96 protein-coding genes and 3 tRNA genes (2 of these 99 cut by a window edge) are annotated in these 115343 nt (G+C 65.4%); 62 read left to right on the top strand and 37 right to left on the bottom strand.

Annotated elements, in window-relative coordinates; translation table 11 throughout:
• Positions 1-359, top strand: partial view of a hypothetical protein gene (locus AB8808_RS15820; protein WP_369930578.1) — the 3' portion only. It extends 52 nt beyond the left edge of the window; only the last 359 of its 411 coding nucleotides appear in the window; its start codon lies beyond the left edge, outside the window; its stop codon occupies positions 357-359.
• 110 nt (positions 360-469) lie between these two features.
• Positions 470-2140, top strand: a complete 1671-nt coding sequence (hutU, locus tag AB8808_RS15815) for a urocanate hydratase (protein ID WP_369930577.1) — start codon at positions 470-472, stop codon at positions 2138-2140.
• Here hutU and msrA read toward each other — a convergent pair whose 3' ends face one another.
• Positions 2141-2815: a peptide-methionine (S)-S-oxide reductase MsrA gene (gene msrA / locus AB8808_RS15810; protein ID WP_369930576.1), complete on the bottom strand. Its 675-nt coding sequence runs from the start codon at positions 2813-2815 to the stop codon at positions 2141-2143. It abuts the gene before it with no gap.
• Between the two features lie 225 nt (positions 2816-3040).
• Here msrA and AB8808_RS15805 point away from each other — a divergent pair, with 225 nt between their 5' ends.
• On the top strand, positions 3041-4288 hold the full coding sequence (locus AB8808_RS15805; protein ID WP_036140370.1) for an HD-GYP domain-containing protein: 1248 nt from the start codon (positions 3041-3043) through the stop codon (positions 4286-4288).
• Entirely contained in the window at positions 4285-5535 is a 1251-nt protein-coding gene (locus AB8808_RS15800) for a putative bifunctional diguanylate cyclase/phosphodiesterase (RefSeq protein WP_369930575.1), read from the top strand. The genes AB8808_RS15805 and AB8808_RS15800 overlap by 4 nt, the downstream gene beginning before the upstream one ends.
• Before the next feature lie 54 nt (positions 5536-5589).
• Here AB8808_RS15800 and coaE read toward each other — a convergent pair whose 3' ends face one another.
• The 4 genes from coaE to pilB form a co-directional block, all read right to left on the bottom strand.
• Entirely contained in the window at positions 5590-6222 is a 633-nt protein-coding gene (coaE, locus tag AB8808_RS15795; protein ID WP_369930574.1) for a dephospho-CoA kinase, read from the bottom strand.
• Positions 6219-7088: a prepilin peptidase gene (locus AB8808_RS15790; RefSeq protein ID WP_369930573.1), complete on the bottom strand. Its 870-nt coding sequence runs from the start codon at positions 7086-7088 to the stop codon at positions 6219-6221. The genes coaE and AB8808_RS15790 overlap by 4 nt, the downstream gene beginning before the upstream one ends.
• An 80-nt stretch (positions 7089-7168) precedes the next feature.
• Positions 7169-8434 (bottom strand): type II secretion system F family protein, encoded by a 1266-nt coding sequence (locus AB8808_RS15785; protein ID WP_369930572.1) that lies wholly within the window; start codon positions 8432-8434, stop codon positions 7169-7171.
• A gap of 144 nt (positions 8435-8578) precedes the next feature.
• Positions 8579-10306: a type IV-A pilus assembly ATPase PilB gene (gene pilB, locus AB8808_RS15780; protein WP_369930571.1), complete on the bottom strand. Its 1728-nt coding sequence runs from the start codon at positions 10304-10306 to the stop codon at positions 8579-8581.
• A 170-nt stretch (positions 10307-10476) separates the two neighbouring features.
• On the opposite strand from pilB, the gene AB8808_RS15775 reads away from it, so the two are divergent.
• The 6 genes from AB8808_RS15775 to AB8808_RS15750 are packed head-to-tail and all read left to right on the top strand — an operon-like array spanning position 10477 to position 16128.
• Positions 10477-11343, top strand: a complete 867-nt coding sequence (locus AB8808_RS15775) for a glycosyltransferase family 2 protein (protein ID WP_369930570.1) — start codon at positions 10477-10479, stop codon at positions 11341-11343.
• On the top strand, positions 11340-12071 hold the full coding sequence (locus AB8808_RS15770) for a class I SAM-dependent methyltransferase (RefSeq protein ID WP_369930569.1): 732 nt from the start codon (positions 11340-11342) through the stop codon (positions 12069-12071). The genes AB8808_RS15775 and AB8808_RS15770 overlap by 4 nt, the downstream gene beginning before the upstream one ends.
• Before the next feature lie 6 nt (positions 12072-12077).
• Positions 12078-13223, top strand: coding sequence for a glycosyltransferase family 4 protein (locus AB8808_RS15765; protein WP_369930568.1), 1146 nt, complete (start codon positions 12078-12080; stop codon positions 13221-13223).
• Complete coding sequence (locus tag AB8808_RS15760; protein ID WP_369930566.1) at positions 13195-14148, top strand: rhamnosyltransferase; 954 nt, start codon at positions 13195-13197, stop codon at positions 14146-14148. Before AB8808_RS15765 ends, AB8808_RS15760 begins: the two co-directional genes overlap by 29 nt.
• A gap of 2 nt (positions 14149-14150) precedes the next feature.
• Positions 14151-15251, top strand: coding sequence for a class I SAM-dependent methyltransferase (locus AB8808_RS15755; RefSeq protein WP_369930565.1), 1101 nt, complete (start codon positions 14151-14153; stop codon positions 15249-15251).
• Positions 15252-15255: 4 nt separating this feature from the next.
• Entirely contained in the window at positions 15256-16128 is an 873-nt protein-coding gene (locus AB8808_RS15750) for a glycosyltransferase family protein (protein ID WP_369930564.1), read from the top strand.
• 5 nt (positions 16129-16133) lie between these two features.
• Here the strand turns inward: AB8808_RS15750 and AB8808_RS15745 are convergent, their stop codons facing one another.
• The 5 genes from AB8808_RS15745 to AB8808_RS15725 form a co-directional block, all read right to left on the bottom strand.
• Positions 16134-17363, bottom strand: a complete 1230-nt coding sequence (locus tag AB8808_RS15745; RefSeq protein ID WP_369930563.1) for a lipopolysaccharide biosynthesis protein — start codon at positions 17361-17363, stop codon at positions 16134-16136.
• On the bottom strand, positions 17360-19339 hold the full coding sequence (locus AB8808_RS15740; protein WP_369930562.1) for a tetratricopeptide repeat protein: 1980 nt from the start codon (positions 19337-19339) through the stop codon (positions 17360-17362). The genes AB8808_RS15745 and AB8808_RS15740 overlap by 4 nt, the downstream gene beginning before the upstream one ends.
• Positions 19340-19391: 52 nt before the next feature.
• Positions 19392-21410 carry a tetratricopeptide repeat protein gene (locus AB8808_RS15735; protein WP_369930561.1) on the bottom strand — a complete coding sequence of 673 codons (2019 nt, stop codon included), beginning with the start codon at positions 21408-21410 and terminating at the stop codon, positions 19392-19394.
• 79 nt (positions 21411-21489) lie between these two features.
• Complete coding sequence (locus tag AB8808_RS15730; RefSeq protein WP_369930559.1) at positions 21490-21936, bottom strand: pilin; 447 nt, start codon at positions 21934-21936, stop codon at positions 21490-21492.
• A 303-nt stretch (positions 21937-22239) separates the two neighbouring features.
• A complete protein-coding gene (locus AB8808_RS15725) occupies positions 22240-22674 on the bottom strand; it encodes a pilin (protein WP_369930558.1) in 435 nt (144 codons plus the stop codon).
• A 412-nt stretch (positions 22675-23086) separates the two neighbouring features.
• Here AB8808_RS15725 and AB8808_RS15720 point away from each other — a divergent pair, with 412 nt between their 5' ends.
• Positions 23087-25168 (top strand): prolyl oligopeptidase family serine peptidase, encoded by a 2082-nt coding sequence (locus AB8808_RS15720; RefSeq protein WP_369930557.1) that lies wholly within the window; start codon positions 23087-23089, stop codon positions 25166-25168.
• Positions 25169-25215: 47 nt separating this feature from the next.
• Here AB8808_RS15720 and AB8808_RS15715 read toward each other — a convergent pair whose 3' ends face one another.
• The 10 genes from AB8808_RS15715 to miaB all read right to left on the bottom strand — a co-directional run bounded on the left by AB8808_RS15715 (position 25216) and on the right by miaB (position 37448).
• A complete protein-coding gene (locus AB8808_RS15715; protein WP_369930556.1) occupies positions 25216-27108 on the bottom strand; it encodes an acyltransferase family protein in 1893 nt (630 codons plus the stop codon).
• 103 nt (positions 27109-27211) lie between these two features.
• A complete protein-coding gene (locus AB8808_RS15710) occupies positions 27212-28909 on the bottom strand; it encodes a dihydroxyacetone kinase family protein (RefSeq protein WP_369930555.1) in 1698 nt (565 codons plus the stop codon).
• A 94-nt stretch (positions 28910-29003) separates the two neighbouring features.
• On the bottom strand, positions 29004-30128 hold the full coding sequence (locus AB8808_RS15705; RefSeq protein WP_369930554.1) for a hypothetical protein: 1125 nt from the start codon (positions 30126-30128) through the stop codon (positions 29004-29006).
• A gap of 60 nt (positions 30129-30188) precedes the next feature.
• Positions 30189-31010 carry a hypothetical protein gene (locus AB8808_RS15700; RefSeq protein WP_369930553.1) on the bottom strand — a complete coding sequence of 274 codons (822 nt, stop codon included), beginning with the start codon at positions 31008-31010 and terminating at the stop codon, positions 30189-30191.
• A gap of 131 nt (positions 31011-31141) precedes the next feature.
• Positions 31142-32167, bottom strand: a complete 1026-nt coding sequence (locus AB8808_RS15695; RefSeq protein WP_051939065.1) for a magnesium and cobalt transport protein CorA — start codon at positions 32165-32167, stop codon at positions 31142-31144.
• A gap of 79 nt (positions 32168-32246) precedes the next feature.
• A complete protein-coding gene (locus AB8808_RS15690; RefSeq protein WP_369930552.1) occupies positions 32247-33455 on the bottom strand; it encodes a lipoprotein N-acyltransferase Lnb domain-containing protein in 1209 nt (402 codons plus the stop codon).
• Positions 33456-33527: 72 nt separating this feature from the next.
• Complete coding sequence (locus AB8808_RS15685) at positions 33528-34379, bottom strand: CorC family transporter (protein ID WP_369930551.1); 852 nt, start codon at positions 34377-34379, stop codon at positions 33528-33530.
• 236 nt (positions 34380-34615) lie between these two features.
• The gene (gene ybeY / locus AB8808_RS15680) at positions 34616-35083 is read right to left on the bottom strand and encodes an rRNA maturation RNase YbeY (protein WP_369931274.1); all 468 of its coding nucleotides are present in this window, start codon (positions 35081-35083) and stop codon (positions 34616-34618) included.
• Positions 35083-36066, bottom strand: coding sequence for a PhoH family protein (locus AB8808_RS15675; protein ID WP_036140417.1), 984 nt, complete (start codon positions 36064-36066; stop codon positions 35083-35085). Before AB8808_RS15675 ends, ybeY begins: the two co-directional genes overlap by 1 nt.
• 32 nt (positions 36067-36098) lie before the next feature.
• Positions 36099-37448: a tRNA (N6-isopentenyl adenosine(37)-C2)-methylthiotransferase MiaB gene (miaB, locus tag AB8808_RS15670; RefSeq protein WP_369930550.1), complete on the bottom strand. Its 1350-nt coding sequence runs from the start codon at positions 37446-37448 to the stop codon at positions 36099-36101.
• Positions 37449-37545: 97 nt separating this feature from the next.
• Here miaB and AB8808_RS15665 point away from each other — a divergent pair, with 97 nt between their 5' ends.
• Positions 37546-38820 carry a lytic transglycosylase domain-containing protein gene (locus AB8808_RS15665; protein WP_369930549.1) on the top strand — a complete coding sequence of 425 codons (1275 nt, stop codon included), beginning with the start codon at positions 37546-37548 and terminating at the stop codon, positions 38818-38820.
• Between the two features lie 62 nt (positions 38821-38882).
• Here AB8808_RS15665 and AB8808_RS15660 read toward each other — a convergent pair whose 3' ends face one another.
• Positions 38883-40067 carry a S1C family serine protease gene (locus tag AB8808_RS15660; protein WP_369930548.1) on the bottom strand — a complete coding sequence of 395 codons (1185 nt, stop codon included), beginning with the start codon at positions 40065-40067 and terminating at the stop codon, positions 38883-38885.
• Between the two features lie 251 nt (positions 40068-40318).
• Between AB8808_RS15660 and petA the strand changes: the two genes are divergently transcribed.
• From petA to AB8808_RS15630, 6 genes are all read left to right on the top strand, one after another.
• Positions 40319-40918 (top strand): ubiquinol-cytochrome c reductase iron-sulfur subunit, encoded by a 600-nt coding sequence (gene petA / locus AB8808_RS15655; protein WP_369930547.1) that lies wholly within the window; start codon positions 40319-40321, stop codon positions 40916-40918.
• Positions 40918-42207 carry a cytochrome b gene (locus AB8808_RS15650; RefSeq protein WP_369930546.1) on the top strand — a complete coding sequence of 430 codons (1290 nt, stop codon included), beginning with the start codon at positions 40918-40920 and terminating at the stop codon, positions 42205-42207. The genes petA and AB8808_RS15650 overlap by 1 nt, the downstream gene beginning before the upstream one ends.
• Complete coding sequence (locus tag AB8808_RS15645; protein WP_369930545.1) at positions 42200-42964, top strand: cytochrome c1; 765 nt, start codon at positions 42200-42202, stop codon at positions 42962-42964. The genes AB8808_RS15650 and AB8808_RS15645 overlap by 8 nt, the downstream gene beginning before the upstream one ends.
• Before the next feature lie 92 nt (positions 42965-43056).
• Positions 43057-43701 carry a glutathione S-transferase N-terminal domain-containing protein gene (locus tag AB8808_RS15640; RefSeq protein ID WP_369930544.1) on the top strand — a complete coding sequence of 215 codons (645 nt, stop codon included), beginning with the start codon at positions 43057-43059 and terminating at the stop codon, positions 43699-43701.
• A gap of 99 nt (positions 43702-43800) precedes the next feature.
• Positions 43801-44268 (top strand): ClpXP protease specificity-enhancing factor, encoded by a 468-nt coding sequence (locus tag AB8808_RS15635; protein WP_369930543.1) that lies wholly within the window; start codon positions 43801-43803, stop codon positions 44266-44268.
• Positions 44269-44326: 58 nt separating this feature from the next.
• Positions 44327-44722 (top strand): DUF3301 domain-containing protein, encoded by a 396-nt coding sequence (locus AB8808_RS15630; protein ID WP_369930542.1) that lies wholly within the window; start codon positions 44327-44329, stop codon positions 44720-44722.
• On the opposite strand, the gene nadC is transcribed toward AB8808_RS15630, so the two are convergent.
• The 3 genes from nadC to AB8808_RS15615 all read right to left on the bottom strand — a co-directional run bounded on the left by nadC (position 44688) and on the right by AB8808_RS15615 (position 48283).
• Positions 44688-45599 (bottom strand): carboxylating nicotinate-nucleotide diphosphorylase, encoded by a 912-nt coding sequence (gene nadC, locus AB8808_RS15625; protein ID WP_369930541.1) that lies wholly within the window; start codon positions 45597-45599, stop codon positions 44688-44690. The two genes, AB8808_RS15630 and nadC, sit on opposite strands and share 35 nt — an antisense overlap.
• A gap of 43 nt (positions 45600-45642) precedes the next feature.
• Positions 45643-47916: a DUF1631 domain-containing protein gene (locus AB8808_RS15620; protein ID WP_369930540.1), complete on the bottom strand. Its 2274-nt coding sequence runs from the start codon at positions 47914-47916 to the stop codon at positions 45643-45645.
• Between the two features lie 76 nt (positions 47917-47992).
• On the bottom strand, positions 47993-48283 hold the full coding sequence (locus tag AB8808_RS15615) for a Trm112 family protein (protein ID WP_369930539.1): 291 nt from the start codon (positions 48281-48283) through the stop codon (positions 47993-47995).
• Between the two features lie 72 nt (positions 48284-48355).
• On the opposite strand from AB8808_RS15615, the gene purE reads away from it, so the two are divergent.
• Together purE and AB8808_RS15605 are read left to right on the top strand one after the other, a co-directional pair.
• Positions 48356-48871, top strand: coding sequence for a 5-(carboxyamino)imidazole ribonucleotide mutase (purE, locus tag AB8808_RS15610; RefSeq protein ID WP_369930538.1), 516 nt, complete (start codon positions 48356-48358; stop codon positions 48869-48871).
• 50 nt (positions 48872-48921) lie between these two features.
• Positions 48922-50022, top strand: coding sequence for a 5-(carboxyamino)imidazole ribonucleotide synthase (locus tag AB8808_RS15605; protein WP_506193275.1), 1101 nt, complete (start codon positions 48922-48924; stop codon positions 50020-50022).
• 310 nt (positions 50023-50332) lie between these two features.
• On the opposite strand, the gene AB8808_RS15600 is transcribed toward AB8808_RS15605, so the two are convergent.
• A complete protein-coding gene (locus AB8808_RS15600; protein ID WP_036140438.1) occupies positions 50333-50911 on the bottom strand; it encodes a superoxide dismutase in 579 nt (192 codons plus the stop codon).
• 108 nt (positions 50912-51019) lie between these two features.
• Here AB8808_RS15600 and grxD point away from each other — a divergent pair, with 108 nt between their 5' ends.
• From grxD to AB8808_RS15540, 12 genes are all read left to right on the top strand, one after another.
• A complete protein-coding gene (gene grxD, locus AB8808_RS15595; protein ID WP_354515139.1) occupies positions 51020-51343 on the top strand; it encodes a Grx4 family monothiol glutaredoxin in 324 nt (107 codons plus the stop codon).
• Positions 51340-52113, top strand: coding sequence for an SDR family NAD(P)-dependent oxidoreductase (locus tag AB8808_RS15590; protein WP_369930536.1), 774 nt, complete (start codon positions 51340-51342; stop codon positions 52111-52113). Before grxD ends, AB8808_RS15590 begins: the two co-directional genes overlap by 4 nt.
• Before the next feature lie 32 nt (positions 52114-52145).
• Positions 52146-52742, top strand: a complete 597-nt coding sequence (locus AB8808_RS15585) for a YhgN family NAAT transporter (RefSeq protein WP_369931273.1) — start codon at positions 52146-52148, stop codon at positions 52740-52742.
• 217 nt (positions 52743-52959) lie between these two features.
• Complete coding sequence (gene olsF, locus AB8808_RS15580) at positions 52960-54666, top strand: bifunctional ornithine lipid synthase OlsF (RefSeq protein WP_369930535.1); 1707 nt, start codon at positions 52960-52962, stop codon at positions 54664-54666.
• A 417-nt stretch (positions 54667-55083) separates the two neighbouring features.
• Positions 55084-57546 carry a TonB-dependent receptor gene (locus AB8808_RS15575; protein WP_369930534.1) on the top strand — a complete coding sequence of 821 codons (2463 nt, stop codon included), beginning with the start codon at positions 55084-55086 and terminating at the stop codon, positions 57544-57546.
• 495 nt (positions 57547-58041) lie between these two features.
• On the top strand, positions 58042-61407 hold the full coding sequence (locus tag AB8808_RS15570) for a TonB-dependent receptor (protein ID WP_369930533.1): 3366 nt from the start codon (positions 58042-58044) through the stop codon (positions 61405-61407).
• A gap of 177 nt (positions 61408-61584) precedes the next feature.
• Positions 61585-62982: a nucleotide 5'-monophosphate nucleosidase PpnN gene (gene ppnN / locus AB8808_RS15565; protein ID WP_369930532.1), complete on the top strand. Its 1398-nt coding sequence runs from the start codon at positions 61585-61587 to the stop codon at positions 62980-62982.
• A gap of 152 nt (positions 62983-63134) precedes the next feature.
• On the top strand, positions 63135-63290 hold the full coding sequence (locus AB8808_RS15560) for a DUF3309 family protein (protein WP_081916427.1): 156 nt from the start codon (positions 63135-63137) through the stop codon (positions 63288-63290).
• 52 nt (positions 63291-63342) lie between these two features.
• Positions 63343-63477, top strand: a complete 135-nt coding sequence (locus AB8808_RS15555; protein WP_369930531.1) for a hypothetical protein — start codon at positions 63343-63345, stop codon at positions 63475-63477.
• Between the two features lies 1 nt (position 63478).
• The gene (locus tag AB8808_RS15550; RefSeq protein WP_369930530.1) at positions 63479-64078 is read left to right on the top strand and encodes a DNA-3-methyladenine glycosylase; all 600 of its coding nucleotides are present in this window, start codon (positions 63479-63481) and stop codon (positions 64076-64078) included.
• An 86-nt stretch (positions 64079-64164) separates the two neighbouring features.
• A complete protein-coding gene (locus tag AB8808_RS15545; protein ID WP_369930529.1) occupies positions 64165-64437 on the top strand; it encodes a DUF2845 domain-containing protein in 273 nt (90 codons plus the stop codon).
• A 170-nt stretch (positions 64438-64607) separates the two neighbouring features.
• Entirely contained in the window at positions 64608-66092 is a 1485-nt protein-coding gene (locus AB8808_RS15540; protein WP_369930528.1) for a SulP family inorganic anion transporter, read from the top strand.
• Positions 66093-66159: 67 nt separating this feature from the next.
• Here AB8808_RS15540 and AB8808_RS15535 read toward each other — a convergent pair.
• Together AB8808_RS15535 and AB8808_RS15530 are read right to left on the bottom strand one after the other, a co-directional pair.
• A tRNA-Asn gene (locus tag AB8808_RS15535) sits at positions 66160-66236 on the bottom strand.
• A gap of 47 nt (positions 66237-66283) precedes the next feature.
• Positions 66284-66823, bottom strand: coding sequence for a GspH/FimT family pseudopilin (locus AB8808_RS15530; protein WP_369930527.1), 540 nt, complete (start codon positions 66821-66823; stop codon positions 66284-66286).
• Positions 66824-66957: 134 nt separating this feature from the next.
• On the opposite strand from AB8808_RS15530, the gene uvrB reads away from it, so the two are divergent.
• The 7 genes from uvrB (at position 66958) to recD (ending at position 79482) form a co-directional block, all read left to right on the top strand.
• Complete coding sequence (gene uvrB / locus AB8808_RS15525; RefSeq protein WP_369930526.1) at positions 66958-68982, top strand: excinuclease ABC subunit UvrB; 2025 nt, start codon at positions 66958-66960, stop codon at positions 68980-68982.
• A 77-nt stretch (positions 68983-69059) separates the two neighbouring features.
• Positions 69060-69134, top strand: a tRNA-Val gene (locus AB8808_RS15520).
• 246 nt (positions 69135-69380) lie between these two features.
• Positions 69381-69935, top strand: coding sequence for a hypothetical protein (locus AB8808_RS15515; protein ID WP_369930525.1), 555 nt, complete (start codon positions 69381-69383; stop codon positions 69933-69935).
• Between the two features lie 140 nt (positions 69936-70075).
• Positions 70076-70444 carry a CopD family protein gene (locus tag AB8808_RS15510; protein ID WP_506193274.1) on the top strand — a complete coding sequence of 123 codons (369 nt, stop codon included), beginning with the start codon at positions 70076-70078 and terminating at the stop codon, positions 70442-70444.
• A gap of 70 nt (positions 70445-70514) precedes the next feature.
• Complete coding sequence (gene recC / locus AB8808_RS15505) at positions 70515-73937, top strand: exodeoxyribonuclease V subunit gamma (protein ID WP_369930523.1); 3423 nt, start codon at positions 70515-70517, stop codon at positions 73935-73937.
• Entirely contained in the window at positions 73934-77587 is a 3654-nt protein-coding gene (gene recB, locus AB8808_RS15500) for an exodeoxyribonuclease V subunit beta (RefSeq protein ID WP_369930522.1), read from the top strand. Before recC ends, recB begins: the two co-directional genes overlap by 4 nt.
• Complete coding sequence (gene recD, locus AB8808_RS15495) at positions 77584-79482, top strand: exodeoxyribonuclease V subunit alpha (protein WP_369930521.1); 1899 nt, start codon at positions 77584-77586, stop codon at positions 79480-79482. Before recB ends, recD begins: the two co-directional genes overlap by 4 nt.
• Before the next feature lie 35 nt (positions 79483-79517).
• Here the strand turns inward: recD and AB8808_RS15490 are convergent, their stop codons facing one another.
• Positions 79518-80528 carry an NAD-dependent epimerase gene (locus tag AB8808_RS15490; protein WP_369930520.1) on the bottom strand — a complete coding sequence of 337 codons (1011 nt, stop codon included), beginning with the start codon at positions 80526-80528 and terminating at the stop codon, positions 79518-79520.
• Positions 80529-80760: 232 nt separating this feature from the next.
• On the opposite strand from AB8808_RS15490, the gene thrS reads away from it, so the two are divergent.
• From thrS to AB8808_RS15440, 10 genes are all read left to right on the top strand, one after another.
• Positions 80761-82662 (top strand): threonine--tRNA ligase, encoded by a 1902-nt coding sequence (gene thrS / locus AB8808_RS15485; RefSeq protein WP_369930519.1) that lies wholly within the window; start codon positions 80761-80763, stop codon positions 82660-82662.
• A 45-nt stretch (positions 82663-82707) separates the two neighbouring features.
• Positions 82708-83235: a translation initiation factor IF-3 gene (infC, locus tag AB8808_RS15480; RefSeq protein ID WP_369931272.1), complete on the top strand. Its 528-nt coding sequence runs from the start codon at positions 82708-82710 to the stop codon at positions 83233-83235.
• Positions 83236-83505: 270 nt separating this feature from the next.
• Positions 83506-83703 (top strand): 50S ribosomal protein L35, encoded by a 198-nt coding sequence (rpmI, locus tag AB8808_RS15475; protein ID WP_036114929.1) that lies wholly within the window; start codon positions 83506-83508, stop codon positions 83701-83703.
• Between the two features lie 14 nt (positions 83704-83717).
• Entirely contained in the window at positions 83718-84077 is a 360-nt protein-coding gene (gene rplT, locus AB8808_RS15470) for a 50S ribosomal protein L20 (protein WP_285404571.1), read from the top strand.
• 100 nt (positions 84078-84177) lie between these two features.
• Positions 84178-85170, top strand: a complete 993-nt coding sequence (gene pheS, locus AB8808_RS15465) for a phenylalanine--tRNA ligase subunit alpha (RefSeq protein ID WP_036140469.1) — start codon at positions 84178-84180, stop codon at positions 85168-85170.
• A 27-nt stretch (positions 85171-85197) separates the two neighbouring features.
• Positions 85198-87579 carry a phenylalanine--tRNA ligase subunit beta gene (gene pheT / locus AB8808_RS15460; RefSeq protein ID WP_369930518.1) on the top strand — a complete coding sequence of 794 codons (2382 nt, stop codon included), beginning with the start codon at positions 85198-85200 and terminating at the stop codon, positions 87577-87579.
• 1 nt (position 87580) lies between these two features.
• Positions 87581-87880: an integration host factor subunit alpha gene (gene ihfA / locus AB8808_RS15455; RefSeq protein ID WP_036140472.1), complete on the top strand. Its 300-nt coding sequence runs from the start codon at positions 87581-87583 to the stop codon at positions 87878-87880.
• On the top strand, positions 87861-88217 hold the full coding sequence (locus AB8808_RS15450; RefSeq protein WP_036114913.1) for a MerR family transcriptional regulator: 357 nt from the start codon (positions 87861-87863) through the stop codon (positions 88215-88217). Before ihfA ends, AB8808_RS15450 begins: the two co-directional genes overlap by 20 nt.
• Positions 88218-88263: 46 nt before the next feature.
• Positions 88264-88340: transfer RNA gene (locus AB8808_RS15445), tRNA-Pro, on the top strand.
• A 68-nt stretch (positions 88341-88408) separates the two neighbouring features.
• Positions 88409-89368 carry a LysR substrate-binding domain-containing protein gene (locus AB8808_RS15440; RefSeq protein WP_369930517.1) on the top strand — a complete coding sequence of 320 codons (960 nt, stop codon included), beginning with the start codon at positions 88409-88411 and terminating at the stop codon, positions 89366-89368.
• 11 nt (positions 89369-89379) lie between these two features.
• Here AB8808_RS15440 and AB8808_RS15435 read toward each other — a convergent pair whose 3' ends face one another.
• Together AB8808_RS15435 and serA are read right to left on the bottom strand one after the other, a co-directional pair.
• The gene (locus AB8808_RS15435) at positions 89380-90570 is read right to left on the bottom strand and encodes an alpha-hydroxy acid oxidase (protein ID WP_369930516.1); all 1191 of its coding nucleotides are present in this window, start codon (positions 90568-90570) and stop codon (positions 89380-89382) included.
• 97 nt (positions 90571-90667) lie between these two features.
• The gene (gene serA / locus AB8808_RS15430; protein ID WP_369930515.1) at positions 90668-91903 is read right to left on the bottom strand and encodes a phosphoglycerate dehydrogenase; all 1236 of its coding nucleotides are present in this window, start codon (positions 91901-91903) and stop codon (positions 90668-90670) included.
• Between the two features lie 112 nt (positions 91904-92015).
• Here serA and AB8808_RS15425 point away from each other — a divergent pair, with 112 nt between their 5' ends.
• Together AB8808_RS15425 and pip are read left to right on the top strand one after the other, a co-directional pair.
• Positions 92016-93401 (top strand): D-2-hydroxyglutarate dehydrogenase, encoded by a 1386-nt coding sequence (locus AB8808_RS15425; protein ID WP_369930514.1) that lies wholly within the window; start codon positions 92016-92018, stop codon positions 93399-93401.
• 139 nt (positions 93402-93540) lie between these two features.
• The gene (pip, locus tag AB8808_RS15420; RefSeq protein WP_369930513.1) at positions 93541-94497 is read left to right on the top strand and encodes a prolyl aminopeptidase; all 957 of its coding nucleotides are present in this window, start codon (positions 93541-93543) and stop codon (positions 94495-94497) included.
• Between the two features lie 71 nt (positions 94498-94568).
• On the opposite strand, the gene AB8808_RS15415 is transcribed toward pip, so the two are convergent.
• The gene (locus tag AB8808_RS15415; protein ID WP_369930512.1) at positions 94569-97304 is read right to left on the bottom strand and encodes a lamin tail domain-containing protein; all 2736 of its coding nucleotides are present in this window, start codon (positions 97302-97304) and stop codon (positions 94569-94571) included.
• Positions 97305-97476: 172 nt separating this feature from the next.
• The gene (gene upp, locus AB8808_RS15410) at positions 97477-98112 is read right to left on the bottom strand and encodes a uracil phosphoribosyltransferase (protein WP_285404585.1); all 636 of its coding nucleotides are present in this window, start codon (positions 98110-98112) and stop codon (positions 97477-97479) included.
• Positions 98113-98519: 407 nt separating this feature from the next.
• Between upp and AB8808_RS15405 the strand changes: the two genes are divergently transcribed.
• The gene (locus AB8808_RS15405; RefSeq protein WP_369930511.1) at positions 98520-98951 is read left to right on the top strand and encodes a hypothetical protein; all 432 of its coding nucleotides are present in this window, start codon (positions 98520-98522) and stop codon (positions 98949-98951) included.
• A 183-nt stretch (positions 98952-99134) separates the two neighbouring features.
• On the opposite strand, the gene AB8808_RS15400 is transcribed toward AB8808_RS15405, so the two are convergent.
• The gene (locus tag AB8808_RS15400) at positions 99135-100640 is read right to left on the bottom strand and encodes an aminotransferase class III-fold pyridoxal phosphate-dependent enzyme (protein WP_369930510.1); all 1506 of its coding nucleotides are present in this window, start codon (positions 100638-100640) and stop codon (positions 99135-99137) included.
• A gap of 202 nt (positions 100641-100842) precedes the next feature.
• Here AB8808_RS15400 and AB8808_RS15395 point away from each other — a divergent pair, with 202 nt between their 5' ends.
• The 8 genes from AB8808_RS15395 (at position 100843) to queA (ending at position 110268) form a co-directional block, all read left to right on the top strand.
• On the top strand, positions 100843-101763 hold the full coding sequence (locus tag AB8808_RS15395; protein ID WP_369930509.1) for an ABC transporter ATP-binding protein: 921 nt from the start codon (positions 100843-100845) through the stop codon (positions 101761-101763).
• Positions 101760-102539 (top strand): ABC transporter permease, encoded by a 780-nt coding sequence (locus AB8808_RS15390; protein ID WP_369930508.1) that lies wholly within the window; start codon positions 101760-101762, stop codon positions 102537-102539. The genes AB8808_RS15395 and AB8808_RS15390 overlap by 4 nt, the downstream gene beginning before the upstream one ends.
• A gap of 6 nt (positions 102540-102545) precedes the next feature.
• A complete protein-coding gene (locus tag AB8808_RS15385) occupies positions 102546-103757 on the top strand; it encodes a sensor histidine kinase (RefSeq protein WP_369930507.1) in 1212 nt (403 codons plus the stop codon).
• Between the two features lie 5 nt (positions 103758-103762).
• Positions 103763-104890: a sensor histidine kinase gene (locus tag AB8808_RS15380; protein WP_369931271.1), complete on the top strand. Its 1128-nt coding sequence runs from the start codon at positions 103763-103765 to the stop codon at positions 104888-104890.
• On the top strand, positions 104887-105489 hold the full coding sequence (locus tag AB8808_RS15375) for a response regulator transcription factor (protein WP_369930506.1): 603 nt from the start codon (positions 104887-104889) through the stop codon (positions 105487-105489). The genes AB8808_RS15380 and AB8808_RS15375 overlap by 4 nt, the downstream gene beginning before the upstream one ends.
• Before the next feature lie 113 nt (positions 105490-105602).
• Positions 105603-106808, top strand: a complete 1206-nt coding sequence (locus AB8808_RS15370) for a DUF3142 domain-containing protein (RefSeq protein WP_369930505.1) — start codon at positions 105603-105605, stop codon at positions 106806-106808.
• Complete coding sequence (locus AB8808_RS15365) at positions 106805-109177, top strand: hypothetical protein (protein ID WP_369930504.1); 2373 nt, start codon at positions 106805-106807, stop codon at positions 109175-109177. The genes AB8808_RS15370 and AB8808_RS15365 overlap by 4 nt, the downstream gene beginning before the upstream one ends.
• A gap of 56 nt (positions 109178-109233) precedes the next feature.
• On the top strand, positions 109234-110268 hold the full coding sequence (gene queA / locus AB8808_RS15360) for a tRNA preQ1(34) S-adenosylmethionine ribosyltransferase-isomerase QueA (protein ID WP_369930503.1): 1035 nt from the start codon (positions 109234-109236) through the stop codon (positions 110266-110268).
• Here the strand turns inward: queA and AB8808_RS15355 are convergent.
• Positions 110265-111038: an IclR family transcriptional regulator gene (locus tag AB8808_RS15355; protein WP_369930502.1), complete on the bottom strand. Its 774-nt coding sequence runs from the start codon at positions 111036-111038 to the stop codon at positions 110265-110267. The genes queA and AB8808_RS15355 overlap by 4 nt on opposite strands.
• Before the next feature lie 176 nt (positions 111039-111214).
• Between AB8808_RS15355 and fucP the strand changes: the two genes are divergently transcribed.
• Complete coding sequence (fucP, locus tag AB8808_RS15350; protein ID WP_369930501.1) at positions 111215-112516, top strand: L-fucose:H+ symporter permease; 1302 nt, start codon at positions 111215-111217, stop codon at positions 112514-112516.
• Positions 112513-112866 carry an L-rhamnose mutarotase gene (locus AB8808_RS15345; protein WP_369930500.1) on the top strand — a complete coding sequence of 118 codons (354 nt, stop codon included), beginning with the start codon at positions 112513-112515 and terminating at the stop codon, positions 112864-112866. Before fucP ends, AB8808_RS15345 begins: the two co-directional genes overlap by 4 nt.
• Before the next feature lie 74 nt (positions 112867-112940).
• On the opposite strand, the gene AB8808_RS15340 is transcribed toward AB8808_RS15345, so the two are convergent.
• The 3 genes in view from AB8808_RS15340 to AB8808_RS15330 are tightly spaced (at most 10 nt apart) and all read right to left on the bottom strand, a layout consistent with a single transcriptional unit that may run on beyond the window.
• Positions 112941-114260, bottom strand: a complete 1320-nt coding sequence (locus AB8808_RS15340) for an enolase C-terminal domain-like protein (RefSeq protein ID WP_369930499.1) — start codon at positions 114258-114260, stop codon at positions 112941-112943.
• A complete protein-coding gene (locus AB8808_RS15335) occupies positions 114254-115117 on the bottom strand; it encodes a fumarylacetoacetate hydrolase family protein (protein WP_369930498.1) in 864 nt (287 codons plus the stop codon). The genes AB8808_RS15340 and AB8808_RS15335 overlap by 7 nt, the downstream gene beginning before the upstream one ends.
• 10 nt (positions 115118-115127) lie before the next feature.
• Positions 115128-115343: the 3' portion of an SDR family oxidoreductase gene (locus AB8808_RS15330; RefSeq protein ID WP_369930497.1), read on the bottom strand. Its footprint extends 582 nt past the window's final position; only the last 216 of its 798 coding nucleotides appear in the window; its start codon lies beyond the right edge, outside the window; it ends in the stop codon at positions 115128-115130.

The raw sequence follows: 115343 nt of genomic DNA, 5'->3' as shown, positions 1-115343 counted from the left end.
CGGTCGCGGCACTCGCCCAGACCCAGCCGGTGAAGCCCGCCGCTGCACCGCCGCCGCGCCCGCAGGCGGTGATCACCACGCCCTCGCACACGGAGCAGTGGCAGCGCCAGGTGGATCGCCAGCAGTTGCAGAACACGCAGAACCAGAACGCCGTGCGCCAGCAACTGCAGCAGAACAACAGCACCATCCAGCGCAACAACACCACCGATCCGGCCATGCGCAACCAGATCGACAATGCGCAGCGCAGCCAGGACCAGCTCAATCGCGCTCGCCAGGACGCGGCGGACCGCCAGTACCAGAACGACTCGCTCAATCGCGGCAGTACGGCGCCGGCACGTACGGGTTCCGCCGGCCGCTGATCCGCTGCAAGCGGCGCCGACCCGACGGGCCTGCGATTGCTGCGTCGCCGCTGGCGGGCAATGGCGTGGCACGCCCATAATCGGGATTCCCCGCATTCCGGAGTTTCCCGATGACGGCTGCCACGCGCATCGACACCACCCGCACCGTGCGCGCCCCGCGCGGCACCGACCTGACCTGCCGCAGCTGGCTCACCGAAGCCGCGTACCGCATGCTGCAGAACAATCTCGATCCCGAGGTGGCGGAAAACCCCGCCGAGCTGGTGGTCTACGGCGGTATCGGCCGCGCGGCGCGTAACTGGGAATGCTTCGACGCCATCCTGCGCAGCCTGCGCGAACTGGGCGACGATGAAACGCTGCTGGTGCAGTCGGGCAAGCCGGTCGGCGTGTTTCCTTCCCACGCGGACGCGCCGCGCGTGCTCATCGCCAATTCCAATCTCGTGCCGGCGTGGGCGAACTGGGAGCACTTCAACGAGCTGGATCGCAAGGGCCTGATGATGTACGGCCAGATGACAGCCGGCTCGTGGATCTACATCGGCTCGCAGGGCATCGTGCAGGGCACCTACGAGACCTTCGTGGAAATGGGCCGCCAGCACTACGGCGGCTCACTGACAGGTCGCTGGATACTCACCGCCGGCCTGGGCGGCATGGGCGGCGCGCAGCCACTGGCCGCGTCCCTGGCCGGTGCGTCCTCACTCTCCATCGAATGCCAGCAGAGCCGTATCGATTTCCGCCTGAAGACACGCTACGTCGACGAACAGGCCATCGACCTGGACGATGCGCTGGCGCGGCTGGATCGCTACGCGAAGGAAGGACGCGCCGTGTCGGTGGCCCTGCTGGGCAATGCCGCCGACGTGCTGCCCGAGATGGTTCGACGAGGCGTCCGCCCGGATGCCGTGACCGACCAGACCAGCGCGCACGATCCGGTCAACGGCTACCTGCCGTCCGGCTGGACGGTGGAGCAATGGCTCGAGCGTCGACGCACGGATCCGGCCGGTACCGCCGCGGCCGCCAAGGCTTCCATGCGCGTGCACGTGGAGGCCATGCTCGCCTTCCACCGGCAGGGCATCCCGACCTTCGACTACGGCAACAACATCCGCCAGATGGCCAAGGACGAAGGGCTCGCCGACGCGTTCGCGTTCCCCGGCTTCGTGCCGGCGTTCGTGCGTCCGCTGTTCTGTCGTGGCATCGGCCCGTTCCGCTGGGTGGCCCTCTCCGGCGATCCGGAAGACATCTACAAGACCGATGCCAAGGTCAAGGAGCTGATCCCCGACGATCCGCACCTGCATCGCTGGCTGGACATGGCGCGCGAGCGGATCAGCTTCCAGGGGCTGCCGGCCCGCATTTGCTGGGTCGGCCTGGGCCAGCGGCATCGTCTGGCGCTGGCCTTCAACGAGATGGTCCGCAACGGCGAGCTGAAAGCGCCCGTGGTCATCGGACGCGATCATCTGGACTCCGGCTCGGTCGCCAGCCCCAACCGCGAGACCGAGGCGATGCGCGATGGCAGCGATGCGGTCAGCGACTGGCCGCTGCTCAACGCCATGCTCAACGTGGCCGGCGGCGCCACGTGGGTCAGCCTGCACCACGGCGGTGGCGTCGGCATGGGTTACAGCCAGCACAGCGGCGTGGTGATCGTGGCCGACGGCAGTGAAGCTGCCGACCGTCGGCTGGGCCGCGTGCTCTGGAACGACCCCGGCACCGGCGTGATGCGTCACGCGGACGCGGGCTACGCCGATGCCATCGACTGTGCCCGGGAGCAGGGTCTCAACCTGCCGATGCTCTAATCAGCGCCCATTGGCCCACGAGGTCACGTACCGCTCCGGGTAGATCCGCTGCAGGGCCAGCACCTTGGGGCGGTCGTTGATCGCGATGTACATGGCATCCGGGTTCAGGCGCATGTAGTCCTGGTGCTCGGCCTCGGCCAGGTAGAAGCCCTTCAGCGGGGTGACTTCCGTGACGATGCGGCTGGGGAACGCCTTGGCTGCGGTGAGCTGGGCGATGTAGGCATCGGCCAGCTTCTTCTGTTCCGGCGAGTTATAGAAAATGGCCGAGCGGTACTGCGTGCCGCTGTCGGGGCCCTGCCGGTTCAGCAGGGTCGGGTCCTGCGCCACCGAGAAGAACACCTGCAGCAGCTGGCCGTAGGTGACCTGGGTGGGGTCGTAGACCACCTTCACCGACTCGGCGTGGCCGGTATCGCCCTCGCTCACGTCGTCGTAATTGGCGTGCTGCGCGTCGCCACCGGCATAGCCCGTGCGGACGCTCTTCACGCCGCGCACGTGCTGGAACACACCCTCCACGCCCCAGAAACAGCCGCCGGCGAAGACGGCGGTGGCATCGCCCGAGGCCGCTGTGGCGTCCACGGCAGGCGCAGGCAGGCGTACGCCTTCATCACGCGCGGACGCGGCCGAGCAGGCGGTAAGGGCGACGAGCAGGGCGGGCAGCAGGGAACGACGAAACATGGCTTTTCTCCCGGTCGGCATGACCTGATACACCAGACCGGTGTACCCGCGAAAACCTGACAGGATGTGAAGCACTTCTTCACGTTCATGTACCTACAGAATCGGCCAGACGCGCCGTTAAGCACCCGATGCGCGTGACACGGTAGAGTCCGCCGCTCATTTGGCGACGCACCCGGCAGGGATCTCACGCGCGTCGAGAATACCGCTTGAGAGAGGAGGGATAACGTGGCGTATGACCTGGTAGAACGACGTGTCTTCGTGACCGATCTGGAGATCGGCATGTACGTCAGTCGCCTGGACTGCGACTGGTCGGACACCCCCTTCCCGTTGCAGGGCCTGCCCATCACGTCCCGCGAGGACATCGAATCGCTCAGCCGGTTCTGTAAATACGTGTTCGTGGATACGCAGCGCCAGGTCACGCCCGATCGTTCGCTGCGGCCGCCCAGCGTGGTGGTCAAGCGTCCCGCCGTGATCCATCGGCCAGCGGCGGTCAGCCTGCGTCTGGTCAGTCGCCACGCCTATGCCGACACCGCGTCGTTCGACGACGAGATGCCGCGCGCCAAGGCGGCGTTCGATACCGTGGCCGATTTCGCGGTGCAGATGGTGGACGACCTGCGCCAGGGGCGAGTCGTGGAGCCGCAGGCCGTCGAGGACGCCGTGCGGCCCATGGTGGAAAGCGTGCTGCGTAGCGGCGATGCTTTCTTCTGGATCGAGAGCCTGCGCCGCCGCGACGGCTATACCTACCAGCACGCGATCGGTTGCAGCACGCTGGCCGCCGCCTTCGGCCGGCACATGGGCTTCGAAGGCGACGCCATCGTCAGCCTGGCCGCGGGCGGCCTGCTGATGGACGTGGGCAAGTCGCAGCTGCCCGAGGAACTGCTGAGCCGTGACGGCCCCTTGAACGACGACGAGTGGGACATCGCCCGGCAGCATGTCGGCGAGGGTGTCGCCATCCTGGATCACTCGGGCGTGGTCGATAACGAGGTGCGCGACATGGTGGCGACGCATCACGAGCGCTTCGACGGCACCGGCTATCCCGCGGGCCTGGCCGGCACCGAGATCCCGCTGGCCGGGCGCATGGCGGCGATCATCGACACCTACCACGCGATGTCCACGCCGCGGCCCTACCGGGCGGCGGTGTCGCAGCACGTCGCGCTGCGCGAACTGTATGCCGGCCGCGACCGCGAGTTCCAGGGCGAGCTGGTGGAGCAGTTCCAGGCCTGCCTGGGCGTGTATCCGACGGGCACCCTGGTGGAGCTCAACACCGGCGAGGTGGCGATCGTGATGGTGCAGAACCAGTCGCGACGGCTGCAGCCGCGGGTGGCCATCCTGACGCGGCCGGACAAGACCCACCTCGACGATTTCCTGATCGTGGACCTCATGCGCCAGGTGGAGATAGTCCGCCGGGAAATCATGCGCACCCTGCCGCCCCATTCCCACGGCATCGACCCGCGGGAATATTTCACCGCATGAGTGAACGGGCACACATCCTGCCGGCGGTGCAGGCCATCCTCGACCGGGTGTCGGTGGATTCAGGCCCTTGCGCGGTGCTGATCGTGCGCCTGCAGGGCATGCGCGAGGCGCAGCTGCGCTTCGGCTACGACTTCGGCAGCGAGGTCATGCTGGCGTCCCGCGAGCGCATCGTGGACGCGGTGCGCCATGTGGATACCGTGTTCGTCGCCGGCGACGACACCTTCGTGGTGGTGCTGCCGATGGTGCGCAACCGCACGCATGCGTTGCTGGCCGCCACGCGTATCGTGGCCGCGTTCGAGAAGGCGTTGCTGCGCGGCGAGCGTCCCTGGCACGGGCGCGCGGTGGTCGGCGTGGCCATCCATCCGGATCATGGCGTCACCGCCGAGTGGCTGTACCGCCGCGCCGAGCTGGCCCACGACGAAGCCTTGCGTGTCGGCGAAGCCTTCGCCATCTACAAACCGGACGTTACCCCCGTCGAGATCCTGTACGGCGAGCTGCGCGAGGATATCGAGGCCAACCGTTTGCAGGTTGCCTTCCAGCCGCTGCACGACCTGCGCACGGGCGAGATAAACCGTGTGGAATCGCTGGCGCGCTGGACCACCGCCGCCCAGGTGGTGGTGGGGCCGAACGATTTCATTCCGTTCGCCGAACGCAGCGACCTCATCGTGCCGCTGACCCGATGGAGCCTCAACGCATCGCTGCGCCATGCGGCGGCGCTGCACCGTGGCGGCTGCCCGATGGACGTGGCGATCAACCTGTCGCCGCGCGTCTTCGTCGAACAGGGCTTCGCCGAACAGGTGCTGGGCGCCATCGAGATCTGGGGCGTGCCGCCGCAGTCGGTGATCGTGGAAATCACCGAGACGGCCCTGCTCACCGACATGGACATGAGCGTGCGCGTGCTGCGCCGCCTGCGCGACTGCGGCCTGCGCGTGGCCATCGACGACTTCGGCACCGGCTATGCGTCGTTCGCCTACCTGCGCCATTTCCCCGCGACCGAGCTTAAGATCGACCGCAGCTTCGTCGACGCCATGCGCGGCGACGGCCGCACCGAACTGCTGGTGCAGGCCATGATCGACGTGGCGCACCGCCTCGGCCTGGAAGCCATCGCCGAAGGCGTGGAAGACGAACTCACGCTGCGCCGCCTGGTCGAAATGGACTGCGACCTCGTGCAGGGCTATCACATCGGCCGCCCCATGCCCGCCGAAGCCTTCGTCCAGGAACGCCTCGCCGCCGCCGCGATGGTCTGACGCCCTCGCGACGGCCTACCGTGCCGCCGCCCGCCACGCGGCCATCGCGACCGCCTACCGCGCCGTTGTAGGAGCCCGCCCTGCAGGCGACCCCAACGCGCGATATCGCCTATCCAGCGCCTCGACCTCCGCGTCCAGCGCCTCCTCGTCCCCCTCATTGACCACCACATCGTCGGCGATCGCCAGGCGATCCTCCCGCCGCGCCTGCGCCGCAACCATCTTCCGCGCCAGCGCCTCATCGATGCCGTCACGCCGGACCAGCCGCGCGATGCGTGTCGCTTCCGACGCATCCACCACCAGCACACGATTCACCCATGCGTAGTGCGCCCGGTTCTCCACCAGCAACGGAATGGACAGGATGCAGTACGGCCCGGTGTCGGCCGCCGCTGCCGCACGCAGCCAGGCACGGATGCGCGGGTGCAGGATGCCTTCCAGGCTCGTCCGGGCCGACGGGTCGTCGAACACCCGCTGGCGCATTGCCGCACGATCCAGCCGGCCGTCCCGATCGAGCGCGCCGGCACCGAAGACGCGAGCCACCTCCGCCAGCGCGGGCGAGCCTGGCTCCACCACGGCGCGTGCCGCCACGTCGGCGTCGTAGGCGTGAATCCCGCGTGTCGCGAAGCGGCGCTCGATGGCGCTCTTGCCGGAGGCGATGCCGCCGGTGAGTGCGACCACGAAGCCGCTCATCGCAGGCCCGTGGCGCTCAGGTAGGCTCCGAGCAAGCGGTCGCCCAGCAGCAACCAGACCCAGCCGGCCGCCGCGATGTAGGGGCCGAAGGGGATCGGCACCTCTCGCCCATGTCGCCGCAGCAGGATCAGCGCACCGCCCACCAGGGCACCGATGAGGGACGACAGCATGACGATGGGCAGGAGGGACAACGGACCCATCCACGCGCCCAGCGCAGCCAGCAACTTGAAGTCGCCATGGCCCATGCCTTCCTTGCCGGTCAGCAGCTTGAACAGCCAGTAGACGCTCCACAGGCTGAGGTAGCCGAGCAGGGCGGCGAGGATGGCTGAGGTGGGTGCGACGGGCAGCGGCTGCCAGCCCGGCACCAGGCACAGGGCCAGGCCGATCCACAGCAGCGGGTAATTCAGCTCATCGGGCAGCAGCTGGGTGCGTGCGTCGATGCCGGACAAGGCGATGAGGAAGTAGGTCAGTACCAGGCCGGCTGCCGCGCCGGGCGTGGGCCCGAACCGCCAGACCACCGCGGCGCTGGCCAGTCCGGCCAGCAGTTCGACCAGGGGATACTGGATGGAGATCGGCTCGCGGCAGTATCGGCAGCGCCCGCGCAGCAGCAGCCAGCCCAGCAGCGGGATGTTGTCGCGCGCGGCCAGCGGATGCTTGCAGCGCGGGCAGTGCGACGACTCCACCACCACGCCGGGCGGCAGCGGCTCGTCCACCGTATCCAGTTCCAGCACCTCGCGCGCCTGCCGGCGCCACTCGGCCTGCATGCGCGCGGGCACGCGCAGGATCACCACATTGAGGAAACTGCCGACCAGCAGGCCGAAGACGCCGGCAAGGCCGATCCAGAGAGCGAGGGGCATGTCGGGCATGGAAGATCCGTGGTCAAGAAAAAACCCTCCGCCCGCGAGGGCGAAGGGTTCCTATTGTGCATGGCGCGGCGGGTGCGCGGTCAGACCGTGCCGGCCAGCTTGAAGATGGGCAGGTACAGGGAAATGACCATGCCACCGACGAGGACGCCGAGGATCACCATTATCATCGGCTCGAGCAGGGTCGCGAGATTATCTACAGCGTTCCCGACCTCTTCTTCGTAAAATTCTGCGACTTTGAACAACATCGCATCCAATGAGCCAGACTCCTCACCGATGGCAGTCATCTGAACCACCATATTCGGAAACAGCCCGGTTTGGCGCATCGAAAGCTGTAATTGATGGCCGACCGCGATGTCGTCGCGCATCTGCATCACTGCTTCACCGTAGATTATGCTACCTGTGGCGCCCGCAACGGCCTCTAAAGCCTCCACTAGGGGCACGCCTGCATGAAAGGTCACGCCAAGCGTGCGTGCGAAACGAGCGATAGCTGACTGGTGCATGATGTTGCCCATGACCGGTAATCGCAGCATGATGCGCTCCAGAAAGTGGGCGAACCTAGGCGATCGTTTCTTGAAGTAGATCAATGCGGCTACGCCGCCAACGATCCCGCCAATCACCATCCACCAGTATGACTGCATGAATTCCGATGCACTCACCACGAACTGGGTGGGTGCTGGCAAGTCTGCTCCGGCATCTTTAAATGTCTGCTGGAACACGGGTACCACGAAGAGCAAGAGAATCATGGACACCAGGAGGGCCACGACCAGAACCATGATCGGATAAAACAGCGCCTTCTTGATCTTCTTTTTAATGCTCTCCATCCGCTCTTTATAGGTCGCCACGGTGTCGAGCACGGTGTCGAGTACACCGGCCGATTCACCAGCATGGACCAGATTGCGGTAGAGCTCGTCGAACTGTACTGGGTGTAGCGCCATGGCCTCGTGCAGTGACGAGCCGCCTTCGATCGACGTCTTGATGTCGAGGAGTATGGTTTTGAATCGGGGATTCTTCTGTCCGCCGGTGATGATTTCGAGGGCCTGAACCATAGGCACGCCGGACGACATCATCGTGGCAATTTGACGGCTGAAGATCGCCACGTCGCGTGCCGTAACCTTTTTGCCCGACGATCCAAAAAGTGGTTTGGTCCGTTCTTTCACCTGTTGGGGATTCATCCCCTGGCGGCGCAACTCCGCCTTGACGAGTGAGGCGTTCTTCGCCTGCATCTCGCCTTTCATGCGCTTGCCGCGCTTGTCCAGCGCGGTCCAGTCGTACGTGACCAGTGCGCTTACAGTGGCTCGCGCGGCGCCCATGGCGCGCGCATTCTTGCTGGCGGTGGCGATAGCCATGACGCGGTGTTCCCCCGGGTGGATGCTTCAGGTGGCCGCCGCCGTGCGGTCGGCCCCTGCTCTTATTCTAGTTTGAACGGAGCGCCGGGTGGGTTTCTGCCATCTGGCGCACATCTTTACCGGTCTCGTCGGCTGACGAGACCGTCAGTCCTTGGTGACACGGTTGATCTCGGCCAGGCTGGTGACGCCGTTGCGGACCTTGAGCAGCGCGGAGGCGCGCAGATCGTTGATGCCCGCCTTCTTCGCCACCGCGGCGATCTGCATGGCGTTGCCGCCCTCCAGGATGATCTGCTGGATATCCTCGACCAGCGGCATGACCTGGTAGATGCCTACGCGGCCCTTGTAGCCCTCGTTGCAGCTGTCGCAGCCGACGGCCTCGTAGATGGTGATCCCGGCGTCGATTTCGGCCTGGGTGAAGCCTTCGGCCAGCAGGGCCGCCGGGGGCAGCTGGATCGGTCGCTTGCAGTCGTGCAGCCGGCGGGCCAGGCGCTGGGCGATGATCAGGGTGACCGACGAGATGATGTTGTAAGGCGCGATGCCCATGTTCATCAGGCGCGCGATGGTCTGTGGCGCATCGTTGGTGTGCAGGGTGGACAGCACCATATGGCCGGTCTGCGCGGCCTTGACCGCGATCTCCGCGGTTTCCAGGTCGCGGATCTCGCCGACCATGATGACGTCCGGATCCTGGCGCAGGAAGGAGCGCAGGGCGGCCGCGAAGGTCATGCCGCGCTTGACGTTCTGCTGGACCTGGTTGATGCCCTCGACGCGGATTTCGACCGGGTCTTCCACCGTGGAGATGTTGCGGCCCTCGGTGTTGAGGATGTTCAGTGCGGTGTACAGCGAGACCGTCTTGCCGGAGCCGGTGGGGCCGGTGACCAGCACCATGCCGTAGGGTTTCTCGATGGCGTTCAGGTAGAGGTTTTTCTGGACCTCCTCGTAACCCAGCTTGTCGATGCCCAGCTTGGCCGATGAGCCATCCAGGATACGCAGCACGATCTTCTCGCCGAACAGCGTGGGCAGCGTGCTGACGCGGAAGTCGATGGCGCGGGTCTTGGTCAGGTTGAGCTTGATGCGACCGTCCTGCGGCACGCGGCGCTCGGCGATGTCCAGGCCGCTCATGACCTTCAGGCGCGAGGCGATGCGGTTGCCCAGCTTGTTGGGTGCCGTGGCGACGATGCGCAGGATGCCGTCCATGCGCAGACGCACGCGGTAGATGGCTTCGAAGGGCTCGAAGTGGATGTCCGAGGCGCCGCGCTTGATCGCGTCGACCAGCACCTTGTTGACGAACTTGACGATGGGCGCGTCGTCGTTGGCGTTGGCGTCGATGCCGGTGGTGACGTCGCCTTCCTCGTCGCTGCCTTCCAGGGCCAGCTCGTCCAGGCCGCCATCCTCGAAGGCCGGCACCGAGTTGTTCATGGCCGCCAGCGCGGTGTCGATCACCCGGCGCAGCTGGCCGCGCTCGACCAGCACGGGCTCGACCATGTGGTTGGAGTGGAACTTGATCTCGTCCAGTGCGTGGGACTGCATCGGGTCGGCGATGCCTACGAACAGGCGCTTGCCGCGCTTGAACAGCGGCAGCGCCTGGTGCTTGGTGATCAGCGCCTCGGTGACCAGGTCCAGGGGCATGTTGGCCGTGGCCATGGCGCCGATGTCCATGAGGGGCATGCCGAACTCGGCGGACGCGACCTGGGAGAGCTTGGCGCTCTCGACCAGGTGGTGATCGACCAGCCAGGCGGACAGCGACGATCGCTTCTCGGCGGCATCCTGTACCGCCTTGCGGACGTCGGCCTCGGCCATGACACCCTCGTTGACTAGGCGCCGGGCCATGCCGGTCAGTCCCGCCAGCATGGGGGAATGCATTTGTGAAGCCATGTAGGGTCCCGTCTCCCCGAGATATGCGCCTGAATCTACTCTAGATTGTGGGTTTGGTCACCTCTGCGGATGTGAAATCGCGTGACCTCCGGCAAGCGCACGACCGGCGTCGGGCCCTCGTTTCGATGCAGGGATATCCCTTATGATTCAACGACCAAAGGGGAGTTATCTTGAGCCGTATAAGTATCATCCTGCCCGCCAAGAACGAGGCGGCTGCACTGAAAGACCTGTTGCCGCGCCTGACGGCTGCCCAGCCGGGGGCGGAGATCATCGTGGTGGACGACGGGTCGACGGATGAGACACGTGCGGTGTGTGCGGCGGCGGGGGTTGTGTGTCTGTCGTCGCCGTATTCGATGGGGAATGGGGCGGCGATCAAGCGGGGGGCGAGGGCGGCGTCCGGTGAGATACTTGTCTTCATGGATGGCGACGGGCAGCACGACCCAGCCGACATTGCGCGCCTGCTGGCGCGGCTGGAGCAGGGCTATGACATGGTGGTCGGCGCGCGCGACTGGGAGAGCCAGGCCGGCGTTGGTCGTGGCGTGGCCAATACGGTCTATAACTGGCTTGCCAGCAAGATGACCGGTCAGACGGTGGCCGACTTGACGTCGGGATTCCGGGTGGCTCGCGCCGGTCGCTTCCGCGAGTTCATTCACCTGCTGCCGAACGGGTTCTCTTACCCGACGACGAGCACGATGGCGTTTTTTCGCAGCGCGTATGGCGTGGCCTATGAGCCGATCAAGGCGGCCCAGCGAGTGGGCAAGAGCCACATCAAGCCGCTGAAGGACGGTGTGCGCTTTCTGCTGATCATTTTCAAGATTGCAACGCTTTATTCACCGTTGAAGTTGTTCTTTCCGGCGAGTGCAGCATTCTTTCTGCTTGGCGTTGCCAATTATGCGTGGACCTTCATTCACGAGGGGCGCTTGACCAATGGCAGCACGCTGATGTGGAGTGCATCCGTGATCGTTTTCCTTATAGGTTTGGTTTCGGAGCAGATCACCTCGCTGACGTATCGACCCAGTGAGAGGCGTTCATCATGACGACGCCGCTAGGTATGGACGAACGTCGGCAACTCGAACACATTCGCGAGTTCTATGATGCCGAATACTACGGTGCGACTCCGGGCCAGCACCCACTGCCTTGGCATTGCCGCCTCGCAGCGCGCGAAATGACCCGGGTGGCTGGCGGCGATGTTCTGGATGTAGCTTGCGGGACTGGCGTATGGCTTGGACACTTCGCGAAAATGGGTGCGCGTAGCGTAAGCGGAGTCGATCTATCCGGGCGAGCAATCGAGGCCTGCCGCGCCACGTTTCCACAAGGCTTTTTCCATACGAGTCCTGCCGAAACACTGCCTTTTGCTGACAACAGTTTCGATGTCGTCACTTGCATGGGTTCGCTTGAGCATTTCATCGATAAGCCGGAGGCACTGCGGGAGATGGTTCGCGTTTCCCGGCCGGGCGCCCAGTTCCTCCTGCTTGTGCCCAATGCGGGGTTTCTCAGTCGGCGAGTCGGCCTCTACGGCGGAACCCATCAGGTGAAGGTAAAGGAAGACGTGATAGCGCTCGACGCATGGGCCGAGCTATTCGAAGCGGCGGGTCTGTCGGTACATCGTCGCCGCCGCGACCTGCATCCCCCTAGCTGGCGCTGGATTACGCATGGCAAGTGGTGGACGTGGCCTGTAAGGGCATTGCAGCCCATGTCACTGGCCGCATGGCCGATGGCGTGGCAGTACCAGGTGTACCACTACTGCGGGCGGACAGGGGAGTAAGCCCACGTGCCTCGTCTGTTATTGGTAACCCGTAATTTGCCACCGCTTCGCGGTGGGATGGAAAGACTCAATCTGCATCTGATCGCTGAGCTTGCGCGCAGTTCGCCTATTGACGTCGTTGGGCCGCGGGGATGTGATGCCATGCTCGGTGAGGCGTCGCGTGTGGTCACGTGCGCGCTCAAACCGCTGTGGCGATTTCTGGTCGAAGCATTTGTGCAGACCGCTAGGCTCGCCAAGTCATCGCGTCCCTCGCACGTAATTGCGGGGAGCGGATTGTGTGCTCCTATCGCTTGGTTCGCTTCGCGCATGGTCGGCGCACGCGCCGCCGTTTACATCCATGGTCTTGACATCGTGACGGACAACGCCGTTTACCGCCGCTTGTGGATGCCGTTCGTGCGCCGCTGCGATGTGTGCATCGCGAACAGCGCCAACACGGCACAGCTTGCAAGAGAAGCCGGTGTTCCGCCCGAGCGGATATACGTTGTCCATCCCGGCGCCACCATTCCGGTCGTCGCTCCAGATGCAGACTCTGTCACCGCATTTCGTAGCATGCGAGGCTGGGAAGGGCGCCGGGTGCTCTTGTCCGTGGGACGACTCACAGAGCGCAAGGGCGTGCTGGACTTCGTTCGAGACGTGTTGCCTGCGCTGGTGAAGGACGAGCCGACCCTTCTTTTTGCCGTAGTGGGTAACGATGCGCCGAATGCGTTAAGGCAGCGGCGTTCGGATATTCGCGCCTCCATTATGGAAGCTGCCGCTGCCGCCGGGTTACTTGAGCATGTGGCCCTTTATGGAGAGCTGCCGGATGCGGATCTCGATTGCGCCTATGCGGCGTCGGATGTTTCTATATTTCCGGTCAAGACCATTCCTGGCGATGTGGAGGGGTTCGGGATGGTCGCCATTGAAGCGGCCGCACACGGCTTACCTACGGTTGCCTACGCCGTAGGCGGTGTACCTGATGCAATTTCAGATGGCGTTTCGGGCCGCCTTGTAGCGGCGGGTGACTCTGAGGCGTTTGCCCAGGCCGTAAAGGATGTCTTGAAATGCGGCCGTGCCCATTTCGCGGAAGGCTCCAGACAATTCGCGCAGCGATTTGCCTGGACGCATTTTGGCGACGGCGTCCGTCGTGCGATGGATCTTCCAGATGTTGGCTGACCCGCGCCCTGCGAGGGTCGACGAGCTGGCATCGATCACTGTTACGTTCAACCCCGATCTGTCCATCCTTAAGCGGCAACTGAGTGCGTTGCAGGAGGTTGGAAGAATCATCCTCGTCGACAATGCATCGGAGCCCGCGATTCTGCGAGATGTACGCGATCTGGTAAGCAAGTTCACCGGTGTCGAATTGATTGAAAACTCTTCGAATGAGGGATTGGCCGCCGCCCTTAATTCGGGGGTTGCGCGCGCGAGCTCGTTCCAAGGGCGATATCGAGCGGTGTTACTCTTGGATCAAGATTCCGTATTTACAGCTGATGTGCCGGGCAGGCTGCTTTCTGCGCTAAATCAGGTTCAAGCCGAGACCGGCACATTATGCTGTGTGGGGCCAGTCCTAGTAGATCCGGACACGAAGCTGGCACACGGCTTTCACTACATCGAAAACGGTTGGCTATGGTCGCGCGCCTACCCGGCTGCCGATGCTCCTCCGTTCGAACTCGCAAATCTCAACGGAAGTGGCACGACAATGTCACTTGAGATGGTCGAGCGCATCGGTGAGTTTGACGCTGCGATGTTCATCGATCATGTCGATACAGAGTGGTCCTTCCGGGTTGCCTCACGAAAATTCGGCCTTTTCGGCATTCCGTGGATATCGTTCTATCACCGGATGGGGGAAAGTGGCCGCCGGATTTGGCTTTTCGGCTGGAGGGTCTGGCCCGAGCGCAGTCCGTTACGACACTTCTACCTGTATCGAAATACGATTTGGTTGCTTCGCCGCGGATACGTTCCTGCCATTTGGAAAGCCTGGGCAGTAGTCAAGATGGTGCTGACACTATTCATAGTGACCATAAGCGACCGACGGCGCAGCAAGCAACTCGGCATGATCTGGAAAGGCGTTATGGACGGAGTACGGAAGGTGAGCAAGTGAGCATGACGCCGATCCAATGTGGGCATTGCGCCGAAGGAGTGGGTGATCGTTGGTCCAGCGGTCGTACTGATCGCCAGCCAGATTGTCCTGCGTGTCTGAGCGATAACCGCAGAAAGTTTGCAGAGAGCGTGTTCGATCACTTGCACCCGAACGGGCCCGATCGTTGGACAGTGTGGCGATGCGAACGCTGCGCGAGCCTGTTCCTCGATCCACGGCCATCTAGCGACTCGCTTTGGGCAGCTTACTCGTCATATTACACACACGTTAACGAGGACGCTGGCGCCCGTCGCTCTACTGCGTATCGTTTGGTCTGGAGTATGGTGAACGGCTATATGAATCGCCGCTTCGGCGCTCGGTTCTCGCCGGCGTCGATACTGGGATACTGGCTGGCTTTCATTCTTGAACCAATTCGCCTAAAGCTCGATTATCACGGTCGCCACCTGTTCCTTGCGGCGCATCGCGAAGGTGTTCGGCGTGTACTGGATGTCGGCTGCGGCAATGGCGAGTTCCTTCGCCGTGCAATAACGATGGGCTGGGAAAGTACGGGTATTGATCCAGATCCTGCCGCGGTCGATGCGTGCCGACAACAGGGGATCGATGCTTTCGTTGGGTTCATCGAAGACGAAATGCACGGTATGCCTGTAGACTTCGATGCAATTACCTTACGTCACAGCATTGAGCATGTGCCCGATCCCCCTGCACATTTGGCCCGATGCCTTGAGTTGCTTCGACCGGGTGGCATGCTTTGGATGGCATGGCCCAACCCTTCCGGGCCGGGCTCCAGGGTATTTCGCGCGAGCTGGCGTGGCCTTGAGGTTCCGCGGCATCTCTGTGTCCCATCGGCTCGTTCCATGAGGGCTTTACTTCGCCGGCAGGGTTATTCCAATGTGCGGCTACTGAGGCGTGGGCACCATGCCAAGGGTATTGTGCGCGAGAGCACCCAGATCGCTTCACTGCGTCCCGGCTGGGTGAATAAGATCCGGCAACATCTAGGGCCACTCGTGGCTCTCTGGGCTAACGTCGCGGCTACTTTCAGTTCTCAGGGGGGCGACGAGCTCGTCATCGTTGCATTTGCCCCTGTGCGCAGCAATGCCCGTGCATAAGTGCGTGGCCCTTGTTCTGCATTTTCGCTCGGCGGAAATGACAATGCAGTGCCTTGTATCGCTCTCTAGGCAAGGATTGACTGATGTCGTTCTTGTGGACAACTCGGAAGACGGTAGAGCTTCTCTCAATGAATTGGAGCGAAAGCTCCTAGCTGTAAGGATGAGTGTCGTTTCAGTTGAACCTGGCAGAAATCTCGGGTTCGCGGCAGGCATTAATCTTGGCATGGCCATCGTTGAACGGGATTTCGCTGGCAGTGATGTGCTTCTTATCAACAACGACGCCACGCTTTCGGAGGGTACCGTCGATCGCTTACGACAAGCCGTAAGCGGGGACCGGCCTACAATCGCGGCTCCATCGATCGATGGCCCCACAGGCATTGTCGCTGCGCGCACGTATTACCGACATTTCAGCGGAACGATCAATCCTCGCGGACCAGGGCTTCGTGGGCATGCTTTGCTCGGAGGAGCTTGTCTCCTCCTTCATCGCGAACTCGCGCGGTGTCCTATTTTCGATGACTCATTCTTCTTCTATGGTGACGACATCGAGCTTGGCTTTCGCATGAGTCGAAAGGGCGTTCAATTAATTGATGTGCCCGAGGGGCTAGTTATCCACCAAGGCTCGGGTAGTAGCGGTAATGGCTCTCTTTTCTACGAGTACCACATCGCCCGCGCGCATCTTCTTCTCGTCGGAAAGTTGGGGTACGGCCCCGTAGGACGTGCAATGCTCTTTGCGGGACGGGGGCTGTTCCTTTCAATACGCGCGTTGATTCGCAGCCTGCGCTCCGCCTCGTTGCGGCCCTGGAAAGGCTTGATAATGGCGGTATCGGACGTAGCGCGTGGACGCTTGAGATCGCTTACACCCTCCGTTGGAGGTTGACAAGGTCACATGAGCTTTTCTGCGCGGCGAACCAATATCCAGCCATATACTGCCATTGCACACTCGGCAGTGGAAAGCGAGACGGCCATGCCGCGCGGTCCCGCGAGCCGAGAGCCAATGATCAGCAGGCCGCTAAGCGCGATGATGCCAGCCAGTTCGAAACGTAGCCGCTGCAACGGATGTCCCAGGGCGACTAGGATCGTGCCAGCCGCGAGCCGCAACGAAACGAAGGGTGCGGCTAGGGCAACGAATGGCATGAGCTGCGCAGCGTCTGCGTAGCTGTTCCCAAAAAGGAGCGGAAGCATTGGTGCCGCGTTGAACATGATGATGCCACCGATTAGTCCCCAGGCACATGAAAGGATAGCAACCGTCCCGATCAATTTTTGGCCGCTCTCCGTGGGTTCGGCAGCGTGGCGGAAGAGTCTCGGTTGCGCAGCGAGCAACATCCCTACAACCGGCATAACGATCGCATTCATGACGCGGGAAGTAGCACTGTACACGCCTGCTGAATGTTCGCCCAGGAGTAGGGGTGAGGCGATTTTGTCGAACTCGGTGGGATTGGCCGCGACGATATGCATGGCGGCATAACTCGATCCACTACGTATTTCACTGCGAAGTGGTCGCCGGACCCGCCAGCCCAACTTCACGAAACGAGTTGTAACCCAAAAAGCCGCGAGAAGACCAATAAAAGATCCTGCTGCTTGAAGAAGCACGAACTGAATCAAGGAGGCGTGGGTGAAAATTAGGCAGGCGCCTGCGGACAGCATTCGAAGCAATAAAGGGAGTGTTAGTACTGCTTGTCCTGTGGGCACCCGGCCAATCGATTGGAGCACAAAGCAAAGCATGAGTGTCAGCGGGGAAAACAGCAGTTCGACTCCTCCAACAACTGCTAGCGCCGGGAGCGACATCGCGTCGCCGGCAAGGGGATGTGCGGCGAAAGGAAACACGACAGTAAGCGCGACTCCAAGCCCGACGGTCAGCGGCCATGCGTAGCTCCACACGTCAGCGGCCGCTCCTGGGTCGCGGGACGAGCGCTTCATGAGCACGTATCCCGAGCCTAGGTTTGGAAGAAGTCCGAGAACTACGGCAAGTGAAGCAGCAGAAATATAGCCGCCGTACACTTCCGGCCCCAAAAAGTGGGTAACAAGGATCAATGTTGCTCCCTGGATAACGATCCGCACGGCCATCATTAAAATGGTCCGTATGCTGCTCAACGCAAGGGGGCGTGCGCTCACCTGCAACCCTCTGGACGCTCGCAGCGGGTTCGCTTAGCGTCACTAATCAATTTCTCCAAGGAGTCGATGTCGTGTGTGAGTCGTCCGCCGACGTTCGCTCCAGTAAGTGCTTTGACCTGAGCATCAGCCGTCGCAAAGTCGCCACGCTGTACCGCAATACGCCCCAAGGACACCCTGTAAGCTGGCTCATTCGGCGCTTTTTCCACCACCTCCGACTGCACTCGATACGCGAGGTCACTGTCGTGGATCACCGCGTAAGCAAAGTTGGCGTAAATTGCCAGAAGCCTCGGACTTCGGTGATCGTGCGAAAGAGCAGCGGCGAAGGCATTTAGTAGGTGCTGAGCTTGAAAGTGGCAGGCTTCGGTCTTGAGGCACTGCGAAAGCGAATCCAGGGAGCTCTCGTCCTGGATGGTCGCATCGCGTGTTCTAAGCTTGGCCTCTATACTTGTCCACCAGGCCTCCTTCACTGGCAGGCGCATTTTAGAGGTCATAAATATCAGTGCTTGTTCTGGAAGTATTGACGAGCCTCGCAACTGAGAAGCGCGCTCCAGTGGCTCGTAAACCAAAGGTACGAAGGGAGATGAAGGATCATAGTTTGAGTAGATAATGTAAGTTCGTCCCAACTCGTACTGCGCTCGCGGTGAAGAAGGAGCCCTCAGCGCAAGCTCGCGTGCTAGTGAAAGCGGATCGCCCCAAGCTATAGCCGTCCATCCGGTTATGGCGATCCACGATAAGGCGAGCAGGCTGAGAGTGGCAGTAGCGACGCGCCTTCCGAAAATGTTGTCCCGCGGAATAGCCGCCGCTAACGAAGCCAGGGCAAGCATCAGGGCGAGGCTCGAAAAATAATTACGATGCTCGTACACCAACTCTAAGGGCAGAACAGTACCAGTAAGTACGTGGCAGCCAAAGAAAAGCGCAATGCCCAGTCCGGCTAGTGCGGCGCGATTTCGCAGCCACCAGCAGAATGCAAGAAGCGCGACAATGCCAGCCAAGCATGCGGCAGTCGAAGGTGGTGAAAATATTCCCTGCGATATAACGAAATCATCGTGGTAGAACGAGAGCGCGTTGGGCCGCGGCACAATCGTCCACGAGATGTAATCCACGATGATGCGCGCTTCGCTAAGCAGTCGCGTGGATAGTGTGAAGTCGCGCGTGGTCCACGTCGACGGGGTCAAAAGTCCCGGCGCGAGCCAGGCAATGCCTGCAAACATCGGCAAGATGAGGAAGAACGTGAAAAAGTAAATAACACGTTTGTCAGTCCTGCTCTCGTCCCCGTCACCGCAAACACGCCTCCCCCGGAAAATGAAGATTTCGATCAGGGCAGCGTAGAGCGGTAACATAATGGCGGTTTCCTTTGCCAAGATGCCAATGGCGGTTCCCACGAGAATGCTCGCGGTCGCATGCACGAATCCAAGTCGCATGCCGGCGAGCATTCGCTGACGACCTGCGACGTAACCCCAAAGCCCCAGAAGTACGGCGAGATTCGCCATGCTTTCCATGCGTTGCACAACATAAAGGACAGACGTTAAGTTGATTGGAAGGACTAGCCATGCGGTTGCCACCAGCGCAGCCTGGCGATCACCGGCCGCTACGCGAGGGCCTTGACCATGTGAGGCTCGAATCAGTGCTCTGAGGAAAAGGAATGCGGCAAGGCCGTTAAATAGGTGTATGCATAGATTCGTCAACTTCATTGCGGGTGCATTGGCGCCCGTGACGAGGTAGTTTATTGCAAAGCTTAGTGAGGCCAGAGGTCTTTTGAAATCGCTGGCGGGCGACGACAGCGCCGCGTTCAGAAGATCCGAAACGCTCGTGCTCGTCACATGGATGCCATCGTTGTCGACGATGTTTGGGTAGTCGTCGAACAACCATGTGCCGGAAAGTCCGGGCCAGTACAGAATAGCCGTAATGATCATCCCGGTCGCGAGTATCAACCAAGGGCATGGAGCGCGGCTGGTCAGCTTTGTTTTCCAGTTCACGAACTAACTCCGAGATGCTCTTCGACGACTGAAAATAAAAGAGTCGTTTTGTTCATGGATGACTCTTGATGTCGGCGCGAAGACTTTCTTCCAATCGTTCTCGTTCTACGCTCCAATAACGCTGGCGCTTCAATACCCAGGCGTGAAGCGAGGTCATATCGATGGCAGGAGGCGTGCTTGCAGGAGTTAGAGCATCGTAGGTCGTGAGATGCTGCATGCCGAGAGTCGAAAAGCCGGCTGACCCCAGTTCGGCTGCTTGTCGAAGTGCGATACTTTCGCGCGGTTCGTAAGCTAGGGCAAGATTATAATGAGTTAGTGCCTCTTCTCCCCGGCCTTGCGCAAGGCGCACGGCCCCGATTACATGTTCGAGGTCTTGACGCCTGCCGGCAGCGAGTCGCGGATTCGTTAGACCGGAAGATGCGATCTTCACTAAAGCCTCTGCATCGAGTCCGGGGCATGCCCCGGACTCGACTACGGGAAGAATACGGTCATACCAGCTCACAATCAGTGTTCCAGGGTCCGGTGCCGTGCCTAGCGAATTCGCTGCTGCGGCTATGTCGGTGGGACGCACGCCGCCGACAGCACAACGAGCAGCGATGAGGTTTATGGCCAGTTGCACCTCTTCTGGGTGGCGCGCGAGCATGGGTTCTAGTCGTGACAACGCAGCCGCTGGGTCGCCGCGGCCCACTTCTTCCTGCGCAGCTAATACCTGCGCACGCGGGGAAGCTGGGTTGAGTGCAGCCCATAACGTCGCCTGCTGGCTGGTATCTCCCCATACAATCGCGTTCGATCTTGTCATCACGAAGAGCGTAGAAAGAATAACCGTGGCGAGTGCTATGCGCACAGCGAGGCTTGGAAAGGATCGCGGATTGTCATCAATGCGCGGTCTCAATCGCAAGGTCGCTCCGCTTAACCAGAGTCCGAGAGGCCAGAACATAAAGGCCGCTGGTAGATAGTTGCGATGCTCGAAATATAGTTCCAGGGGGATACTCGTGGATTCCAACAGATGCCCTGTGACAAAGAATCCCCAGGCCATCGACCACGCTGGAGTCACTCGTCGAAAATGAAACGCCGCGGCCGTCACGACGACGATGAAGGCGAGCGCGGGCAGTGTTGTCCATGGATGTAGCAAGGATGTGGAGACGACAGTAGCGTCGTTGAACAAGCCGGCGGTGTACGGACGCGGCATCCATAACGAGCGGATGTAGTCAATAACGATGCGTGCTTCGGTCAGGAGCCTTTCAATCATTGTCCACGGCCTATTCCCTAGTCCGTGGCGAACCCCTTGGGAAAAAGCGTACGCCAGACCGATAGCGATTAAGAGAAAGCACATCCAGCACGCCGCAATCGCTACGCGGTACGGCTGTGTGGGCCGGCCATTATTATGAAGTACGGTCCGCCGCAATAAAGTATGTTCGATTACGAGTATAAAAAGAGGGAGGAGGACGCCGTTTGCTTTTGCCAGTACGCCAAGCAGGGTGAAGGCCGCTAGCGATGCCATGGCGATCGAAGATCCAAGGCGCGAAATTCCGCGTTGCATCAGCTCCCAGCCATGCACCCAACCGAGCAATCCCATAAAAGCGAATGTCGCGGGCAGCATGGCTTCGCGTTGCACGATGTACAGCGTTGTCGAAACAAAGAAGGGATGAAGCAACCAGCTGCCAGCGCCGATCAGTGCCGCAAAGCCCGTCTTCTGAGGAGTCAGGTTCCATCGGGCATCGCGTGACGCTACTTTGCCCAATCTGATCAACAGAGTGAAAAGCAGTAAGCCGTTTAGCAGGTGTAGAATCAGATTGGTGCGTTTGAATGGATATGGATCGGCGGGCCAATCCCTAGCGTCGATCAGGAAGCTGATCACCGACAATGGTCGTCCAGTCGGATCGGCGTGTCCGGATGTGGCGTAACGAGCGAAAGTGGCCCAGTCTTCCACGGGACCGGTCTCACCGAGCGATGGTAAGTTGGCGAAGTCGTCGAATAGAAAGCCGCCTTCCAACCCTGGGCGGTAGGCCAGCCATGTGGCAGCCGTGAGGAGGAGCATGCAAGCGAAGGGCAGGAGGCGGCGGATGCTCATGAATCCAAATATTGGGAAGCGCCAAAGAAAAAGGATCGCATAAAGCGATCCTTTTTCCTCCCAGCGTCCAACTTAATTATTACGAGGTGCGGCAGTTCGACGGCAGGTAGTTGCTCTTGATCGTCGTGCTCTTGCAGGTCCAGGAAATGCTGCCAGCGTTCGAGATCGGCGAGAGCAGCAGCGTCGCGTTTGTGCCGATCTTATTGCTGGCTTTGGGGCCGCCATAGGTGGCGGTGATCAGGCCGGTAGCGCCGGTGTCGACGTCGATCTGTGAAACGTACTGGCCCTTGATGGACTTGTTGACCGCAAGGCCCGCCGAGGTGTTCGACTTCGGGAAGCGGCCGGTATTCTGGAAGAACTCCGCGACAGCCGTCTTGGCGCCGTCAGCGAGGACCGGACCTTCCGAGACCTGCGAGCGGATGGTGTAGTCCTGGTAAGCCGGGATGGCGATGGCGGCCAGGATGGCGATGATCGCAACGACGATCATCAGTTCGATCAGGGTAAAGCCTTTCTGTACGTTCTTCATGGCGTTCCTATCTTTGTGTGGTTAGCTAACCATATGTGTGGTGCCCCCTGAGCCCCGGTTCCGGATCCCCCTAGGAAGGGCCGGCCCCCTTTCTCACTCACGTGGTCAGGTACGACCAGGAAGCTCGTGATGTCGCCTGCATGTTGCGTGCCACAGGTGACGGCGCTTATTCGCTCATATTACGCCTGCAGGGATTGTGCCGGTTGTCACGTGTGGCGAGCAAGAGGAAAAGTCCCTGACTTCCAATCTGACGCCGGGTGCCCATTAGAGTCACATAGTGACGCGAGACGTCACCTACAGTGGTCAGCGGCAGGACGTCGGAAGGTAGCGTGCATCCATCAACGAACCCTTGCAAACCCATGCAATGCTCCCTGCGTTGGTGATGGGGGAAAGCACCAATGCACTGCCTTGAACGTGACTGTTTGCTTTCGAGGTCTGGAACTTCACCGTGATTGCGCCGCTCGTCACCTTTACCGAGGAAACGTACTTTCCAGCGATCGAAGTTTCCGTCGCGAGCCCTGCGGACTCGTTACCCGCGGGTAATCGGCCCTTATCGGCGAAAAAATCCCAAATAGCGGTCTTTGCGCCGGTGGATAGATTGACGCCCTCGGAGACTTGGGCGCGGATGGCGTAGTCCTGATAGGCCGGAATCGCGATTGCTGCGAGAATGGCGATAATTGCAACGACAATCATTAACTCTATCAATGTGAAGCCTGCGACGTCGCAGCGATGTTGCATAATTCGATTCCCCTGAAGCTGTTTCCCCCTCCGAGCAGGTTTTGTACCAACAGCTCTCCGTGAGCGTAACCGCAGCTCCTCGGCGTGACGTGGATCGTTCAATCGTTAGTCGTGTGGGGTGTTGCGTGCCGAGCCTGGCTCATACCGTGGCGATAGTGGAGCAGAAAAGTACCGCCTTGACAGCTCCACACCACGGAATGCCCTGACGTAGCGCAGCTCGGCCTATAGCACCGTATATATGACTGTCGCGTACAGCAGTAATCTGGCTGTCAACCGCGCACCCCGACGAGACGATGTTACGAAGGTTGCCATGGAAAAAAGGTGGTGCTGTATCCGGAACTCTCGGTCGGCCTTCGCTTGCACCTGTCGCCTCCAAGCCTTACCGTCCCAGCGGCCTTACCAAGGGAGTCCTATGAAACTTATTCTCGCCGCGCTGGCACTCGCGCTGGCGTCCGGCCCTGTACTGGGGGCCGACGCCGACGCCTCGCATCCGTTCTCGATCCGCGACTTGGTCATGATGGATCGGGTGAGCGACCCCCAGCTCTCCCCAGACGGCCGCTACGCACTTTTCGCGGTCCGCTCCACGGACTACGCCGCGAACAAGGGAACGACCTCCATCTATGTGATGGACCTCAATAAACCCCCGCAACCGGTCAAGGTGGTGGAGAAGGGCTCCTCGCCACGCTGGGCCCCTGACGGTCAGTCCATCTACTATTCCGCGGCAAAGGATGGCGTAGCCCAGGTCTGGCACCGTACGTTCGATGCAGATAACGGAAAAGGCCTGTCCCTGACCGTCCGCCCCGGCGATGCCGTGACCGACGCCCAGCTCGACGTCGGCTCCTTCAAGCTTTCCCCGGACGGCTCTAAGCTGCTCCTCAGCTACGAGGTCTTTACCGATTGCCCGGACCTGACCTGCACCAAGGAGCGCCTCGACGGCCGCGAGAAGGACAAATCCACCGGCACCGTCTACGACAAGCTCTTCGTCCGCCACTGGGATACCTGGGCCGACGGTCGCCGCAACCAGCTCTACATCGCGGACGCAGCCGGTCCCTCCCAGCCGCTTCTGCTAAGCCGCGGCATCGACGGCGACGTCCCCAGCAAGCCCTTTGGCGGCGAGGACGAGTTCACTTTCTCCCCGGACGGCAAGACGGTCTATTTCGACGCGCGCATCGCCGGCACCACTGAGCCTTGGTCCACCAACTTCGACATCTACAGCGTTCCGACCGACGGCTCGGCGGCACCTACCAATCTCACGGCCGACAACCTGGCCTGGGATGCCAATCCGCTGGTCTCCCCGGATGGCAAGACACTCTTCTATACAGCCATGAAGGAGCCCGGCTCCGAGGCCGACCGCTTCGGTATCTGGGCCCTGGACCTCGCCTCCGGCCAGAAGCACGAGGTGGACCCGTCATGGGATCGCTCGGCGGGCGCGCTGCAGGTATCGCCGGACGGCAAAACCCTCTACACAACCACCGACGACAACGGCCAGCACCCGCTGTTCGCGATCGACGTGGCGACCGGCAAGGCAACGATGCTGGTCACCGATGGCGCCGTGGGTGGGTTCGCACTTTCGGCAAAGAAGATCCTGCTGACCCGCGACGACCTCAAGCGACCGGCCGACCTTTACACGGCGGACCTGAGAGGGAAGGGCCTGAAACAGGTCTCGCACTTCAATGCCAAGCGGATCAAGAGCGCGCAGACGGGTGACTTCGAGTTCTACACCTTCAAGGGTGCGAACGGCGACACCGTGCAGGGCTATGTGGTCAAGCCCGTGGGCTACAAGAAAGGCAAGACCTATCCCGTCGCCTTCATCATCCACGGCGGCCCGCAGGGCGCCATGACCAATAGCTGGAGCTACCGCTGGAACGCGCAGACCTATGCGGGCCAAGGTTTCGCCGTGGTCACGGTCAACTTCCATGGTTCCACGGGTTATGGCCAGAAATTCACGGACGCCATCTCCGGCGATTGGGGCGGCAAACCGCTCGAAGACCTGAAGCTCGGTTGGAGCGCCGCGCTGTCGAAGTACAACTTCCTTGATGGCGACCGGGCCTGTGCCCTGGGAGCCAGCTACGGCGGCTACATGGTCTATTGGATCGCCGGCGTATGGAACCAGCCGTGGAAGTGCCTCGTCGATCATGACGGCGTCTTCGATGCGCGTGCCATGTACTACGACACGGAAGAACTCTGGTTCGAAGAAAAGGAGAACGGCGGCCCGCAGTTCGACCATCCGGAAAACTACGAGCGCTTCAATCCGATCAATCACGTGAAGGACTGGCGCGTGCCGATGCTGGTCATCCACGGCGGCAAGGACTTCCGCATTCCCGAGACACAGGGGATGGGTGCATTTACAGCCCTGCAGCGTCGCGGTATCCCGAGCAAGCTGCTGCATTTCCCGGATGAGAACCACTGGGTTCTCAAGCCGCAGAACAGTGTTCAGTGGCATGAGACGGTGAATGCGTGGTTGAAGGAGTGGACGGCTCCTATGGCTAAGTAAGTTCAGCAACAGCGGTGACCAGTGTGTCGCCGCTTTTTTTGCGCGGGTCAAAGCTCGCGATCGACTTTCCTCTGCAGGAACGTACGGCCGAACGCTGAAGCGGCAGAAGACGATATATGGTTATTGTCCCAATACAATGCCATGCCATTGCGGACCCCTGGGCAGGTGCGCTGATTGCAAAAAAAGTCGATGGTCTCGACGTAGGTCACGTTGTAGTGCTTTGCAGATATCGATTTGAGTAAAGCACGAACCATTGACGACTGAGCGACAAAGGCGTCCCTGCTGATCTCGCAGGAAGTCAGTACATGTCGCCTGATGCAATCGGGAACGTTGGCGGGCAAGTCTGGCGTAGCACCGAGCAGGTAGACATGTCTCACATGTGAGGACAAATGATCTACGGTCATTTTGAGATCGGCAGCGAATTCACGGTCGCCCGTCGCGGGCCAGCGTGACGCCAGAATGACCGTATCCATGGTCTCAACGCGTTTAAGCACGGCTGCGTTGAAGATCCGGCAACGAGCTACGTCTATAGGGCGCTTCCCATTGTCATAGTCCACGGCGGGTGCACAAGCATCGCGTGAATAACCGATAGCGGTCTTTTTCTCGCGGACGGCGAGCATTGTAGCGAACGGCTGGAAGGCCAGTGCGTGGGAATCGCCCCAGATGGCGACCGTTGGCGGCGAGTTACCACCAAGTACACATGCCGACTCGTCCGGCAAATGTTCGGGCTGAATAGAGAGGTTATGGCAGCTGGCCATGTTCAGTGGCATATCCCGTTCCGCGATGGCCGCTGGATCGGAGGACGGCGGCGACGACCTGGTAGCGTCCGCCACCTGTACGAGAAGCAATGCGACGGCGATACACGTTATCAGAGTTGCACCTGCCAAGTGACGCGGTAGAGCCATCGGCATCGCGTGCACTGGCCGCTCGAGCCAGCGCCACGTGCCAGCAGCGAGAAGAAAGGCGGCGAAAACGAGCGCCGCCTTGGTAAGAAGAGTGATGTCGCCGGGGATAGCAACGGCAGCCAATGCTAGGAGAGGCCAATGCCAGAGATAGAAGGGATAGGAAATCCTGCCAATGAACACCAATGGTGCGCACGAAAGGATCTTCCATGCGCCGCCCTCCGTGCTTGACGCGTGCAACAGCAGCGCCGTCCCGATTACCGCCGGGAGAGCGCCCAATCCCGGAAAGTGCTTTGTCGGGATAACCATGGCTACGATGACGAGTAGCGCACCTAACCAGCTTTCCCAGCGATTCGTTCTGTGTGTGGACGTTGGTGCCCAGGCGGCCAAGGCTCCGATCGATAGCTCCCACCAGCGTGAAGGCATGGCGTAGAAAGCGGCCTGGCTGCCGTGGTAGAGCGCCCACTCCGCAAAGGCGAGGGAGCCTAGCGCAAGTGCCGCGAATATCGTGCGCCGACCGCGGAGCGAAATCCGGCGCACAGCCAGCAGGGACATGGGCCACACGAGGTAATACTGCTCTTCGACACCCAGTGACCAGAGGTGTAGCAAGGGAAGGTGGTTCACATTCGGGCCGAAGTAGTTGCCCGTCGTGTACTGGAAGAAAACATTTGCGCCAAAAACAACTGATGCCGCGGCCGATTGCAAAGCGGAGGTCAGTTCGCCGTAGGAGAGAAATACAAAGCTGGACACCACGGTGGCTGTGAGCACGATCCCAAGGGCCGGCAGGAGCCGGCGAACACGCCGGGCATAAAAGGCCGAAAGGTGGATGCGTCCCGTCGCCTTCAGTTCTGCTTCCAGTAGCGAGGTGATCAGGAAACCGGATATGACGAAAAAGACGTCGACCCCCACGAACCCCGCCGGCGGCCCGAATCCGGCGTGGTAAAACACTACGCCGAGGACTGCGATGGCCCGCATGCCGTCGATGCCGGGGCGGTAGGCGAAGGTTCGCTCCTTGGGCGGCAGCGGTATGTGATCCATGGCGTCCTAAGAATTCTTGCGAAGGCCGTGAATATAGCTGAACCATGTCACGGCGCAGTCATCCGCCACTGGCTGCCGGCACGAGGCGCAGCGCGCTCGCCAATCAGCGGGGATCGTGCCCCGGTGCCCCAAGCGCACCCATCCAAATCCCCACAGCCACAGCCCCACCATCCCGAACCCCCATCGCCCGCTCACCCAGATAAGCCGCACGCCCCGCATTGGCACGCAACGTCGCAGTCTCATTAGCCCCCCGACACGCACCAGCATTCATCGCCTCCAGCGCCTGCGATGCACTCATCCCCGCATCCAGCGCCTCCTTGTAGGCATGCGCGGCCGGATACAACGCATCCAGCATCGTACGGTCCCCAGCCTTAGCCCCACCCAGTTCCGCGATGGCATCCGCCGCCGCCAGCAAGGCGCCATGCCACTGCAACGGTTGCGGGTCATCGACACCATCAAGCTCCCTGGCCGCACGCATCAGCCCAGTGGCATAGAACGGCCCCGAGCTTCCTCCAATAGCCTTGCGTACGGCATCGGCCATGCTCCGCAAAGCCATCGCCGGCGTGTGCCAGGCATGGTCGGGCAGTTCCAGGATCGCCTCCGCCCCACGCCGCAGGCTGGCTCCCAAATCGCCATCGCCCGCCCTGGTGTCCAGTTCGGTCAGTTCGTCCTCGGCCGCCAGCAGCGCGCGTGCAGCAGCATGGCTGGTGTTTCGAACAGCATCGCCCATGGGTGTGGGGGAAGTTACTGGCGGCGCCTCGTCAGGTGCGTGCTCCACCTGCAACACGGGCGCGTCGTTGAGCTTACCGCCGCCCGGCCATGCGGGCGCCGAAGCCGGCGCATCGAGCAAGGCAAGCAGTTCGTCGTCTACCTTCATCAGCGACAGCGATGCACCGGGCATATCCAGCGCCGTGAGGAAATTGCCGCACCACGCTCGGGCGACCTCCATGCCCCTGGCCTCGAGAAAACGCAGCGCGCTACGAAGCAGAATGTCCAGTTCCATCGGCGGTGTCGCACCCAGACCGTTCACCAGCAACGCAACCCGCTGGCCGCGCGTGAGATCAAGGTCGTCGATGATGGCCGTGAGCACGGTATCCGCCAGGCCGTCGGCCGTCGTGATGGGCCCCTTGCGAACCCCGGGCTCGCCGTGGATGCCCAGGCCATATTCAACCTCCTGCTCGCCCAGTTCGAAGCCGGGACGGCCGGCGGCGGGCACGGTACACGCGCCGAGCGCCACGCCCATCGAACCCAGGCCGGCTACCGCGCGACGGCCTGACGAGGCTACGTCGGCAAGGGACTTGCCGGCCGCCGACGCCGCACCGACCACCTTGTGAATCAGCACCGTGCCCGCAATGCCACGACGCTTGTCCGGTGCCACGGTGTCCCGCAACGCCACATCGTCGGCCACCGTGACAATCTCTACGGGGATGCCCTCGCTCCGCGCGATCTCCGCGGCAAGGCCGAAATTGAGTCGGTCGCCGGTGTAGTTCTTGACGACCAGCACGGCACCCGCAGGACCACCGACGACGCGAAGCGCGGCGAGCACCGCATCGACGCTGGGCGAGGTGAAGACGTCTCCCGCGATCGCGGCCGCGAGAAGCCCTTCGCCGACGTAACCCGCGTGAGCCGGTTCGTGCCCGCTGCCGCCACCGGAAAGGATCGCTACCGTCGAGTTGCCATCGTTCCGCTTGCGCACCACGACGTTCTGGTCGGAGAGCAGGGCTTGCCCCGGTGAGTGGGAAACGGCACCTTCGAGCATCTCACGGACGACATGGCGTGGATCGTTGATGATCTTCTTCATGGTCTACGGGGCCTTTCGATGGGCGGCGAGGAAGGCCTGAGCATAGGCCCGACCATGACCCATGCGAAAGGTTTTCAAGAAATCGGTCGCCCCATCAAATCCGCCGGCACATCAACCCACCCATCCGCTCCTCCGCAGCAACCGCTTGCTCCTCCGCCACTTCCCCCGACACGGCAAGATCCTCCGTCGCCAGCGCCTCCGTGAACTCCACCGCCGCCACCACATCCAGCATCACGCCGAACGGCACCAGCAACGCAAGCACCTTCGCCAGCGGTGATGTCTCGGCCTGACTTTCCCGCACCAGCCCAGCCTGTCGTCGAAATGCCTCGTTGTACCAGGCGTATACAGCGCGGTCGTTCGCATCGACAAAGCACACCGGCCCGCGCCTCGGGTCCAGGCTGGCCACGCCTTCCCGGTAACGGAAGTTGTCCGTGCAAGGCGGTGCGACATACGATTGGTTGTCCCGGTAAGCCGCCGCCACGCGTGCGATGCGAAACGGTGTAGCAATCTCGCGGATGCCTCGAAAGGACGAGCGTGCCACGGTATGGTGGTTGATTTCGGATTCGAGCAGGGCACCGAGGTACTGCGCATCGTAGGCGTCCAGTGGGCTGCCTTCGGGCAGGCTCATGAAGCGCGCCAGCACCTCGGGCTCGACGTTGCGCACCTCGCGCTTGTCCTCCGGTGTCGCCGCGATGCGTTCGCGGAGGATCTGCGCCGCCACTGCGTATTTGGCGGCGAACGTGCTGTGTGCATTGCCGAAGAGTGCGAGCGACTGCCTGAAGATGTCGGCTTCCACGCCGGCCTTGATCGCGTTCAGCGCCGCCTGCTCGCTTCCCCAGTCGTCGGTGGTGTGCGGCAGCCTCACGTCCTCGGGGCGCGCCTTGGTGAAGCCCAGGTCCCACTGGAGCATCCTCCAGGCCTCGTGCAGGTAGATCAGCCGTGTCGGGCTGTCGAGTCGTGCGGCGGCGGACCTGAACGTGTCGTCGATGCGCCGGCTGTCATAAGCGGCCGGCTCCGTATACGCGTGGGGTGGCAGGTGACTGGGCTCCTGCAGAAGCTGTGACCAGCGGGCGTCGTCGAGCGCCTCGCTATCGGCATGGTCGTGGCGTTCGGCAAGGTATGCCTTGAGGAAATCGACGGGGGGCAAGTCGTTCGCAGCCACGATACGCGGCAAGGCAAGTAGCAGCCATAGCGATGCCTTGAGAGCATGGGCATCCATGTCGTGAGGGTCTCCGATGAAGTCGGGTGGGGCGTCGTGCGACGCAGGCAAGGCGAGGGCTTAAGAGCGAACGCACTGCGGTGCATCCGGCACCGTCCGCTCGTTCGACACCCGTTGGTGGAAATGACGCAGCATCCTGTTTTTCGTCATCTGCAGCAGGCGAAACACCTGCGGCGAATCCTGCGCGGCGGCAGGCAGATGAAACACATGGATGTTCAGATCGTAGGCATCGGCCACGATCTGCATGGCACGGCGACATACCGGGCAAGGCGGGCTGGATGTCCACATGCTCACGCGGCCGCCCGGCGCCAGATGGTTTTGCACGATGTCACGCTCGAGCGTGCGTAGTCCGCGCATTTCCGCGTCGTATCGATGCCCTACGCCCATCGTTTCACCCGGGAGGCGAAAGTCCTCGATGGCATCCAGTACGGACGGCTCGTTCTCGATCACATGGGCATAGACGCTGGGATTGCGTTCGCGGTAGTACCGATGCCAGTCCGGCATGGCGTAAGCCGCATCGCCTTGCGTTTCACCCATGCCCATGGCGGCAGGCGGGGCCTTGCCCGATAGGGCGTGGTAGAGCGTGGTGCGCGGCTGGCCGGTTGCATTGCGCCACTGGTATTTCAGCTGCGCGACATGGGCGCGCGACCACTGTGCGGCGAACGGATCGAAATCCTCCTGCGTCGTCAGCAGGGTTTGTGTCGCCGCGTAGCGCTGCGCACCGCGAAGGTTGAACTTGAACGATTCGATGAGGCGCTGCCCGGCGTCGTACGCATCGGTGGCATCGACCTGGGTGAGCTGCACCGTGCCCGCGTCGGCGGGGCACAGCGCGGCACTCGCCGTCACCAGCAAGGCGAAGGCAAGACGGGGGTGGTTCAACATCGGATGGGCGCCGTGTGGGTGTCTGCGGGGAGACGGGGCGCGTATTTGACCGGACCGGGGTCGGCGGGTCTGTCAGTCCTGGGCTGTCACCGAGCGAGGCGTGGCGAAGCGAGGCGTGTGGGTGTAACCACTCAGAACCACTTGTTCCGCTTAAGTGCAATGAAAATCCCACCCACGATACACGCCACCAGGCACGTGATGGCCGGGTACGCCCAGGGCTTGTCCAGCTCCGGCATGTGCACGAAGTTCATCCCGTACCAGCTGGTGATCAACGTCGGTGCCGCCAGCATGGCCGCCCAGCCGGCCAGCTTCTTCATCACCTCGTTCTGCCCGAACGTCACCAGCGCCAGGTTCACGCTGATCGCGGCCCCCAGCATCTCGCGCATGGCGGAAATCGACTCGTTGACACGGAACACGTGATCGTAGATGTCGCGGAAGTACGCACGCAGTTCGTCGTGGATCAGGTGCGGGTGCAGTCGTACCAGCTGCGCCACGATGTCCTGCAATGGCACCACCGCCAGCCGCAGCGTCATCAGTTCGCGCTGCATGTCGTACAGCCGCTTGATGGTCAGCCGGTTGTACGTCTCGGCGAAGATGTCGTTTTCCAGCTCGTGCAGTTCCTCGCGGAAGTCGCGAACGATCGGCAGGAAGTTGTCGACGATGAAATCCAGCACGGAATACAGCGCGTAGCTGGGCCCCATGCGCAGCAGCTCCGGCGACTGCTCACAGGTGCGCCGCGCCGGCGCGTACGAGAGGGACGCCCCGTGGCGCACCGTCACGAAGTAGCGCTGCCCGACAAAGATCTGCGTCTCGCCGAAAGCAATGTTGCCGCCGACCAGTTGCGCGGTCTGGGCGACGATGAACAGGGAGTCGCCGTAGGTCTCGATCTTGGTGCGCTGGTGGGCCAGCTGGGCATCTTCGATGGCCAGGTCGTGCAGGTTGAACTCTTCCTGCAGTTTCAGCAGCAGGGGCTCGTCCGGTTCATGCAGCCCCACCCAGACGAAGGTGTCGGGTTCCTTCAGGACGTCGCTGATCGCGTCGAGGCTGATGTCGCCGATCCGGCGACCGTCGGTGCGATAGGCGACGCAGTTGACCACCATGCCGCCGGAGGCGACATAGGTGGGCGCGGATTCGGGAAGGATAGAGACAGAGGCCATGGGCGGCATGATGCCGGGCCATGTGTGACGGGGCAATGTTACGCGGGGGCCATCGAGCGACTCCGCAAGAACGTGCGGATCAGTCGTGCCGGCGACAGAACGTCACGAACAGCGCGGTCCAGCAGGGCAGCGCGAATAGCAGCCAAGGCATGTTGCGCTGGGGGAAGTCGGGCCACAGGTGCAGCAGCATCCCGATCACCGCGGCGGCGAACGAGATCGCCGCGATGCGCGGTGCGAAGCGTCCCATGGGGCGGCCGGCACGGCGCAGGCGCCAGATGCCGGGAATCAGCAGGAAGGCCAGTGGCTGGTACGCCAGCAGGTTGAAGTTGCCCCAGGCCGAGCGATGCAGGGTCAGGGTCCACAGGCCCAGCATGAACAGCCCGGCGAGGCCGGCGAACACCGTGAAAAGCGTGCCCGCGGCAACGAAGACACCGCGTGCCACGCGATGCCGGCTGAAGGCGGGCAGGGCGAGCGGGATCGCCAGCAGCAGGCCGGCCAGGAGCAGCGGCCAGCGCAGGTCGGGGGCCTGTTCCGGGGGCGGCACGAGGCGGGCTTCCGCGAGGGTGGTCTCGCCATCCACCAGCGGCCGGGCGTCGTCGCCTTCGCCGATCCGCACATGGCGCAGCTCGTCTTCCAGCACCATCGGCAGGAAGGCTTCCTTCCAGGCCGTCATCGGCTGGTCGGCGTAGGGCCCCAGGCCAAGGTCCATGCCCAGCATCAGCCAGGCCTGGTTGCTCATCAGCCGGGCGGTCTGTTCGCGATACGTCATGCCGCCTTCGCGGGCGCCCAGCTGGCGACCGAGTGCGCCGCCCAGGGCCGCGTCCAGTGCATCGCGCACGCGCGTGGTGCAGTTGTCCGCGTAGTAGTCGTAGTGGTAGCCGGCGTTTTCGGGCCGGACGTTCCAGAGCATGAAGCGACGCAGGTCGTCCTTCTGGGCATCGTCCAGGCTGAGGTGCTGGCGACGCACGTAGCGCCCCTCGCCCGCGTAGAAATCCACGTCCGATTGCGTGGTTTCGGCATCCATGCGGTACGCCATGATGCCGCGCGCGAAATTGAGGATGAAACCTTTCTGGTCGAAGTCGAACACGCCGTAGTTGAAGGCGATGGCCTCGCCGCTCACCCGGTCGCGCACCTCCAGCGCATCGTGGCCGAAGCGCTCCCAGTAGATGTCGCCGGGGCCGTAGGTCATCAGCGAGATGTCCAGGTCCGAGGCCGGCGCATCGACGATGCCGGCGCGGGACAGGGGGGCGAAGCACAGGGCGAGCAGGAGGATCAGGGCGTGGCGCATGGTCGGGCTGGAATCCTTGCCCGCAGGCATGGCTGTCAGGAACCGCCGGCCCGGGGAGGCCGGCGGCAGACGTCAGGCTGCGCGGTTGGCGCGTGCGACGTGGAACTGCTGGACGCGGCGGTCGTCCGCTTCGGTGACACGGAACAGGAAGTCGCCCACGGCGATCTCTTCCCCGGCGGCCGGCAGGTGGCCGAACTCCGAAGTGATCATGCCGCCGACGGTGTCGAATTCCTCGTCGGAGAAATGGGCGCCGGCGATCTCGTTGAAATCGGCGATGGGGGTCAGGGCACTCACGGCGAAACCGCCGTCTTCCAGCGCCTGCACCAGGACCGGATCTTCCTCGTCGTCGTGCTCGTCGTCGATCTCGCCGACGATCTGTTCCAGCACGTCCTCGATGGTGATCAGGCCGGCCACGCCGCCGTATTCATCCACCACCAGCGCCATGTGGTTGCGCGTGAGGCGGAACTCCGCCAGCAGCACGTTCAGGCGCATGGATTCGGGAATGAGCACGGCGGGACGGAGCAGGGCACGCACGTCGCCCCCTTCGCTCTGGCCGTAGTATTTCAGCAGGTCCTTCGCCAGCAGGATGCCCAGCACTTCGTCCTTGTCCTCACCATGCACGGGAAAGCGCGAGTGGCCGGATTCGACGACGGCGGACAGGATCTCGGGGAGGGAGGCATCGGCCGGCAGGCTGACGATCTGGGCGCGGGGCACCATGACGTCGTCGACGCTGAGCTCGGTCACCTTGATGGCACCCTCGACCATGGTCAGGGTGTCGTTGGAGAGCAGGCCGTTGGCCTGGGCGGTCCGCAGTTCCTCGATCAGTTCGTCGCGGTTGCGTGGCTCGCCGGAAAACATATGGCCCAGACGGTCCCACCAGGATCGATGGGTCGGGCCATGGGTACTGCCAGGTTCCTCGTTCATCACTCTTTGCGTTTCTGCCCGGAAGGGCGGAACGGCCAGTCTAGCGGAATTCTCATGACGGTTCAGGGCAGCCGTCGCCTGGGGGGGGGCACGTAGGAGCGCACGATGTGCGCGAAAAACCAACAAGGCGATGAAGCGGCATGCCCCCCCATCCCCCATCGTAAGCCGACACATCAGCCATCGGTCACCCCGGATCGCGCGCATCGTGCGCTCCTACACAGGCCAGGGTGGGGGCGTCAGGCCACGGGCTCGTAGGGGTTGGCAATGCCGAGGCCGGCCAGGATGCGCGTCTCCAGGGCCTCCATCGCGTCGGCTTCGCCGTCGTCGATGTGGTCGTAGCCCAGCAGGTGCAGGATGCCGTGCACCGTGAGGTGGGCCCAGTGATCGGCGGGCTTCTTGCCCTGTTCGGCGGCCTCGCGTGCCACCACGGGGGCGCAGATGACCAGGTCGCCGATCAGGGGCAGGATCACGCCGGGGGGCAGCTCCACGGGGAAGGAGAGCACGTTGGTGGCGTAGTCGCGGCCGCGGTATTGCAGGTTCAGCGCCTGGCCTTCCTCGACATCGACGATGCGGATCGACACCTCGGCGGCCTTGCGGCGGCGGGCGCCCTTCAGCGCGGCCTCCACCCAGCGGCGGAAGCTGGCGGAGGCGGGCACGCCCTTGCGTGAAGCGGCTGCGTAGCCGACCGCTACATCCACGGGGATCAACGCGGCGGGTCCTGCTTGTCCTCGAACGCCTCGTAGGCGCGCACGATCTTGGCCACCAGCGGGTGGCGGACCACGTCGCGCGAGGTGAAGAAGGTGAAGCTGATGCCGTCCACGCCGCGCAGCACCTCGATCGCGTGGCGCAGGCCCGAGCGAATGTGGCGGGGCAGGTCCACCTGCGAGACGTCGCCGGTGATGACCGCCACCGAGCCGAAGCCGATGCGGGTCAGGAACATCTTCATCTGCTCGACGGTGGTGTTCTGCGCCTCGTCGAGGATCACGTACGAATCGTTGAGCGTGCGGCCGCGCATGTAGGCCAGCGGGGCGATCTCGATGACGTTGCGCTCGATCAGCTTGCCGACCTTCTCGAAGCCGACCATCTCGTACAGCGCGTCGTACAGCGGGCGCAGGTAGGGGTCGATCTTCTGGCTGAGGTCGCCGGGCAGGAAACCCAGTTTCTCGCCGGCTTCCACCGCCGGACGCACCAGCAGCACACGCTGCACGCGGTTGGCTTCCAGGGCCTCGATGGCGCTGGCCACCGCGAGGTAGGTCTTGCCGGTGCCTGCCGGGCCCACGCCGAAGTTGATGTCGTGGGTGGTGATGGCGTGGAGGTAGCGGGCCTGGTTGGCGCCGCGGCCCTTGATCACGCCACGCTTCACCTTGATCACCACTTCCTGAGCGGATTCGGCAGCCTGGTCGTTGAGCGCGTCGATACCCGATTCCGCCAGGCGCAGGTGAATGGCCTGGCCGTTGAGGATCTCCGTCTCGGTGGCGGCGTACAGCGCGCGGATCACCTGCTCGCCGGCGCGTGCCGAGGCCTCGTCGCCGATCACACGGAAAATGGCGCCGCGGTGGTCCACTTCCACGCCCAGGCGCAGTTCGATCTGCCGGACATGTTCGTCCAGCGGACCGCACAGGTTGGCGAGACGGGTGTTGTCCTCGGGATCGAGGGCGAAATCGCGTTGGATAGGGCCTGTGGTCATAGGGTCCGGTGCGTCACGTTAGGGGCGAGGGCTCACGACGCCAGCGCGACCTCGTCGTCCAGGCGCACGCGGCCACGCAGCGAGTTGCTCATGGCTTCGGTGATCGTGACGTCGACGAACTGGCCGATCATGCGGGCGTGGCCGGGGAAATTGACGTACCGCATGTTTTCGGTGCGGCCGCTCATCTCGTTGGGGTCGCGGCGGCTGGGTTTTTCCACCAGCACGCGCTGCACGGTGCCGACCATGGCCTGGTTGATCCGGCGCGCGTTCTCGTTGATTGCCGCCTGCAGGCGAGCGAGCCGGGCGTTCTTCACCTCGGCCGGCGTGTCGTCGGCCAGGCTGGCGGCCGGGGTGCCGGGACGCGAGGAGAACACGAACGAGAAGCTCTGGTCGAAGCCGATGTCGTCAATCAGCTTCATGGTCTTTTCGAAGTCGTCGTCGGTCTCGCCGGGGAAGCCGACGATGAAATCCGACGACACGCAGATGTCCGGACGCACGGCGCGCAGCTTGCGGATGCGCTGCTTGAATTCCAGGGCGGTGTAGCCACGCTTCATAGCCGCCAGGATGCGATCCGAGCCCGCCTGCACGGGCAGGTGCAGGTAGTTGGCCAGCTGCGGCACGTTGGCGTAGGCCTCGATCAGCGAGTCGGAAAACTCCAGCGGATGCGAGGTGGTGAAGCGGATGCGGCCGATGCCGTCGATCTGCGCGATGGCGTGGATCAGCACCGACAGGTCGGCCACGTCGCCGTCGTGCATCGGGCCGCGGTAGGCGTTGACGTTCTGGCCCAGCAGGTTGACCTCGCGCACGCCCTGTTCGGCGAGCTGGGCCACCTCGACGATCACGTCGTCGAACGGGCGGCTGATTTCCTCGCCGCGGGTGTAGGGCACCACGCAGTAGGAGCAGTATTTCGAGCAGCCTTCCATGATCGAAACGAATGCTGTGGGGCCTTCGGCGCGCGGCTCCGGCATGCGGTCGAACTTCTCGATCTCCGGGAAGCTGATGTCCACCTGCGACTTGCCGGTGGCGCGCTGGGCTTCGATCATCTGCGGCAGGCGGTGCAGCGTCTGCGGTCCGAACACCAGGTCCACATGCGGGGCGCGCTTGAGGATGGCATCGCCCTCCTGCGAGGCGACACAACCGCCCACGCCGATCAGCACCGGCTTGCCGTTGGCCTTGTGGGCCTTCCAGCGGCCGAGTTGGCTGAAGACCTTTTCCTGGGCTTTTTCGCGGATGGAGCAGGTGTTGACCAGGATGACATCCGCGTCGTCCTCGTTCTGGGTGAGCTCCAGGCCATGGGAGGCGAGCAGCACGTCGGCCATCTTGGCCGAGTCGTACTCGTTCATCTGGCAGCCGTGGGTCTTGATGAAAAGCTTGCCGCTCATGCGCCGGGGTACCGTGATTCGTGGGAGTTGCCGAACCGCGCAGTTTACGCCCCCGCCGGGGTGCGTGCCAGTTGCCCGCAGCGGATCAATGACTTGCGTGAAGATCGTCGGCATCCAGCCCTTGGCAGGCCAAGGGGGCTCGGGCACACTCGCGCCCATGGTTCACGACGCGACGCCAGGGGAAAGCGCCGGCCATCGCGCCCGCCGTTTTCATCCTTCCGGCACGGCCCTGCGCAGGGCCGTGGGTACGTGCGCGCTCCTTTTGCTGGGCCTGGTGACCGGCCCGGCCGCCGCCGGCTCGCTGTACCGCTGCATCGGTTCCGCGGGCGAGACGGTGTTTTCGGGCACCACCGCCGGTTACAAGGACTGCAAGCGCATCGGCAGCACCGGGCCCTCGCGTCCGGCCCGCTCGATCGCGGCAGTCGCTCCCCCCGCCCAGGCACCGTTGCCCGCCTTGCCGCCCGGCCAGATCCGTTCCAACGCCGTCCAGCCTTCTTCCGCCCCGACCGCCGTCTTCGAGCCGGTCGCCGGGCCGCCCTCGCTCAAGGGGGTGATCGGGTCGGTGGCACTCGCGCCCGCCGTCGGCGCGTCATCGCTGGCCGGCGTCACCGGCGGTGTGGTCGGTGGCGCGGAAGGTCACTCCCCTGAGCCGCTGGTCCTGCCTGCCGTGACGGCGGCGACGCCGTCCCCCGCGGTGCCGAAGGGGCAATGGGATTACAAGGAATCGGCCAGCTCGGACCTGACGGCCGCCGTTGCACCCGAGACGCCGAAGGGTTCACGGGTGCTACGCGGGGCGGTCTATCGCATCACGCGGGCGGACGGCGGGGTGGAATACACCAACATCCCGCAGGGCGGTGGCGGCGGTAAGGGCGGCACCGTCAAGATGCTCTTTACCTATATCGCCACCTGCGCCGCCTGCGATGTCCATTCGAAGGTCGACTGGAACAGCGTCACCCTCAACGTGGCCGCCTATGGCGACGCGATCCGCGCGGCCAGCAGCGAGTTCAGCGTGGACGAGGCCCTCCTGCGCGCCGTGATCCATGCCGAAAGTGCGTTCAATCCGCGGGCACTGTCGGTGGCCGGTGCCCAGGGCCTGATGCAGTTGATCCCCGGCACCGCGCGGGACATGGGTGTCATGGATGCGTTCGACGCCGGCCAGAACATCCGCGGCGGCGCCCGCTACCTTGCCCAGCTGCTGCGCACCTTCAATGGCAACGAACGCCTCGCCGCCGCGGCCTACAACGCCGGCCCCGGCGCCGTGCAGAAATACAACGGCGTGCCCCCCTACGACGAGACCCAGGTCTACGTCGAACGCGTCGGCGTCCTCCGCAAACGCTACAACGACCTCCTCAAGCCCCACGCCGCGCTGTAACGGCCGTACCGCGCCCAACGTCACGCCGCGTCGTAGGAGCGCACGCACGTGCGCGAACCGTGCTACCTCAGGGCCTGCATAGGCGCCGTAGGCGGCCGCTGGCTGGGCGTCACCGTGGTCGCGAACGCCGCGCCGTTGCGCAGGCCGGACACCTTCACCGCCACGCCCGGCTTCAACGAGGCCTCGTGCCGCCGCAAATCGGACGGGTCGAGAATGTCCTCGTCGCCGATGCGCAGCAGTACGTCGCGCTGCTGGATGCCGGCCAGCGCGGCGGGGCCGCCGGGCGAGACCTCGTTCACCACCACCCCGCGGGCCGCGGAGGGCAGGCCGCTGTCGGCGGAGATGGGCACCGCGCCGTAATCCGCGCCGATCCATCCGCGCACCACGTGACCTGTCTGGATGATCTGGTCCAGCACCTCGCGCGCGCTCTGCACGGGAATGGCGAAGCCGATGCCCTCGGCGCCCACGGCCTGGCCGATCAGCGAGGTGTTGATGCCGACCAGTTCGCCGTGCGCATTGACCAGCGCACCGCCGGAATTGCCGAAGTTGATCGCGGCGTCCGTCTGGATGAAGTTCTCCAGGCTGGACAGGTTGAGCTGGCGACCGATGGCGCTGACGATGCCCATGGTCACGGTCTGGCCGATGCCGAAGGGGTTGCCGATGGCCAGCACCACGTCGCCGACCCGGGGCCGGCTTTCGGCGTCGGTCATGTGGATGGCAGGCAGGTTGCCCGCATCCACCTTGAGCACGGCCAGGTCGGTTTCATCGTCCGAGCCCACCACGCGGGCCTTGGCGACGCGGCCGTCGTACAGCAGCAGCTGGATGTCGTCGGCGTTGGCGATCACGTGGTTGTTGGTGAGGACGTAGCCGTCCTCCCGAACGATCACGCCCGAGCCCAGGTTCTGCTGGCGGCGGGTACGGGCCGGGCCGGTGGGCACGCTGAAGATGCGTTGCAGCACCGGGTCCGAATACAGCTCGCGCGGCTGCTCGGTCACCATCTTGTTGGCGTAGATGTTGACCACGGCCGGCGCGGCCTTGGCCACGGCATCCGCGTACGAGGCGGCCGCGCCGGCGGCCGGGGCCTCGGTTTCGGTGCTGGCGGCGGCAGGCTGGGTGGCCGGGGGGGTGAAGCGCTGGCGCAGGAAAGCGCCGCTGCCCGGCCAGAACAGGCCCACCACGAAGGCGACGGCCAGGCCGAGCACGACGAAGCGGGCAACGAAGGCGAGCGTGCGTGCGGCGTGGTTCATGGAATAACGAGGGGTCCTGTCGTCGTCGCGTCGCCTTGCCCGGGGGAATCCGGGCAGCCGGTGGTGCCGGATTGTCCGCTTCCTGGCGGATTCGTGACCGTCCCACCCGTCATGGAGGACAGGGGGTGGTTCAGTTTATTGTACGTGGGTGGTGCCTGCCGTTACACTGACTTGATATAGCGGAAGCCGATTTCCGAACGAACCGGCGATAGGGGTCCGCATTCTCAATGGCATAAGTTCCGGAGAGCCTGATGGCGAACGAAGTCGTCGATCACGGGCGCCGTCGCTTCCTCACCACCACGACTGCGGTCGTGGGCGGTGTCGGAGTGGTTACGGCGGTCGTGCCCTTCATCAAGTCGTGGGAACCGAGCGCAAGGGCAAAGGCAGCGGGAGCGCCTGTCACGGTCGACATCAGTGCCATCGAGGCGGGCCAGAAGGTCACGTTCGCGTGGCGCAGCCTGCCGGTCTTCGTGGTCAACCGGACCAAGGACCAGCTGGCCCAGCTGAAGGGCCTCGAGCCCCGCCTGCTGGACCCGCAATCCTCGGACGCGGGCCAGCAGCCGAAGTACGCCACCAACGAGAACCGCTCGATCAAGCCCGAGTGGCTGGTCGTCATCGGCCTGTGCACCCATCTGGGCTGCGTGCCGGACTTCGTGCCCGACATCAAGCCCGAGCCGTTCGACGCCAACTGGAAGGGCGGCTTCTACTGCCCCTGCCACAAGTCGCGCTACGACCTGGCGGGCCGGGTGTTCGCCGGCGTGCCCGCGCCGAAAAATCTGGCCGTGCCGCAGTACCACTTCCTGGATGACTCGCACATCCAGATCGGTGTCGATCCGGAGGGGAAAGGCTGATGGCCAGCATCTTCGATTGGGTCAACGAACGCGCGCCGAACCTGGCGCCGACGTTCCGCAAGCACATGACCGAGTACTACGCGCCGAAGAACTTCAACCTCTGGTACTACTTCGGTTCGCTCGCCCTGCTGGTCCTGGTCAACCAGATCGTGACCGGCATCTTCCTCACCATGAACTACAAGACGAGTGCGCTGGAAGCGTTCAACTCGGTCGAGTACATCATGCGCGACGTGGAGTGGGGCTGGCTTATCCGCTACATGCACTCCACGGGCGCCTCGCTGTTCTTCGTGGTGGTGTTCCTGCACATGTTCCGCGGCATCATGTACGGCTCGTTCAAGCGTCCGCGCGAGCTGGTCTGGATCCTGGGCATGCTGATCTTCCTCGTGCTGATGGCCGAGGCGTTCATGGGCTACGTGCTGCCGTGGGGCAACATGTCGTTCTGGGGCGCGAAGGTCATCATCTCGCTGTTCGGCACCATTCCCTATATCGGCTCGTCGCTGGTGGAGTGGATCATGGGCGACTTCCTGCCCGCCGACGCCACGCTGAACCGCTTCTTCGCGCTGCACGTCATCGCGCTGCCGCTGGTGCTCCTGCTGCTGGTGGTGCTGCACCTGGCCGCCCTGCACGAAGTGGGCTCGAACAACCCCGACGGCGTCGACGTCAAGCACGGCCCCAAGGGCAACCGCTGGGATGCGAGCAAGCCCATCGACGCCATCCCGTTCCACCCGTACTACACGGTGAAGGACCTGGTGGGCGTCGGCTTCTTCCTGACCATCGCCGCGTTCATCATCTTCTTCGCGCCCACCTTCGGCGGCTGGTTCCTGGAGCACGACAACTTCACCCCGGCCAACAACCTGGTGACGCCGAGCCACATCAAGCCGTCGTGGTACTTCACCCCGTTCTACGCGATCCTGCGCATGATCCCGTCGTTCTTCGGCACGGCGATCTGGGGTGTCATCGGCATGTTCGGTTCCATCCTGCTGCTGGCGCTGCTGCCGTGGCTGGACCAGGGCGCCGTGCGCTCCGTGCGATACCGTGGCATGGGCTACCGCATCGCCCTCGGCGTGCTGGTGGTGTCCTTCCTGTCGCTGGGCGCGGTGGGCGCGGGCGTCACGGCCGAGCTGATCCCCGAATGGTTCCCGCATGCGGACGTCACCACCTGGGAGAACGCCTTCGGTCGGTTGATGACGCTGTGTTACTTCGGCTTCTTCGTATTCGTATGGGTCTACACGCGCTTCGGTTTCGAGAAGACCAAGCCGGTTCCGGAACGGGTGACGACGCATGATTAAGCGCTATTTTTCCTCCGCCGCCCTCGCGCTGGGCCTGTTCGTCGCCGCGTTGCCCGCCATGGCCGCCGAAGGTGGCGAGGGGCTTCCGTCCGCCGGTACCAACGTCAACGACCAGGCGGCCCTGCAGCGCGGCGCCAAGCTGTTCTTCAACTACTGCGTCGGCTGCCACTCGCTGAAGTACGTGCGCTACTCGCGCCTGGCGTCCGACCTGGGCCTGTCCGAAGACGAGGTGATGACCAACCTCAACTTCACGGGCGCCAAGTTCGGCGAGCCGGTGATCTCGCACATGCCGGTGGACGGTGCCAAGGCCTGGTTCGGCAAGGATCCACCCGACCTGTCGCTCGAGGCGCGGGCCAAGGGCGTGGATTTCATCTTCAATTACCTCAACTCGTTCTATCTCGACCCCACACGGCCGGTCGGCTGGAACAACACGGTGTTCCCCAACGCCTCCATGCCCAATCCCCTCTGGGAGCTGCAGGGCCTGCAGGTGGCCGTGCACGGCGAGGCCAAGCCGGGCCAGGAAGCCACGGTGGAGAAGCTCGAGCTGCAGCGCCCGGGGCGGATGACGCCCGAGGAGTTCAAGGCGGCCACGCGCGACCTCACCACCTTCCTCGAGTACACGGCCGAGCCGGCCGCCCTCGAGCGCCAGTCCGTGGGCGTGTGGGTCATCCTGTTCCTGGCCGGCCTGACCTTCCTGCTGTACCTCGTGAAGCAGGAATACTGGAAGGACGTGCACGAACAACACGACGAGCACTGACCGGTGTCCCGCGGGCGGCCCACGGCCGCCCGTTTCGTTTGGGGGATGGGTGGGGTTAGAGTTCCGAACACCGTAAACAGGGAGATCGACGCATGGTCCAGAGTGCTCGTTCGCGTGCGGCGCTGACGCTTTACACCAGCGCCGACGATATCCATTGCCACCGGACGCGCCTGGTGCTGGCGGCGAAGGGGGTGGCCTATGACCGGTTCATCCTCAAGCCGGATCGGCCAACAGCCGACCTGCTCGACCTCAATCCCTACGGCACCCTGCCGACCCTGGTCGATCGCGACCTCTGTCTCTACGACCCCCTGGTGGTGGTCGAATACCTCGACGAGCGCTACCCGCATCCGCCGCTGATGCCCATCGATCCGCTGTCACGGGCGCGCCTGCGACTGGCCACCTGGCGCATCGAAAACGACTGGCTGCCGGAGATCGAGGCGATTACTGAGGGCGGCAAGGAGGCGGTCGGTGCCCGCAAGCGCCTGCGCGAACAGCTGCTGTTGTCCGAGCCGCTGTTCCGGGCGTCGCGGTTCTTCCTGAATCCGGAAATGAGCCTGATCGACTGCCTGGTGGCCCCGGTGGTCTGGCGTCTGCCCCACCTGGGCGTGGACCTGGGGCGAGACGGCAAGGCCATCGTCGACTACGGCGAGCGCCTGTTCCATAGCCAGGGCTTTGCCCGCAGCCTCACGCCCGAGGAGCGCGACATGCGCCCGGATTTCAATTTCAGCCCTGGTTAGCGTCGGATGCCGCCTATCCCTTAAACTGTCCCCCGACCTTGCCCAGCCGGGGCTTTGGTGATCCCCGACCTACCGGCGGGAACGACGAGGACAGCATCCATGGATACGAACGAAAGCGCGGGCATGACTTCCAACCGCCCGTACCTGCTCCGCGCCATCTACGACTGGATCAGCGACAACGGCCTGACCCCCTATGTGCTGGTGGACGCCGCCCAGCCCGGGGTCAAGGTGCCCGCCCACGTCGTGAAGAACGGCCAGGTGGTGCTCAACCTGGCCATGCGCGCCGTGGCCAACCTCGACCTGGGCAACGACAAGATCGGCTTCCAGGCCCGCTTCTCGGGCGTCAGCCAGCAGATCGTGATCCCCGTGGCGGCCGTGCTGGCGCTTTACGCCCAGGAAAACGGGCAGGGCATGATGTTCCCGGCCGACGAAAACGACGGTTCCGAGCCGGCGCCCTCGTCCGGTCCGATGGAAGTGGTGGAAAACAGCGAGCCCCCGCCGCCCTCGTCCGGTGGCGACGACGACCGCCCGAAGCGCGGTGCGCCACACCTGCGCGTCGTCAAGTAGGCCACCGCCGCCCCTTCGGGGGCTTGTGGACGTCCCGGATCGGCCACACACTGCCACCATGGCATCCTTCAGCGATCTTTTCTGGCTCCTTGTCCTCGCCGGCGGCATCGCGAGTTGGTACAGGCTGACGCGTGCGCGGGAGGTTGCCGCACTCGCCGCGGCGGGGCTGTGCAAGCGTTACGGCCTCCAGTTGCTGGATCAGTCGGTCGGCCTGCGCGCCATGCGCCTCCAGGGCGTGGATGGCGTGCGTCGGCTAGAGCGCTGCTACGGCTTCGAAGTGAGCCTGGATGGCCAGTCGCGCCAGTCGGCACGCCTGTGGATGGCGGGGCACGACATCGCCAGTTATTCCCTGCCGGGAGCCGACGCGCCCGACCTGGAAACCGTGGTGGCCACCGATCCCCTGATCCACGGCAGCAACGTCATCTCGCTGGCCGACCGGCGCCGCCTGCACTGAGCACCGCGGGCTGCACGTCGAGCCGCAGGGAAAGATCGATGGCGCGTACATGCTTGGTCAGCGCGCCGCTGGAAATGAAATCCACGCCCGTCTCGGCGATGCGGCGGAGGGTATCCAGCTCCACGTTGCCCGACACTTCGAGCGACATCCTGCCGTCGGTATAGGTCACGGCCTCGGCCAGCATCGCCGGCGTGAAGTTGTCGAGCAACGCGCGGTCCGCCCCGGCGTCGATCGCCTCGGCCAGCTCGGCCATCGTCTCCACTTCCACGATCAGCGGCAACGCCGGATGGATGCGCCGCGCCGCGACCACGGCGGCACGAATGCCGCCCGCGGCGATGATGTGGTTTTCCTTGAGCATCATGGTGTCGAACAGGCCGATGCGATGGTTGGTGCCGCCGCCGCAGAGCACGGCGTATTTCTGCGCGCGGCGCAGGCCGGGCAGGGTCTTGCGCGTGTCGAGGATGCGGGTGCGCGTGCCCTTCAGGGCATCGGCGTAGCGCGACGTGACGGTGGCGGTGGACGACAGCAGCTGCAGGAAGTTGAGTGCCGTACGTTCGGCGGTGACCAGGGCGCGGGCCTTGCCGGCGAGACGGCAGATGGCGCTTCCGGCGGCGACGCGGTCGCCATCGTGGAGCGACCATGCGATGCGTACGTCCGGATCGAGCGTGCGGAACGCCGCGTCGAACCAGGCCGTGCCGCACAGTACGGCATCCTCGCGACAGGTGAGCACGGCGGTGGCGGTGGCCCGTGCATCGAGCAGGTCGGCGGTGGCGTCGCCCGGGCCGATGTCCTCGTTCAGGGCGCGATCGACATCGGCCTGTATCTCGACGGCCGGCGGCAGCGCATCGGCCAGGGATTGCGACGGGTTGGAAGTCATCGTGCGGATGCGCTCAGGGAAGAGGGCGCTACCTTAGCAAACCTCAGGCACCCGGATCCGGCGTGCGCAGGCGTTCCACGATGGCGTCCATGGCGCGGTCGAACAGCAGCGCGGAATCGAGCAGCCGCGCCGTGCCGTTGGCAAAGCCCTGGGCCAGGCCGGCAAGGCTGTGGTCGGCCACCTTGAGGCCGCGACGGTTCACGAACAGGTAGCGACCGCTGATCGGGCTGATCCACGAGAGCTTGGCGCGGTCGGTGCTGCCGTCCGCGCTGGTAAATTCCAGCCACTGGCCGACCTTCAGTTCGCGGGCCTGGACGAGGTTGCGCTCGTCGAAGGCCTCGTCCGGCAGGGATTCGTCCTCGGGCACCGGCTCGATGATCGGTTCGTCGATCGCCTGGATGGCATCGGGCAGCGGCGTCACGCTGGCGATGAGCGTGCCCGATCCGGTCTCCGGTACGGACTCGCCCAGCTGTTGCCGGTAGAACGCATGCAACTGCGCCAGCAGTTGTTCGGTGTCGGCATCCTGGAAGGCCACGGCGGTCAGCCCGCGGCGCAACGTCCGCTCCACGGAGGGCAGCAGCGCACGCAGGTCGCGTCGCCCGTTGAGGTCGTAGACCGGACGGGCGCTGGCGATGAAATCGTCGACGAAGCGCAGCGATTCGCGGAATTCAGGCGAGTCTTCGCCCTGGCGCAGCAGGGTGAGCACGATGTAGTTGGCCCAGGCCCGGGTCAGCACGCCATGGATCAGCGGCGGCAACGCGGCACCGCCGACCCGGCTGACGATTTCCTCCGCGGCGCGCCGACGGGCGTGCTCCAGTTTTTCTCGGCCGCGGGTGGATTCGGCCACGCGCTGCTCGGCCAGCTCCGCACGCTTGCGGCTGATGTCGAGGAAATCCTGCAACTCCGTCGCCAGGCGGTTGAAGAGATCCACGTCGTCGTCGAAGTCGCGCAGCAGCCGTTCGACGATGGTTCGGGTCTTGTCGAACAGGCGGCCGTCGCGGTCGGATTCGGCCGACCAGCCCTTGGCCGCATCGGCCATGGCGTCCAGCAGCTGGCGCGCGGGGTGGGACTTGTGCGCGAACAGGCGCCGGTCGAGCAGGGCGACCTTCAGGTAGGGAATCTGCAGGCGCGCCAGCATCACCTGCATCTCGGCGGGCAGGTTGCGGTCTTCGAGGATGAACTCGAACAACATGCCCACGAGATCGATCGTGTCCTCGTCCACGCCCGACACGTGCGCGGTCTGTTGCCCGCGCAGCTGGCCGATCTGGACGAGCAACTGTTCCTTCAGCTGGGCCACGTCGCGGGTGACGTCGGCCTGTGTGGCAAGCGGTGCGGCGTGACTGGGCAGGCTGGCGATCTGGCTTTGCAGCAAGGTCAGCGCACCGAGCATCTCCGCCGCGCTGGGCAGGGGGCCGATCGGCAAGGCCTGGCCACCGCCGGTAGCTGTGCCGGTCAGGGCGGAGATCGCGCCGCGACGGGCGGAGAACATGGCGTGCAACGACTGCATGAACTCCGCCGCTGCCGCGTCGGTGACCGGGGCCGTTGCCTGCGCCGTCGTCGTGGCCGAGGACGCCGGGCCGGTAGGGGCGGGCGCGTCGCTGCGGCGCGTGGCGATCTCGTGGCGCAACTGCGGGAGCACGCCGGCCGCGGCCAGTTCGTTGTTGATGTCGTCGTACAGCTCGTCGATGCCGGCGAGCACATAGCGGTCGAAAAGCTTGTAGATGATCAGCTTGACCCGGACCTCCACCACCAGCTCGCGCATGGCCTGGCGGAAGGCCCCGGCCAGCGAGGCGGGGCCGACCGGGTTGGAGGCGTCGTCCATGCGGGCGCCGCCGCAGATCACGGACAGGCGCTGGTTCACGGCGAACAGGGCGCGGGCTAGGCGTTGCTCGTTCTTGCCGATCATGCTGGTGATCGCCAGCGATTCTTCCAGTTCGTTCTCGCCGACGAGGCTGAGTTCGATGTTCGCCAGGGGGCGTGCGTGCGCGTCGGCCTCGGGCGCGCGCGTGCGGCCGGCGGAGAAGTCGGCCAGGTCGCGGGCCACCTGGCCCAGGAAGCTGCGTTCGACGATCGCGCGCTTCTTGCGCACCTCGCGCATGCCGTCGAAGAACTGGGTTTGCGCGGCGTTGTTCTCGGCCTTCTCGGCCAGGTCGAACAGGGCGTCGTCGATGTTCTCGAACATGTTGGTGGCCAGCGCGTGCAGCCGCTTGGTCGCCAGCCCGCGCACCGTGACCAGGAGCGCACCCACACTTTCGATACGAGGGTCCATTCGATGGCTGAGATCGACGACGTTCGACGGCTCGTTCGCGTTATTCATCGCGCATCTCTGGATTCACCGGCCCCCGCCTGAGGGGCCATTGTGCGGGATCGAATGCTTTAAAGTGTGACTCAGGTCACGGATTCTGCGCGAGACCGCTTTCCGGCGTAAAGCCGGTGAGCTGCAGCGTGCCGATGCCCGCTTCCGGCAGCATCACGGGGATGCCGTCCTCCACGCGATAGACCAGTTGGCCGTCGGTGGTGATCAGGCCTTCGGCCAGGACATCGGTGACTTTATCGCCGGCTACGGTGTCGACCGAGCCCGCGCGGATGGCACTGTTGAGGGTGTCGCGCTCGGCGGCCGTGAGGGCGCGCAGGGGGCGCTTGCTGACAGGGCAGCAGAGGATGTCGAGGAGTCGCTTGTCCATGGAGAGCGGCCGTGCCGGCCAACCTGTAGATCGGGAATGCACTTACAATAGCGACTTTTGGGTGGCCGGGCCATGATTTCCAACGAAGGTAACGGAGCGGGCGCGCCGCGCGTGGGCGTGGTGATGGGCTCGCGATCGGACTGGGAAACGATGGAGCATGCCTCCGCCACACTCACCCGCCTGGGCATCGTCCACGAGGTGCAGGTGGTTTCGGCCCACCGCACGCCCGATCTGCTGTTCGGCTATGCCGACGGCGCGCGCGGCCGCGGTATCCAGGTGATCATCGCCGGCGCCGGCGGCGCGGCCCACCTGCCGGGCATGATCGCGGCGAAAACGGCCCTGCCGGTGTTCGGCGTACCCGTGCAGTCCAAGGCCCTGAACGGCATGGATTCCCTGCTTTCGATCGCGCAGATGCCCGCGGGCATCCCCGTGGGCACCCTGGCGATCGGCCGCGCCGGTGCGACCAACGCCGCCTTGCTGGCCGCCTCCGTGCTCGCCTTGCACGATCCCGCCGTGGCCAGCGCGCTGGATGCCTTCCGCGCCGAGCAGACCCGCAACGTCCTCGACAACCCGGACCCGCGTACGTGAGCCGCACGCTCCCCACCGTAGGCATCCTGGGCGGCGGCCAGCTGGCGCGCATGCTGACCCTGGCCGCTGCACCGCTGGGCATTCGCACCGTCGTGGTGGACACGTCGCCGGACGCCTGCGCCGGCCAGGTGGCCGAGCTGGTGGTGGCCGACTGGTCCGACGAGGCCGCGCTGGCCGCGTTTGCCGCCCGGGTGGACGTGGTCACCTTCGACTTCGAGAACGTGCCCGCCGCCGTCGCCGAGCGCCTGGCCGGGCAGGTCGACGTGTTCCCGAATCCGCGGGCCCTGGCCGTGGCGCAGGATCGTCTCAGCGAGAAAACCCTGTTCCGCGAGGCGGGCCTGGATACGCCCGACTTCGACACCGTGGACACGCGCGACGACCTGGTTCGCGCGGTCGGCCGGATCGGCACCCCGGCCATCCTGAAGACGCGGCGGCTCGGCTACGACGGCAAGGGGCAGTTCCGCCTCAAGTCGGACGGCGATATCGACGCGGCCTGGGCGGCGCTCGGCGATGCCGCCGGCCAGCACGGGCTGATCCTGGAAGCCTTCGTGCCGTTCGACAGGGAGTTGTCGGTCGTGGCCGTGCGAGGCCGCGACGGTGCCTTTCGTGCCTGGCCGCTGACGCGTAACTGGCATGTCGACGGCGTGCTGTCGCTCAGCCTCGCCCCCGCGCCGGGCACGTCCGACGACATGGATCGCGCCGCCATCGCGCATGCGCGCACCATCGCCGAAAAACTGGATTACGTGGGTGTGTTCGCGCTGGAGCTGTTTGTCCGCGGCGGCGACCTGCTCGGCAACGAAATGGCCCCGCGCGTGCACAACTCCGGTCACTGGACCATCGAGGGCGCGTACACCAGCCAGTTCGAGAACCATATTCGCGCCGTGCTGGGCCTGGCCCTGGGCGACACGGGTGTCCGTGGTGCCAGCGCCATGCTCAACTGGATCGGCGACCTGCCCGACCCGGCGCCGGTGTTATCGGTGGCCGACGGTCATTGGCACGATTACGGAAAGGAAGCGCGCGCGGGTCGCAAGGTCGGCCACGCGACGATCTGCGCCGCCGACGCCGGCAGCCTGCGTGCGAAGCTTGCCGAGGTGGGTGCGGCGCTGGGTCGCGATGACCAGGTGGCGCCGGCTGTGGAGCTGCTTGGCTGACGCCACCTGGCCACGCGGGTAGGAGCGCGCGATGCGCGCGACATCTTTTAGCGGCAATCCGCAAGCTGGCGCGCGAGGCCAGGCGCTCGGCCTCAACACATGTCGCGCACATCGTGCGCTCCTACACGGGCCTGGTATCGCGCACATCGTGCGCTCCTACATGGCCTGGTATCGCGCACATCGTGCGCTCCTACACGGCCTGGTATCGCGCACATCGTGCGCTCCTACGGGTCGGTTGTAGGAGCGCACGATGTGCGCGATCTCGGTGCGTCACAACGCGCGATAACGCGGTGCAACGCACCGACAAACCTCAGGCGAGGTTCTTCGCCGCAAAATCCCAGTTGACCAGGTTCCAGAAGGCTTCCAGGTACTTCGGGCGGGCGTTGCGGTAGTCGATGTAGTAAGCGTGCTCCCACACGTCCGCGGTGAACAGCGGCTTGTCGCTGCCGGTGATCGGCGTGGCGGCGTTGGACGTGTTGACGATGGCGAGCGAGCCATCCGGGCGCTGCACCAGCCAGGTCCAGCCGGAGCCGAAGTTGGCGGCGGCCTGCTTGGCGAATTCTTCCTTGAACTTGTCCACGCCACCGAAGGCCTTGGTCAACGCGTCGGCGAGCTTGGCCGGCGGCTCGGCGCCGCCCGGGGCACGCATGGAGTGCCAGTAGAAGGTGTGGTTCCAGATCTGGGCGGCGTTGTTGAAGATACCGCCCGAGGACGACTTGACGATGTCCTCCAGGCTCTTGTCCTCGAACTCCGTACCCTTGACCAGGTTATTGAGGTTGGTGACGTAGGTCTGGTGGTGCTTGCCGTAGTGAAACTCCAGCGTTTCGGCGGAGATGTGCGGCTCGAGTGCATTCTTTTCGTAGGGAAGCGGGGGAAGTTCGAACGCCATGAGGGAGCTCCTTAGCGGTGGCTGGGGGGAAGGGCGTCAACAGGGGGCGCGGCGGCCCACGCTGTTACACTACGCAACTAATCGCATTCTAATGATGAAACCCGACCTATGGACGTCGTAGACGAGATCAAGGCCATCGTGGCGGCCCATCCGATCGTGCTTTTCATGAAAGGCACGCCGGAATACCCCACCTGCGGATTCTCCGATCGTGCGGTCAGGGCGCTGGCAGCGGCGGGGGCCACGTTCTTCACCGTCAACGTCCTGGCCGATCCCCGCGTCCGGGCGGGCCTGCCGCATTATTCCAACTGGCCCACCTTTCCCCAGCTGTTCCTGCTGGGTGAGTTCATCGGTGGCTGCGACATCGTCGAAGACCTGCACTCGGCCGGTGAGCTGAAGCGCATGGCCGCCGATGTGGCGGAGGCCAATTCGTGAGCTCCCTGCCGTCGGCGCGCCTGCCAGCCTCCTGGACCCCCACCCCCGGCCTGCTCGACGGGCGGGTAGTGGTGGTCACCGGGGTCACGGGCGGCCTGGGCGGCGAGACGGCGAAGGCGGCGGTGCGAGCCGGCGCCACGGTGGTCATCACCGGGCGCAAGGTGCGCGCCCTGGAAAAATGCTACGACGAACTGGTGGCGCTGGGCGGTGCCCAGCCGGTGATCCATCCGCTGGACCTGGAAAGCGCCACTCCGAACGACTACGCGGCGCTGGCCGAGGGCATCGAAAAGGAATTCGGTCGCCTCGACGGCCTCGTGCACGCCGCAGCGCACTTCAACGAGCTGACGCCGCTGGCCATGCACAAGCCGGACGACTGGCTGCGCGCCGTGCAGGTCAACGTGTCGGCGCCGTTCGCGCTGACCCAGGCCTGCATGCCCTTGATGGGGAAGGCCGCGGACAGCGCGGTGGTGTTCGTCCTGGACGATCCCGACCTGCTCTCGCGTGCGCACTGGGGCGGTTACGGGGTATCCAAGGCGGCCCTGGAGCGCCTTGCCACCGTGCTGCACGCCGAAAACGGCCGCGGCCCCCTGCGTGTGCACGCGCTGCTGCCGGCGCCGATGCGCACGGCCTTGCGCCGCGCGGCGTATTACGGCGAGAACACGCTCGACCGGCCGCTGCCTGGGGCAACAGCCGAGGCCGTCGTCTACCTGCTTTCGGACGCGGGGTCCGCCGCGCGCGGCAGCGTGCTCGACCTTCGTCCCGCCCCTTGAACGTCGTATAGGAGTTATCCATGGAAGCGCAGATGACGACGTTGTCGGCAGGCATCCTGCTGTTCCTCATCATGGACCCGCTGGGCAACATCCCGCTGTTCCTGGCCTTGCTCAAGGACGTGCCGCCACAGCGACGGCGCAAGGTCATGATTCGCGAGCTGCTGATCGCCCTGGGCGTGCTGATCGGGTTCCTGCTGGGCGGCCAGTACATCCTCAAGGTGCTTCAGCTGCGCCAGGAGTCCGTAAGCATCGCTGGTGGCATCGTGCTGTTCCTGATCGGCATTCGCATGGTGTTTCCGCCCGTCGAGGGTGGCGTATTCGGCAAGCCGGGGGAGGGCGAGCCCTTCATCGTGCCCATGGCCATTCCCGGCGTGGCGGGCCCGTCGGCCATGGCGGCACTGCTCCTGCTGACCAACTCCCAGCCGGGTCGTACCGCCGAATGGGGCATCGCCCTGTTCCTGGCCTGGCTGGCCACCGCGGTGATCCTGCTCAGCTCCACCTTCCTGTTCAAATGGCTGGGTGAGAGCGTCCTGACCGCGCTGGAGCGCCTGATGGGCATGCTGCTGATTGCCCTGTCGGTGCAGATGTTCCTCACCGGGCTCTCGGCCTACCTGCATATCGCGGTCTGACCCGTCTTTCGGGCCTCCGCCCGCAGGAACGTACGCAACGGTAGGGTTGCTGTCATAATTGACGGCGAGCATGCACCGGGCGGACACCGTCCGTCCGGTGCATGCGTCCGATGCCCGGCGAGGGGCACTTGAGGATGTTCGAAGGCTTATGAGAAACCACGACTCCGTACCGGCCCCGTTCGGTTTGAACCGTTCGACGTCAAGGGGAGCCTGAACCATGCTGAGCATCGATCAGACACTGATGGAGCGCCTGCCCTGGCTGGCGCAACACCCGCTGATCCGCAAGCCGCTGGTCGGCATGCTGGAGAAGCTGGCCCACGAGTCCCGCTTCAACAAGACGCTGGACCATGCCGGAACGGCGCTGGGCTTCGACTTCTGCGAGCGCACGCTGGATTACCTCGGCGTCAGTTGCCGGATCACCGAGCGCGAGCGCGAGAACATTCCCGTCGAGGGACCGCTCATCGTCGTGGCCAACCATCCACTGGGCATGGTGGACGCGATCGCCCTGCTGCAGATGATCGGCACGGTGCGCCGGGATGTCCGCATCCTGGGCAACGACGTGCTGGCCGCGGTGCCCCAGCTGGGCCCCCTTCTGCTGCCCGTGGACGTGTTCGGCAAGGGCGCCGCTTCGCGCATGCGCAACATCTTCCGCGCCATCCAGGCCGGCGAAGTGCTGGTGATGTTCCCCGCAGGCGAAGTGTCCCGCGTGGGGCCCTCGGGCGTACGCGACGGCAAGTGGTCCGACGGCTTCGCACGCATTGCCATGAAAGCCGGCGTGCCGGTGCTGCCCGTGCACATCGCGGCGCGCAACTCGGTCGCGTTCTACGGCCTGTCCATGCTGGCCAAGCCGCTCAGCACCGCCATGCTGCCGCGCGAGGCCACGTCCGGACGCCAGCGGGTCGGCTTCCGCATCGGCAAGCTGGTGGATGCCGACGAACTGAAGCAGGTCAGCGGCGGTTCGGCGGAGCAGGCCGCACGCCTGATGCGCCGCCACGTCTACCGTGTGGGCCGTGGTCGCGACCTGGTGTTCGGTGGCCAGACACCGCTCGCGCACCCCGAACCCGTGGAGCGTGTTTCCGCGGAGCTGGACCAGGCCGAACTGCTGGCCTCGCTGCCCGACGGCAAGCGCATCGTGCTGCTGCAAGGCTCGCAGGACAGCTACGCGCTGCGCGAGATCGGCCGCCTGCGCGAATTGACCTTCCGTCGCGTGGGTGAGGGCACCGGCAAGCGCCGCGACCTCGATGCCTACGATCCCCATTACGAGCACCTCGTGCTGTGGGACGCCAAGGCCCTGCGCATCGTAGGTGCCTACCGCTTCGGTCACGGCGGCCGTCTGATCACCGCACGCGGCATGGCGTCCCTGTACACCTCCAGCCTGTTCGACTACTCGCCGGCGCTCGAATCGCGCCTGGCCCAGGGGCTGGAGCTCGGGCGCAGTTTCATCACACCCGCCTACTGGCGTTCCCGCGCACTCGACCAGCTCTGGCAGGGCATCGGCCTCTACCTGCAGCGCAACGCGGACGTGCGCTACCTGTTCGGTCCGGTCAGCATGTCCGTCAGCATGCCCCGCGAAGCAAGGGAATGGATCGCGGCGGCGCACCAGCATTTCTTCGGCGTGCAGGGTCTTGCGGCGGCACGCCAGCCGTTCGTCATCCCGGATGCCACCATCGCCTCCGTACGCGCCGAACTGGAAGGGCTGGACGCGGCCAGTGGTCTTGGCCGGCTGAAGCATCGCCTGGACGCGCTGGGCGTGACGCTGCCGGTGCTCTACCGGCAGTACGTGGACCTGGTGGAGCCGACCGGCGTGCAGTTCCTGGCCTTCGGCGAAGATCCGGATTTCTCCGGCTGCGTGGATGGCCTGGTGCTGCTCGACCTGGCCGCGTTGAAGCCGTCCAAGCGTTCGCGTTACCTGGGCAAGGGCTGACAGCGCCACGGAAGTCTGCCCTCGCGCGGATTTCCGGTTACGCCCATACACGGACACGCCAGCGGGTATCGCTGGCGTGTCCGTTTCCGGTAATGGCGTGGGGCCTGTAGCCTTTCCAAACCCGCGCCCTCATCGTTAAACTGTCATAACGCGGCGATAAGGTTGACCCTTGTCTGCTGGACCGTTCATCTGTTTCCCAACGTATTGACCCACCTGCATTTGCGGGTCATTCGCCGTGCCCGGAGATAACGTTTTTCTTGCGTAGAGCGTAATAAATATCGGCTGGCAGATAATCGATATCAATTACGGAAAGGGTATTAAAAGCCGATTCAAAAGAATAAATAGCTGCCTCGAAAAGGGGCTGGCCACGGACGGCTTTGGCATGACCTCAACCCAGTGTTTTTCAGGAAACCCTCCATGATCCGCAACTCCCTCTCGGGCGCCATCGCCTTGACCCTCTTCGCGGCCGCCAGTGTCGTGTCGGCGCAGGACAGCCAAGGCACGCAGGCCGCCGATGCGCAGCGCGCTCGCAGTGCCGCCGCCAGCACCTCGAATACCACGAACGACAACGCCACCCGTCGCGCTACCCAGCAAATGGAATCAGTGCAGGTGAAGGCGGATTCGCTGTCGCTCGGCGCGGGCCTGATGTCCGTCCAGGATGCGCCCAAGGCCGTGTCCACCGTGTCGCGCGAGGCCATCATCCGCGCCGCGCCCGGCATCAACTTCACCCAGGCGATCGACTCGATCCCGGGCGTCACGGCATCGACCGACGACTACACGGGCCTCAACGACGGTAATGCCTCGATCCGCGGCTTCAGCCTCGACGAGATCGGCGTGACGGTGAACGGTGCGCCCATCAACGACAGCGGCAACTACAAGATCTACGCCACCGAATACGGTGACAGCGAGAACATGGGCGACGTGACCGTGCAGCCCGGGTTCCCCGAGAACGGAACGCCGATCTCCGGCGCCGCGGGCGGTTCCATCGCGTGGGTCACGGTCGATCCGTCGCACACCGCCGGGCTCGACGTCAGCCAGTCCGGCGGCGGCAACAGCTATCACCGCACGTTCTTTCGCCTGAACACCGGTGACACCGGCCCGGTGCGCTCGTGGATTTCCTACTCCAACAACGAGACCAACCTGTGGCGCGGCCGCGGCAAGGCCAAGGTCACCAAGGTCGACGAGAAAACCGTCTGGCAGATCGACGACAAGAATTCGGTCGCGTTCTCGGTGCAGTACAACCGCCTGATCAAGACGAACTACGAGTCGCTGACCAAGGCCCAGGCGGCCCAGCAGTACGACCAGAGCTACCTGGGCACGTACACGCCCGGCAGCACCAGCAGCAACTACTACGCGCTGCACCAGAACCCGTTCCGCAACTACCTGGCCAGCATGGACGGCGAGTTCACGCTGTCCGACAACCTGCGCCTGTCGGTGGTGCCGTATTTCCAGTACGGCTACGGCGGTGGCGGCTCGGGCAGCACCTTCACCGAGAACGCGAAGGCCAACGGCAACTACTACAGGACGGTAGCGTACGACCTAAACGGCGACGGCAAGATCGGCGGCACCCAGCTGGTCAACTCGTACAGCTACTCGACGACCTACCGGCCCGGCATCATCGCCAAGTTCAACCAGGACCTGAGCGACAGCAACAGCCTGGAATACGGGGTGTGGGCCGAGCGCCCGCGCCAGCAGCAGGGCCAGGCATTCGTGCCCGTGGATTACGCCACCGGCGTGCCCATCGATACGTGGGCCGCCAAGGGCTCGCGCATCACCTATCCGGACGGCACATCGCAGAAGGCTTACAGCCAGTACACCACGACCACCAATGCCAAGGCGTTCGTCACCGACAACTGGAACCCGACCGACAAGCTCACCCTTACGGGCAGCGTCGCCTATGTCTGGTCCAAGCGTGATGGCGAGGTCGCCGAATACCCGGATTCCGCCGGCGCGATCAATGCGGCCGGCAAGGTGACGGTGACGCCGACCAACATCGGCTACGGCGCCTCACCGGTGGACACGTACCACAAGTGGACGCCCACGGCGGGTGCGAAGTACCAGCTGGATGCCGAGAACCAGATCTACTTCGGTATCGGCAAGACGTTCCGTGCCCCGATCAACGGCGCGGTGCTGAGCAACGCCCTGTACGGCTACGGCACGGCCCAGGCCGGCGCGCTGCCGAACAAGCCCGAAACCTCGACCAGTGCCGACCTGGGCTGGCGCTACTACGGCGAGCGCGCGTCGCTCAGCGTCGATGCCTTCGCGGCCAATTTCAACAACAAGCAGGTCTCCGGCTACGACGAGGCCACCGGTCTGGGCGTGTATACGCAGCTGGGCAAGGTGCATAACCGCGGCATGAGTGCCGAGGGTAGCTTCAGCTTCGACCCGCAGTGGTCGGTGTACGGCAACTACACCTACCTGCAGTCGCGTATGGAGGACAACCTCGATTCCCTCGGCGACGGCATCTACAACACCCGCGGCAAGACCCTGCTCAACGCACCGCGCAACTCGGGGTATGTGGAGCTCAGCTACAAGAACGGGCCGTTCTGGGCCGGACTTAACGCCAAGTACCAGGGTTCCATCTGGGGCGACTGGTCGAACACGGAGCGTGTCGGCGGCTACACCACGCTGAACCTCAATGCGGGCTGGGATTTCCCGGACTTCTCGTCGACCTTCCGCAAGCCGTACATCAAGGTCAACGTGTTCAACCTCACCGATCGCAAGGCGCTGACCAATGCGAACAACACCTCGGCCTTCCTGGCGAGCAACCCCGGCAAGATCAAGGATGCCAATGGGGTGACGCTGTTCACGTCGGCGCCTTACTACTCGGTGCTGGAGGAACGGACGTTCATGGTGACCTTCGGAGCCTCGTTCTTCTGAGTCTTGTCCGGTCACGGTAGGGAGGCCCTCCCGGTCGGCCCTGCCCATGCGCATGATCTTCAGGCCCCTCCTCGCGAGGGGCTTTTTTTGTGTCGGCCGCGCAGGTATGCGCGGTATAGGCAACACAGGCTTGCGGCCCGCCATGCCGCTCGTCGACATCGCCGGTAGGGGTGGCTCTTACAGGATCCGGTGACGCGGGCGTTATTGGCGAAATATATACTTTAAAATCAATGGATTAATCGACAAAACCACCAACCGTCACGGAAGTGGTATTTATCAAACTGGCGTGAAAACGTTACAAATCTGTCATACAATGCCGTTAAAGTTGGCTTAACAACTGTCGCCACCGGTCGCAAGGATGTGAGCCGGGTCACATGAGACGACACAGCCAGCGATTTGGGGAAAGTCCAGATGCGACGCTCCACCCGGCCCCGCGCCAGGTAGCCCTTCGTCTGGAAAAAATTTTCGTATGCAAGCCACAGGGTCGACCATTAGATGAATAGCCGAATCCGCGCCAAACTCCTGCCGTTGGCGATCGCCTCGCTGCTGACGGCACCTGCGTTCGCGCAGGAAACCTCGTCCACGATCAGCGGCCGCGTCCTCGACGCCGGCGGCCAGCCGGTGGCCAATGCCACCGTCGTCATCGTGCACGAGCCGTCGGGCACGACGAAGACCACCACCACCGATGCCAGCGGCCGTTACTCGGCCCAGGGCCTCCGCGTCGGCGGTCCGTTCGACGTGACCGCGACCAAGGATGGCGCCCCGTCGGCTCGCCAGGACAACGTCTACCTGCAGTTGGGCGCGGACACCGCGGTCAACCTGACCTCCGGCGCCGCCGCCAATGCCGCCGATGCCACCGCGCTGAACGCTGTCACCGTGTCGGCCGTCTCCGGCCAGTTCTCGTCGGAGAACAAGGGCCTGGGCACCACCATTTCTCAGGCGCAGTTGAAGGCCACGCCGGCCCCGAGCCGCAACATCGCGGACATCGCCCGTCTCGACCCGCGCGTCAACGTCGACCACGGCACCGGCGCGATCTCGGCCAACGGCCAGAACGCCCGTATGAACAGCATCAAGGTCGACGGCCTGGGCGTGGGCGACCCGTTCGGCCTGAACGGCACGGGCATGCCGACCGTCGGCTCGCCGGTCTCGATGGATACGATCGACTCGTTCAACATCTCGACGGCCAACTATGACGTCGGCTCCGACACGATCGGCGCGGACATCAACGCCGTGACGAAGTCGGGTACGAATGACTTCCATGGTTCGGCCTACTACGGCTTCAAGAACGCCAGCAGCATGGTCGGCAAGGCCGGCTGGCTCGACCAGGGTCGTGACTACACCGAGTTCGATCGCAACTGGGTGGCCGGCGCGACCGTCGGTGGTCCGATCATCAAGGACAAGCTGTTCTTCTTCGCCGGGTATGAGAAGGAAGAAGTGACCGGCCTGAGTTCGGGTGCCGTCAATGGCCTCGATCCGTCGCTGGCCAATTCGACGGTCAACAAGATTTCGCAGAACGATTTGCAGCGCATCGTCAATGGTGCAACCGGTCTCGGGATCGCCCCGGGCAGCACCGGGGCCAACGCCGGCACGCTGACCGACAAGCGCTACATCGCGAAGCTGGACTGGAACATCACGGACGGCCACCGTATGAACCTTGCGTACTCGCGTACCAAGGAAGTGAAGCCCAACCCGCAGGGCAACGGCACCTCGTCCGTCGGTCTGTCGAGCTATTGGTACACCGTCAACTCCGATATCAAGAATTACACGCTGCAGTCGTTCGACGACTGGAACGACATCTTCTCGTCGGAGACCAAGATCGGTTACAGCGACTACGGCCTGAATCGCTCGGTCGACACGCAGCAGCCGATGGTCACCGTTCGTGCGAACAACACGAACTTCGGCACCAGCGCCACCGGCCCGACGGTCAGTCTCGGCGAAGACCAGTTCAGCCATTACAACGCGGCTTCGGTGAAGACGCTCAACGCGATGTGGGCCGGCACGCTGTATCTCGGTGACCACACCATCAAGGGTGGCTTCGAGTGGGAGCGTAACCGCATCTACAACCTGTTCGGCCGTACCGAATTCGGCGCGTACACGTTCGGCAACAACGGTGCGAACAACATCGCCAATGGCCTGTACAGCAACTATTCGCTGTACCAGCCGGCGAAGGGCTACTCGCTGAACGACATCGCGGCCCAGTGGGAACTGCGTCGTCACACCTTCTTCCTGCAGGACACCTGGCAGGCATCAGACAACCTTTCGGTGCAGTTCGGTTTCCGTGTCAACAAGTACCTGACCGACGACAAGCCGCTGTACAACGCAACGTTCCAGTCGAAGTACGGCTTCAGCAATGCCAACACGATCAATGGTAGCCAGCTGGTCGAGCCGCGACTGTCGTTCAACTACACCTTCGACAGCGAATACAAGACCCAGTTGCGCGGTGGCGTCGGCCTGTTCCAGTCCGATCCGCCGACCGTGTGGATGACCAACCCGTACCAGAACAACGGTATCAACGTCGCTACGTACTCGTATGATCGCCTGGCCGATGGAGTGAACTGCAAGCTCGGCACCCAGACGCTTCCGTGCCCGCAGTTCAGCGCCAACCCGTTCAACCAGCCGACCAGCGGTGCGGGCACCCTGCCCCAGCAGGCGGTGGATACGGTCGACAAGAACTTCAAGCTGCCGAGCGTGTGGAAGTCCTCGATCGCCTTCGATCGTGAACTGCCGTGGCAGGGCATCATCGCCAGCATCGAGTACCAGCACCTCGACGTGCAGGACGGCATCCTCTATCAAAACCTGAATATCGGCGGTCCCACCGGCATCATGCCCGACGGTCGCTACACGTATAACGCCTGCATCGGTGGCGCGACCCCCGTGGGCGGACCGACGGGCGTCAACTGCGCGGGCAATGCAGCGAACCTCATCGGTTCGAACACGGGCGGTAGTAATGCTCGCGCTCGCCGCGACGACCGTTTCGCCCAGGGCGTCACCTACCTGACCAACACCTCAAAGGGTGGTGCCGACACCGTCACGCTGTCGTTCTCGAAGCCGATGGCGGATGGCTGGTCGTGGAGCGTCGCGGCCACCGGCGGTCATTCGACCGAAGTGAACCCCGGTACGTCGAGCCAGGCCACGTCGAACTATTCGAACAGCGCCTGGACCAACCCGAACGAAGATGTCGCCTCCACGGCCAATACGAACATCGCGAAGCGCCTGAACGCCTCGCTCACGTGGCAGCACAACTTCTTCGGCGACTATGCCACCACGATCAGCGCGTTCTATGACGGCCACTCCGGCGTGCCGTACAGCTGGATCTTCGGCAACGATTCGAACGGCGACAGCTACTCGAAGGACCTGGCGTACATCCCGACCCGCAACGACGGCACCGTGTTCCGCAATGCCGCCGGTACGGCAGCGGCGTCGCAGCAGCTGGTGAACCAGTTCTACGACTACATCAACGGTGACAGCTACCTGCGCAAGCAGCAGGGCAAGATTGCCAAGCGTAACGGTGCCACGTCCGCCTGGGTCAACCAGATCGACCTGAGCATGAGCCAGGAAATTCCCGGCATCTTCAAGGGCAACAAGGGCGAGATCCGCCTGGACGTGTACAACTTCCTGAACCTCGTGAACAAGAAGTGGGGCCAGCAGTCGTATGTCGGCTTCCCGTACACCCGCACCCTGGCCAACTTCGGTGGCGTCAACGCGCAGGGCGAGTACATCTACAACCTGCCGACCGATGCCAACGGCAACTTCCAGCCGGGCCTGAAGGGCATCTACGACGCCCCGACCGACAACAGCGCGACCAAGATCAACCCGGTCTCGCGTTGGTCCGCCATGCTGACGGTTCGCTACACGTTCTAAGCGAAGGATTCGTTGCTTGATCCGGAGGCCGGTACCCGTGAGGGTGCCGGCCTTCTTTTTGCCACGGACGGCGCCGGTCTTGACCCCCCGGCGCCGTCCGCGTGATCCTAGGCGGTCCGCTCCCGATCCGGAGCGGGGTTCGCCGCTAATCCGCGGTCGTAAAGGACGAGTAACTCCATGAATGCCATCCATTTCGGGGACCCGGTCAACGGCAAGACCGTGAGTGCCCGCGTATCGCCGGCCGGCGGCCTCGACATCCTCTCCCGCAACGAAGTGGCGCGCCTGCGCGACGCCAGCGGGTCGGGCCTGCACCAGTTGCTGCGCCGTTGCGCGCTGGCGGTGCTGACCTCGGGCAACCTCTCGGACGACCCCGGCACCCTGTTCGAGCAATACCCCGATTTCGACATCCAGGTGCTGCAGGAAGATCGCGGCATCAAGATCGAACTGAAGAATGCGCCGGAGCAGGCTTTCGTCGACGGCCGCATCATCCGCGGCATCAACGAACTGCTGGTCGCGGTGGTGCGTGACATCGTCTACGTATCCACCCAGCTGGAAGCAGGCGCCTTCGATCTCGACGACACCGTGGGCATCACGCACGCCGTGTTCGAGATCCTGCGCAATTCGCGCATCCTGCGCCCCCAGGTGGACCCCAACCTCGTGGTCTGCTGGGGTGGTCATTCCATCTCGCGCGACGAGTACGAGTACACCAAGCGGGTCGGCTACCAGCTCGGCCTGCGCAGCATGGACATCTGCACCGGGTGTGGCCCGGGTGCGATGAAGGGCCCCATGAAGGGCGCGACCATCGCCCACGCCAAGCAGCGTCGCAAGGGCAACCGCTATATCGGTGTGACCGAGCCGGGCATCATCGCCGCGGAGTCGCCCAACCCGATCGTCAACAACCTGGTCATCATGCCGGACATCGAGAAACGTCTCGAGGCGTTCGTGCGGCTGGGCCACGGCATCATCGTCTTCCCGGGCGGCGTCGGCACGGCGGAAGAAATACTCTACATGCTCGGTATCCTGCTGTTGCCGAAGAACAAGGGCATTCCGTTCCCGTTGATCTTCACCGGGCCGCAGCAGTCGGCGGCGTACTTCGAGCAGATCGACCGTTTCCTCCGCCTGACACTCGGCGACGACGTAGCCAAACACTACAAGATCATCGTCGACGATCCGGCGGCTGTCGCACACGCCATGGTCGCGGGCATCGAGAAGGTGCGCAATCACCGGCTCGACAACAAGGACGCCTTCTTCTTCAACTGGGCCCTGGATATCCCGCTGCCGTTCCAGCAGCCGTTCCGTCCCACGCACGAAGCCATGGCCGGCCTGGCGCTGCATCGCGATCGCCCGAAGCACGAACTGGCGGCCGATCTTCGCCGTGCGTTCTCGGGCATCGTTGCCGGCAACGTCAAGGAGGAGGGCGTGCGCGCCATCGAACAGTCCGGCCCGTTCGTGATCGACGGCGAGCCTGAGATCATGCGCGCCCTCGACGAGATGCTGAAAGCCTTCGTTGCGCAACACCGCATGAAGCTGCCCGGCGGCACGGCCTATGAGCCGTGCTACGTGGTGCGCACCTGATAGGCGTACTTAAGTAATGGCGGCCGGATCGGGTAGGTCGGTCCGGCTCGCCATTAGCTGAACGCCACGCGCAAACGGGCACGATGCGTCACACCGTCTAGACGGCTCCACAAGCGAGGATGGCACCCACGCATCCCGCCCGGAGAGATCCCATGCTCGTCACCATCCTGCTCGTCATCCTCGTTCTCGCACTCATCGGCGGGCTGCCCACGTGGGGCTATTCCAGCTCGTGGGGTTACGGTCCCAGCGGCGGTATCGGCGTGGTCCTCGCCATCGTGCTGATCTGCTGGCTGCTTGGCGTATTCTGATTTCTCTCCAGGTTCCCGGTGACGCCCAGGCGCACCGGGAGCGGAGCACCCCATGACCCGACCCCATCGTCCCGTTCCCGCGACCGACAAGGTGCCGACAGGCGCCGAGCCCGTGCCTTTCGACGAGTCGCCGGTGAATCGACCCGGCCCCGATCCGGACACCGACGGCGATCCCGTGGAGACCTGAGTTGGCGCGTGTTGAATGGCCGGGCGATATCGTTCCCCGCAGCTTCTTCCATCGCGACGCGCGCGATGTGGCTCCGCAGCTGCTGAACAAGTTGCTGGCCTCGGCTGACGGAAGGGCAGGGCGCATCGTGGAAGTCGAGGCCTATATAGGCGCCATCGATCCTGCCGCACACACGTTCCGTGGCAAGACCAAACGCAACGCGGTGATGTTCGGACCTCCCGGGCATATGTATGTGTACTTTACGTACGGCATGCACTGGTGTGCGAACACGGTGTGCGGTGACGAAGGCGAAGGTTCCGGCGTCCTCATGCGCGCGCTCGAACCTGTCGCGGGTATCGAAACGATGCGTGCAGCACGGCCACGTATCCGTAAGGACCGCGATCTGTGCAGCGGTCCGGCCCGGCTGACCCAGGCCATGGGTATCACCGGCGCACAGAACGGCATCGACCTGGCGCGGGCGCGGGATGGTTACACCATCCTTGACGACGGCATGCCGCCGCCCGATGAGGTGGTCGGCTCCGCGCGTATCGGTATCCGGGAAGGCACCGACCTCCTGTGGCGGTGGTTCGTGGCAGGCAATCCCCACGTCTCACGCGCCTGAGTGCCATGTGCTTCGCGGGGAGGGCAGGTTGGCTTTACCGTTCCATGTGGCATAACCTCTGGCGCATACCCGACATGGATGCTCGCATGAAGCGCATCGTCACCGCGTGTGTTCTTACCGCCCTTTCCATTGGCGTCGCCTCCGCAGATACCTACCGCTTCGGCTCCCAGGTCGTGACCACGGGCGACAGCGAAGGCCGCCTCCGCCAGATCGCCGGCAAGCCCGATCGTGAAACGCCGATCGAAACACCGCGTGGCGGCCTCGAGGGGTATCGGCTGGAGTATTTCGATCACGGTAAATCCGTGCAGATCGAGATCGTCGACGGGCGCATCCGCTCGATCACGCAACTGCAAAACTGACTCGCGAACGTCGATGGGTTATCATCGACGTCTCAACCCCATGTCCTGGATTCGCCCGGTGCTTACGCCACCCTGATCGTCACCCTTGTGTTCTCAGGCTGCGGTATCTACCGCAGGACGATCGCGTGTCGGTTTCTTACCGACCGTCTATCCGTTTACCAGGACAATTCATGAATACCTCTACTCGTTGGAGCCAGCAGTGGTTCTTCAACGTGCGTGGCGACGTGCTCTCGGGCCTCGTCGTCGCGCTCGCGCTCATTCCCGAAGCCATCGCGTTTTCCGTCATCGCCGGCGTGGACCCCAAGGTGGGTCTCTACGCATCGTTCTCGATGGCGGTGGTGATCGCTTTCACGGGCGGCCGGCCGGCCATGATTTCCGCCGCCACCGGGGCGATGGCCCTGCTGATGGTGAGCATGGTCAAGACCCACGGCTTGCAGTACCTGTTGCTGACGACCATCGCGACCGGTCTGTTCCAGGTGCTGGCAGGCGCGCTCCGGCTCGGCGGCCTCATGCGTTTCGTTTCGCGGTCCGTGGTCACCGGGTTCGTCAACGCACTGGCCATTCTCATCTTCATGGCGCAACTGCCCGAGCTTATCGGCGTGTCGTGGATGGTCTATCCGATGACTGCCGGCGCGCTGGCTATCATTTACCTGTTCCCCTACGTCACGCGCGCCGTGCCATCGCCGTTGGTGGCCATCGTGGTGATGACGGTCATCGCCATCGTCTTCCGCATCGATATCCACCGTGTGGGCGACATGGGCGCATTGCCCGATTCGCTGCCGCGCTTCCTGCTGCCGGACGTGCCGCTGAACTGGGAGACCGCGAAGATCGTGTTGCCCACGGCGGCGACGCTGGCGGTGGTCGGGCTGCTCGAATCGATGATGACCTTGCAGATCGTCAACGACATGACCGACACGCGGTCGGACAAGAACCGCGAGTGCATGGGGCAGGGCTTCGCCAATATCGCGACCGGCTTCATCGGTGGCATGGCGGGCTGCGCCATGATCGGCCAGTCGGTCATCAACGTGCGCTCCGGCGGTCGCGGCCGGCTATCGACGCTGGTGGCCGGCGTGGTGCTGCTCATGCTGGTGGTGTTCGGCGCACCATGGGTCAGCCAGATCCCCATGGCGGCGCTGGTGGCGGTGATGATCATGGTCTCGCTCAGCACGTTCAACTGGCGATCCATCGCCGCACTGCGCACGCATCCCACGTCGTCCAGCGTTGTCATGCTGGGCACGGTCGTGGTGACCGTCTGGACGCACGATCTCGCACGTGGCGTGTTGACCGGCGTAATCCTGTCCGCGGTGTTCTTCGCGCGCAAGGTCGGTCGCATGCTGGATGTGGATAGCTCCCTCTCCGAGGAGGGCGTGCGTACCTACGTCGTCTCCGGCCAGGTGTTCTTCGCGTCGGCGGATACGTTCGGTGACTTTTTCGACGTGAAGGAAGAGGACCTGAGCGGCGTGGTGATCGATGTCACCGCGGCCCACCTCTGGGACCTGACCGCGATCGGTGCGCTGGATCGCGTGGTACTCAAGTTCCGCCAGGCAGGCGTCACGGTGGACGTCGTGGGCCTGAACGCCGCCAGCCACGAACTGGTGCAGCGCCTGGGTACGCACCATCGGGAAGGCGCGTCACTGGATACGGGCGCTCACTGAGTGTGCGGATGAGCGGGTCACCGCCCAAAAGAAAAGGGTCTGCATCGCTGCAGACCCTTTCAAAACCTGGCGCCCGAAGTTGGACTCGAACCAACGACCCCCTGATTAACAGTCAAGTGCTCTAACCGGCTGAGCTATTCGGGCGGGGAGCCACGTATTGTGTTGATGTCGATGGGGGCTGTCAAGCGGCTCTAGGCATTTTTTGCGCGGTGCCGGGCACACGCCGCCGCGATGTCGGCGGGAGCGGTTTCGCGACGGATACGGCCCGACCGTGCCAGCACGATGCTGACCGCCGTATGGGCTTTGCCGCGAACGCACAGGCTGATTCGCTGGTTATCGTGGTTGGCGGTGCCGTCGGGCTGGAAGTTCACCGCGGATCGCCCGAGCGAGTGAACGATAGTGATGGCACGGGGCAAGGTATCCGATACATCGAACAAGGCTTTGGCCTGCTGGTCGCGGGCGATCCAACCCAGGCTCCAGTCGGCGGCGGGCGAGCACAGGCGCCCGTCTTCGCTGGGGCAGACGCGGGTAGGGTGGCCGCGCCGGATGGCCGTGGCGCGGGCCTTGTTCAGCGATGTGAAGAGCGCTTCCCCGGTGGCTTTCAACTGGTAGCGGGCGAGTGTCCCGGCAAGGGCCGGCAGGGTAACCAGTGCCAGCAAGCCGGCGATGGCCAGCGTGGTGGTGAGGTCGGGCAGGGTGAAGCCGCCTGGGAGCCTTTGGCGTGTGGGCATGGGGAGCGACCGCGGCAGGAAAAGTCCTTGACCATCCTGACTCGGGCGAACGCCATCCACTGTCAGGTTAGGACCTCACGCCCTGTAGGCGGCCGCCGTTTAAAATCGTCCTTTCAGCCAGCATATGGTCAACCATGACCGATCGCTTCCAGCTCGTTTCGCCCTACAAGCCCGCCGGTGACCAGTCGGAGGCCATTCGCCGCCTGAGCGAGGGCTTCGAATCCGGCCTGGCTGCCCAGACCCTGCTCGGCGTGACCGGGTCCGGAAAGACCTTCACCATCGCCAACGTGGTGGAGCAGATCCAGAAGCCGACCATCGTGCTCGCGCCGAACAAGACACTGGCCGCGCAGCTCTACGGCGAATTCAAGGAGTTCTTTCCGCACAACGCGGTGGAGTACTTCGTCAGCTACTACGATTACTACCAGCCGGAAGCCTACGTGGTGGCCTCGGATACCTTCATCGAGAAGGATTCCAGCATCAACGATCACATCGAGCAGATGCGTCTCGCGGCGACCAAGGCCCTGTTGTCGCGGCGCGATTCCCTGATCGTGGCCACCGTGTCCGCGATCTACGGCCTGGGCGATCCGGAGGACTACATGAGCCTCCGCCTTATCCTGTCGCGCGGCGAGCATATCCAGCAGCGTGCGCTGATCCGTCAGCTGACCGAACTGCAGTACGTGCGCAACGAGATGGACCTGCGGCGCGGTACGTACCGCGTGCGTGGCGAAGTGGTCGATGTGTTCCCGGCGGAGTCGGAGTCCGAGGCGCTGCGCATCGAGCTGTTCGACGGGGAGGTGGAAAACCTTTCGCTGTTCGATCCGCTCACCGGCGAAGTGCTGCGCAAGGTGCCCCGCTACACGGTGTACCCGAAAACCCATTACGCCAGCACGCGCCAGAGCGTTCTCAACGCGATGGAGACGATCAAGGTCGAGCTGTCGGAGCGGCTGGAGCAGCTGTACCGGGACAACAAGCTCGTCGAGGCGCAGCGCCTGGAGCAGCGCACCCGTTTCGACCTGGAAATGATGGCCGAGGTGGGATTCTGCCAGGGCATCGAGAACTACTCGCGGCACATGACCCGCCGCGGCCCGGGTGAGCCGCCGCCGACGCTGTTCGATTACCTGCCGCCGGACGCGTTGATGGTGGTCGACGAGTCGCACGTGACCGTTCCGCAGCTGGGCGCCATGTACAAGGGTGACCGTTCGCGTAAGGAGACGCTGGTGGAGTTCGGTTTCCGCCTGCCGTCTGCGATGGACAACCGCCCCCTTCGCTTCGAAGAATGGGAGCGCCGTGCGCCACGTGCGATCTACGTGTCGGCCACGCCGGCGAAGTACGAACTCGAGCGCTCCATCGACAACGTGGTCGAGCTGGTCGTGCGTCCCACGGGCCTGATCGACCCCGAGGTGGAGGTGCGGCCGGTCCGTACCCAGGTCGACGACCTGCTGGGCGAGATCCACAAGCGCGTGGCGATAGGCGACCGCGTGCTGGTTACCACGCTGACCAAGCGCATGGCGGAAAACCTGACGGATTACCTGTCCGAACACGACGTGCGGGTGCGCTACCTGCATGCGGACATCGACACGGTGGAGCGTACGGAGATCATCCGCGACCTGCGCCTGGGCGAATTCGACGTGCTGGTGGGTATCAACCTGCTGCGCGAGGGCCTGGACATGCCCGAAGTGTCGCTGGTGGCCATTCTCGACGCGGACAAGGAGGGTTTCCTGCGTTCCACACGCTCCCTGATCCAGACCATCGGCCGCGCGGCCCGAAACGTACGCGGCAAGGCGATCCTGTACGGCGACACCATTACCGGCTCCATGAAGGACGCCATCGACGAGACGGCGCGCCGCCGCGAGAAGCAGGTCGAATACAACACGGCCCATGGCATCACGCCTACGACCGTCGTACGACGCATTGCGGACATCATGGAGGGCGCCCGCTCCGATGTGGGTGCCCGCGGTGGCAAGGGGCGCAAGGGCAAGGAGGCGAAGAAGGCCCAGGAAGAGCAGGCCGATTACGGCTCCCTGACCCCCGAGCAGGTCGGCTCCACGATCAAGAAGCTGGAGACGCGCATGTACAAGCACGCCCAGAACCTCGAGTTCGAGGAGGCAGGCAAGCTCCGCGACGAGATCCACCGGCTGCGGGACAGGGCCCTGCGCTGACACGGGCCGGCCCGGGAAAAAAATCCGGCCGGGCTCTTGCAGCGGGGATCGGGCGCCGGTAAACTGCGCAGCTCTTCGGGCGGTTAGCTCAGCGGTAGAGCACTACCTTGACATGGTAGGGGTCACAAGTTCGATCCTTGTACCGCCCACCACTTTCCCTCATCGGGGCGGTGGCACGAAGAAGCTGAAAAAAGGAGCCTGCGGCTCCTTTTTTTGTGCCCGGCATTTGGACGACATCCAGAGCGGTTGCTACTTACGCTTGATGATGATCGGGGACCCGGTGCAAGCATGTCGCGCGTTAGCCAGACTGGAGGCCCTGACGCGAACCGGTCCGGATTCTCACGACCCATCGCCTCGCGTCCCGCACACTGAGGAGGATCAGCGCGATGGAGTACGTCATGAAGAAGACGCGATACCCGGGCCCAGGCCGGCCCGCGGGCTACGCCGACTGCGTGCATCCCTCGGGTGCCGACCTGGCGGGCATCCTCGGCGGTATGCAGGAGCAATTGGGCCGGCTCGACGAGCGCACGGCCAGTATGAATGTGCTGCTTGACCGGATGATGCAGCGTCAGGACGCAGCCGATATCCGTTTCGAGCAGCGCATGGCGGCGGCAGAGGCGCGCACGGAGCAGCGTTTTTCGGAGGTGGAGCAGCGTTTTGCCGACGCTGAAGCCAGGTCGGAGCAGCGCGTACTCGCATCGGAAGCGCGATCGGATCAGCGCCTTGCGGCAACCGAAGCCCGACTGATAAAACGGCTGGATACAAGCGACGAGCATGCCAAGGCTGAAACAGCGCGCCTCGGCTTGCGACTGGACGGCGTGGAAACCAGGCTGGAACAGCTGATCGCCTGGAAACACCGCGTCGTGGGTGCGGTGGTGGCAGCGGGCGTGGCCGGTGGCGTTGCAAGTATCGTGGCCGATGCCGTGTTTCGTCTGCTCGGCCTGTCACGCTAACCGCGAAATGAGGCCGCACGGTGGCTCGGGGTCCGCCAGCGCGCCGCAGAGTCGCTACACTCGTTGCTTTCCCGGTGGAGCGACATCCCGTGGGCTACCTTCTGATCAAGTCCCTGCACATCGTCTTCGTCATCGCCTGGATGGCAGCGGTGTTTTACCTGCCGCGGATACTGATCAACATCGTGGAGGCGGGCAGCGAGGCTGCGGTCCGCGCACGGCTGATCCTGATGGGCCGCCGTCTGTACCGGTTCGGCCACATCATGTTCGGTGTGGCACTCGCTTTCGGTCTGGTGCTCTGGCTCTATTTCCACATCTCCGGTGGTTGGCTGCACATGAAGCTGGCGCTGGTCGCCGGGATGCTCGCCTACTACATCTGGACGGGCCGCCTGCTGAAACGGAGCGAGGCAGGCGGTTCGCTGCCGTCGTCCAAGGCCCTGCGGCTTTGCAACGAGTTGCCGGTACTGGTCCTGCTGGCCATCGTCTATCTCGTTGTCGGGAAGCCGTTCTGACGTCTCGATCCGTGCGACATGAGGCCGTCATCATCAACCGCATGATTCCCGAGTCCGCTGGAGCTCCGTGGTGACCGCAGCGAACGACATCGCGCCAGGCCTCATGGTCCTGCATGGCAACCGCCTGGAAGAACTGCGTGACGTCCTGGTGGCGTGGCTTCGCCGTGCGCCCCTGCAACCCCTGGAAGACGAATCGATCCTGGTCCAGTCCAACGGCATCGCGCAGTGGTTTCGCCTTGCGCTGGCGCGCTCGGAGGCCGAGGGCGGCATGGGTATCGCCGCGGCCGTCGATGTCCAGTTGCCGGGGCGTTTCCTCTGGGTGGCCTACCGCGCCGTGCTCGGCAAGGACGCCGTGCCGCCGGAGTCGCCTTTCGACAAGTCCCGTCTGGTCTGGCGCCTGATGCGCCTGTTGCCTTCCGTAGCCGCCGAGGAGGGCTTCGCTTCGCTCAGCGCGTTCCTCGGCAAGGACGACGACGCGCGCAAGTGCCACCAGCTGGCCGAGCGGCTCGCCGACCTTTACGACCAGTACCAGGTCTACCGTGCCGACTGGCTCGACGATTGGGCGGCAGGGCGCGACGTGCTGCGGGACGCCCGCGGTGCGGCGCCCGACATGGCGGAAGACGATCGCTGGCAGGCGCGCCTGTGGCGTCGCTTGCTGGACGATGTCGGTCCGGAAGAGGCCGACGGCCACCGTGCCGCCGTCCACGAGCGCTTCCTGCGGGCCGTGGCCTCTGCGTCGGAGCGCCCGGCGGCCCTGTCGCGTCGCATCGTGGTGTTCGGCATGTCCTCGCTCCCGCGGCAAACGCTGGAGGCCCTGTCCGCGCTGGCGCGCTGGTCGCAGGTGGTGCTGGTGGTGATGAATCCCTGTCGCCACTACTGGGCGGACATCGTCGACGACCGCGAGTTGCTGCGGGCCGAGCGCAGGCGTCAGGAAAGCAAACCCGGCATGCCTCTGCTGCCGTCCGACGAGGACATGCACCTCTACGCCAACCCCCTGCTGGCCGCCTGGGGCAAGCAGGGTCGCGACTACATCCGCCTGCTCGACGAGTTCGACCATCCGGATACCTATCGCGAGCGTTTCACCGCGTGGGACCAGCGCATCGACCTGTTCGCCGAGCCGACCGGCAACACGCTGCTCGGGCAGGTGCAGGCGGCCATCCTCGACCTGGAGCCCCTGCCGGAAGAACCGCGGCAGGTGGCGGCGGACGACACCTCCATCGTCTTCCATCTCGCGCACGGGCCGCAGCGCGAGGTGGAGATCCTCCACGACCAGCTGCTTGCCCGGTTCGAGGCATCCGCACGCGACGGCCATCCCATCCTGCCTCGCGACGTGATCGTGATGGTGCCCGATATCGAAACCTACGGCCCGCACATCGACGCCGTCTTCGGCCGCGTGCCGCGCGACGACCCGCGATTCATTCCGTTCAGCGTGGCGGATCGTGCGGCCCGTGGCACCGTTCCGCTGGTCATGGCGCTGGACATGCTGATGGGCATGACCGAGTCGCGGTTCACGGCCGGCGAGATGGCCGATCTGCTCGATGTCCCGGCGGTGCGCACGCGTTTCGGCCTGGCCGAGGACGACCTGCCCTTGCTGCATCGCTGGATCGGCGGCGCCGGTATCCGCTGGGGGCTGGATGCGGCACAGCGCGGTTCGCTGGGGCTACCGGCCCTGGAGCAGAACACCTGGGCGTTCGGCCTGCGGCGCATGTTGCTGGGCTATGCCGTGGGGGAAGGGGAGGCATGGGGCGATATCGAGCCCTTCGACGAGGTGGGCGGGCTCGATGCGGCACTGGTCGGTCCGTTGTCCGATCTCCTCGCCGCACTCGGTCGCCACTGGCAACACATGGCCGAACCGGCGCCAGCCGCGACATGGGGGACGCGCCTGCGCCGGCTGATCGACGATTTCTTCGACCGCTCCGATGCCGAGGATGCCAAGCAGTTGGAGCGCCTCCTGGATGCCCTCGATACCTGGGAGGGCGCTTGCGCCGAAGCCCGGTTCGACGAGCCCTTGCCGGTGGACGTGGTGCGCGAGGCCTGGCTCGGTCAGTTCGACGACGTGGGGCTGTCCAAGCGATTCCTCGCCGGCGCGGTCAGCTTCGGTACGCTGATGCCCATGCGGGCCATCCCGTTCCGGGTGGTCTGCCTGCTGGGCATGAACGACGGCGACTACCCGCGTGCCCGTCCGCCCATGGATTTCGACCTGATGTCGCGGTCGGGTGCGTGGCGGCCGGGCGACCGCTCGCGTCGTGAGGACGATCGCTACCTTTTCCTCGAGGCCCTGCTGTCCGCGCGCGATGCCCTGCACATCGGCTGGGTCGCGCGCAGCGCCCGCGACAACAGCGAGCGCGCGCCATCGGTGCTGGTGGGACAGCTGCGCGATTACCTGGCATCGGCATGGCTGTGCGCCGACGGTCAGCCGCTTCTGGCACAGCTGTCGGTGGAGCACCCGTTGCAGCCCTTCAGTCGTGCCTACTTTCGTCAGGGCGACGCCCGGTTGTTCACCTACGCCAGCGAGTGGCGCCAGGCGCACGACATCGCACCGTCCGCCGACGCGTCGACCTTGCCGGCGCTGCTCGTCGAACGGCCCATCGGGCTTGCCGTGCTGCGGCGTTTCCTGCGTCATCCGGTGCGGGAGTTCTTCCAGGCACGGCTCGGCGTGCGGTTCGAACTGGGCGACATCGCAGGCGACGACCAGGAGCCGTTCGCGGTCGATGCGCTGGGTCGGTTCGGCATGACCGACACCTTGCTGCGTGCCGCCATCCACAGCGGCAACGACGCCGCGGGCGCGATCGATACGGCGGCGTCGCGGCTGCAACGCAGCGGCCTGCTGCCCATGGGCGGGTTCGCTGCGCCGGTTCGCCGTGAACTGACGGCCACGGCGTCGGCCATCTTCGCCCGGTTCGTGACCGAGCGCCGCCGCTGGCCGGTCGATGCCGGCAAGCGGGAAGTGCGTGTCGAGGCCGCGGGTGTGGTCGTCGAGGACTGGCTGGCCGAACTCCGGGCCGATACGGAAGGCAACCTCGCCGCTTTCCTGCTTTCGCCCGCGAACGTGCTGGAGCCGGACGGCTCGCCACGTACGCACCGGCTGGTGATGCCATGGATCGATCACCTGGTGGCCCAGGCCGCCGGGATTGCCGTGCAGACCCGGTATGTCGGGCCGGACGCCACCATCGTGCTTGCCCCGATTCCGACCGACCGCGCCACGTCCATGCTGGAGACACTGCTGCTGGCGTGGCGCGAGGGCATGCGGTCGCCGCTGCCGGTCGCCGCGCGCACCGCGCTTTCGGCGCTCCTGGCCCCGGAGGAATCATCGATGCAGGCCGCACGACAAGCCTACGAGGGCGTCTACGATCGTGCACGGGGCGAAGTGGACGGCGATCCTTATCTGATGCGCGCGTGGCCCGAGTTCGATGCGCTCGAGCGCGCCGGTTTCACCCGCTGGCTGCAGCCCTATCGCGACCTGCTGGGCGCGCTTCACGTGGAGCGCGCATGACCCTCGACTTCCAGACGCTGGACCCGCTGACCATGCCGCTGGACGGCGTGCGCCTGATCGAGGCCAGTGCCGGCACGGGCAAGACGTGGACGATCGCCGCACTTTACGTGCGCGCCGTGTTGGGCCATGGCGTGGCGCAGCCCCTGCTGCCACCGCAGATCCTGGTGGTGACGTTTACCGAGGCGGCCACGCAGGAACTGCGCGAGCGCGTGCGGGCGCGTCTCGTCGAGGCGGCCGCCGCCTTCCGTGCCGGCACGACAAAAGAGCCCTTCCTCGCCGCGCTCCTGGATGCCTGCGAGGCGGAGCGTCATGGCGCGTGCGCGCGCCGGCTCGAGCTCGCCGCGCAATGGATGGACGAGGCGGCCATCTTCACCATCCATGGCTGGAGCCAGCGGATGCTGATCCAGCATGCCTTCGGCAGTGGCCACGCCTTCGCCCAGACGCTGGAGCCGGACGAGAGCGAACTGCTCGCCGAGTGCGTACGCGACTACTGGCGCAAGGCGTTCTACCTGCTCGACGAGGCGCGTCTCGCGCCCATCCTCGAGGAATGGCAGACGCCCGATGCGCTTGCGCGCGCACTACGCCCCTTGCTGTTCGGCGGCGAGGCCACGTTGCGCGTCAACGGCGAGGTATTGGCCTCCGGCGGCGATCTCGATGCGGCCCTGCTCGATCGTGCCGCATGGGACGAGGAGGATGAGCGACGCCACGCGGATGCGGCGCGCACTTGGCTCGCCGATATCGATCGCATCGAGGCGACCATTACCGCCGCGGTAGGTGACAAGACCCTGCACAACGGCTGGTACAAGCCGGACCGTATTCCCACCGATCTTGCCGCCATGCGTTACTGGGCGGAACGTGCCGAACGCGTCGACTTCGATATCGCGCGTTATTCCGTGACGCGGCTGGGCAAGGCGACGGGCAAGGGCAAGCATCGGCCCGAGCATCCGGCGTTTGCGGCGCTGGAACACTGGCAGGCCTGGCAGGCGGGAAAGGTAGGCATTCGCCATGTCGTGTTGGCCGACGCCCTGGCCTGGGTACGCGAGCGTTTCGCCGCGCAGAAACGGCGGCGTGCGCAGATCGGGTTCGACGATCTTCTGCTGCGCCTGGATCGGGCGCTCGCGGCCGACACCGGTACGGGACTGGCGCAGACCATCGCCCGGCAATACCCGCTCGCCCTCATCGACGAGTTCCAGGACACGGACCCCTTGCAGTACCGGATCTTCCGCGCGATCTACGCCGCGGCGGAAGGTACCGGACTGTTGTTGATCGGCGACCCCAAGCAGGCCATCTACGCCTTCCGCGGGGCCGACATCCAGACCTACCTCGGGGCCAGGGCGGAAGCGCTTCCGCCGCATTACAGCCTGGACACCAACCATCGTTCCAGCGAGGCCATGGTGGCGGCGGTCAATGCGCTGTTCGGGCATGCCGAAGGCCACGCCACGGGTGCGTTCCACTTCGCCGACCGCGGGCTACCCTTCGCACCGGTGCGGTCACGTGGCCGCAGCGAACGCCTCGTTATTGACGACGCTGTGCCCGCGGCCTTGCAGGTCTGGCTGCTCGACGACGAACAGCCGGTGGGCGTGCGTGTCTACCGCGAGCAGATGGCCGGTGCCTGCGCCACGCACATCGTTGAACTACTGAATGCCGCAGGGCATGATCGCTGTGGCTTCGTTTCGACCGAAGGCCACTTCACGGCGCTGAAGCCGGCGGATATCGCCGTCCTGGTCCGTAGCCACAGCGAGGCGACCCAGATCCGCGATGCGCTCGCGCAGCGCCACGTGCGCAGCGTGTTCCTGTCCGATCGCGACTCGGTGCTCGAGAGCATCGAGGCCCACGACATCCTGTTTTGGCTGCGTGCCGTTGCCGAGCCATCCTCCGACACGGCCATGCGTGCCGCGCTGGCCACCCGCAGCCTCGATCTGGGCTACGGCGAACTGGAGCGCCTCAATGTGGACGAGCGGCACTGGGAGCGGCGCGGGCAGCAGCTGTTCGAACTGCGCGAGACGTGGCGCCGGGGCGGAGTGCTGGCCATGCTGCACCGTTTCCTGCACCTGTTCGACCTTCCGGCACGGTTGCTGGCGCAGCGTGGCGGCGAACGCAGCCTGACCAACCTGCTGCACCTGGCCGAACTGCTGCAGCAGGCCGCGTCCATGATCGAAGGTGAGCAGGCGCTCATCCGTCATCTGGCCGAGCGTATCGCCGATACCGCCGGTCACACGGGCGACGACCAGATCGTCCGCCTGGAAAGCGACGACGACCTGGTCAAGGTCGTGACCATCCACAAGTCGAAGGGCCTGGAATATCCCCTGGTCTTCCTGCCCTTCGCGGCCGCCGTGGCAGGCATGCGCCCGGGGCAGGGCTATCGCTACCACGACGGCAGCGGTGCCCAGCTGGAACTGGTCGCGGCCAGCCACCAGGGTGCGGGCGATGCCGTGCGTGACGCGAAGGAGGCCGCCGAGCGCGCGGTGTTGCAGGAAGACCTGCGCTTGCTCTACGTGGCCCTGACCCGTGCGCGTCACGCGTGCTGGATCGGTGTCGCGCCGGTCAGTCATGCATCCGCGAAAAAACCGCAGCTGCACAAGGCGGCGCTGGGTCACCTGCTTACCGGCGGCGCGGAGATCGACAACGGCGCGGTAGAGGGTCTCCTGCGGCGCCTTGCGGAGGGTCACACCTGCATCGCAGTGGACTACATGCCCGCGCCGGAGGACAACCGCTACCAACCGCCGGCGCAGCAGGAACATCCAGCGCCGGCGCGCCGTGCGCATATCGCGCGTGCCGAGCCCTGGTGGATCGCCAGTTACAGCGCACTGCGCCATGCGGAGGATGACATCGTTGCGCCGGAGACCGCCACGGACGACGTGATCGTCGAATACGCGAGCGAGCGTCCGGCGGCGGTCGCGGAGGCCGGCAGCATCCATGCGTTCGAGCGTGGCGCGGAGGCAGGCACCTTCTTGCACGACCTGCTCGAGTGGATGGCGGAAGAAGGCTTCGCCGCGATCGCCCGCGACCCGCAGCGCCTGCGCGATACCGTGGCACGCCGCTGCGAGCGGCGCGGCTGGGCGCACGCGATCGACCTGCTGACGACCTGGCTGCTCGGGTTGCTGTCCACGCCGCTGCCCTTGCCCGACGGCCGTACGCTCGCGCTCGGCGCGCTGGACGACCCCCGCCGCTATCGCGCGGAGCTGGAATTCCTGTTCGAGGCGAAGGGCGTCGATACGCTCGCGCTGGACCGCATCGTCCGCACCTACACGCTGGACGGCGCGGCAAGGCCGGCCCTCGCGTCCGATCGCGTCAACGGCATGCTCAAGGGCTTCATCGATCTCATCATCGAGCATGAAGGGCGCTGGTACGTCGTGGACTACAAGTCCAACTGGCTGGGCACCGACCAGCACGCCTACACCCCGGAGGCCATGCGGCGCTCCATCCTCGACGCCCGCTACGAGTTGCAATACGCGCTCTACCTGCTCGCGCTGCATCGCCAGCTGCGTACACGCCTGGGCGATGCCTACGACTACGACACCCATATCGGCGGCGCCGTCTATCTTTACCTGCGAGGCGTGGACGGTCGCGGTCACGGCGTGCATGCCGAGCGTCCGCCGCGGGCGATGATCGACGCGCTGGACGCCTTGTTCCGGGGAGCGGATGCATGAACATCGTGCCGACACGCGACGACCTCGATCGCTGGATGGACAACGCGGTGGCGGAGGATCGTCTTCGTCCGGTCGATCGCGCGCTCGCGTGCTTCCTCGGCAGCCTCGATCCCCAGGGCGATCCGCGGGTCCTGCTGGCGGCGGCGCAGGTCAGCCGTGAGCTGGGCGATGGACATATCTGCGTCGACATCGGCACCTGGAACACCGCCGCCGACGCCGCGCTGGCGGATATCCGGCCTGTCCTCGTCGCCTCGCCGCTGGTGGCCGGTCCCACGGGGGACGCCGCCGCGCCGCTGGTCCTCGATGGCGAGCTGCTCTACCTGCGCCGTTTCTGGCGTGACGAGGCACGCGTGGCCGAGGCCGTGCTCGGCCGGTTGGCGCCGCTGCCGGTGCCGGACGACCTGGCCGCCGAGCTGGATCGCCTGTTTCCCGCAGTGGAGAGCGGGCCCGACTGGCAGAAGATCGCCTGCGCCATCGCGGCGCGAGGCGCGTTCGCCGTCATCACGGGCGGCCCGGGTACGGGCAAGACCACGACGGTCATCCGCCTGCTGGGGCTGTTGCAGACGATGGCGCAGCGTGCCGGCCAGCCGCGCCTGCGTATACGCCTCGCCGCGCCCACCGGCAAGGCGGCCGCGCGGCTCAATGCGTCCATCGCCGTGCAGATCGATCGGCTGCAGGTGGATGCCGCCGTCAAGCAGGCGATACCCGCGGAAGTCACTACGCTGCACCGCCTGCTGGGCAGCCGTCCCGACAGCCGCCGCTTCCGCCACGATGCCGACCATCCGCTGCACCTGGATGTCCTGGTCATCGACGAGGCCTCCATGATCGACCTCGAAATGATGGCGGCCACCCTCGACGCGCTGCCGCCGCAGGCACGGCTGGTGCTGCTGGGCGACAAGGATCAGTTGTCCTCCGTGGAAGCCGGTGCCGTCCTCGGCGACCTGTGCGCGCGGGCCGACCGGGGCTACTACGATGCCGGCACGCGGGCCTGGCTGGCCGGGACGCTCGGCGTCGACGTGGGCCCCTGGTCCGCGACGGACGACGAGGCACGGCCGCTGGACCAGCAGGTGACCATGCTGCGGCGTAGCCGCCGCTTCGGTGAGCACAGCGGCATCGGCGCGCTGGCGCTGGGCATCAACCACGGGGACATGGCGGCCTTGGCGGCGGCCTTGTCCACGTCGAACGGCGAATTGGCCCTGCTGCCGGCGTCGGCCGCGTCCATTGCCGCCGTGGCGATCGACGGGCGTGACCAGGCCCCGGGCTATCGGCATTACCTGGACTGGCTGGAGGCGAACCGGCCCCCGCTCGGGGCTGACCTCGCGGCCTTCGAGGCATGGGCGGCGGGTGCGCTGACAGCTTATGCGCGATTCCAGTTGCTGTGCGCCACGCGTCATGGCGATGCCGGGGTCGACGCGCAGAACGAACGCATCGCCAAAGGCCTGCTCGAGCGCGGGCTGGTCGAGGCCACCAGCGGTTGGTACGAAGGGCGGCCGGTGATGGTGACGCGTAACGACTACGCGCTGGGCCTGATGAACGGCGACGTCGGCCTGACCCTGTGGGTGCCGGACGGGCAGGGTGGCATGGCCTTGCGCGTGGCGTTCACCGTCATGCATGAGCAGGATGGGGAGCGCATCCGTTTCGTGGTGCCCAGTCGTCTCTCCGCGGTGGACACCGTGTTCGCGATGACGGTGCACAAGTCGCAGGGATCCGAATTCGAACACACGGCGTTGGCATTGCCCGCCGAGCCGTCGCCCGTGCTCACGCGCGAACTGGTCTACACCGGCGTGACGCGCGCCCGCACCGCGTTCACGCTGCTGGCCTCGGCGGACATCCTCGCCTACGCGGTGGGTCGCAGGACCCATCGCGCATCCGGGCTGCTGCGGCGCTTGGTCTGAACGAATCGATCGACAGGCAGGTCGACTCCGAGCGGTCAATCCACGCGGTAGTAGGATTTGTACCACTCGGCGAACTTCGCCAGCCCCGCGTCGATCGACGTGCTGGGTGCGTAACCGACGTCCCGGCGGATCGCCGAGACGTCGGCCCAGGTATCCGGCACGTCGCCCGGCTGCATCGGTAGCAGGCGCTTTTCGACCGTGCGGCCCAGGTGTTTCTCGAGCAGGCCGATGAAGTCGAGTAGCTGGACGGGTTCGTCGTTGCCGATGTTGTACACGCGATACGGCGCCGACGAACTGCCGGCATGCGGCGCCACCGGGTCGTAGCCCGGGTCTGGCTGGGCCGGGTGGTCCAGCGTGCGGATCACGCCCTCGACGATGTCGTCGATATAGGTGAAGTCGCGGCTGTGGTTGCCGTGGTTGAAGACGTCGATGGCCTCGCCCTGCACGATGCGGCGGGCGAACAGGATCGGCGACATATCCGGCCGGCCCCACGGGCCGTACACCGTGAAAAAGCGTAGCCCCGTGGTGGGCAGCCCGAACAGGTGGCTGTAGGTGTGCGCCATCAGCTCGTTGGACTTCTTGGTCGCCGCATACAGGCTGACCGGGTGGTCCACGGCATCCTCGACGGCGAAGGGCATTTTCCGGTTCGCGCCGTAGACCGAGCTGGACGACGCGTAGACCAGATGGCCGACCGCGTGCCGGCGGCATGCCTCCAGGATATTGACGAAGCCGACCAGATTGCTTTGCACGTACGCGTGCGGGTGGGTCAGCGAATAACGCACGCCGGCCTGGGCGGCGAGGTTGACCACGCGCTCCGGCTGGAAATCGGCGAAAGCCTTGTCCACCGCAGCCTGCTCGGCAAGATCGGCGCGCACATGGGTGTAGTTCGGGTGGTCGATGAACCGGGCCACGCGTGCTTCTTTCAACGCGGGGTCGTAGTAATCGTTGTGGTTGTCGAAGCCCAGCACGGTGTCGCCGCGGGCCAGCAGGCGCTCGGTGAGGGCCGAGCCGACGAAACCGGCCGTGCCGGTAACCAGGATGCGCATGGTGAAGACCTGTTCTCTAGCGAATGACACAGTGTAACGGACGCCCGGATTGACACGGCCGCGTGCCTGATCTAGCTTTTGCGGGTATCCAGCCGACGAAGGTGGCCCGCGGTAACGCTGGCCGAGTGTGCGACATGCGGACTACGCGCCCCTCCTACTGAATCCACGCCACGTCTTCGTCATCATTCGAAGGGCGCATGGCGCCCTTTTTGTTTGTCCGGAATTCGCATTTATGATCCAGATCACGCTACCCGACGGCAGCCAGCGCCCGTTCGATCACCCCGTCTCCGTGCAGGACGTCGCCGCCTCCATCGGCGCGGGCCTCGCCAAGGCCACGCTCGCCGGCAAGGTGGACGGCACGCTGGTGGATGCCAGCTTCACGATCGACCACGACGCCGCGCTCGAGATCGTCACCGACAAGAGCCCCGAGGCGCTGGACATCCTGCGCCATTCCACGGCCCACCTGCTGGGCCAGGCCGTGCAGCGCCTGTTTCCCGGCGCGCAGGTCACCATCGGCCCGGTGATCGACAACGGTTTCTACTACGACTTCGCCTACGAACGCCCCTTCACCCCGGACGACCTCGCGGCCATCGAGGCCGAGATGGAAAAGATCGTCAAGGAGCAGATCCCGGTGACGCGCTCGGTCAAGAGCCGCGACGAGGCCATCGACTTCTTCCGTGGCCTGGGCGAGGAGTACAAGGCCCAGATCATCGAGAGCATCCCCGCGGGCGAGACGCTGTCGCTCTACACGCAGGGTGAGTTCACCGACCTCTGCCGCGGCCCGCACGTGCCCAACACGAGCAAGCTGCGCGCCTTCAAGCTGATGAATGTGGCCGGCGCCTACTGGCGTGGCGATTCCAACAACGAGATGCTGACCCGCATCTACGGCACGTCCTGGCTCAACGACAAGGACCTCAAGGCCTACCTGCACCAGCTGGAGGAGGCCGAGAAGCGCGACCACCGCCGCATCGGCAAGCAGCTCGACCTCTTCCACATGCAGGAAGAAGCGCCGGGCATGATCTTCTGGCACCCCAAGGGCTGGGCCATCTGGCAGGCCGTGGAGCAATACGTGCGCGGCGTCTACAAGAGCAGCGGCTACCAGGAGGTGCGCGGTCCGCAGATCATGGACGTCAGCCTGTGGAAGAAATCCGGCCACTGGGACAACTACCAGGAAAACATGTTCTTCACCGAGTCGGAGAAGCGCACGTACGCCCTGAAGCCCATGAATTGTCCGGGCCACATCCAGATCTTCAACACCAGCCTGCACAGCTACCGCGACCTCCCGGTCCGCTACGGCGAGTTCGGCGGCTGCCACCGCAACGAGCCCTCCGGTGCCCTGCACGGCATCATGCGGGTGCGCGCCTTCACCCAGGACGACGGCCATATCTTCTGCACCCCGGCGCAGATCGAAGGCGAGGTCGCGGCGTTCCACGCCCAGGCCATGAAGGTCTACGAGGATTTCGGCTTCAACGAGATCGCCATGAAGATCGCCCTGCGCCCGGACAAGCGCATTGGCGCCGACGAGGTCTGGGACAAGGCCGAACACGCCCTGCGCGCCGCCCTCCAGGCGGCCGGCGTGGCCTGGGAGGAGCTGCCGGGCGAGGGCGCCTTCTACGGCCCCAAGATCGAGTACCACATGAAGGATTCCATCGGCCGCGCCTGGCAGGTGGGCACGATGCAGGTCGATTTCATGATGCCCGAGCGCCTGGGCGCCGAATATGTCGACGAAAACAGCCAGCGCCAGCACCCGGTCATGCTCCATCGGGCCATCGTCGGCTCGATGGAGCGATTCATCGGTATCCTGATCGAGCACCACGCGGGCTTGCTTCCGACGTGGCTCGCCCCCATTCAGGCGGTTGCGTTCAGCATTACCGACGCTCAGGCCGATTACGTGCAAGAGGTGACCCGAGCCCTTGTCGGACAAGGGTTCAGGGTAAACTCCGATTTGCGCAACGAAAAAGTCGGATATAAAATCCGCGAGCACACGTTGCAGAAGGTGCCTTATCTGATCGTGGTCGGTGACCGCGAGAAAGAAACAGGTACCATCTCCGTACGTACCCGCGGCGGCGAGGACCTCGGCAGCATGCCGTTGGCCCGGTTCGTCGAACGTTTGGAAGCCGAGACCCGTCGCTGACGCCACGGGTCCGGTATTGGGATCATTCTTCTGGAGGATAGCGGTATCGCTACGACCGATAACAAGGGCAATCGCAAGAACAGAGACATTCGTGTCCCGCAGGTCCGCGTGCTTGGCGCGGAAGGCGAGCAGCTCGGCATCATGCGGACGGAAGACGCCATCAAGGCCGCTGAAGAGCTGGGCATGGATCTGGTCGAAATCCAGCCGAACGGCGATCCGCCGGTCTGCAAGATCATGGATTACGGCAAGTTCAAGTTCGAGGCCCAGAAGAAGGCCTCGGCTGCGAAGAAGAAGCAGAAGCAGGTCGAGATCAAGGAAGTGAAGTTCCGCCCCGTTACCGACGAGGGCGACTACCAGATCAAGCTGCGCAAGATGCGCGAGTTCCTGGAAGAAGGCGACAAGGTCAAGGTCACCATCCGCTTCCGCGGCCGCGAAATGTCCCATCAGGACCTCGGCCAGAACCTGGCCCGCCGGGTCCAGGGGGATATCGGCGAAGATGGCGTGGTGGAGTCCTTCCCCCGTCTCGAAGGCCGCCAGATGGTCATGATGATCGGTCCCAAGAAGAAGATCTGAACCCAGAAAGGCGCCCCAGGGCGCCTTTTTTGCGAACCAGATGGGGGGGTAGGAGCGCACGCTGTGCGCGATCCAGGCTCGCCCCACCTCGGCCTAGTCCCCGATTGTCGGCTTTTCGCGCACAACGTGCGCTCCTACACGTTCTTCGTGTATCATCGCCGGCTCGGCCCGCATGGATGGGCCGTACCACCGTACCCGGCAGGAAGGAAAGTGCTTGTCCCGCAAGGGCTTGCCGCCGGATCAGTCAGCAACCGAATACGGAGCATTCCGATGCCCAAGATCAAGACCAACCGGGCGGCAGCGAAGCGTTTTCGCAAGACCGCATCCGGCAAGTTCAAAGCCGGTCATGCCTTCAAGTCACATATCCTGACCAAGAAGTCGACCAAGCGTAAGCGCGGCCTGCGCGCTCCCAACCACGTCAAAGCTTGCGACACCAAGGGTGTAGCTCGCATGTTGCCGTATCTTTAAGGGAGGGTTGAACCATGGCTCGTGTTAAGCGTGGCGTTACCGCCCGTCGTCGTCACAAAAAAATCCTCGGCCGTGCGAAGGGCTACTACAATGCCCGTCGCAAGGTATTCCGCGTAGCCAACCAGGCCGTCATCAAGGCTGGCCAGTACGCCTATATCGGCCGCAAGCAGCGCAAGCGCCAGTTCCGCGCGCTGTGGATCGTCCGTATCAACGCTGCTGCGCGTCAGTTCGGTCTGTCGTACAGCCGCCTGATCAACGGTCTGGCCAAGGCCGAGATCGCCGTCGACCGCAAGGTCCTCGCCGACCTCGCCGTGCACGACATCAAGGCATTTGGCGTGATCGCAGAGAAGGCCAAGGCCAGTCTGGCTGCGTAATCCGCTTTGAACGCGCGATAGCGATGTCGCGCGAAGATGGATGACGTGGGGAGAAGGCCTTGCCTTCTCCCCATTTCTTTTTTGGACGTCAGGAAATCCGATGGAATCGATCGAGCATATCGACGCGTCCTTGCGCGACATCGATGCGGCCGCCTCGCTGGAGGCGCTGGACGCCGTCCGCGTCGCGCTGCTGGGCAAGAACGGTGCGGTCACCGCGGCGCTCAAGGCCCTTGGCCAGTTGCAGGGCGATGAACGCAAGGCGCGCGGCGCCGAGGTCAATCGCGTCAAGGAGCGTCTTACCGACGCCATTGCCGCCCGCCGCCAGGCGCTGGAGCAGGCCGAGCTGGATCGCCGCCTCGCCTCGGAACGCATCGACGTCACGCTGCCGGGCCGCGATGGCGAATACGGCGGGATCCATCCGATCACGCGTGCGCTCGAGCGCATCGCCGATATCTTCGGTCGCCTCGGCTACCAGCGTGCCGACGGTCCCGAGATCGAGGACGACTGGCACAACTTCGAAGCGCTGAATTTCCCGCCGCACCATCCCGCGCGGGCGATGCACGACACCTTCTACTTCGGCGACGGTCGGCTGCTGCGCACGCACACCTCGCCCGTGCAGGTGCGCTCGATGCAGGGGCGCCAGCCGCCCATCCGCATCATCGCGCCGGGCAAGGTATACCGCAGCGATTCGGACCAGACGCACTCGCCGATGTTCCACCAGATCGAAGGCCTGCTGGTGGACGAGACCTCCAGCTTCGCCGACCTGAAAGGCACGCTGGCCGAGTTCATCCGCGCGTTCTTCGAGCGCGATTTCGAGATGCGCTTCCGTCCCAGCTACTTCCCCTTTACCGAGCCCTCGGCGGAAGTCGATATCCGCTGGGATGCCGAGGACGGTTCCACGCGCTGGCTGGAAGTGCTGGGCTGCGGCATGGTCCACCCGACCGTGCTGGCCAACTGCGGCATCGATCCGGAGCGTTACACGGGCTTCGCCTTCGGCCTGGGCGTGGAGCGCTTCGCGATGCTGCGCTACGGCGTCGGCGACCTGCGCGCCTTCTTCGAGAACGACCTGCGCTTCCTTCGCCAGTTCGCCTGACCGCCCTCCGGATCAAAGAGTGTCCCCATGAAATTCTCCGAAAACTGGTTGCGCGAACTGGTGGCCATCGATGCCGACCGCGCGGCGCTGGTCCATGCGCTCACCATGTCCGGCCTGGAAGTGGAAGAGGTCACCGAACTGGGTGACGGGCTGCACGGTGTGGTCGTGGCCGAGATCGTCTCCGCCACCAGGCATCCCGAAGCCGATCGCCTGCAGGTCTGCATGGTCGACGCCGGCCTTGGCGAACCGGTGCAGATCGTCTGCGGTGCGCCCAATGCGCGCGTCGGCATCCGCGTGCCGTTGGCCACGGTGGGCGCCACGCTGCCCGGCGGTATCGCGATCAAGGCGGCGAAGCTGCGTGGTGTCGAATCGTTCGGCATGCTGTGTTCGGCCAAGGAACTGGGCATCGACGCCGACGCGTCGGGCCTGCTCGAGCTGCCAGCCGATGCGCCGGTCGGCACCCCGCTGGCCGATTACCTGGGCCTGCCCGACGCCAGCATCGAACTGAAGATCACCCCGAACCGCCCCGACGTGCTGGGTCTCAACGGCCTGGCGCACGACGTGGCGGCGCTGTTCGGCAGCCGCGTGAAGGCCATCGGGGTCGATGCGGTGCCGGTGACCGCCAGTGCCACGCGTGAGGTGCGCCTCGACGCCGGCGCGGACGCGCCGCGCTATCTCGGGCGCATCATCGAAGGTATCGACGCGGCCGCCGCCTCGCCGCTGTGGATGGCCGAACGGCTACGTCGCGCCGGCATCCGTCCGATCAGCGCCATCGTGGACGTTACCCAGTACGTGATGCTGGAACTCGGCCACCCGTTGCATGCCTTCGACAACGACACGCTGCACGGCGCGATCGTCGTCCGTCATGCGGGGCAGGGCGAAACCCTGAAGCTGCTCGACGGCAACGCGGCCACCCTGGACCCCTCGTTCGTGGTGATCGCCGATGAAGCCCGCGCCCTGGCCGTGGCCGGCATCATGGGTGGCTTCGATTCGCGCGTAACCGAGAGTACGCGCAACGTGTTCCTGGAAGCCGCGCATTTCGCACCCGCCGCCATCATGGGTCGCGCACGCAAGCTTGGCCTGCATACGGATGCCTCGCACCGCTACGAGCGCGGCGTCGATCCGGCGCTGCCGCGGCGTGCCATGGAGCGGGCGACCGAACTGCTGCTGCAGATCGCCGGCGGCCAGGCGGGCCCGATCACGGTGGCGGAGCGTCCGGAAGACCTGCGCGAGCATGCGCCGGTGGTCCTGCGCCATGCGCGCCTGCACCGCATCCTGGGCATCGAGGTCACGGCCGACGAAGTGGCCCGTATCTTCACCGCCCTGGGCATGGGCGTGGAAGAGATCGCCGACGGCTGGCGCGTGACCCCACCGAGCAGTCGCTTCGATATCGAGCGCGAGGAAGACCTCATCGAGGAGGTCGCCCGCATCCACGGTTACGAGCGCATCCCCACGCACATCCCCGCCGGACAGATCGCCCTGCGCTCGGAGCCGGAAGCGCGCCTGAGCGAGATGGCCCTGCGCGACCAGCTGGCCGCGCGCGGGTACTTCGAGGCTGTGACGCTGTCTTTCCTCAGCGCCGACCTGCTGACCACCTGGGGCCTGGATGATGCCTGGGTGCCGCTGGCCAACCCGCTTTCCGCCGATCTGGCGGTGATGCGCACCTCGCTGCTGCCCGGGCTGATCGAGGCCCTGCGGCACAACCGTGCGCGCCAGCAGGAGCGCGTACGCCTGTTCGAGGTGGCGCGCAGCTTCCATGCCACTGGCGGTGCCCCCGACGAGATCGGCCGCGTGGCGGTGGTCGCCTCGGGTCACGCGCGTGCGGAGCAATGGGGCACGCCATCGCGCACGGTCGATTTCTTCGACCTCAAGGGCGACCTCGATGCGCTGATCGCCCACACCGGTGAGCCGGCGCGCTGGTCGGTCGACACCGACAGCCTGCCGTCCTGGTTGCATCCGGGTCGCAGCGCGCGGGTGCTGCGCGACGGCCAGCCCGTCGGCTACCTCGGCGCCCTGCATCCGGCGCTGGCCAAGGCGCTGGACCTGGGCCCCGATGTGCACGTGATGGAGCTGGCCCTCGAGCCGATCCTCGCGCGCCGGCTGCCCAGCGCCAGTCGCGTGACCCGCTTCCCCGCCGTCCGCCGCGACATCGCCGTGGAGCTGCCGGAAGAGGTGTCCTGGTCCGCCGTCGAAACCGCCGTGCGCGGCGCCCTGGGTGAGGTCCTGAAAGAGCTTCGACTGTTCGATCGATACGCCGGAAAAGGGATCGACGAAGGACGAAAGAGTCTCGCTATGGGCTTGATTTTACAGGACGCTTCACGCACCCTTACCGACGAAGATGCCGACGCTCGCGTGGCAGAAGCGGTGGGGGCATTGGAGAAGACATGCAAGGCAAGATTGCGAGGGTAAGATGGCGCTGACCAAGGCGGAAATGGCCGAGCGGCTTTTCCTCGACGTGGGCCTCAACAAGCGTGAGGCCAAGGAGTTCGTTGACGCGTACTTCGAGGTCGTGCGTGAAGCCCTCGAGCGGGGCGAACAGGTCAAGTTGTCCGGCTTCGGCAATTTCGATCTGCGCCAGAAGAATCAGCGTCCCGGTCGCAATCCCAAGACCGGCGAAGAAATTCCCATCTCTGCCCGGCGGGTCGTCACCTTCCGTCCCGGCCAGAAACTCAAGGTAAGAGTCGAGGGCTATGCTGGACCCAGGGAATAACACCGAGCTTCCGGCGATCCCGGCAAAGCGCTATTTCACCATCGGTGAGGTCAGCGAGCTTTGCGGCGTCAAGCCGCACGTACTGCGCTACTGGGAGCAGGAATTTCCCGCACTCAAGCCGGTCAAGCGACGCGGCAACCGCCGGTACTACCAGCGCCACGATGTGCTGATGATCCGCCAGATCCGTTCGTTGCTGTACGACGAGGGTTTCACCATCACCGGTGCGCGTGCGCGGCTGGAGGGCCCCCAGGCCCGGATGGAAGCCAGCATGTCCCACCAGATCGTCCGCCAGGTTCGCCTGGAGCTGGAAGAAGTCCTTACCCTGCTTCGTCGTTGAACCGCTTTCGCAGTTCACGGCGTTGCTGCTACAATCGTTTGCTCGTCGGGGTGTAGCGCAGCCTGGTAGCGCACTACGCTGGGGGTGTAGTGGTCGCGAGTTCGAATCTCGCCACCCCGACCATTATTCGAAAAGGCGTCCCGATGGGGCGCCTTTTTTCGTTTAAGGTGGCGGCCAGGAGAACGGTGCCCATGACTTCCCCTCGCCATCCGTCGCCCGACGGTCCCCACCATCGACTGCCGTCCACCGCGCACCTGCGTGCCCTGGAAGCGGCGGCCAGGCTCGGTTCGTTCGAACGGGCCAGTCATGAGCTGGCGATCACGGCCAGCGCCGTGGCCAAACGGGTGGCTGCGCTGGAGTCGCTGCTGGGCGTAAAGATGCTGTCGCGCACGGGGCGGGGCGTGGAGCCCACGGCCATCGGTCGCGAATACCTGGAGCAGGTGAATGTCGCGCTGGGCCTGCTCACCCGGTCCGCGTATCACCAGCGTGCGTCCACCTCACGCCGGCGCCTGCGTGTCGCCACGCCGCCCACGTTCGGCCGCAACCTGCTCGTGCCGCACCTGCCGGCCTTCAGCGAACGGCATCCGGACATCGAGCTGGAACTGATGCCCTCGATTCCCTACCTGGACATCACCGCACCCGGCTGGGACGTGGAGATCCGTTTCGGTGACGGTGCGTTCGAGGGCGTGCTCAGCGAACGACTGACCGAAGACACCGTGTTCCCGGTGGCCAGCCCGGCCTACCTGGCCCGCGTCCGCTTCGATACGCCCGCCGACATGCTGCGGCGTGGCGCTCTGCTGCGCTGCCCGCTCGAACCGTGGGGACCGTGGATGCGCGCGGCGCGCGAGCATACCGGCACGGGGGATATCGACGAGCCTACCCAGGGCCATCGGTTGATGGATCTGGGCATGCTGATGGCGGCGGCGTTGAACGGGCAGGGAGTGGCCCTGGTCCGGCGCAGTCTTGCCTGGCGGTACCTTCAGGCGGGGCGGCTCATCCCGCTGTTCGCCATCGAAGCGCGACCAATGTCCGCTTACTACCTGTGCTCACCACGTGGCGTGGATGACGACGGATCGCGTGCCGCGTTCGGCGCGTGGCTGCACGAGGTGTGCCGGGCGGCGCAAGGCGCATCGGTTTCGCGGGACGCATAGAACCCGCCGCCTCAGCTCGTGCCCTGCACCCGCGCACGCATCGGCAGCCACGGCTCGCCACGCTCGTCCAGCAGCACCGAGCGATCCAGGTCGTGCACCGACGTATGCCCGGTCAGTGCCATGCTGACGTCCAGCTCGCGACGCAGTATCTCGATGACGCGCGTCACGCCTTCCTGGCCCATGGCACCGAGTCCGTAGAGGAACGCCTTGCCGATGAGGCCGGCACGCGCGCCAAGCGCCACGGCCTTGAGCAGCGACTGGCCGGTCTGGATGCCGCCGTCGAACAGCACCTCGATATCGTTGCCCACCGCGTCGACCACGCGCGGCAGGGCAACCGCCGAGGCGATTGCGCCGTCGAGTTGCCGGCCGCCGTGGTTGGAGACCACGATGGCATCGACGCCGGCGGCGACGGCCGCACGGGCATCGTCGGGGTCCATGATGCCTTTGAGGATCAGCTTGCCGGGCCACAGGTCCCTGATCCAGGCGATGTCGTCCCAGCTCAATCGCGGGTCGAACTGGCTGCCGATCCACTGGGCCAGCGTGGTCAGGCCGCCAGCGCCGTCGATCTGGCCGGCCAGGTTGCCGAACGATCGGCTGGGTGCGGTCAGTACGCCTCGCACCCAGCGCGGCTTGCCGAGGATGTCCACCAGGTTCTTCAGGGTGAGCTTCGGCGGCACGGTCATGCCGTTCTTGATCTCGCGATGGCGCTGGCCCTGGATCTGCAGGTCGGCCGTAACCATCAAGGCCGAACAGCCGGCCGCGCGCGCGCGGGCAATCAGCGAGCGGGTGAAGCCGCGGTCGCGCATGACGTAGATCTGGAACCAGAACGGGTCGTCCACGGCCGCCGCCACCTGTTCCACCGAGCAGATCGACATGGTGCTGAGGCAGAACGGGATACCCGCCGCGGCGGCCGCGCGCGCGGCCAGTATCTCGCCGGAGCCATGGGTGAGGCCGGTCAGCCCGGTCGGTGCGATGGCCAGGGGCAGCGACACCGGCTGGTCGACGATGGTCGTCGCCAGGTCGCGTCGGTCGACATCGATCATTACCCGCTGGCGCAGGCGGATGCGGTCGAACACGGCGCGGTTGTCGCGCAGCGTTACCTCGTCGTACGAGCCATGGTCGGCGTAGTCGAAGAAGGCGCGGGGCACGCGCTTGCGGGCCAGCTCGCGCAGGTCGGCGACACAGGTGACGGGAGCGGGCATGGGTCGTCCAGCGCAGGGATACGGTGATCCGATGCTAGGACGACCCGCTACCGCCGGTCGCGAAAAAAAGGCGTTGCTGGCGCGACGCGGACGCGCGTCAGTAGAGGACGCGCGCCCGCAGCGTGCCTTCGATGGCTGCCAGCTCGTTGCGCAGGGCCACCGCGCGTTCCTCACTGGTGGTCACATCGATGACGACGTAACCCACCTGGGGCGAGGTCTGCAGGTACTGGCCGTCGATGTTGACCGCTGCGCGCGAGAACACCTCGTTCACCCGCGACAGCACGCCGGGGATGTTGCGATGGATATGCAGCAGGCGGCGACTGGTGGGATGGCCGGGCAGGGAGACCTCGGGGAAGTTCACCGCCGAGAGCGTGCTGCCGTTGTCGCTGTAGCGCACCAGCTTGGACGCCACCTCGATGCCGATGTTCTCCTGCGCCTCGGCGGTGCTGCCGCCGACGTGCGGGGTGAGTATCACGTTGTCCATGCCCACCAGCGGCGAGACGAAGGCATCGCCGTTGCCCTTGGGCTCGACGGGAAACACGTCGATGGCGGCGCCGGCGAGGTGCTTCTCGCGCAATGCGTCCGCCAGCGCGTCGATGTCCACCACCGTGCCGCGCGAGGCGTTGATCAGCATGGAACCGGCGCGCATGCGGGCGATCTCCGCGGCACCGATCAGGTTCTTCGTCTGCGCGGTTTCCGGCACGTGCAGCGTGACCACGTCGGCACGTTCGAGCAGGTCGTCCAGGCTGGAGGCCGGCCGTGCATTGCCCAGCGACAGCTTGGGTTCGATGTCGTGGAAGATCACGCGCATGCCCAGCGACTCGGCCAGCACGCCGACCTGGGTGCCGATGTGGCCGTAGCCGACGATGCCCAGCACCTTGTCGCGCACCTCGAAGCTGCCGGCCGCCGATTTGGACCAGCCGCCGCGATGGCACTCGGCGTTCTTCTCGGGGATACGCCGCACCAGCATGATCGTCTCGGCGATGACCAGCTCGGCCACGCTGCGCGTGTTGGAGTAGGGCGCGTTGAACACCGGCACGCCCAGGCGCTCGGCCTCGGCGGCATCGACCTGGTTGGTGCCGATACAGAAGCAGCCCACCGCGATGAGGCGGCGCGCCTCGGCCAGCACCTCGGCGGAGAGGTGCGTGCGCGAGCGAATGCCGACGATGTGCGCATCGGCGATGCGCTGCTTGAGTTCGTCCTCGGGCAGCGATTTCTCGTGGAACTCGATCTGCGAGTAACCGGCCTGGCGGAAGGTGTCGAGTGCGCTGCGGCTCACCCCTTCCAGCAGCAGCACCTTGATGTCTTCTTTCGGGTACGACGTGCGTTTCATGGCTGGCGCTTCTGTTCCGCGGATCGGCTGAACACTATGCCAGATCGGGGCGCCCATGTTGCAGCGCGGCGACGGGACTGGCACCCTCGATGGACACCCGAGCGAGATTCCCATGACCGATCCGCGCCTGGCCGAACTGGCCCGTCTCCTCCCCGACCTGAAACTGTCCACGGAACCGGGCGACCTGGAACACCACGGCCGCGACTGGACGCGCCGCTGGACACCGGCGCCGCTGGCCATCGCCTACCCGGCCACGGTGGAGGAAGTTCAGGGCATCGTGCGCTGGGCGAACGGGCAGGGCGTCGGGCTGGTGCCGTCCGGCGGTCGCACCGGCCTTTCGGGCGGTGCCGTGGCCGCCCATGGCGAACTGGTGGTCACGCTCGATCGCATGAACCGCGTGCTCGATTTCGACCCGATCGACCGCACGCTCACCGTGCAGCCCGGCATCGCCCTGGAAGCGGTGCATAACGCCGCCCGCGAGCACTCGCTGATCTACCCGGTGGACTTCGCCGCGCGCGGTTCGTGCCAGATCGGCGGCAATATCGCCACCAACGCAGGCGGCATCCGCGTGATCCGCTACGGCAACACCCGCCAGTGGGTGGCCGGGCTGAAGGTGGTCACGGGCACGGGCGAGCTGCTTGACCTCAACCGGGGACTGGTCAAGAACGCCTCCGGCTACGATTTCCGGCACCTGGTCATCGGCTCCGAAGGCACCCTCGGCATCGTCGTCGAGGCTACCCTCAGCCTGACCTCGCCGCCGCCGCCCTCGCAGGTGATGCTGCTGGCCATCCCTGCCATGGACGCCCTGATGAAGGTGTTTGCCGAGGCGCGGCATTCCCTCAGCCTGGGCGCGTTCGAATTCTTCACCGACCGGGCGCTGCACCACGTGGTGGCCCATGGCGCACGGCGTCCCTTCGAGGAAGACCATCCGTTCTATGTGGTGGCCGAGTTCGACGTGCCCGACGCCGCAGCCGAAGCCGCCGCACTGGCCTTCTTCGAGTTCTGCCTGGGCGAGGGCTGGGTGGTGGATGGCGTCATCAGTTCCAGCGAGGCGCAGGCCGCGTCGTTGTGGCGGTTGCGCGAGGGCATCACGGAATCGCTGGCGCCGCACAAGCCCTACAAGAACGATGTCTCGGTGCGGATCTCCGCCGTGCCCGCCTTCATGGCGGACATGCAGACGCTGCTCACGGCGGAGTACCCCGATGTCGACGTGGTCTGGTTCGGCCATATCGGCGACGGCAACCTGCACATCAACGTGCTGAAGCCGGAAGGCCTGGACAATGCCGTGTTCGTCGCCCAGTGCGAGCACGTCACCTCGCTGCTGGTCGATACGCTGCATCGCCATGGCGGCAGCATCTCCGCCGAACACGGCATCGGCCTGGTCAAGAAGCCGTGGCTGGGCAGCGTGCGCAGCGAAGCCGAGATCGCCTTGATGCGCGGTATCAAGGCTGTGTGGGACCCGAACACCGTGATGAATCCGGGCAAGCTGCTTCCGTGAGTTCGCCGACGTCACGCTGAGGGCAGGGACGGTAGGGGCCGGTTGCCTGGGATCGCTGCCGCGGAATGGGCAGTTGGCATCACGGGATCGGCCCGCTAGCCTTGTGGGCCCCCTTCCTTCCCGCTCAAGGAACCGCGCCATGGCCCAGGATTCCCCTGACCTCTACCCGCCGATCGAGCCGTACAACAGCGGTACGCTGGCCGTCTCGTCGCTGCATACGCTCTATTTCGAGGAAAGCGGCAATCCCCAGGGCAAGCCAGTGGTGTTCCTGCACGGCGGCCCCGGCGGCGGCACCAACCCGCGCTGCCGTCGTTTCTTCGACCCGGCGAAGTACCGCATCGTGCTGTTCGACCAGCGCGGCTGCGGGCAATCCACGCCGCACGCGGAACTGACCGACAACACCACGTGGGACCTGGTGGCCGACATCGAGCGGCTACGCGAGCACCTGGGTATCGATGCCTGGCAGGTCTTCGGCGGCTCGTGGGGTTCGACCCTCGCGCTGGCCTATGCCGAGACGCATCCGGATCGTGTCAGCGAACTGGTGTTGCGCGGCATCTTCATGCTGCGCCGATCGGAACTGGAGTGGTTCTACCAGGGCGGTTGCGACCAGCTGTACCCGGACGCCTGGGAAACCTACCTCTCGGCCATCCCGCCGGCGGAACACGGCGATCTCATCAGTGCCTACCACCGTCGCCTCACCAGCAGGGACCCGGCGGTACGCGTTGCCGCAGCCCGGGCGTGGTCGGTATGGGAGGGTGCGACCAGCTACCTGTACCAGGACGAAGGCCATATCGCGTCCAGCGGTGAGGACGAGTTCGCCCTCGCGTTCGCGCGGATCGAGTGCCACTACTTCGTCAATGCCGGCTTCTTCGAGGTGGACGGCCAGCTGCTGCGCGACGTCGGTAAGATCCGCCACATTCCCACGGTGATCGTGCAGGGCCGCTACGACGTGGTGTGCCCCATGCGCAGCGCGTGGGACCTGCACCGCGCCTTCCCCGAGGCCGACCTGAAGGTCGTGCAGGATGCCGGGCACTCCGCTTTCGAGCCGGGCATCGTCCGCGAACTGGTGCGGGCCACGGATCGCTTCGCCGGCTGAGACAAAAAAGAGGCTGCCCGGTCGATGCCGGGCAGCCAGGGGTTAAATCACGACACGCTTCAGAACAAGCGTCAGAACAAGCGCAGCGGCAGGGTTACCAGGTCCACCACGAAACCGTCGTGGTCGGATGAGCCCATCGCCTTCGTCACACCCGTGGCCGAGGCCGCGTCATCCAGCGTCTGCACCGGTGCGTCGAGGTTGCCGCGGCCGTACTCCATGCGCAGGAACAGGCCGCGTGCCACGGTGTTGAGCAGCGCGTGGTCGAGCACCTGGTGCGTCGGTACCGAGCGGGGCGCCTGGCCCTGCACGTTGCCGAAGTTCTCGGTGAACAGGAACGAATAGCGATCGTTCGCCGGCACCGAATCCACCGCGTTCCACAGGGCCGGCTTGACCAGGTTGCCGCCGAGTTTCAGCAGGTTCTGGCTGTCGTCGTAGCGGCCGGAAATCAGCCCGACCACATCGGTGAAGCCATCGCTGAACTGGTAGGCGTTGAAGTCGCCGACGACCAGCAGCGGCGCGAGCAGGTTCTTCCGTCCCATCTGCAAGGCCTGGACCTGCGCCGCGAGCGACTTCGCCTGGAGGAAGCGCTTCTGCCGGTCACGCTCGGCCGTGCTGCCGGTCTTGTCCACGTTCTGCCGTGCCTTCGGATGCACCGCGATCACGTTGATGCGCATTTTGCCAAGGATGGAGGGCACTTCGGCGGTCAGCAGCAGCGGCGGATGGTCGTGGACGAAGGCGGTGCTGCCCTGGTCCTGCCAGGTCTCGTCGGCGGCCAGTTGGTGGACGTCCAGCACGCGGACGCGGTCGGTACGGACCAGGAAGCCGACGTTGATGCCGCTGGGGTCGTGGCCTTCCTGCAGGAACGCCTCGTACTGCGCCGGGTAATCGTCGCCCAGCTGCTTGGCCAGGCCTTGCAGCACGGTCAGGCTCTTCACCTCCTCCACCGACAGGATGTCCGGCAGCTTCAGCACGCTGCCGACATACGCGGACAGGCGCTGCGTCTTCAGGCGCACCTGGTCGGCGGTCGGCTCGGTGTCGCCACCGCTGCAGGTGAAGGTGGTGTTGAACTGCGTGTCGCAGAAGCGTTCCATGTTGAACGCGCCCACGCGCACCGCGAAGAACGGTCGCGCGTCCACCGGACGCGGCAGTTCGGCGGCCTTGGTCACGGTCACCTTCGTGGGAATGAAGGTGTACGCGCCGAACGCGTACGACATGACGCCCTCTGCGCGGAAGGTGGTGCCTGCGTTGAACGGCGTGTTCGCCGCCACGGCGCCGTAGTCGGCCGTGTTCATCTTGAACACTTCCGGGTTGCCGGACCAGTTCGGCAGGTTCACGCCGTCCGGCACCGGCACGGTGTAACGCACGCCGGGCTTGCGCAGCGAACGCTGTCCGTTGGCGGTGACGTACACCTCCGCGAACGGCTCGTTGCTGAAACGCAGGTTGCCGGTGGTGATCATGCCGTTGTCGATCGCCACGCGCATGCCGACATAGCACTGGAAGTTGGTCTCGCCGCAGGACAGCGCGTTCGGATCCGTGGAGGGCACGTTGGCGCCGAAGACGACCGGTGCGGGCAGCTTCGCGCCACGCATCGTGGTCGCCACCGTGGCGTTCTTCAGTTCGGGCAGGTTGAAGTAGTTGTCGACCGTGGCTTCCACGTCGACCATGTCGCCGATCGCTACCGACGGCGCGGACTGCGTGAACACGTAGATGCCGTTGGAGGTGAGGCGGTCGTCGTCGGCGCGGCTGTCCGGCGTCTGCATCGTGAAGCCGGCCGGGCCCACGGCGGTGACGATGTTGCCCTTGGTGGCGACACGCTTGCCGAGCAACGGCGACACCTGCCCGCGACCGGTGACCTGCCAGATCTCGGCGGTGAGCGGGATCTGGTTGAGGATCGCGCCGACCGCGGTGGCCTTGGCCAGCGTGACGCCGCCGGTGGCGTCGCTCAGGTTCACGCGGAACGCCTTGTCGGGCCCGGCGGCCTTGGCGCCATGCACGTTGACGGTAAGCGTCGTTGCGGTGGATCCCGCGGGAATCGTCAGCGTCGTGTCGACCGCATCGTAGTCGCCCGCGGCGACGGTTGCCGTGTCGTCCACGGTCACCGCATGCACGGTCACGTCGGCGGAACTGGGCTCGCTTAGCGTGATCGCGAACGGCATCGGCACATCGTCGCCGTTGCGCAGGTTCACCGTGGCGTCGGCGATCGACACGCTGGTGCCCTGCACGGTGCAAGGCGAGGTGCTGGCGCGCGGTGCGGTGGGCGCGACCTTGACCCAGTCGGCGGCATTGTCGCTCGTGGACTGCGGCAGCCCGGCGCCGTTCACCTTGCGCCCGTAGCCCTGGTCCGAGTTGCCGCTGCCCAGCGACGCCAGCGGCGTGCCCCGCTTGTAGGCGGAACCGGCGCTCAGGCCCACCTGGTCCACGATCGCGCCGTTGGCGTCGAGCACGGCCAGGCCACCGTCATCGGTGAAGCCGGTGGCATAGGTGAGATCGGGGGTAACGGTACCGGAATAGCCCGACGCGGCCTTGTTCGCCAGCAGCAGGAAGCAGCCCGGTGCCACGGCGGTGCCGGTGGGGAAGGTGAAGCGCGTGCCGGTGGTGCCGCTCGCGTTGGACGCGTTCAACTTGTAGCCGGAAAGGTCCAGCGCGGCGGTGCCCGTGTTCTGCACCTCGACGAATTCGTCGTTGCCGCCGGCGGGGCCGCGGGCGCGGAACTGGGTGATGGAAAGGTCGGCCGCCTGCAGCGGCAAGACGGCCATGAGGCCTGCCAGCGCCGCCCATGAGGCGCGCCGTGACGTGGTCAAACGCATTCGATTGTCCCCTCGAGTCGTTGAGTAGTACGCGACCCACAGCGTCATGCGTGTCCTCGCACGACGTTCCCCCTGCGAAGGCCCGTATCCCTAGTGTGACGCCATTTTATGACAGCGGCATGCACGGCTACGGATAGCCGTGGATCAGCTGGTGTTTAAGGGGGTGGCGCGGTCAGGTCTTCTGCTTGGTCCCGAAGATCTTGTCGCCGGCGTCGCCCAGCCCCGGCAGGATGTAGCCCAGCTCGTTCAGCCGCTCGTCGATGGAGGCCACATAGATCTCGATGTCCGGATGCGCGGCCTCGATGCGCTTGAGCCCTTCGGGCGCGGCAACCAGGAACAGGCCCTTGATCCGCTTCGCGCCGGCCGCCTTGAGCATGTCCACGGTAGCCACCAACGTGCCGGCGGTGGCGAGCATGGGATCGACGATGATCGCCGTGCGCTCGTCCATGCCGCCGCTGAGCTTCTCGTAATAGGCCACCGGCTCCAGCGTTTCCTCGTCACGCTGCAGGCCGACCACGCTGACCTTGGCGGCCGGGATCATCTCCAGCACGCCGGTGAGCATGCCCAGGCCCGCGCGCAGGATAGGCACGATGGTGACCTTCTTGCCTTTGATATGGGTGACCTCCACCGGGCCCGCCCAGCCCTGGATGGTCTTGGTCTCGGTCTCCATGTCCGCCGTGGCCTCGTACGTCAGCAGCGCCGCCACTTCGGAAGCCAGCTCGCGGAACTCTTTCGTGCTGATGCCCACGACGCGCATGAGGCCCAGCTTGTGCTGGATGAGGGGGTGGCGGACTTCGACGATTTTCATGGGCGGGTGGGGATGGTGGGCGGTGTATCTATTCTTGCATGTTAGGGGTGGGTGGCCGGATAGCCAGTCACGGCGGTTGCGGAAGCAGCGTTCGGATTTGGCCATAGATGCAGGGTTCTTCGCGCGTTGCCGGGGAGGAGGCGTCGGGCGGTCACCCTCTGCGCTCGGGCAGCGGCCGCAAGCGGCCGAACTCGCTCAGAGGATGACCACCCGACACCTCCCTGACGACTGAGGTTGCGGGCTGGGAAAGCAACGCTCGCGACTTTTCGAGCGCAGAGTGTGGCCACCCTGCGCCTCATCGCCGCGCCATACGAGCGACGGATGAGAGGGCACGATCCCTGAATGATCAACTACTGCTATAAATGCGAGGATTAAACAGGATTACTTACGTCGCTGGGATGCTATCCATGATGATCGCCCGACACGTTCTCTGGCTAGGCATGGTAATCACGCCACTAGTGACCCCTCTGGCGTTCTTCCTTGCCTATGCTTTGTATTCGTTCGCGATGGGATACAACCGGCCAAGCATGTCTTGGACGGGATCCCTGCTATTCATCTATCTGTTTGGGCTGCCCACAGGTTGTCTGGCCATGTTCGCCCTCGGCTGGCCGTGGGTGACCGTCCTGGTTCGACGGAACAAGCTGGCTGGAAGCTATGTGTGTGGAGGTTCGTGCATCATTGGCGCGATCGTATTCGTGTCACTCGCCATGCTGATCAGTAACCAGTCATTCGAATTGAACGCGCTGATTCAGCAAACCGGGATCGGCTTGTTTATTGGTCTACTTTCCGGACTGATCTTCTGCGCGATTGTCAGAATTCCCGCCAGGCCTCGCGGTTGATCCACGAACCTCGCCGTACGAGGCCGTGACCGGGTTGGCCCTTGGGGCCGCCTGAGCTGAGGGCTGCTCAGTTCCCGGTCTTCGCGACAATGAGCCTACAGCCCGCGCCGAAGGCCAGCGCCGAAGGCCCCAAGGGCCAACCCGGTCACGGCCCCGCCGCAACCGGCCAACCGGCGACCGCTATTACGCCGCTCGCGTAGAGGCCGCCACCTGACGCCGCGGACCTTCCTTCAGCGCATGGCGGATTTCCTCGATGATGAGGTCCACCTCGGCGCTGGTGACGCGGAAGTGCGGCGTGAAGCGCAGCGAATTGGCACCGCCGTGGATGACGCCCACGCCACGCTCGCGCATGTATTCCTCGGTGGAACCTTCGCCGTAGCACTTGAACTCGTGCGCCAGCTCGCAGGAGAACAGCAGGCCCGTGCCCTGCACCTTGGTGATCAGGCCGCCCAGTTCGGTCTTCAGGCCTTCCAGTTTCTGCACGAACTCGCGACCGCGGGCGCGGATGTTCTCGCGCACCTCGTCGGTCAGCTCGGCCATCGTGGCCACGGCGACATCGAGCGCGCGCGGGTTGGCGGTCATCGTGTTGCCGTAGATGCCCTTGCGGTAGAGGTCGGCGGTGGCCTCGGTGACGGCCAGCACGGACAAGGGGTACTGGCCCGCGTTGAGCGCCTTGGAGAAGGTTTCCATGTCCGGCGCGTCCAGCGACTCGAAGCCGGGATAGTCGACGATGGAAAGCACGCCGTGCGCACGCAGGCCGGCCTGGATCGAATCGACCAGCAGCAACGTGCCGTGCGCCTGGGTGAGATCGCGCGCGGCGGCATAGAAATCGGGCGTGAGCGCGCGGCCCGGATCGCCTTCGCCCATCACCGGCTCGAGGAACATCGCCTCGATGAACCAGCCCTGGCGGTCGGCTTCGGCGAACGCGGCGCGCAGTTGCGCCACGTCGTAGGGCTCCACCGTGACCAGCGTGTCCTCGTTGCGGAAGCTGGCCAGGTGCTGCTGGTAGTTGCGGCGCGAGGAGTCGGAATACAGCGCCGGGCGCTCGGTGCGGCCATGGAACGCGCCCTTGACCGCCAGGCGCTTGATGGTGCGACCGGCGTGGCGTGCGCCCGGGTCGGTCATCATGCGGGCGTTGACGTCGGCGATGCGGCCGGCCAGCGTCACCGATTCGGAACCGGAGTTCAGGCAGAGGAAACGGGTGTACGGGCTGCCGCCACGCGTGTGGCCCAGTTCCCGGCGCAGCGCATCGGAGAGGCGCACCTGGGCGACGTTGGCGGTCATCACGTTGGCCATGACCTGCGGACGCGACATCGCGTCGATGATCGCCTGCGGGTTGTGGCCGAAGCCGAGCATGCCGTAGCCGCCGTTGTCGTGCACCACGGCGCCCTTGAGCGTCACCACCCACGGGCCGCGCGCGGCGGCCGGCACATAGGGGTTGAGGCCGTCGTCCGGATAGAAGTTGACCAGGCTGGCCTGCAACTGGTGGATCTGCGCCACTTCGTCCAGGCGCAGGAAGTCGGCCATGTCGGTGCGCAGCGCACGGTGATAGGCCGCGGCATCCTCGACCGCCTGCACCAGCGCGGGATCGGTGGCGGCGAAACGGGAAACCACCGCGTCGGGGAGGCCCCGCGTGCGCGCGGCACCACCGAAGTCGCGAAGCTCATGCAGAAGACCGATCACGTCCATAACCCACTCCTGGTACTTGTCGCACTGGATGACGCGGCACTGCCGCTAAGTGTCTATATGTAAAGGGTTTAATGAGCCAGCATAGCATGCGGCTTTTTGCCCCGTAACCCCCGGGTGACGCTTGTCACATCCGCACAATGACGCAAGCGACTGCCGTCAAGGGGTTGCCGCGGAATATGGTGCGACGCAAGGGAGGACACTCATGAACAACGACACCTGCATTGCACGTCTGGATCGCGTCGGCAAACGCTACGGCAACGTCGTCGCGCTCGACGGCATCGATCTTTCCATCCACCGGGGTGAGGTATTGGCCCTGCTCGGTCCCAACGGCGCCGGCAAGAGCACCAGCATCGGCTTGCTGCTGGGCCTGATCCGCGCCGACAGCGGTACGGCCAGCCTGTTCGGTCGCGATCCCCAGGACATCCAGGCGCGTCGACGCATCGGCGTGATGCTGCAGTCGGCCAGCCTGCCACCCACGCTGAAGCTGCGTGAACTGCTGACCGTCACCGCCAGCTACTACCCCGAACCACGCGGCATCGCCGAGTGCGCCGCCCTGGCGGGCATCACGGACCTGATGGGCCGCAAGTACGCCGACCTGTCCGGCGGCCAGCAGCGTCGTGCGCAGTTCGCCATGGCCTTGGCCGGGCGCCCCGAGATCCTGTTCCTCGACGAACCGACCGTCGGCATGGACGTCGCCTCTCGGCAATCGCTGTGGTCGTCCATCCGCACGCTGGTGGCCGGCGGCTGCGCAGTGGTGCTCACTACGCACTACCTGGAGGAAGCCGAAGCGCTGGCCGATCGCGTCTGCGTGGTGGCTCGCGGCAAGGTCATCTCCGAAGGCAGCGTCGATGCGCTGCGTGCCCATGTGGCGGTGCGTCGCGTCCGCTGTGTGACCCGCACGGATATCGCCACCGTGTCCGCCTGGCCGGGTGTCGCCTCCGTCGAACTGCAACACGGTCGCCTGAGCCTCGCCACCGCCGATGCCGAGAGCGTCGTGCGCCGGCTGCTCGCCGCCGACGAGGGACTGTCCGAACTGGAAGTGCAGCGCGCCGGCCTGGCCGAAGCGTTCGCCGAAATCACCCGTGAATCCGAGACCTGCGCCATGGCCCAGGAGGCCGCATGAACACTATCGAGAGCATCGCCGCGCCGGTCATGAGCGGTCGCCGTGTCGTCAACGCCTATGTGCAGGAAGCGAAGGCGGAATGCCTGCGCTACCTGCGCAACCCGGGTTTCCTCCTGCCGACCCTGCTGTTTCCGTCGGTGTTCTACATCATGTTCGGAATATTCCTGTCCCATGCGAACAGCGCCGACGCACCGCGTTACCTGCTGGCGTCGTACGGCACCTTCGGCGTGATGGCGCCCGGGCTGTTCGGCTTCGGCGTGTCGCTGGCGCTGGAGCGCGACTCGGGCCTGCTAACGCTGAAACGCGCCTTGCCGATGCCGCCGGGTGCCTACCTGCTCGGCAAGATGTGCATGGCCATGCTGGTCGCCGCCATCATCTCGATCATCCTGATGAGCCTGGCCACCTTCGTGGCCGGGGTGTCGCTGCCGGTGTCGCGTCTTGCTGCGTTCTTCGTCCTGGAAGTGCTCGGTGTGCTGCCGTTCTGCGCGCTGGGCCTGTTGATCGGCACGCTGGTGAAAGGGCAGGGCGCGCCGGGCGTGGTGAACCTCATCTACCTGCCCATGGCCTTCCTGTCCGGCCTGTGGATCCCGCTGCCGGTGCTGCCCGGGTTCCTGCAGTCGATCGCGCCGCTGTGGCCGGCCTACCACCTCGACCGCCTGGCCCTGTCCGTGGTGGGCCTGGGCGACGGCGGCAACGCGATCCACGTGAGCGTGCTGGCCGCCTTCACCGGCGCCTTCCTCTGGCTGGCGGCACGCCGCCTGCGCCGGCACGGTTGAAGTAGCATGAACGCCCGCCTGTCTTCGGATGCCCGCATGCCCCGCTCGTGGTTCACGCCGACGCCGGACTCGCTCTGGAACCGCTTCCGAGACAAGCCGCGCCTGCGCCTTGCCAGCCTGTTCCACCTGGTCTGGACGGTGTATGCGTTCGGCGACCTGGCGTTCGCCAAGACGCTGGAGCCGCACTGGTGGCTGGTCACCGGCATCTCGTTTCCCGTGTTCCTCGTGATCTACGTGCTCGCCTATACGCAGTCGCTGCGCCTGACGCCGTGGTTCGCCGCGGCGTCGGCATTGCTCGGTTTCGCGGTCATGGACGTCAACGCCAGCGCGTGCGGTTGCTACGTGATCTACGCCTGCGCCATCGTCGGCTTCGAGGGATCGCCGCGTCGATCCCTGAGCGGCATGGGCGCCATCCTGGGCAGCTTCGTGCTGGTGGCCTACCTGCTGCACGACTGGCCGCCGGCCATCATCGCCGGCTTGAGTTTCATCGCGCTGTGCGTGGGGGCGATCAACGTCATCTACCGTTTCAACGCGCAGCGCGATGCCGAACTGAAACTGTCCCATGACGAGGTGCGCCGACTGGCGGCGATGGCCGAGCGCGAGCGCATCGGCCGCGACCTGCACGACCTGCTCGGTCACACCCTGTCGCTGATCACGCTGAAACTGGAACTGTCACGGCGCCTGATGGATCGCGACGAGGCGGCCGCGCGACGGGAAATGGAAGAAGCCGAACAGGTGGCGCGGCACGCGCTGGCGGAAGTGCGCTCGGCGGTGACCGGCATCCGTGCGTCGGGCCTGGCCGCGGAACTGGCGTCGGCGCGTCTGTTGTTGAATGCGTCGATGGTCGGCTTCGAATACACCAGCGGCCTGCCCGTGCTGCCCGAGCGGATCGAGTCCGAACTGGCCCTCATCCTGCGCGAGGCGATCACCAACGTGCATCGCCACGCGCGGGCATCCACCGCGGAAGCGCATGTCGGGATCGAGGGCAGGACGCTGGTGCTCACCGTCACGGACGACGGCAAGGGGGGCGTCGGTGACGAAGGCAACGGCATCTGCGGCATGCGTGAGCGCGTGCGCAAGCTGGGCGGGTCCATCGGTTTCGAGTCCGCACGCGCGCAAGGCACGCGGGTGCGCATCGCGATACCGCTGACGCCCGCCGACCGGCTCGCGGCGCCGCCACGCGGCGAGCTGCCCACCGATGCCGGGCTCGCCCCGTGACGCTCATGCCGCGGGTGCATCCCGATTCGCTGCTGGCGAGCTTCCGTTCGCCCACCTACCTGCGCTGGCAAGCCGGGGTGCAGACCTTGTGGCTCGTCGGGCTGATGCAGGGGCCGCTGGTCACGCATGGTTTCAGCTGGCACTGGATGGGTCCGACACTGGCCTCGGTGCTCGTCTACCTTGCCTGCACGCTCGGCGTCTTTGCCGGGCCGCAATCGCGGTTGCGGTTCCATGCCGGTGCCATCGTCGTGCTGGGCTTCGCGCTCTGGCCGGTCAATCCGATATCGCTGGGCTATGTGGTAATCGGGCTGTCGCTGCTGGCGTTCGCGCACCGGCCGGTCGACTGGCTGGTTGCGACGGCGGCGGCCACGTTGCTGACCGCTGTCTGGGCGTGGTGCTTCGGCATTCCCTACATGCATGTCTGGGTCGTGCTCGGCGCCAGCCTGGTCTCTGGATGCAGTAATTACCTGTACGCCCGCGGTGCACGTAGCGATGTCGCGCTGCGGCTGTCGCAGGCGGAGGTGCAGCGGCTGGCCACCCTGGCCGAGCGTGAACGCATCGGCCGTGACCTGCACGATCTGCTCGGCCACACCCTGTCGCTGATCACGCTCAAATCCGAACTGGCCCGGCGTCTCGCGCTTGTCGACCCGCCCCGCGCTCAGCAGGAGATGGAAGAAGTGGAGCGCGTCGCCCGGCATGCATTGAGCGAGGTCCGCAGCGCGGTCAGCGGTTTGCGGGCGGGCGATCTCGCGAGCGAGCTGGTGTCGGCGCGCCTCATGCTGGAAGTCTCGGGTATCGCCTTGCAGGTGACGCTGCCCGATCGCCTCGAACTGGCCCCCGCCACCGAGGCCGAGCTGGCCCTCGTGTTGCGCGAGGCCGTCACCAATATCCATCGTCATTCGCGTGCCACCGAGGCATGTGTGGTCATCACCCGGAACGGAGGGGCTTTCTCGATGCGCATCACGGACAACGGCTGCGGCGGTCTGGCGGCACACGGCAATGGGGTATCCGGCATGCGCGAGCGGATAAGCCGCGTCGGCGGCCGGCTGGCCATCGCCTCGCCGGCACGGCAGGGCACCACGCTGACCATCGACATGGTCGCGGCATGCGGCCTGCTGGAGCACACCGCATGATCCGCGTGTTGCTGGCCGAAGACCAGGCGATGGTCCGGGGTGCGCTGTCCGCGTTGCTGGGACTGGAATCCGATATCGAGATGCTGGGCACGGCGGCCGACGGTGAAACCGCCTGGCGTGAACTGCAGCGGCTCAAGCCCGACGTGCTGGTCACCGATATCGAGATGCCGGGCCTGACCGGCCTGGAGATCGCGCAGCGCGTGCACCGGCAGGAACTGCCGATCAAGGTGGTCATCGTGACCACGTTCGCGCGGCCCGGCTTCCTGCGCCGCGCCCTGGACGCCGGCGTCAGCGGTTACCTGTTGAAGGATGCCCCGGCGGAGAACCTGGCCGAGGCCTTGCGCAAGGTGCACCGGGGCGGTCGCGCCATCGATCCGCAGCTGGCACTGGAAGCCTGGTCGGATGCCGATCCGTTGAACGATCGCGAGCGGCAGGTATTGCGCCTGGCCGGCGAGGGCCAGTCGGCAAGCGACATCGGTGTGCAACTGAACCTGTCGCACGGCACGGTGCGCAATTACCTTTCCGAAGCGATCGGCAAGCTGGGTGCCGCCAATCGCATCGAGGCATATCGACTGGCCCGGCAGAAGGGTTGGTTGTGAGCGGTGCAACGCAAGACGGTTAGAATGACGGCTTGCGCTTCCACGGCGCCAGGGAACCGAAACGGATGCATGCCCCGATGCCGCCAGTCCGCCGTGACGCCCGTCGACGTTCGATGCGTCGCTTGCGCTGGGCCGTGGCCGTGTCGTTCGCGTTGATCGCGTCCGCATGCCGCCATGCGGAAGCGCCGCTCACCCACGACGCCTATATCTGGCAGCGGCAGTGGACACCGTCGCTGGGCGCGTCGGTCATGGCCTCGCGCGACCTGGTCAGCGACTGGCGCGTGCTTGTCGCCCAGGCCGACCGCGACGGCACGTTTCACACGTTCGCGCCCGACCGCGCGGCCCTGGCCGCCAGCGGACGCCCGGCGATCCTGGTCGTGCGCATCGACGGGCGGCTTGCCCGGCTGGATGAAGCCGGGCTGGTGAGTCGCATCGTCGGCATCGCCCGCGACGCGTCGCTGCCCGCGGCGGCCATCGAGATCGACTACGACTGCCCCACGGCACGCTTGCCCGCGTACACGGCGTTCCTGCGCCGCCTCAAGCCCGCCCTGGGCGACACGCCGCTGTCGATCACGGCATTGCCGACCTGGACCGGCTCGGCCGACCTCGACGACCTGCTCGCCGTGCCCGACGCGTCCGTGTTGCAGGTGCATGCCGTGCAGGCCCCGCAGGCGGGCCTGTTCGATCCCGCGGTGGCACTGGGCTGGATCGACGACTTCGCGCGGCATACGGGCAAGCCGTTCCGCGTGGCCTTGCCGACGTACGGCTCGCGGGTGAGCTGGAACGCCGACGGGTCGATGCTCGCCGTGGAAAGCGAGCAGGGCCTGCGGGCCGCCGGCATAGCGGCGTCCGAGCTCTACGCCTCGCCGCTGGCCGTTCGCCGCGTGGTCGATCGGCTGGCCGCGCAGCGTCCCCGTGGCCTGGTCGGCTTCGCCTGGTTCCGGCTGCCCACGGCGGAAGATCGCCGGGCGTGGAGCCTGGCGACGTGGCGGGGTGTCGTCACCGGCCACCTCGACGCACCGCCCCTGCGTGCCATGCTGCGCCCGGGCAAGGATGGCGCCGCCGCCGATGTCGTGCTGGAAAACACCGGTGGCATCGACATGGCGCCGCCGCTGTCGGTTACCCTGCCGCGTGGCTGCGATGTCGCCGACGGCATCGATGGTTACGTGGTGCATCACACCGGGGATGGTCTCGAGCTGGTGTCGCGGCAGGCACGACCGTTACCCGCACAAGCGCAACGGGCGATCGGCTGGGCGCATTGCCCGGCCGGTACGCCATCCATCCTTTCCCTCAGCGCTGAAGGAGCGCCGCTTTCATGATGAAGACCCATTCGCTCGCCATCGGCTGCGTGCTGGCCCTGGCCGGCGCGGTCACCTGGGCCTGCGGGCCCTGGTTCCCGACGCAGACGCTGGATGATCGCGCGGACACGCTGGCCGCCGTGCCGCAGAACACCTTCGCCTTCGAGGCGGCGCACCTGCTGCCGGCCACGGACACGCTGGCCGCCGTGGAGACGGCACCGTTCGAGGAGCCTTCGGTCAAGCCGGACCTGCCGGCCGACCAGGCCGAGCGGGTCAAGGCGATCATGGCGTCGGCCGGTGCGGCCGAGGCACTCGATGCCGGCAAGGACCTGCCGGACGACGTACGCCATTACGTAGCGGGCGCGGTCGAGTGGAACCGTGCCACCGCGGCGTGCCCCGCCGCACCGGAAAACGAATACGGCCAGCCGAGCGGCAAGCCGCCGTGTGCGACCTTCGACGCGGCCGCCCTGGCCAGCGCGCAGGCGCAGTTCGAGGCGGTGACGGCGTTGCCACCGGAATCCTCCAAGGCGCGTGGCGCGTGGGCGGCGTACATGCTGGGAGAGGTGCATGCCCTGCGCGCGGCCGGTGCTACCGGCACACCCGCCTTCGCGACGGAGCGTGCCGCGGCGGCGAAAGCGTTCCAGGACACCCGCGCCCGCGTGCTCGCGGGTGCGTCCGATGCCCAGGGCCTTGCCGTGGCCAGTTTCGGCGAAGAAGCGCGCCTGAGCCTGTATGTCGGCGACACCGCCTGCCTCTGGGTCGACATGGTCAAGGGCGAGGAATGCGTGGCGCAACTGGCGCCCAACGACCTCAAGCACGCCATCGCGCCGTATGCGGCCCAGGCCGGGCACGGATCACGCGGCGCGGTGGAATCGCTGGCGGCGATCGCCGGCGCGGTGCTGGCCGTGCCCGAGCAGGCGCAGGCGCTGGTGGACGGTCCGGTGTCGCAGCGGCTACTGGTCGCCTATGCGCTGGCCAGGGTGGCCCCGCAGTCTACCGACGGCAAGCCCGATCCTGTGCTGGGCGCCTTGCTCGATGCGATCGACAAGGCCGGCCCGGGCAAGGTGGCCGCGGCCGATCGCCTGGCCTCGCTCACCTACGAGCTGGGCCGCTATGACGCCGCGCAGGCGTTGCTGGCGCATGCGGACGGCCCGCTGGCCAGTTGGGTACGCGCCAAGCTGGCGCTGCGCCGGGGCGATCGCAACGCGGCCGCCCAGGCCTATGCGGAGGCGGCGAAGGCGTTTCCGCGTGCCGACGATCCGAAGGCCTCGATGGAACCCGACAGCGTGCATCGCCTGATGGGCGAGCGCGGGGTGCTGGCCCTCTCGCGTGGCGACTACGTCGAGGCCATGACGCGCATGTTCGAGGCGTCGAAGGCGGTCGGCGGCGACGGCAATGTCGTCGACGAGGATGGCGAGAGCGCGGGCGCAGGCTACGGCAACGACACGATGTACATCGGCGAGCGCGTGCTCACCGTCGATGAACTGAAGACGTTCGTGGACGCCAACGTACCCACGGCGTCGGCGGCGCCCAAGGCCGACGACAAGGACGTGACGGCGGCCTCTCTGCTGTTCGGCGACCGCCTGCGCTGGATGCTGGCGCGCAGGCTCATGCGTGCCGGGCGCTTCGACGACGCGCTGGCCTATTTCCCGGCGGGCGTGGACAAGCGCTACGCCGAGGTGGACCTGCGTGCCACGGCCAAGGCCTATGCCGACGACGTGCACGACGGCGATCACCGCTGGACGGATATCGGCAAGGCCGAGGCCCGCTTCGCCGCGGCGACGGTCGCGCGCGACCACGGCATGGAAATCCTCGGCTTCGAACAGGCCCCGGATTTCGCGGACAACGGCGGCGTGTTCCAGGGCGGTAGCGGCCAGTCGGCCGCGACGCTCAAGGGCGACCTGGTGACCGCCGGCGAGCGGCAACGTTTTGCCGACAGCAACGCACAGCCCGATCGTCGCTTCCACTACCGCTACGTGGCGGCCGACCACGCCGTGGCCGCGGCGGACCTGTTGCCGCCCCGCTCGCAGGCGTTTGCGGCCACGCTGTGCATGGCCACCCGCTGGATGCGCGAGGGCCCGCCCGATTACGACGAGGCCGCCGATGGCGAAGCGGATAAACCGCTCAACGAACGGTCGCGCCGTGCCCGCATCTATTACGAGCGCTACGTGAAGCAGGGGCCGCATGTCGCGTGGGCCGACAACTTCGGCATGAACTGCGAGCCGCCGAATTTCGATCGCGCACGTGAACTCAAGCGCGCGCAGCAGGTGAGGGCGGTCAAGCAGTTCGTGCGCAAGCACCTGGTGATCGAGATCGTCGTGCTCGTCGCGCTGGTGGCGGCCATCGGTGCCCTGATCGTCCGCAGGCGCCGTCGCCGGACGGTGGCCTGAACGGCCGGGAGCGGGATGGGGGATAATCCCCACCCGCTCCCGATGCCGTACCCGCCGTGAAGAAATCCGATTTCGACTTCGACCTTCCGCCCGACCTGATCGCCCAGGCACCGCTGGCGCGGCGCTCGGGCAGCCGCCTGCTGGTGGTGGACGTGGCGGCACACAGCAAGAAGGATCGCAAGTTCGACGAACTGCCCGAGATGGTTCGCCCGGGCGACCTGCTGGTGTTCAACGATACCCGCGTGCTGCCGGCCCGCCTGCACGGCCGCAAGGAGTCGGGCGGCGCAGTGGAGATCCTGATCGAGCGGGTCACCGGTGCGCACGAGGCGCGGGCCCAGCTCGGCGTCAGCAAGAAGCCGAAGGAAGGGGGCCGCATCGAACTGGCCGACGGCAGCATGGTGACCGTGCTGGGACGCGACGGCGAGTTCTTCCTGCTGCGCTTCGAGTCGGGCGAGCCGCTGGAGCGGCTGCTGTCGCGCCTGGGCGAGATGCCGTTACCGCCGTACATCGAGCGCAGCGCCGATCAGTCCGACATGGAGCGCTACCAGACCGTGTTCGCGCGTGAGCCGGGTGCCGTGGCGGCGCCCACCGCCGGCCTGCATTTCGACGAGCACCTGCTGCAACGCCTGCGCGACGTTGGGGTGGACATGGGCTACGTCACCCTGCACGTGGGTGCCGGCACGTTCCAACCCATGCGTGCGGACGATGTGCGTGACCATGTCATGCACCGCGAATGGCTGAACGTGGGGGCCGCACTGGTGGAGAAGATCCGCGCCACCCGGGCGGCGGGCGGGCGGGTGATCGCGGTGGGCACCACGGTGGTGCGCGCGCTGGAAAGCGCCACGGTGGAGGGCGTGTTGCGCCCGTTCGCCGGCGAGACGCAGATCTTCATCTTCCCCGGCTACACCATCACCAGCGTCGATGCGCTGATCACCAATTTCCACCTGCCGCAATCGACGCTGCTGATGCTGGTCTCGGCGCTGGCGGGCAAGGAAACGATCCTGGATGCCTACCGTTACGCTGTGCTGCAACGCTACCGTTTCTTCTCCTACGGCGACGCGATGCTGATCTACCCGCCGCGCGGCGGCTAGAGTCCCGGCACGCCGTGCGACAGCTCGCGTGACACCTCGGCCGCGGCGTCCACCAGCAGGCGGGCAGTGGCCGTGATGTCGATCCTCGCGCCGCGCCGTTCGATGAAAGGCACCGTGAGGGCGCATACCGCATGGTTGCCTTCGATGATCGGTGCCGAGAGATCGGTGACACCATCCACCACTTCGCTGGCGATGCGGGCCAGGCCCGCGGCGCGTACTTTCGCCACCGTCGCGTCCACACGCGCACGGTCCAGCGCCGGATCGTGCGCGGCCATGGTGCGCAGCCAGCGCTCGCGGATATCGTCGGTCTGCCAGGCCAGCAGCACATAGCCCGACGCGGAATGCGACATGGGGCGACGATGGCCCACGCGTACGACGAGGCCGGTCTCGCCGGGCGGATCGACCCGCGCGATCACCACGATCTGCTCCTGCGAGGGCACCACGAGGTGGCATGACTGGTCGATGCCCTCGGCCAGCCGGTGCATCACCGGCATCGCGGTTTCGACCAGGTTCCTGACCGGTGGTTGTTCCATGCCCAGCCGGAACAGGCGCGGCGTGAGCGAGTAGGCTCCCTCGCCGTCGGGTCGGGCGATATAGTCGCGTTCCTCGAGCACCTGGAGCATGCGGAAGATCTCGCCGCGCGAGCGTCCCACGCCTTCGGAAATCTCGGCGATGGATAACGGCTGGGTCGCACGGGCGAGCAGTTCGAGGATGTCGAGGCCCTTGTCCAGGGCAGGGGCGCGATACTTCGGCGAATCGGCAGGGGGCATGGCATTCCGTGGCATGGGCAGAAACGGTGCAACGCAAGTCTAGCGTGTGGCTGCGTGCGGGCGTGTATATACATCGATACCGGCGTGCCATGCTGCAGCGCAGCTTGTTATGCTGGTGAATAATAAGTTCATATTTGCACATCCCGCGTCCCGGGCCATGTCAGCGGAGACATCGCATGCAGCAGCACACGCCGATCACGGCGACCCCGACGCGCGCCCTGGCGCGAGCCCCGCTGTTCCCGCTCGTGCTGATCGTCAGCCTGTTCTTCCTCTGGGGCGTGGCCAACAACCTCAACGATGTGCTGGTGGCCCAGTTCAAGAAAGCGTTCACGCTGTCCGACTTCGATGCCGGCCTGGTGCAGAGCGCCTTCTACCTCGGCTATTTCCTCGTGGCGCTGCCGGCCGGCATGTTCATGCGGCGCTTCGGCTACAAACCGGCCGTGGTATTCGGCCTGCTGCTCTACGGCGCCGGTGCCTTGCTGTTCTGGCCCGCCGCGGCCACGGCCACCTACGGCACCTTCCTCGTCGGCCTGTTCGTGATCGCCGCCGGGCTGGCCTTCCTGGAAACCTCCGCCAATCCCTACGTGACGCTGCTGGGCCCACGCGAGTCGGCCGCCTCCCGGCTCAACCTCGCGCAGGCATTCAATCCGCTGGGCTCGATCACCGGTGTGCTTATCGGGCAGCAATTCATCTTCAGCGGCGTGGAACGCTCGCCCGAGCAGCTGGCCGCCATGGATGCCGCGGCGCATCTGGCCTACATGAAAAGCGAAGCGGCGGCCGTGCAGATGCCCTACCTGGTGATCGGGCTGGGTGTCATCGCCTGGGCGGCGCTCATCGCCATCACCCGGTTCCCGCGCACGTCTGTCGACGAAGCGGAATCCGCGGGACCGGTGGATCGCGGCGTGCTCGGTCGCCTGCTGCGTGACGGTCGCTTCATGTCGGCCGTGGTCGCGCAGTTCTTCTACGTGGGTGCCCAGGTGGCCGTCTTCAGCTACATGATCCGCTACGCGCAGGCCACCATGCCGGGCACCGTGGACAAGGCGGCGGCCAACTACATCACCGCCGCGCTGCTGTGCTTCATGGCGGGACGCTTTGCCGGCGCCGCCATCATGAAGTACCTGCGTCCGGCGCATGTGCTGCGCACGTTCGCGCTGATCAACGTGGTGCTGGCGGCGGTGGCCGCCTTCGTGCCCGGCCACGTCGGCATCTACGCGCTGGTGGCTTCCAGCTTCTTCATGTCGATCATGTATCCGACCATCTTCGCGCTGGGCGTGGAGGGCCGTGGCGACACCGAACGCAAGTTCGGCGCCTCGTTGCTGGTCATGGCCATTGTCGGTGGCGCTGTGGTCACGGCCGTCATGGGTGCCACGTCGGATCGCCTGGGCATCGCCCACGCCATGCTGGTGCCGATGCTGTGCTTCGTCGCCATCTTCCTGTTCGCCTGGCGACGCGCGGGTGCCCGGGCGGTAGTCGCATGAACTGGCAGTGCCTCGCGCTGGACCTGTACGACGATCCCGCGTCGATCGCCGAATACGAGCGCTGGCACCAGGCCGAATTCATCTGGCCGGAAGTGGTGGCATCCATCCGCACGGCCGGCATCCTGGACATGCAGATCTTCCGCACGGGCAACCGGCTGGTGATGCTGATGCGCGTGGCCCCGCATTTCGACGGCGCGGCAAAGGCCGCGGCCGATGCCGCCAGCGATCGCGTGCAGGCGTGGGAAGCGCTGATGTCGACATTCCAGCAGCCGCTGCCGTGGGCCGCTGCGGGGCAGAAATGGGTGCCGATGCAGCGGATCTTCGACCTCGCGGCCTGCGCGGCTAGCTGAAAGCCGTCTTCCGGCGATCGCGACGGAGGCCGCCGCCACGCTAGTGGTGGCGCCGGCCGGGCGTTGGCGTGGTGTCAGGCGCCCGCGACGAGCGGCAGGCTACGCCACACGATCCCATCGGGAAACAGGTGGTCGCGCACCGAGCTCGTGTGCATCTGCGCGGAAAAGCCCGGCGCGGATGGCGCACGGTAGCGACCCCGTTCGATGCGCACGGGATCGACGAAGTGCTCGTGCAGGTGGTCGACGAACTCGATGGCGCGATCTTCCTTTTCCCCCGTGATGGCCACGAAATCCGCCATGGCCAGGTGCTGCACCAGTTCGCACAGGCCCACGCCGCCGGCGTGCGGGAAGACGCGCACACCGAAGTGCGCCGCCAGCAGCAGGATCGCCAGGTTGTCGTTGACACCGCCCACGCGCGCGGCGTCGATCTGGATCAGGTCGACGGCCTCGGCCTGCAGCAGCTGCTTGAACAGCACGCGGTTCTGGCCGTGCTCGCCGGTGGAGATCGGCGTGGGTGCCACCGCGCGGCGGATGGCCGCGTGGCCGAGCACGTCGTCGGGGCTGGTGGGTTCTTCCACCCAGGCCAGGCCCACGCTTTCCAACGGCTTCAGCCAGTCGATGGCGGTGCCTACGTCCCAGCGCTGGTTGGCGTCCACGGCGATGGCGATGTCGGGGCCGACCGTCTCGCGGGCGAGGCGGCAACGGCGGATATCGTCTTCGAGGTGCAGGCCCACTTTCAGCTTGATCGTGCGGAAACCGTCGGCCACCGCCTGGCGTGCCAGGCGTTGCATCTTGGCGTCGCTGTAGCCGAGCCAGCCGGGGGAGGTGGTGTAGGCGGGGTAACCCTCGGCTTCCAGCTGCGCGATGCGCGCCTGCTTGTGCGGCTCGGCCTCGCGCAGGATCGCCAGCGCCTGCTCGGGCGTCATCGCATCGGTGAGGTAGCGGAAGTCGATCTGCGCGACGATCTGTTCGGGGCTCATTTCGGCGATGAAACGCCACAGCGGCTTGCCCGCACGGCGCGAGGCGAGGTCCCAGGCGGCGTTGATCACCGCGCCGATGGCCATGTGCATCACCCCTTTCTCGGGGCCCAGCCAGCGCAGCTGCGAATCGCCGTTTAGCTCGCGCGCGAAGTCGCCCAGGTGATCGATCACGCTGTCCAGCGTGCGCCCCACCACCATCGGTTCGAGCGCCGCCAGCGCCGCCGTCTGCACGTCGTTGCCGCGGCCGATGGTGAACACCAGCCCGTAACCGGCCAGGCCATCGGGGCTGTCGGTGCGGATGACCACGTAGGCCGCCGAATAGTCGGGGTCGGGGTTCATCGCATCGGAGCCGTCGTGGTCCAGCGAGGTCGGAAAGCGGACGTCGTACGTGTCCAGCGCCGTGATGTTCACCATGCGCGGCGGTCTCCCGGATGCGCCACCACATCCTGGCGCTGGCGCCCCAGCCCTTCGATGCCCAGTTCGATGACGTCGCCGGGCTTGAGGTAGGTGGGCGGCTTCAGGCCCAGGCCGACGCCCGCTGGCGTGCCGGTGCTGATCACATCGCCCGGCATCAGCGTCATGTAGCGGCTGATGTAGCTGACCAGGTAGGCCACGCCGTAGACCATCGTGCGCGTGTTGCCGTTCTGGTAGCGATGACCGTTGACCTCGAGCCACAGCGAGAGGTTCTGCGGATCGGCCACCTCGTCGCGGGTGACCAGCCAGGGGCCGATCGGACCGAAGGTGTCGCAGCTCTTGCCCTTCACCCACTGGCCACCGTGTTCCAGCTGGAACTCGCGCTCGGACAGGTCGTTGATGACGGCATAGCCGGCTACATGCCGCATGGCATCGTCGAGCGACACGTCGCGCGCGACCTCGCCGATGACGACGCCCAGTTCCACTTCCCAGTCGGTCTTGACCGAGTCGCGCGGAATCACCACGGTATCGTTCGCGCCACCGATGGCGGTGGTGGCCTTCATGAACAGCACCGGCTGCTCCGGCACCGGCGCACCGGTCTCGGCGGCGTGGTCCGCGTAGTTCATGCCCACGCAGATCATCTTGCCGACGCCTGCCACGGGGGTGCCGAAACGCCGCTGGCCCGCGACGAGGGGCAGGGATGCGGGATCGAGGGCGGCAAGGCGCGCGAAGGAGGCGTTGCCCAGCGTCGCGCCGGACAGGTCGTCGACGATGCCGGACAGGTCGCGCAGCTGGCCGTCGACATCGATCATGCCGGGCTTCTCCTGCCCCGGTTGTCCATAACGTACGAGTTTCATGGGTGTTCCTTCAGTTCGACATGCCACCGTCCACGACGTGGACGGTGCCGGTGGTGAACGACGATTCGTCGGAGGCCAGGTAGAGGGCCAGCGCGGCGATCTCCTGCGGATCGCCCAGGCGTCCCATCGGCTGCCGCTCGGTGAAGCCACGCCATGCGGCGTCCTCGTCGCCGCCCAGTGCGCGCACGCGGTCGCCCAGCGAGGGCGTTTTCACCGTGCCGGGGCA

It is taken from the genome of Xanthomonas sp. NCPPB 2632, assembly GCF_041228075.2.
GTDB lineage: Bacteria > Pseudomonadota > Gammaproteobacteria > Xanthomonadales > Rhodanobacteraceae > Luteibacter.
The sequence above is the reverse complement of the archived record's forward strand: the minus strand, read 5'-3'. Positions and strand labels throughout refer to the sequence as shown.

Bases quoted from the DNA above. Each gene is read 5' to 3' on its own strand.
- hutU (WP_369930577.1), top strand. From the start codon at position 470: ATGACGGCTGCCACGCGCATCGACACCACCCGCACCGTGCGCGCCCCG.
- msrA (WP_369930576.1), bottom strand. From the start codon at position 2,815: ATGTTTCGTCGTTCCCTGCTGCCCGCCCTGCTCGTCGCCCTTACCGCC.
- AB8808_RS15800 (WP_369930575.1), top strand. From the start codon at position 4,285: ATGAGTGAACGGGCACACATCCTGCCGGCGGTGCAGGCCATCCTCGAC.
- coaE (WP_369930574.1), bottom strand. From the start codon at position 6,222: ATGAGCGGCTTCGTGGTCGCACTCACCGGCGGCATCGCCTCCGGCAAG.
- AB8808_RS15790 (WP_369930573.1), bottom strand. From the start codon at position 7,088: ATGCCCGACATGCCCCTCGCTCTCTGGATCGGCCTTGCCGGCGTCTTC.
- AB8808_RS15785 (WP_369930572.1), bottom strand. From the start codon at position 8,434: ATGGCTATCGCCACCGCCAGCAAGAATGCGCGCGCCATGGGCGCCGCG.
- pilB (WP_369930571.1), bottom strand. From the start codon at position 10,306: ATGGCTTCACAAATGCATTCCCCCATGCTGGCGGGACTGACCGGCATG.
- AB8808_RS15770 (WP_369930569.1), top strand. From the start codon at position 11,340: ATGACGACGCCGCTAGGTATGGACGAACGTCGGCAACTCGAACACATT.
- AB8808_RS15755 (WP_369930565.1), top strand. From the start codon at position 14,151: ATGACGCCGATCCAATGTGGGCATTGCGCCGAAGGAGTGGGTGATCGT.
- AB8808_RS15735 (WP_369930561.1), bottom strand. From the start codon at position 21,410: ATGAGCATCCGCCGCCTCCTGCCCTTCGCTTGCATGCTCCTCCTCACG.
- AB8808_RS15730 (WP_369930559.1), bottom strand. From the start codon at position 21,936: ATGAAGAACGTACAGAAAGGCTTTACCCTGATCGAACTGATGATCGTC.
- AB8808_RS15725 (WP_369930558.1), bottom strand. From the start codon at position 22,674: ATGCAACATCGCTGCGACGTCGCAGGCTTCACATTGATAGAGTTAATG.
- AB8808_RS15720 (WP_369930557.1), top strand. From the start codon at position 23,087: ATGAAACTTATTCTCGCCGCGCTGGCACTCGCGCTGGCGTCCGGCCCT.
- AB8808_RS15715 (WP_369930556.1), bottom strand. From the start codon at position 27,108: ATGGATCACATACCGCTGCCGCCCAAGGAGCGAACCTTCGCCTACCGC.
- AB8808_RS15710 (WP_369930555.1), bottom strand. From the start codon at position 28,909: ATGAAGAAGATCATCAACGATCCACGCCATGTCGTCCGTGAGATGCTC.
- AB8808_RS15705 (WP_369930554.1), bottom strand. From the start codon at position 30,128: ATGGATGCCCATGCTCTCAAGGCATCGCTATGGCTGCTACTTGCCTTG.
- AB8808_RS15700 (WP_369930553.1), bottom strand. From the start codon at position 31,010: ATGTTGAACCACCCCCGTCTTGCCTTCGCCTTGCTGGTGACGGCGAGT.
- AB8808_RS15695 (WP_051939065.1), bottom strand. From the start codon at position 32,167: ATGGCCTCTGTCTCTATCCTTCCCGAATCCGCGCCCACCTATGTCGCC.
- AB8808_RS15690 (WP_369930552.1), bottom strand. From the start codon at position 33,455: ATGCGCCACGCCCTGATCCTCCTGCTCGCCCTGTGCTTCGCCCCCCTG.
- AB8808_RS15685 (WP_369930551.1), bottom strand. From the start codon at position 34,379: ATGAACGAGGAACCTGGCAGTACCCATGGCCCGACCCATCGATCCTGG.
- AB8808_RS15675 (WP_036140417.1), bottom strand. From the start codon at position 36,066: ATGACCACAGGCCCTATCCAACGCGATTTCGCCCTCGATCCCGAGGAC.
- miaB (WP_369930550.1), bottom strand. From the start codon at position 37,448: ATGAGCGGCAAGCTTTTCATCAAGACCCACGGCTGCCAGATGAACGAG.
- AB8808_RS15660 (WP_369930548.1), bottom strand. From the start codon at position 40,067: ATGAACCACGCCGCACGCACGCTCGCCTTCGTTGCCCGCTTCGTCGTG.
- petA (WP_369930547.1), top strand. From the start codon at position 40,319: ATGGCGAACGAAGTCGTCGATCACGGGCGCCGTCGCTTCCTCACCACC.
- AB8808_RS15650 (WP_369930546.1), top strand. From the start codon at position 40,918: ATGGCCAGCATCTTCGATTGGGTCAACGAACGCGCGCCGAACCTGGCG.
- AB8808_RS15645 (WP_369930545.1), top strand. From the start codon at position 42,200: ATGATTAAGCGCTATTTTTCCTCCGCCGCCCTCGCGCTGGGCCTGTTC.
- AB8808_RS15640 (WP_369930544.1), top strand. From the start codon at position 43,057: ATGGTCCAGAGTGCTCGTTCGCGTGCGGCGCTGACGCTTTACACCAGC.
- AB8808_RS15635 (WP_369930543.1), top strand. From the start codon at position 43,801: ATGGATACGAACGAAAGCGCGGGCATGACTTCCAACCGCCCGTACCTG.
- AB8808_RS15630 (WP_369930542.1), top strand. From the start codon at position 44,327: ATGGCATCCTTCAGCGATCTTTTCTGGCTCCTTGTCCTCGCCGGCGGC.
- nadC (WP_369930541.1), bottom strand. From the start codon at position 45,599: ATGACTTCCAACCCGTCGCAATCCCTGGCCGATGCGCTGCCGCCGGCC.
- AB8808_RS15620 (WP_369930540.1), bottom strand. From the start codon at position 47,916: ATGAATAACGCGAACGAGCCGTCGAACGTCGTCGATCTCAGCCATCGA.
- AB8808_RS15615 (WP_369930539.1), bottom strand. From the start codon at position 48,283: ATGGACAAGCGACTCCTCGACATCCTCTGCTGCCCTGTCAGCAAGCGC.
- purE (WP_369930538.1), top strand. From the start codon at position 48,356: ATGATTTCCAACGAAGGTAACGGAGCGGGCGCGCCGCGCGTGGGCGTG.
- AB8808_RS15605 (WP_506193275.1), top strand. From the start codon at position 48,922: ATGCTGACCCTGGCCGCTGCACCGCTGGGCATTCGCACCGTCGTGGTG.
- AB8808_RS15600 (WP_036140438.1), bottom strand. From the start codon at position 50,911: ATGGCGTTCGAACTTCCCCCGCTTCCCTACGAAAAGAATGCACTCGAG.
- grxD (WP_354515139.1), top strand. From the start codon at position 51,020: ATGGACGTCGTAGACGAGATCAAGGCCATCGTGGCGGCCCATCCGATC.
- AB8808_RS15585 (WP_369931273.1), top strand. From the start codon at position 52,146: ATGACGACGTTGTCGGCAGGCATCCTGCTGTTCCTCATCATGGACCCG.
- olsF (WP_369930535.1), top strand. From the start codon at position 52,960: ATGCTGAGCATCGATCAGACACTGATGGAGCGCCTGCCCTGGCTGGCG.
- AB8808_RS15575 (WP_369930534.1), top strand. From the start codon at position 55,084: ATGATCCGCAACTCCCTCTCGGGCGCCATCGCCTTGACCCTCTTCGCG.
- AB8808_RS15570 (WP_369930533.1), top strand. From the start codon at position 58,042: ATGAATAGCCGAATCCGCGCCAAACTCCTGCCGTTGGCGATCGCCTCG.
- ppnN (WP_369930532.1), top strand. From the start codon at position 61,585: ATGAATGCCATCCATTTCGGGGACCCGGTCAACGGCAAGACCGTGAGT.
- AB8808_RS15560 (WP_081916427.1), top strand. From the start codon at position 63,135: ATGCTCGTCACCATCCTGCTCGTCATCCTCGTTCTCGCACTCATCGGC.
- AB8808_RS15555 (WP_369930531.1), top strand. From the start codon at position 63,343: ATGACCCGACCCCATCGTCCCGTTCCCGCGACCGACAAGGTGCCGACA.
- AB8808_RS15545 (WP_369930529.1), top strand. From the start codon at position 64,165: ATGAAGCGCATCGTCACCGCGTGTGTTCTTACCGCCCTTTCCATTGGC.
- AB8808_RS15540 (WP_369930528.1), top strand. From the start codon at position 64,608: ATGAATACCTCTACTCGTTGGAGCCAGCAGTGGTTCTTCAACGTGCGT.
- AB8808_RS15530 (WP_369930527.1), bottom strand. From the start codon at position 66,823: ATGCCCACACGCCAAAGGCTCCCAGGCGGCTTCACCCTGCCCGACCTC.
- uvrB (WP_369930526.1), top strand. From the start codon at position 66,958: ATGACCGATCGCTTCCAGCTCGTTTCGCCCTACAAGCCCGCCGGTGAC.
- AB8808_RS15515 (WP_369930525.1), top strand. From the start codon at position 69,381: ATGAAGAAGACGCGATACCCGGGCCCAGGCCGGCCCGCGGGCTACGCC.
- AB8808_RS15510 (WP_506193274.1), top strand. From the start codon at position 70,076: ATGGCAGCGGTGTTTTACCTGCCGCGGATACTGATCAACATCGTGGAG.
- recB (WP_369930522.1), top strand. From the start codon at position 73,934: ATGACCCTCGACTTCCAGACGCTGGACCCGCTGACCATGCCGCTGGAC.
- recD (WP_369930521.1), top strand. From the start codon at position 77,584: ATGAACATCGTGCCGACACGCGACGACCTCGATCGCTGGATGGACAAC.
- AB8808_RS15490 (WP_369930520.1), bottom strand. From the start codon at position 80,528: ATGCGCATCCTGGTTACCGGCACGGCCGGTTTCGTCGGCTCGGCCCTC.
- thrS (WP_369930519.1), top strand. From the start codon at position 80,761: ATGATCCAGATCACGCTACCCGACGGCAGCCAGCGCCCGTTCGATCAC.
- rpmI (WP_036114929.1), top strand. From the start codon at position 83,506: ATGCCCAAGATCAAGACCAACCGGGCGGCAGCGAAGCGTTTTCGCAAG.
- rplT (WP_285404571.1), top strand. From the start codon at position 83,718: ATGGCTCGTGTTAAGCGTGGCGTTACCGCCCGTCGTCGTCACAAAAAA.
- pheS (WP_036140469.1), top strand. From the start codon at position 84,178: ATGGAATCGATCGAGCATATCGACGCGTCCTTGCGCGACATCGATGCG.
- pheT (WP_369930518.1), top strand. From the start codon at position 85,198: ATGAAATTCTCCGAAAACTGGTTGCGCGAACTGGTGGCCATCGATGCC.
- ihfA (WP_036140472.1), top strand. From the start codon at position 87,581: ATGGCGCTGACCAAGGCGGAAATGGCCGAGCGGCTTTTCCTCGACGTG.
- AB8808_RS15450 (WP_036114913.1), top strand. From the start codon at position 87,861: ATGCTGGACCCAGGGAATAACACCGAGCTTCCGGCGATCCCGGCAAAG.
- AB8808_RS15440 (WP_369930517.1), top strand. From the start codon at position 88,409: ATGACTTCCCCTCGCCATCCGTCGCCCGACGGTCCCCACCATCGACTG.
- AB8808_RS15435 (WP_369930516.1), bottom strand. From the start codon at position 90,570: ATGCCCGCTCCCGTCACCTGTGTCGCCGACCTGCGCGAGCTGGCCCGC.
- serA (WP_369930515.1), bottom strand. From the start codon at position 91,903: ATGAAACGCACGTCGTACCCGAAAGAAGACATCAAGGTGCTGCTGCTG.
- AB8808_RS15425 (WP_369930514.1), top strand. From the start codon at position 92,016: ATGACCGATCCGCGCCTGGCCGAACTGGCCCGTCTCCTCCCCGACCTG.
- pip (WP_369930513.1), top strand. From the start codon at position 93,541: ATGGCCCAGGATTCCCCTGACCTCTACCCGCCGATCGAGCCGTACAAC.
- AB8808_RS15415 (WP_369930512.1), bottom strand. From the start codon at position 97,304: ATGCGTTTGACCACGTCACGGCGCGCCTCATGGGCGGCGCTGGCAGGC.
- upp (WP_285404585.1), bottom strand. From the start codon at position 98,112: ATGAAAATCGTCGAAGTCCGCCACCCCCTCATCCAGCACAAGCTGGGC.
- AB8808_RS15405 (WP_369930511.1), top strand. From the start codon at position 98,520: ATGATGATCGCCCGACACGTTCTCTGGCTAGGCATGGTAATCACGCCA.
- AB8808_RS15400 (WP_369930510.1), bottom strand. From the start codon at position 100,640: ATGGACGTGATCGGTCTTCTGCATGAGCTTCGCGACTTCGGTGGTGCC.
- AB8808_RS15395 (WP_369930509.1), top strand. From the start codon at position 100,843: ATGAACAACGACACCTGCATTGCACGTCTGGATCGCGTCGGCAAACGC.
- AB8808_RS15390 (WP_369930508.1), top strand. From the start codon at position 101,760: ATGAACACTATCGAGAGCATCGCCGCGCCGGTCATGAGCGGTCGCCGT.
- AB8808_RS15385 (WP_369930507.1), top strand. From the start codon at position 102,546: ATGAACGCCCGCCTGTCTTCGGATGCCCGCATGCCCCGCTCGTGGTTC.
- AB8808_RS15380 (WP_369931271.1), top strand. From the start codon at position 103,763: ATGCCGCGGGTGCATCCCGATTCGCTGCTGGCGAGCTTCCGTTCGCCC.
- AB8808_RS15375 (WP_369930506.1), top strand. From the start codon at position 104,887: ATGATCCGCGTGTTGCTGGCCGAAGACCAGGCGATGGTCCGGGGTGCG.
- AB8808_RS15370 (WP_369930505.1), top strand. From the start codon at position 105,603: ATGCGTCGCTTGCGCTGGGCCGTGGCCGTGTCGTTCGCGTTGATCGCG.
- AB8808_RS15365 (WP_369930504.1), top strand. From the start codon at position 106,805: ATGATGAAGACCCATTCGCTCGCCATCGGCTGCGTGCTGGCCCTGGCC.
- AB8808_RS15355 (WP_369930502.1), bottom strand. From the start codon at position 111,038: ATGCCCCCTGCCGATTCGCCGAAGTATCGCGCCCCTGCCCTGGACAAG.
- fucP (WP_369930501.1), top strand. From the start codon at position 111,215: ATGCAGCAGCACACGCCGATCACGGCGACCCCGACGCGCGCCCTGGCG.
- AB8808_RS15345 (WP_369930500.1), top strand. From the start codon at position 112,513: ATGAACTGGCAGTGCCTCGCGCTGGACCTGTACGACGATCCCGCGTCG.
- AB8808_RS15340 (WP_369930499.1), bottom strand. From the start codon at position 114,260: ATGGTGAACATCACGGCGCTGGACACGTACGACGTCCGCTTTCCGACC.
- AB8808_RS15335 (WP_369930498.1), bottom strand. From the start codon at position 115,117: ATGAAACTCGTACGTTATGGACAACCGGGGCAGGAGAAGCCCGGCATG.